We start from the raw sequence: 108424 nt of genomic DNA on the forward strand, positions 1-108424 counted from the left end.
GCAATAGCGCGGTGGTCCCACCTGACCCCATGCCGAACTCAGAAGTGAAACGCCGTAGCGCCGATGGTAGTGTGGGGTCTCCCCATGCGAGAGTAGGACACTGCCAGGCATCAAATAAACGTTATCAGTGTGACGACTGGTAATGCGCAAATCGCAGAGCGCGATTTTGCCGGCATCGAGAGATGCAACGTAAAAGAATCGGTGGAGCGGTAGTTCAGTTGGTTAGAATACCTGCCTGTCACGCAGGGGGTCGCGGGTTCGAGCCCCGTCCGTTCCGCCACTTAATTGATAAGCCCTGAGTCTCTGACTCAGGGCTTTTTCATATGCAAAATTCACGGAATATCGTCGAATTTGCCACCGTTCCTGCCGCTTTTCCTCAATATTGTTGCCCGTTGGTCAAAAGTCTTATGCCGAACCTGGCGTTTTTGATCACTAAAAATATTGCCATACTCTCTCGCATCGCTATTTATCCACTAATGAGAGAGTAAACATTGTGAGCATTCCTGCATTTGGTTTAGGTACTTTCCGCCTTCAGGATCAGGTCGTTATCGACTCGGTGAGCACGGCGCTGGAACTGGGCTATCGGGCTATCGATACCGCACAGATCTATGAAAACGAAGCGGCCGTCGGCCAGGCTATCGCCGCCAGCGGTGTGCCGCGTGACGAGCTGTTCATCACGACCAAAATCTGGATTGCGAATCTGGCCAAGGGGTCATTAATTCCCAGCCTGCGAGACAGCTTGGTCAAACTGCAGACCTCGTATGTCGATCTGACATTGATTCACTGGCCATCGCCAAATGATGAAGTGTCGGTCGCCGAGTTTATGGCTGAATTGCTGGAAGCCAAGCGATTGGGGCTAACCCGTCAGATAGGGGTATCCAATTTCACGGTCGATCTGATGCAGCAGGCGATTGACGCGGTCGGTGCCGATCAGATCGCAACCAACCAGATCGAACTGTCGCCGTTCTTGCAGAATGAGAAAGTGGTGGCGTTCGCACGGCAGCATGGCATTGCCATCACCTCTTATATGACGCTGGCGTATGGCAAAGCGTTGCAGGAGGAGACGATCAAGCGTATCGCGGCGCGGCACAATGCGACGCCGGCACAGGTGGTCCTGGCCTGGGCGCTGAAGCTCGGCTACGCGGTGATCCCTTCCTCGACCAAGCGTGAAAACCTGGAAAGCAACCTGTTAGCGCAGCAGCTACAGCTGAGTGATGAAGATATGGCACAGATTGCCGCGCTGGAAAGCAACGGCCGATTGGTCAGCCCGGAAGGTCTGGCACCCAACTGGGACTAATCTTCAGATATGATGACCTCAGGCGCTCGAGAGAGCGCCTTTTTTATCACTTTAACCGCTCGCTGATAAAATCGATAAAGCTGCGCAGGCGGTTACTGACGGCGCTATCGCTGTAGTACACCGCGTTGATCGGCATTTCGAGTGGCAGCGTGTCCCCCACCAGGAGAGGGACCAGATCCCCGCGTTTGACGTCTTCATCACTCATAAAGTCCGACAGGCAGGCGATGCCGTTGCCGTGCAGGCACAGGTGGCGCTGGGTTTCGCCGCTGTTGGTGGTCAGCCCTGGAACGATCTCCAGTTGGCGACCATCGGCACAGGCCAGCGGCCAGCGGTTTAGGTTAGGCAGGTCGTTAAAGCCGATGCAGCAATGGTGTTCCAGATCGGCCACCGTCTTTGGCGCGCCATACTGCGCCAGGTAGGCGGGGGAGGCCAGGATGCGCCGATAGCTGGCCATTAGCTTGCGCGCTTTCAGCGTAGAGTCCGTCAGCTCGCCGACGCGGATTGCGATATCCACTTTCCGTTCGATCAAATTGATGAAGTTTTCCGAAGAGACCAACGACAGCGACATTTCCGGATAGCGTTCACGAAACTCGGCGACCAGCGGCGTCAACAGATGCAAGACGACCGGCGTTGCGGCATCGACGCGCAGCAGCCCCTGCGGGCGTTGGCGGCTTTCCAGCAACGCATTTTCCGCTGCGGCCATATCGCTCAACACCTTTTGCACCTGCCGAAAGTAGTTTTCGCCTTCCTGTGTCAGGCTGATTTGGCGTGTCGTACGGTTGAGCAGGGTCACGCCCAGCTTGCTCTCCAGTTTTTTTACCGTACGGCTAACCACGGAGTTGGCCTGCTGCAGGCGCTCTGCCGCCCGGCTGAAGCTGCCGCTCTCCACTACGGTGACGAAGGTGATAAGCTCGTCCGAATTCGCTTTCATTTTTGCTCCACGGGCAAACATCGTTTGAAATTTTGAGCGATTTCGTCATTTAATCACGTCGGAGCATCGCCGTCACCCACTTGAGCGCGAACCTGTACATTCCGATATCCCGTGCGCACTTTGCTGGCCTTTTCGCATTTTTCACCTCTGATGCGTCACCTTTACACAGCTATACCCTCAGAATATTGAAATCACCGCAGACGGCCCCTATAACTGAGAAGGTTATGCCTGTAAAAGCCATGCCCTCTGTGCGGGGCAGGCGTATAATCAATTCACCGTTGGCGAAGTCTCCATCGCCAGTTTCATGCTAATGGGTAATAGGCGAATCGCGTGCCGAAACGAACTTATGCAATGAGGTATGTTGCAGGCCAGCCAGTCGAACGAATTTTTCCTGGCGCCGTTAACCAGCCGTTGCCGCCAGGGGCTGCGCTGCCGACGACCGGCGCTTTGCGCGTCATGGTATGGAATATTTTCAAACAGCAACGAGCCGACTGGCTTTCGGTGCTGAAAAATCATGGCAAAGATGCGCAGCTGGTGTTGTTGCAAGAGGCGCAAACCACGCCGGAGCTGGTGAGCTACGCTACCGCCAACTATCTGGCGGCCGATCAGGTGCCGGCCTTTGTGTTGCCGCAACATCCTTCCGGCGTGATGACGCTGGCAGCTGCTCATCCGGTTTACTGCTGCCCGCTGCGTGAACGTGAGCCGCTGCTGCGGCTGTCCAAGTCGGCCTTGATCACCGTTTACCCGCTGTACAATGGCGAGCTGTTGATGGTGGTGAATATCCATGCGGTGAATTTTAGCCTGGGAGTCGACGTCTACAGCAAGCAGCTGGGGCCGATTGGCGAGCAGATCGCCAGCCACCGGGGGCCGGTGATCATGGCGGGGGACTTCAACGCCTGGAGCCGTAAACGTATCAATGCGCTGTATGACTTTGCCGGCGAAATGGCGCTGCGTGAGGTTAGCTTCACCGACGATCACCGTCGCAAGGCCTTTGGCCGTCCGCTGGATTTCGTGTTTTACCGTAACCTGGGGGTCGTGGAGGCGTCGGTGCTGGTGACCAGCGCGTCGGATCACAATCCGTTGTTGGTGGAGTTCCACCCGGAAAAAGATTCCCCCGTCTGGTGAATCACAGGTAATAAAAAAGCACCCCGAGGGGTGCTTTTTTTGTGCCGGAAATTTAGGTATCCGGCGTTAGCTTGTTGCCGACAAACAGGGTCAACTTCAGACCGGGTTGCAGACTGCCTTTGGCGAGCGTTGAATTCCAACGCATCACGTCGTTAATATCGACGCCGTGACGACGTGCAATACTGGCGAGCGAATCACCTTTACGAACCTGATAGGTGATACTGCTGTTACTGCCCGTATTGCTGGCCACTTGCAGGGTTTGCCCAACTTTTAGGGCGCTCTTGGCGCGCAAGTTGTTCCAACTCTGCAAATCGCTGGTTTTAACGTTCAGCCGCTTGGCAATGCCCGATAAAGTGTCGCCGGAGCGTACTTTATACGAACTGCCACCGGACAAACCGCTGTTCTTCGCCAACTGCGTCGTTGGCTGAGTCACGGCGATCTGGCCATCGGCCAGCGAGTCTTTCAGCTGATCGGCGTGCCCTTTGGGAACCATGATGTAATGGGGCCCGTTAGGTGCCGTAACGCCTTTTTTGTAGCCTGGGTTATACGCTTTCATCTTGGTGACCGAAAGCCCTGCCATCTCAGCCGCCTGAGTCAGCTGGATCTGCTGTCCGACATCGATACGCGCCAGCGCACGGGTTTCATCCGTTTTCGGGAGTTTCACGCCGTACTTCTTGCTGTTCTTGATGATGTCGCTCAGCGCCAGCATTTTCGGGACATAGATTGACGTTTCACGCGGAAGCGATAGTGCCCAGAAATTGGTTGGCTTACCCTGGCGTTTGTTTGCCTTCACCGCTTGCATCACGCGGCCTTCACCACTGTTATAGGCGGCTACGGTCAGTAACCAGTCGCCGTTAAACATGCGGTTCAAGCGTTGCATCATGTTAAGCGCAGCGGTTGTCGAGGCGACGACATCGCGTCGACCGTCATACCACTGATTGTTTTTCAAACCATAATTACGACCCGTTTGCGGCACGATTTGCCATAGCCCTGCGGCGTTGGCACTTGACGTGGCGTGTGGGTCAAAAGCGCTCTCCACTATGGGTAGCAGTACCAGTTCCATCGGCATATTACGTTTCTTAATCTGCCCGACTATCCAGTACATGTACGGCTCTGCCCGTAATGTTACATCGTGGAGATAGCTCTTACTTTTTAAGTACTTTCTTTTCTGATCACGGATCCGGGAATTTTCCGGAACCTCCATCTTCAGCTCGTCGCTAATGAAGTTCCACAGGTCCTGTTGCGCGGCGGGACTGTTGTTATCCAACCACCGCGCCGAGCTCGCTCGGCCATTTGCTGTGTACTCTCCTGCTTCACCATCTTGACCAGCCGAAGACAAACTCTGTGCATGCTGTTCTGGCGCCGGTGCGTCCTGCCTGGACGACTGGCAACCCACTAGCAAGACTGAGGCGAGAAATATCGCTTTAGCCTTCATGTGTGTGTCAATGTAGTTGCTTAAAAGACGAGCAATAATACTTTGCTTCGCCAAATAACACAACTAAAAGCTTAGAAGTTATCTTTCCGCAGGCGTAATTCGGAAAAAACTGAATGAAGGCTTTCCGGTGGTGAATTAAAGCCTAATTTCTTTTGTAAATCAGTGTCATGGCAACGTAAAAACAGGTTAATTTTGCGCTCTAATTGCAATGTGGTCGGCACGCTGGCTTGGCCTTTTGCCCTTAACGCTTCAACATGTTGTTGATATGTTTCAATCTCTCGATCTTCCGGCAAAATAGCCCGCGCAAACTTAAGATTTGAAAGAGTATATTCATGCGCGCAGCAAATTAAGGTGTTATCGGGAAGTTGCGCGAGTTGTTGAAATGAGTCGTACATTTGTTTGGCGGTGCCTTCAAACAGCCTGCCGCAGCCGGCAGAGAACATTGTGTCGCCGCAGAACAGATAAGGAGCACTATAGAATGCCACATGGCCTAACGTATGGCCGGGGACGGCGAACGTCCTGTACTGGCGCCCATCGATGTCAAAGGTGTCGCCGTCGCGGACGATGTGATTGGCGCCTTTGTCTGCGGTTTCTTGCGGCCCATAGACGGCCAGGCCGGGATACTGAGCCACGATCTGCGCCACGCCGCCGACGTGATCGTGATGGTGGTGGGTCAGCAGGATCGCCGCCGGCACCAGCTGCAGGCGCTGCAGCGCTTCGAGCACCGGCTGCGCCTCACCTGGATCGACGATAATGCAGCGTCCCTGCCGGTCATCCAATAACCAAATGTAATTGTCCTGGAAGGCGGGAATGCTGATAAGATTCATGGTGTACCTCTCGTTGGCAACGGCTTGAAAGAAGATAATAAATCATGAAACCAGCCCATACTCTACAAAAGCTCACCGGCCCGCAGTCCTGGGCGGAGCTGCCGTGGGGGGAGTACTATCGTGAAGCGCTCGAGCGGCAGTTGCAACCCTGGTGGCCGAAGCTGTTCGGTTTCCATCTGCTGAAGATGGGCATGCTCAGCGCCGAGTTGGCCACGGACAAATGCGCGATTTCCCATCAGGTCAACGTAGGGCTGGAGGGCGAAGGGCTGCAGGTGATCGCCGATGCTTATCAACTACCGTTTGCCGCCAAGTCGGTGGATGCCTGCCTGTTGGCGCATACGCTGTCCTACGCGGACGATCCGCACCGCATGTTGCGCGAGGTGGACAGGGTATTGATCGACGACGGCTGGTTGGTTATCAGCAGCTTCAATCCGTTTAGCCTGTTGGGATTGGGCAAGCTGGTGCCCGGATTGCGTCGCCGTCAGCCCTATGTCAGCCGCATGTTTACCCAGATGCGGCTGCTGGATTGGCTTAGCCTGCTGAATTATGAGGTGCTGCACCAGGCGCGTTTTCACGTGCTGCCGTGGCATCGCCAGGGCGGAAAATTTTTATGCACCCATTTGCCGGCGCTGGGCTGCATGAGCGTGATTGTGGCGCGCAAACGCACCTTGCCGCTGACGCCCACGCCGATGAAACTGGGGGCGAGAAAGCCTTCTCTCAGCCGCGCGGTGGGCGCGACCAAGAGTTACCGCAAACTGCCTTAGGCTTCCGGCTGGTAACCGACGTCTTCCTGCGTCGGTTTGCCGGCCGCTTCGCGCGCCAGCACGTCACAACGTTCGTTCTCCGGGTGGCCGGCGTGGCCCTTGACCCATTCCCATTTTACCTCGTGGCGCTGAATGGCCAGATCCAACCGCTGCCACAGATCGACATTCTTGACCGGCTTTTTGTCGGCGGTTTTCCAGCCGCGCTTCTTCCAGTTATGGATCCAACTGGTGATGCCCTGGCGCACATACTGGCTGTCGGTGCTGAGCGTCACGGCGCAGGGTACGGTCAGCGCTTCCAGCGCCACGATCGCCGCCATCATTTCCATGCGGTTATTGGTCGTCAGACGAAAACCCTCGCTGAAGGTTTTTTCCGTCTGCTTATAGCGTAATATCGCACCGTAACCCCCAGGGCCGGGATTGCCAAGGCAGGAGCCATCGGTGAAAATTTCTACCTGTTTGAGCATCTCTGGTAGACTCTTCCTATCAGTTTTATAAAAGCCAAGTCTGACATAAACGAGCGCTGTGAGCACTGCAATATGATCTCTACAACCACCAGACAGATTGTCCTCGATACCGAAACCACCGGTATGAACAAGCTTGGGGTGCACTACGAAGGGCACCGCATCATCGAAATCGGTGCGGTGGAGGTGATTAACCGCCGCCTGACCGGGCGCAATTTCCACGTTTACATCAAGCCGGATCGGCTGGTGGATCCGGAAGCTTACGGCGTACACGGTATCAGCGACGATTTCCTGGCCGACAAGCCGACCTTCGATCAGGTTGCCGACGAATTCCTCGACTTTATCCGCGGCGGCGAGTTGGTGATCCATAACGCGGCGTTCGACATCGGCTTTATGGATCACGAATTCCGCATGTTGCAGCAGGGCATCCCGAAGACCGAGACCTTCTGCACCATCACCGACAGCCTGCTGATGGCGCGCCGCCTGTTCCCGGGCAAGCGCAACAACCTCGATGCCTTGTGCAGCCGTTATGAGATAGACAACAGCAAGCGTACGCTGCACGGCGCATTGCTCGATGCCGAGATCCTGGCGGAAGTCTATCTGGCGATGACCGGCGGTCAGACCTCGATAGCGTTCCAGATGGAGGGTGATACCCAGCAAAACGACGCTGCGCAAGAAATTCAGCGCATTGTCCGCCCGGCGACCGCGATGAAAGTGGTCTACGCCAGCGACGAAGAAGTGAAGGCGCACGAGGCGCGTCTGGATCTGGTGGCGAAAAAGGGCGGCAGCTGCCTGTGGCGCGGTGCGCCGGCCGAGTAACGGCATTGTTGCACGAAAAAAACGCACCGGATGAACCTTCGTTGAAAAACTGTGCAAACGGTTCATTTGGTGAGAAAAAGGCGTTGACGGAACCGAGAGGCGTCCGTAATATGCGCCTCGTTCCCCCGCAAGAGGGAATGGCGCGGAGCGGTAGTTCAGTTGGTTAGAATACCTGCCTGTCACGCAGGGGGTCGCGGGTTCGAGCCCCGTCCGTTCCGCCACTATTCAGAAGCCCTGAGTTAGCGATAACTCAGGGCTTCGTCGTTTCTGCTCTCTGCAAAACGGTACAGCCCAATAAACGGGGCCGGCAGACCGGCCCCTTATCCTCAGAACAACACCGAATAGTTCAAGCCGAAGGTGCGTCCGCGGCCTTTATAACTATACAGCTCAGGCGAGCCGTAGGTCGGGCTGTACAGGATCGGCGCGCGTTGGCCCCAAACGGTGGTGTACTCCTTGTCCAGCAGGTTTTCCATGCTGAAGCTGATTTTCCCCACCGGCAGGCTATAGCTGCCGAGGAAGTCGAGGGTGTTGTAGCCATCGATCTTGCGGCCCTGGGTGGAATTGGCCTTGGTGTAATCGCCGTCGTCCGACACGTCGAAGGTTTGCTGCGACTGTAAGCGCAGATTCCAGTCGCCCGGCGCCCAGCCGACATAGGCGGTGACTTTCGATGGGCTGGCGGTATCGACTACCAGCTTCTTCCATTCGCCGTTGACCTTGGTTTCGGAACGGATAACGTTGAAGTTGGTACCGGCGCTCCAGTCGCTGTCTTCAAAGAAATAATCTACCGCGCCTTCCACCCCGTAGATGCGGCGCTTATCCGCATTGACGTTGATGGTCATGTCGGTTTTGTTGATGGCGATGCTCTTGTCGGACAGCGAATAGTAGGCGGCGATTTGCGTGCGCAGGTTATCGCCGGTATAGCGCCAACCCAGCTCGTAGGCATTGACCTTGATGCCTTCCAGCTTGGAATCACCGACGTTGACGCTCTTCAGCAATTGGTAATGGCCGCCGTTCAACGCGTAGGTGCCGTTGCCGTAATACTTGCCAGGATCCGGGATCTCGAAGCCCTGAGAGAAGTTGAACCAGGTTTGCTGACGATCGGTCAGGTGCGCCAGCAGGCCGGCGTTGAACAGCGCGTTGTTGTAGTCGGTTTTCCCTCCCGGTATCGCGTCGGCAGAAGTCGCGGCGCCGGTGGCGATCGCCTGCTGCTGGTTATAGCCGACGAAGTCGTCAATCTTGTTTTCGGTGTACTGGTAACGCACGCCACCGCTCAGGGTGAAGATCGGGTTGATGTCGTAGCTGGCCTGCAGGAACGACGCCAGGTTGCTGGTGGTATAGCTCGGGTAGCGGCCGGTATTGTAGGCGTTCTCCAGCGTCATGCCGCCGGACTGTTGCGCCTTCGCCAGGTTGAAGAACTGTTGGTTGGCGTTGAAGCTCTCATGCTCGGCGTCGATGCCGTAAGTCAGCGTCAGCGCATCGACAGGCTTGCTGTTTAACGTCAACTTGCCGCCGTAGAAATCGGTTTTTTGCTGCGAAGCGCCAATGCTGCTGACGTAATAGTTCGGCGCTTTGCCCGCCAGCGTCGGGAACGGGTAGAAGGTCAGGGTTTCGTCGCGGTAGTAGACCTGCGCCACCAAATCCTGGCCGAGGAAATCGGTGTTGGAATACTGCAGGTTGATCAGATGGCGTTCGGTGCCGGGGATACGGTCGGAATTTAAGTTACCGCTGTTGTATGCCTTGGCGTTACCGGTCACCGCCGTAAAGTTCTCTCCCAGGAACAGGCCGTGATCGCCGTCGGATTGGCTTTTATAGTATTGAGTGGTCAGCTGCAGCTGTTGGTGTTCGTCGATGTTGAGGGTACCGGTGCCCATCACGTCAAGGCGATCGGAATACTGCAGGCCGGTTTGGGTATTGTCGATCAGCACCTCGTTGCCTTTGCCGTCATACCAGCCGCCGTAGCGTTGGTAAGAAACGGACAGGCGTCCCGAGGCGTTGTCGTTGCCACCGCTGACCGCCGCCGCCACATTTTCGTCGTGATCGTTATGGCCGCCAAAGCCGGTTTTACCGCCGATCTGTAATTCGACCTGCTGTTCTCGTTGCCCCTTTTTGGTGACGATGTTGATCAGGCCGCCGGTGCTGCCGCCGCCGTACAGCGAGGTCGCGCCGGAAATCACCTCAATATGATCGATATTGAACGGATCGATCGAATCCAATTGGCGGCTGTCGCTGCGCGATGAATTCAGGCGTACGCCGTCGATCATCACCATCATCGAACGGCCGCGCATATTCATGCCATAGTTGGTGCGGCCCTGGCCGCTGACGTCCATGCCGGGGATCATCTGCGCCAACATGTCCTTGATCTCTTTACCGCCCTGAACCTGCTGTTCGATCTCCTGGCTTTCAATGATCCAGGTCGTCTGCGCCATTTCCGCCGCGCTACGGTGCGAACGGCTGGCGGAGACCACCAACTGTTCTTCGTTGCCGGCTTTCTGATCCTCTGCCCAAGCCGCTGGCGCAAGCATTGCCAGCAGACAAGGGTTCAATACCCAAAGGTGTTTGCGTTTCATCGTTATTTCCCAGGTGATATTGTTATTACGTTATTTTTGAGAATGATTCTTTTATCAATAACGTTTCTTGTTATCAATAAAATCATGATATGATTTTTTGCGATACATTAACGTAATTAATTAGTTTTATTAACATTTTACCCGCTGCACGATCGCGCACTCCACGCCGTCAAACGGTAGCCGATCGGCCATACGTATAAGCGACAGCCGTTGCCGGAGAATCGAGAACATGTCCGCCAGCTACAGAATTTTTGATATCACCTTGAAAAGCAAAACGCTGATTTCACCTTCGCTGGTGCGCTGCGTGTTTGAAGGTGCGGATATTCATCGGATGAAGCTGGAAGCGCCGGATCAGCGCATCAAACTGTTGTTCCCGGCGGCGGACGGCAAGATCCCGCAGTTGGTCAACGGCCCGGACTGGTACGGCGATTACATGGCGATCCCCAAAGAACAGCGTCCGGTGATGCGCACCTATACGCTGCGTGCGCTGCGCCGTGAGCAGAATCAGATGGATGTCGAATTCGTGCTGCATGGCGTGAACGGCCCGGCCTCCGCCTGGGCGACCCACGCCGAGCCGGGTGACGCCCTTCAGACGGTCGCCCCCAACGCTGACTTCGACGGCGACAGCGGCGGCTATGAATGGGCGCCGCCGGCGCAGTTGCAGCAGGCGTTGTTGATCGCCGATGAGACGGCGGTGCCGGCGGCGATGGGTATTCTGGAGCAGCTGGCGCAGCAGGCCAATCCGCCGCGGGTGCAGGCATTTTTCGAGGTGCCGGTGGCGGGGGATTGCCTGGATTTGGCCCGTTTCCCGTTCGCCGAGGTTTACTGGCTGCCGCGTGACGTGGGCCGCCAACTGGCGCATGGCACGCTGCTGGTGGAGGCGGTGCGCCAGCGGGTCGATATCCCCGCGTCGGCGTGTGCGCAGGCGCAGTCCCTGGCGGAAAGCAGCCTGAGTGATGAGGTGTTGTGGGAGCGGGCGGCCGGCGGTAACGCTTTTTATGCCTGGGTGGCGGCCGAGTCTTCCACGGTGAAAACGCTGCGGCGTTATCTGATCGGCGAACGCGATCTGGATCGCGCTACCGTCAACTTCATGGCCTACTGGTGCTGAATGCGTAGCCCTTTTCCAACATCGGCGCTGGAGAAGGGCATGCCGTTGCCATTTCCGATCAACGAATAATCGCTAGCGTGCCAGCGTTCGACTGCTATGCCGCCAAAGGCGGCAACGCATTCATCACGTCGCCGAACTGTTGCAGGCGCTGCACGAATTGGAGCTGCGTTAAACGCGGCAGATCATTTCCTTTCCTTCACCCACCTTCCGTTGTTTAAGGCGGATCGGTCATCTCATTGTATTATTTTGGTTTCATTAAATCTTCGTAAGAACCTTTTGTTTCAACAGAGTCCTTATCGAGAGTAGGCTGTTGGGCAGCAAACAAACGTCGTTTCGACGCTGAAGGCATAACTCAATAACTTACTAAGCTGACAGGGAATGAACATGTTGGATATCTCGCAATTCGATCAGATTAACCCGCCGGCGCGTTTGCTGATGGGGCCGGGGCCGATCAATGCCGATCCGCGCGTGCTGCGAGCCATGTCGAGCCAACTGATCGGTCAGTATGATCCGGCGATGACCGGTTACATGAATCAGGTCATGGCGCTGTATCGCGCGCTGTTCCGCACCGAGAATCGCTGGACGATGCTGGTGGACGGCACCTCACGCGCCGGTATCGAGGCGCTGCTGATTTCCGCCATTCGTCCGGGCGATAAGGTGCTGGTGCCGGTATTCGGCCGCTTTGGGCATCTGCTGTGCGAGATCGCCCGCCGCTGCCGCGCCGAAGTGCACACGATCGAGATGCCGTGGGGCGAGGTGTTCAGCGCCGATCTCATCGAGGACGCGATTAAGCGAGCGCGCCCGCGCCTGCTGCTGACGGTACAAGGCGACACCTCCACCACCATGCTGCAGCCGCTGCATGAACTGGGCGATATCTGCCGTCGCCACGGCGTGTTGTTTTACACCGATGCGACCGCCTCCTTCGGCGGTAACCCGTTGGAAACCGATGCCTGGGGGCTGGATGCGGTCTCCGCCGGGCTGCAGAAGTGCTTGGGCGGCCCCCCCGGCAGTTCGCCGGTCACTCTTGGTCCGCAGTTTGAAGAAATCGTGCGCCGCCGTAAATGCGTGGAGCAGGGGATCCGTATCGCCGAGCATGTCGACGGCGACGACGAGATGATCTACTCCAACTATTTCGATATCGGCATGATCATGGATTATTGGGGCCCGGAGCGTCTGAATCACCATACCGAAGCCACCAGCATGCTGTTCGCGGCGCGAGAATGCGCGCGGGTGATCCTAGAAGAAGGGCTGGATCACACCATCGCCCGCCACCGGCTGCACGGCGCGGCGATGCTGGCGGGCATTCGGGGTATGGGGCTGGCGGTGTTCGGCGATCCCGAGCACCGCATGAACAACGTGCTCGGCGTGGTGATCCCGCCGCAGGTGCATGGCGAACAGGTGCGGCAGATGATGCTGAACGACTTCGCCATTGAAATCGGCACTTCGTTTGGCCCGCTACAGGGCAAGATCTGGCGCATCGGCACCATGGGCTACAACGCGCGCAAGGATTGTGTGCTGCAAACCCTGGCGGCGCTGGAGGCCGTGCTGAACCGGCTCGGTTTCGCCGGCAAGCAGGGCGAAGCGTTGCAGGCCGCCTGGAACGTCTATGATGCAGAACAGCATCCCTAAGACGACGCGTTGCGGCGATAGAGGCTCAGGGCGACGGCCAATCCGGCCAGCAGCCCTTTGGGATTGGAAAGTGCGACCAACAGCGAGCGCATAAACGCAGTGCGGCCGTTACGGGCGCCGGGCATGGTGTCCTGCACCGCCTGCGAGGCACGCCACAGTTGGTAGGCGAGATAGAATAAATAAGCGGCGCCGGCCCATTTGACCTGCGTGAAAAGTTGTTCGGAAGCTTGCAATATCGCCCCCAGGCCGCAGCCGACGGCGCCAATCAACAGCAGGTCGGACAGCGCCGCGCCTGCAATACCGCAGGCGGCGCTTTGGTGGCGTCGTGATTGAGCGCCAACAGCATGGTTGGGCCCGGTATGATGGTGACCGCCGCGACGGCCACGGTATAGAGCAAGAGCGTCGTCATATCCATATCACTTCTCCTTGTGTTATCGGCTTGGGGCCGGGAATCAGTCTAAACGCAGAAAGCTGTCGGCATCGCGCCAGGCCGGGAAGGCGCTGCGGTAACTCTGCAGGGTTTCCAGCGACAGCTCGGCGTCCAGCCGCGTGGCCGCGCCGGGCTCCGCATCCGCCAGGATCTCGCCCTGAGGGCTGATGATTAAACTATCCCCGCTGTAGCTCAGGCCGTTGGGATCGTCGCCCACCCGGTTGCAGCCCGCCACGTACACCTGGTTTTCAATCGCCCGCGCCGCCAGCAACGTTTGCCAATGGCTGCTGCGCGGCGCCGGCCAGTTGGCGACGTACAGCGCCAGATCGTAATCCTGCTGATAGCGCGCCCAGACCGGGAAACGCAGGTCGTAGCAGATCTGCGGCAGGATGCGCCAGCCGCGCCACTCGAAGATTTCACGTCGGTTGCCGGCCTGGTAGTGCAGATGTTCGCCGGCCATGCGGAACAGGTGGCGTTTGTCATAGGCGTGCACCTGGCCGCCCGGCTCGACCAGCAGGAAGCGGTTGACCGCACCTTCGTCAGTTTTCAGCGCCACGCTGCCGCCGATTAACGCGTGGCTTTTCACCGCCCAACCGTGCAGCCAGTCGATCACCTGCTGTTCGGGCAGGGCGCTCTCGCCGGCATCCATGGCGAAACCGGTGGTGAACATCTCCGGCAAGACGATGAGATCTCGGCCGACGATCGGCGCCAGCAACGCATCGAAAGCCGCCAGGTTGGCGGGGCCGTCGCGCCAGACCAGCGGTTGCTGCAACAGGGTAATTTTTAAAGTCGACATAACCGCTCCGCAGCTGCATCCAGCGTGGCGTCCTGTTTAGCGAAGCACAGCCGGATCAATTTATGGGGGAAAGGATCGGCACAGAAGACCGACAGCGGAATGGCCGCCACGCCCACGTGCTCGGTTAACCAATGGCAGAATGCCACATCGTCCAGATCGGAGATGGCGCTGTAGTCCGCCAGCAAGAAGTATGTACCCGTGCAGGGTAAAATTTCCAGTCGGCTGCTCGTCAGCGCCTGCACAAAGCGGTCGCGTTTGGCGCGATAGAACGCCGGCAGCTGTCGCCAGTGCTCCGGCTCGGTGCGCAGGCTATCCGCCAGCGCCAGCTGGGCCGGGGTATTGACCGAAAAGGTCAGGTATTGATGCACTTTGCGCACCTCGGCGCTCAGCGCGGCGGGTGCCACGCAATAGCCCACTTTCCAGCCGGTCATGTGGAAGGTTTTGCCGAAAGAGGACACCGCGATCGCGCGTTGGCGCAGCTGCGGGTGTGCCAGCACGCTGGCGTGCCCGCCTTTGGCAAAGCAGATGTGCTCGTAAACCTCGTCGCTGAGCACGTAGATTTCGCGTTCGGCGATAGCATGCCACAACTGCTGCATGTCTTCCGCCTGCCAGGTGGTGGCGGACGGGTTGTGCGGCGTGTTGACGATCACCAGGCGGGTGCGCGGCGACAGCGCGGCGGCGAACTTTGGCCAATCCACGGCAAACGCGGGCGGCTGCAGGGCGATGCGTTTGAGTACGCCGCCGGCCAACGTGACCGCCGGCGCATAGCTGTCGTAGCTGGGATCGAAACAGACCACCTCATCGCCGGGGCGCACCAGCGCGCTGATGGCGGCGAACAGCGCTTCGGTGGCGCCGGCGGTGACGGTTACTTCGGCGGTGGCGTCCGGCTGCCAGCCATACAGCTCGGCGGTTTTGTCGGCGATGGCTTCGCGCAACGGCGCCACGCCGGTCATCGGCGCATATTGGTTGGCGCCCTGGGCGACGTGCCAGGCCAGACGCTCTTTCAGGTAGTCCGGGCCGTCGAAATCGGGGAAACCCTGCGACAGGTTGATCGCCTGGTGCTGCTGCGACAGTGCGCTCATCTGAGTAAAGATGGTAGTGCCCAATGAGGGCAGTTTACTTTCGGGAATCAATGCGGAAGTGCTCATAGCAGGTGAATACTCCAGGCGCTTATATTGCCGTCAATATAACACGATGCTAGTATTTGGCAATCAAGACGCTTAGATGGCTAAATGCGAAAAGGTGCTTAGCCCGCCATGCGGCAGGCTAAGTTTCATCTGCCGCCCGCCTTACCGAATGGGAAACGATAATAATGACGGAGAATCAGCAACTTACCGAATTGCTGGCGGCCTGCCACTGGATTGGCGATAAAGGCTGGTGCCCGGCGACCGGCGGCAACATGTCGCTGCGCCTGGATGAACGTCAGTGCCTGGTTACCGAGTCCGGCAAAGACAAGGGCAGCCTGAGCGCCGCCGATTTTCTGCTGGTAGATATCGCCGACAATCATGTGCCGAGCGGCCGCACGCCGTCGGCGGAGACCGGATTGCACACGCTGCTCTACCGCCTGTCTGCGCATACCGGCGCGGTGCTGCATACCCATTCCGTCAACGCTACCGTCCTGTCGCGGGTGGAGCGCGGCGATGCGCTGGTACTACAGGGGTACGAAATGCAGAAGTCGCTGGCCGGCCAGCGCAGCCACCTGGACAGCGTGGCGATCCCCATTTTTGATAACGATCAGGACATCCCCCGGTTGGCGGCGCGCGTGGCGGCCTATGCCGAGGCCACGCCGCTGCAATACGGCTTTCTGGTACGCGGCCACGGCCTGTATTGCTGGGGGAGCCAGGTGGCGGAAGCCCGCCGCCATCTCGAAGGGCTGGAATTCCTGTTCCAGTGTGAACTGCAACGCCGCTTACTGGAGGCGAAATGATCCGCGCTATCGTGACCGACATTGAGGGCACCACCAGCGATATTCGCTTTGTGCATCAGGTACTGTTTCCTTACGCTCGCGAACGGCTGGCGGATTTTGTGCGCCGCCATGCCGCTGAGAGCGAAGTCGCCGCGCCGCTGGCGGCGCTGCGCGCTGAAATTGACCAGCCGCAGGCAGATCTCGACGCGCTGATCGCCGCCCTGTACCGCTTTATGGATGAAGATCGCAAATCCACCGCGCTCAAGGCGTTGCAGGGCATCATCTGGCGCAGCGGTTACCGCGAAGGGGATTTCCGCGGGCATCTTTACCCGGAAGTCGCGGGGCAGTTGGCCGCCTGGCAGCGGCAGGGAGTGAAGCTCTACGTCTATTCCTCCGGTTCGGTGGAGGCGCAGAAGCTGCTGTTCGGCCACAGCGACGCGGGCGATCTGCAGCCGCTGTTCAGCGGCTATTTCGATACGCACGTCGGCGCCAAGCGTGAAACCGCGTCGTACCGCAACATCGCGCAGGCTATCGGCATCGCGCCCAACGAGCTGCTGTTTTTGTCCGATATCCGTCAGGAGCTGGATGCGGCGCAGGCCGCCGGCTGGCATACCTGCCAGCTGATCCGCGATGACGCGGACAACCAGAGCCGGCATCCGCAGGTTAACCGTTTTGATCGTATCGATTTAGGGGAGTTCGTCTCATGAGTGGATTGACCATTTTCAGCGATAAAGCGCCGCAGCAGCCGCTGTGGCAGAGCCGCGATGCGCAGGAGATCCAGCGCCAGCTGGCGCAAATCGGCGTGCGCTTTGAGCGCTGGCAGGCGGATCGCGAGCTGGGCGACAACCCGCAGCCGGAGGCGGTGATCGCCGCCTACCAGCATGAGATAGACCGGCTGGTGGCGGAAAAGGGTTACCAGAGCTGGGACGTGATCAGCATGCGGCCGGACCATGAGCAGCGCCAGGCGCTGCGTGAAAAATTTCTGTCCGAACATACGCACGGCGAAGATGAAGTACGCTTTTTCGTCGAAGGCGCAGGGCTGTTTTGCCTGCATCTGGACGGCAAGATCTTCCAGATCCTGTGCGAAAAGAACGATCTGATCTCGGTGCCGGCCAACACCCGGCACTGGTTCGATATGGGATCGGCCCCGCATTTCACCGCGATCCGGGTGTTCGACAATCCGGAAGGCTGGGTGGCGCATTTCACCGGTGACAAGATCGCCGATGACTATCCACGTCTGGACTGAGCGTCAATCCGCGGGCGTTACCCCAGCGCCCGCCGGAAAATCCCCGCTTCAACCTGCTGCGGCGTAATCACGCCGCTGTCGAATACCCAGCCGCTGATGAGCTTGGCCGGCGTAACGTCGAACGCCGGATTGTAGACCGGTGCCTCGTTCGGCGCCCACTGGCAGGTGCCAAAACTGCCTGAAACGCCGGTGACTTCGGCCGCCGCGCGCTGCTCGATCGGAATGGCTGCGCCGTCCGGGCAGTGTGGATCATGAGTGGTGTGCGGGGCGGCCACGTAGAACGGGATGCCGTGATAGTGCGCCAGCACCGCCAGGCTGTAGGTGCCGATTTTGTTGGCGACGTCGCCGTTGGCGGCGATGCGATCCGCGCCGACCCACACCGCATCGACCTGGCCCTGTGCCATCAGGCTGGCGGCCATCGAATCGCAGATCAGGCGATAGGGAATGCCCAGCTCGCCCAGCTCCCAGGCGGTCAGGCGGCCGCCCTGCAGCAGCGGCCGGGTTTCATCGACCCACACCTGTTGCACCTTGCCTTGCCGGTGAGCGTGCAGCAGCACGCCGATGGCGGTGCCGACGCCGGCGGTGGCCAACCCGCCGGTATTGCAGTGGGTTAGCAGGCGGCTGCCGGGCTTGACCAGCCCAGCGCCGTGATCGGCAATGCGATCGCACAATTGGCGATCTTCTTCCACCAACCGCAGCGCTTCGTTCACCATCGCCGGCACCCAATCAGGCTCCGCCAGCGCCAGCTTCATGCGATCCAGATTATTCATCAGGTTGACCGCCGTCGGGCGGGCGGCGCGCAGCGTGTGCAGCGCCTGCTCCAGCTCGGCGCGCGGCAGACCGCGTTCCGCGAGCAGCGCCAACAGCAGGCTGGCAGACAGCCCGATCAGCGGCGCGCCGCGCACCCGCAGGCTGTGAATGTGCCCGACCAATTCCTCCACGCTGTCGCAGGCGCGCCACCGCTTTTCCTGCGGCAGGGCTTGCTGATCGAGGATCCAAAGGCGGTTGTCCTGCAGGGTCAAACTGGTGGTGTTAAGCGCTTGCATCGGCGGTTAATTCCTTGTTGCGTGGTTATTGCATCTGAAACGCTATTCTGCCAACATGACTTCCAGATGTATAGACGTCCAAATGCTTTTACGTCTAAATAAACAGAATCGCTGGGATCGGTGAGAGAGAACAGAGGGGTTGGGGAATGTCGCTTTATCGTACGTTTACGGCTACCGACGCCGTTGAATACGCCCGCCAATACGGTCGGGTGTCTGAACCGCAGGCACTGGTCAGCGCCGACGAGATCGGTGACGGCAACCTGAATCTGGTGTTCAAGATCTGCGATCGCGAAGGGGTGAGCCGGGTGATCGTCAAACAGGCGCTGCCTTACGTACGTTGCGTGGGCGAATCCTGGCCGTTGACGCTGGATCGGGCGCGCATCGAAGCGGAAACGCTGCTGGTCCACGGCGGCTTCTGCCCGCGGCATACGGTAAAAGTCTTGCATCACGATCCCGAATTGGCGGTGATGGTGCAGGAAGACCTTTCCGACCATCGCATCTGGCGCAGCGAGCTGGTGCAGGGCAACTATCACCCGCTGGCGGCCGGGCAGCTGGCGGAATACCTGGCGCAGACGCTGTTCCACACCTCCGATTTTTATCAGTCGGCGCAGCAGAAGAAGGCGGAAGTCAGCCGTTTCACCAATCCCGAGCTGTGCCAGATCACCGAAGATCTGTTCTTTACCGATCCTTATATCGACCATGAGCGCAATCGCTTCGAGGCGGCGCTGTTGCCGCAGGTGCAGGCGCTGCGTGAGGATACGCCGCTGAAGTTGGCCGTCGCCGGCCTGAAACATCGCTTTCTCAGCAAGGCGGAGGCGCTGCTGCACGGGGATATTCACAGCGGTTCGATCTTCGTGGCGGAAGGACGGTTGAAAGCGATTGACGCCGAATTCGGTTTCTACGGCCCGATCGGTTTCGATATCGGCACCGCATTGGGCAATCTGCTGCTCAACTATTGCGGGCTGCCGGGGCTGTTCGGGCCGCGCGACGCCGCCGCCGGGCGCGAGCAGCGCTTGCAGGATGTGCGCGAGCTGTGGCTGATCTTTGCCGATCGCTTCCTGGCGCTGTGCCATCAGCAAAGCCGGGATGCGGCGCTGGCAACGCCGGGTTACGCCGAGCAGTTCCTGCAACAGGTCTGGGCCGATGCGGTCGGGTACTGCGGTACCGAATTGATTCGGCGCACCATCGGCCTGGCGCACGTCGCCGATCTGGACAGCATCGCCGACGCCGACATGCGCCTCGACTGCCAGCGTCATGCGCTGGGACTGGGGCGCACGCTGATCGTCAATGCGCCGCAGATCGAGCATATTGACGCGCTGTTGGCGCGCATTCGTCAGCAAGGCTGAATAACTCGGCAATGAGGCAAACCCGGCTGCGGCCGGGTTTTTTATTTTTAAGAACTTATTGGTATCAGCAATAGAATAGATAAATTGTTTTTAACTAAAAATGTATTTTTGTTCGTGTCTTATTTGTAAATTTAATTATATTTTCTGACCGTTGGTTACATGTCTTTAATATTGGTGGTTTGGTGCCTGAGGAGGGTATTTTTCTGGGTTTTATTGAGGTGGTGAAAACAAAGCAGAGTGGGCTGTGCTTTTTTTGATCGTTTTATTGTGGAAACAGAAAGAGAAAAAAAGAAATTTTATCGATAAAAACTATCATGTCACCGTTACTTTTTTATGGCGTGGGATAACTCATGCTCTAACGTGAATAAAGTTGTGGGTTGATCATCTCAATATTACCTCCTAGATTGTTCGAGGGTCAGATAAACGCAAATAAATAACGCAAGGTTATTAACTATTAATCACCTTTGGCCTCGTTTTGTCTGATTATTCCTATCGAGATCGGAGTGCCCCATGCAATTAACGCCAAGAGAAATTGAAAAGTTGATGGTCTATACCCTGGCCGACGTCGCATTAAAGCGAAAGTCCAGAGGGATAAAGCTGAATTACCCCGAGGCGGTGGCGATTATTACCACCGCAGCGCTGGAAGGCGCCCGCGAGGGAAAAACGCTGGAAGAAGTCATGAACGACACGCGGCAGGTATTGAGCCGCGATGACGTGATGGACGGCGTGGCGGATCTGATCCCGCACGTGCAGGTCGAAGCGATATTCAGCGACGGCAGCCGCCTGGTGACGGTGCACGATCCGATTCAGTAAGTGCGGTGTGCGTTCCTGATTGCCACGGATAAACCTTATCAGCACAGGTATTTCGATGAAAAAGCATGACCCAGAAAAGCACGTGCCGCCCGGCGGCTATATCCTGTCCGAAAACCCCATTACCTTTAATGAAGATCGCGAAAGCCTTATTTTAACGGTGCGTAACACCGGCGACAGGCCTATTCAGGTCGGTTCGCATTTTCATTTCTTTGAGGCCAACAAAGCCTTGCAATTCGATCGCGCTGCCGCCTTTGGCAAGCGTTTGAATATCATTGCCACGACGGCGATCCGTTTTGAACCCGGTGACGAGATTGAGGTGGCGCTTATTGCCATCGGCGGCAAACAAACGGTCTACGGTTTTAATAATCTGGTGGACGGTTGGGCGGGGGACAGCCCGGTAGCGGCCGGTGAAAGAGTAAAGAAAACGATAGATGTAAAGCGAGCTATTGAGCTGGGTTATAAAAACCTCGATCAGGCGCCGACGAAAACGAGCGAGGAATAACGCATGCCAACTCTCTCCAGGCAAGAATATGCCGGGCTGTTCGGCCCAACCACCGGCGATAAAATTCGTTTGGGCGATACGCAACTGTTTATTGAAATAGAGAAAGACCTGCGCGGCTACGGCGAGGAATCGGTCTACGGCGGCGGCAAGTCGCTGCGTGACGGCATGGGCGCCGACAACCGATTAACCAGCGATAACGTGCTGGATCTGGTGATTACCAACGTAACGATTTTGGACGCCCGGCAAGGGGTGATCAAGGCGGACGTCGGCATCAAAAACGGCCTGATCGCCGGCATCGGCAAAAGCGGCAACCCGGCGATGATGAACGGCGTCACGCCCGGCATGGTGGTGGGCGTCAGCACCGACGCCATCTCGGGCGAGCACCTGATCCTGACCGCCGCCGGCATCGATACGCATATCCACTTCATTTCGCCGCAGCAGGCGGCGCATGCGCTCTCCAACGGCGTGACGACGTTCTTCGGCGGCGGCGTCGGGCCGACCGACGGCTCCAACGGCACCACCGTGACCGCCGGGCCCTGGCATATCCACCGCATGCTGCGCGCCTTCGAGACGATGCCGGTCAACGTGGGGATGCTCGGCAAGGGGCACGCTTCGCACGCTGCGCCGCTGGTCGAACAAATCGCCGCCGGCGTGGCGGGGCTGAAAGTGCATGAGGACTGGGGCGCCACCAATTCCGCGCTGCGCCACGCGTTGCGCGTGGCCGACGACATGGATATTCAGGTGGCGGTGCACACCGACAGCCTGAATGAAGGCGGTTACGTCGAGGACACCATCGACGCCTTTGAAGGGCGCACCATCCACACCTTCCACACCGAAGGCGCCGGCGGCGGGCACTCGCCGGATATCATCAAGGTTGCCGCGCAGATGAACGTGTTGCCGAGCTCCACCAACCCCACGCTGCCGTTCGGCATCAACAGCCAGGCCGAATTGTTCGACATGATCATGGTGTGCCACAACCTCAATCCCAATGTGCCGGCCGACGTGGCGTTCTCCGAAAGCCGGGTGCGGCCGGAAACCATCGCGGCGGAAAACGTGCTGCACGACATGGGCGTGCTGTCGATGTTTTCCAGCGATTCCCAGGCGATGGGGCGGGTCGGCGAAAACTGGCTGCGGGTAATGCAGACGGCACATGCGATGAAAGTCGCGCGCGGCAAGCTGCCGGAAGACGCGGCGGAGCACGACAACTTCCGCGTGTTGCGCTACGTGGCGAAGATCACCATCAATCCGGCGATTGCGCAGGGCATCAGCCACGTGCTGGGTTCGGTCGAGGTCGGCAAGATGGCCGATCTGGTGCTGTGGGAGCCGCGCTTCTTCGGCGCCAAGCCGAAGCTGGTGATCAAGGGCGGGATGATCAACTGGGCGGTGATGGGCGATCCCAACGCGTCGTTGCCGACGCCGCAGCCCACGTTCTACCGCCCGATGTTCGGCGCCATGGGCAAATCGCTGCAGGAAACCTGCGTCACCTTCGTCTCCGGCGCCGCGTTGCACGACGGCATCAAAGAGAAACTGGGGCTGGAGCGACAGGTGATGGCGGTGCATAACTGCCGGGCGATCTCCAAGCAGGACATGGTGCGCAATGCGGAAACGCCGAACATCGAGGTGGATCCCGAAACCTTCGCGGTCAAGGTCAACGGCGAACACGCCACGGTGAAGCCCATCTCCACCGCCGTGCTTAATCAACGCTATTTCTTCAGCTAGGAACCGCCGCTCATGATCGTGATTGAAAAGATACTCGGCAATATTAAACGGGATGCCGACTGGCGCGAACGCTTGCAACACGCCTCGCTGGACGTGCTGCCGCTTTCGCAGTGGGAGGCGCAGAAAAGTCGCTGCCGCAAGACGACTCGCGACGGCCAGGATCTTGGCATCTCCCTCGATCGTCATCAGGTGCTGGCCGACGGCGACGTGTTGCTTTGGGACGAAGCGAACCGCAGCGCGGTGGTGGTGCAGATGAACCTGCGCGACGTGATGGTCATCCATCTTGAGTCGTTGCTGGCGACCGATATGGCGACGGTGCTGAAGACCGCGTTCGAACTGGGGCATGCGCTGGGCAATCAGCACTGGAAATCGGTCATCAAAGGGAATCGCATCTTTATTCCGCTGACGGTGGCGACCAAGGTGATGGATTCGGTGATGAAAACTCACGGTTTCCACGCGTTGCCTTATTCGTTCGTAAAGGGCGAAACCATTTTGCCGCATTTGACCCAGCCCGAAGCGCGCTTGCTGTTCGGCGGCGCGGAGGATTCCGCCACCCATGTGCATGTCGACAGCCCCTTCCTCGGCCAGCATGTGATCAAACTGAAATGAACGCCGTCCAGTTGATTCGCATTCTGCAGTTTGCCGACTCGGTGCTGCCGGTGGGGGCGTTCGCCTTTTCCAACGGCGTCGAGTCGGCGATCCAGGCCGGCATCGTGCGCGATGCCGACACGCTGCAGTCGTTCACCCGCACCGCCTTGCAACAGGCGGCGGGCGGCGACGGCCGAGCGGTGACGGCGGCCTGCCGGGCGCTGCAGGCGGGCGATCGCGAGGCGGCGATGGGGCACGACTGGGCGCTGTTCAACCGCAAGCTGAACGAAGAGGGCCGCAACATGGTGGTGCGGATGGGAAAAAAGCTGGCGGAAATGGCGGCGGCCATCTGCGACGAACCTCAGGTGGTCTGGTGGCTTGAGCAGATCAAAACCGGCCGCGCCGCCGGCACCTATCCGGTGACGCAGGCGGTGGTGATGACGGCGCTGGGCGCCGGCCCGCGCGAGGTGGCGGTGATGCATCAGTACGGCGTGGCGATGACCATTCTCAGCGCCGCCATGCGCCTGATGCGCGTCACCCATATCGACACCCAACGCATCCTGTTTCAACTCAACCGGGACATCGACGTTTGTTGCGACGAAGCCGAACGCGGCGGCGTTGAACAAATGGCCTCTTACGCGCCGGTGACCGATGTCCTGGCCGCACTGCACGTCGGCGCGTTTACCCGACTGTTCAGCAACTGATAATAAGGAACGATCAGAGTGAAAAAAATTACCCGCATCGGTATCGGCGGCCCGGTAGGCTCGGGCAAGACCGCGATCATTGAAGTTATCACGCCGCGCTTGATCGAGCGGGGCATCAGCCCGCTGATCATCACCAACGACATCGTCACCACCGAAGACGCCAAACAGGTCAAGCGCACGCTCAAGGGGATCCTGGACGAGGAGAAAATTTTGGGCGTGGAAACCGGCGCTTGCCCGCATACCGCCGTGCGGGAGGATCCGAGCATGAATATCGCGGCGGTAGAGGAGATGGAGGCCCGCTTCCCGGAAAGCGACGTGGTGATGATCGAGAGCGGCGGCGATAACCTGACGCTGACCTTCAGCCCGGCACTGGCGGACTTTTACATCTATGTCATCGACGTCGCCGAAGGGGAAAAGATCCCGCGTAAAAACGGGCCGGGCCTGGTGCAGGCCGACATCCTGGTGATCAACAAAATCGATCTGGCCCCCTATGTCGGCGCCAGCCTGGCGGTGATGGAACACGACACCCGCGTGGTGCGCGGCGAGCGGCCTTATATTCTCACCAACTGCAAAACCGGCGAAGGCATCGACGAGCTGGTGGACATGATCATGCGTGATTTCCTGTTCACCCATGCGCCGTCGGCGGCGGTATGACTGCGGTCAGCGAAGCCGCGAGGCGCGTCGCGCAGCTTGGCGCCGACGCGCCGGAGCTGGCCGATTATCAGGATGAGCCGCCGCAAATGGCCAGCGGCGGCGTGGGCAAAACCGGCTATCTGCGGCTGGGGTTTGCGCTAAGCGGGCATCGCAGCGTGCTGCGGCAGATGGAGCGGCGCGTACCGTTTCTGGTGCAGCGGGCGCTGTATTGGGATGAAGCGCTGCCGCAGATGCCGTGCGTGTTCGTCATCTCCACCTCGGGATGCATCTTGCAGGGCGATCGCCTGACGCTCGAGGTGCAGGTCGCCCCCCAGGCCTGCGGGCATGTCACCACCCAGTCGGCGACCAAGATCCACGCCATGGAAAATAATTACGCGGCGCAGATGCAGACGCTGACGCTCGAAGAGGGCAGCTATCTGGAGATGATGCCCGATCCGGTGATCCCCCACTGCGGCTCGCGCTTCATTACCGATACCCGCATTACGCTGCACCCGACGGCGACGCTGCTCTACGGCGAGATCCTGATGTCGGGGCGCAAACACCATCAGGCGGATCGCGGGTTCAGATTCGACGTGTACTCCTCGCGCATCAGCGCCTGCCGCCCCGAGGGCAAGACGCTGTTTGTCGAACGCTATGTGCTGGAGCCGCATAAACACCCGCTGAACGGGGTCGGCGTGATGGGGCCGTTTGACGTGTTCGGCAATGTGATCCTGCTGACGCCGCCCGAGCACCATCAGCGGATCCTCGATCGCATCGCACCCCAGTATGACGAGGTTGAGGGGATCGCCAGCGGCGTCAGCCGGTTGCCCAACGAGTGTGGGCTGATCTTTAAGGCCCTGGGCAAAGAGGCGCGCCAGGTGAAGGCGGCCATTCGCGTTTTCTGGCGCGTCGCCCGGGAAGAGATCCTGGGCGTGACGCTGCCGGAGCCCTTTATCTGGCGCTAATCTGCAGCGGGAAGCGGTCATGACGACAAGGTGGAGTTGGGGCGGGCTGTGTGCCCACAGCCGGATAGCGGCGGCGGCGGATGCGGTGCTGCGCGGCTGTTCGCAGGTGATGTTTCAAAATAACCCGTTGACCGGATTACTGTTTTTTATCGCCATTTTTGTGGGCGCCTATGAGGAAGGGTTGCCGCAGGTGGCCTTCGGCTGTCTGCTGGGCACCGCGTCGGCGACGCTGAGCGCGGCGTGGCTGGTGGACGATCGCACGGCGTTGCGCTCTGGGCTGTATGGCTACAACGGCTGCCTGGTCGGTGCCGCGCTGCCGACCTTTTTACTGCCCTCGGCCTGGCTGTGGATCGGCGTGATGTTCAGCAGCACGATCTCGGTGATCGTCACCGTTGGCCTCAATCGGCTGTTGCGCACCTGGAAGATCGCGGCGCTGACGGCGCCTTTCGTGCTGACCACCTGGACGGTGCTGTTGGCCAGCTACCCGTTCAGCCATCTGCGGCATGTACGGTTGCCGGCGGCGGCCATCCCGGCCGACGGGGCGGTGTTCTACGCGCATCCCGGCGTCGCAGAGATGCTGAGCGGCGCGCTGCACGGCGTTTCTCAGGTCTTTTTGTGCAGCAGCGTGAGCGGTGGCGTACTGCTGTTGCTCGGGCTGGCGGTGTCGTCGCCGCGCGCGATGCTGCTGGGTTTTTTCGGCGCGTTGCTGGCGGTGGCCACATCGCTGGCGATCGGCGCCGATCCGCAGGCGGTTTTCGCCGGGCTGTACGCCTTCAGCGCAGTGCTGACGGCGGTGGCGCTGGGATCCGTCTTCAACCCGCCCGGCCAGCGAGTGCTGATCTATACGCTGCTCGGCGTGATTTTTACGGTGCTGGTGCAGGGCGCGTTCAATACCCTGCTGGCCCCGCTGGGCATGCCGTCGTTGACCATGCCGTTCGTGATCGCGTCCTGGCTGTTTTTGAGCGCCAATCCGGCGGTGATCGCGGCGCGGCGCTAATCCATTGATTTGAACATAACGATAAAACAGGAGTGTGGGTATGGCGGTAGTTTCCGAAGGATTGCATGGCGCGGCCCGGCGACGGGCGGTATCCCTGTTGCTGGGGCTGGTGGCGGTCAACGTCATCGTCTGGCTGCTGGCGCTGGCGGTGTTCAAAGACAATGCCGCGCTGATGGGCACCGCCTTGCTGGCCTACAGTTTTGGTCTGCGCCATGCGGTGGATGCCGATCACATTGCCGCGATCGACAACGTGACCCGCAAGCTGATGCAGCAGGGCAAAACGCCGGTGGCGGTCGGTACCTTCTTCTCGCTCGGCCACTCGACCATCGTGGTGCTGGCCTCGGCCGCGATTGCCGCGACGGCGATGATGTTCAGCCGTCAGATGGGCTGGTTTCACGAAACCGGCGGCCTGATCGGCACGCTGGTGTCCTCGTTGTTCTTGCTGACGGTCGCCTTTATCAATCTGCTGGTGCTGATCTCCGTGTGGCGAGCGTTCCGGCAGGTGAAGGCGGGCGAGCTGCCAGCGCATCAATCGCTGGATCTGCTGATGAGCGGCGGCGGTGTGCTGGCGCGCTGTTTCCGCCCGCTGTTCAGGCTGGTGAACCAGAGCTGGCACATGTACCTGGTGGGTTTCTTGTTTGGCCTGGGCTTCGACACCGCCACCGAGGTCGGGCTGCTGGGGATTTCGGCCGCCGGTGCGGGCCACGGCATGAATCTGTGGAGCATCATGCTGTTTCCGGCGCTGTTCGCCGCCGGGATGGCGCTGATCGACTCCATCGACAACTTCGTGATGATTGGCGCTTACGGTTGGGCGTTCTCCAAACCGATCCGCAAGCTGTACTACAACATGACCATCACGGCGGCGTCGGTGATCATCGCGGTGTTTATCGGCGGCATCGAAGCGCTCGGGCTTATCGCCGACAAGCTGGCGCTGTCCGGCCCGCTGTGGGACGCCGTCGCACGGCTCAACGATCATCTGGGGGAGATGGGCTATTGGGTGATCGCCGTGTTCATCTTCTGCTGGTTGGTGTCGGTGGTGAATTACCGCCTGCGCGGCTACGACAAACTGACGGTCAGCGGTTGAAAAGACGGGTGCTCGTGGATCCTGCCTGACACCATCGGCCAACGGGCGGGGCGAACCCCGCCGTTGGGTTGCCTTACCGTTCGGATTCGTAAGCCAAAGTGGCCGCAACCTCCGAGTCTCCCAGCCTGATGCGCAGTTCGCACAGCGAACCGCGGGTTAGCCAGATGAACGCGATCGGCGTCATACAGACGATCACCAGCTTAAGTACGACCCGTTTTTGCTGCATTTTTGACCTCCCTATCCTTGCCTTGCGGCGGGTAAGAGGCTAAGCTGATGTTGCTAGGCATCAGAGTGGCCTCGGGTTGATAATATCGACTCGGGGCCTTTCTCTTTCTCTCCTTTGCCAAGGCTACGGACAGAAAGATCCAGAGCACCCGCCGCGCAGTCTACTCGAACTTCCTTCCCGTGAAATCCGCCGTTGCGCCAACCTGCGGCGCGGTGCGCAGTTCGTGATGCAAGAAAAGAAAAAGGGGCGATGATGATCGCCCCTTGGATGCGTGAAGTTCGAATTGGCGTTAAGCCGCTTCGGTCTGCTGTTGGCGCTTAGACTGCGCCGCCGGCTTTTCCGGCTTGGCGGCCGCCAGCGCATCCGGCGCAAAGTCGTCCACGTTGATGGAGCGCAGACGGCTCTCTTCGGCTTTCACCAGGATCTTCGCTTCGTCGGCGTTGATCTTGCCTTCTTCCAGCGCGCGTTCCGCCAAACGATCCAGACGGGTGAACGGCAGGTTTTTGCCGGCTGCCTTGCACAGACGTTCGTGAATCGGCTCGGCGGCCATCACGTCGGCCAGCGCCGCTTCCAGCAGGCCGATTGGGTTATGTTCGCTCGGCGTCAGGTACTGGCCGCGCCCCAGACGGCTGCGGGTGGCGGAAGGCACCTGCAGGATCTTGGCCAGCTGGTGATCCAGACGATCGGACGGTGCGGTATGCACACGGCCGAGCGGGAAGACCACGAAGCGCATCGCGCCGGCGATAAAGCGGTTCGGGAAGTTACGCAGCAGGTCATCCAGCGCCTGTTCGGCTTTATGCAGGCTGTCTTGCACGCCCCAATGCACCAGCGGCAGATCTTCTTTCTGACGGCCTTCGTCGTCAAAGCGTTTCAGCACGGCGGAAGCCAAATACATCTGGCTGAGGATGTCCCCCAGGCGAGCGGAGATGCGCTCGCGGCGCTTCAGGCTACCGCCCAGCACGCCCATGGAAACGTCCGACAGCAACGCCAGGTTGGCGCTCAGGCGGTTCAACTGCTGATAGTAACGGCGGGTCGCATCCTTGGTCGGCGTGGCGCTGGTGCGGCCGTTGGTCAGGCCCAGCCAGAAGCTGCGTACCTTGTTGCTGCCGACGTGGCCCAGATGGCCGAACAGCGATTTATCGAAGGCGTTCAGATCGTTGCTCTGCGCCGCCGCCATTTCATCCAGCACATAAGGATGGCAGCGGATCGCGCCTTGACCGAAGATCATCATGGTGCGGGTCAAGATGTTCGCGCCTTCCACCGTGATGGCGATCGGTGCGCCCTGATAGGCGCGTGCCAGGAAGTTGGATTCGCCGAGCATGATGCCTTTACCGCCGGCGATGTCCATGGCGTCAACGATCGACTGCTGGCCGCGGTGCGTACAGTGGTATTTGACGATGGCCGACAGCACGGCCGGCTTCTCGCCCTGCACCAGCGCATAGGTGATCAGCGAAGCGGCGGCGTCCATCACATAGGTGTTGCCGGCGATGCGCGCCAACGGCTCTTCGATCCCTTCCATCTTGCCGATGGAGATTTTGAACTGACGGCGAATGTGCGCGTAGGCACCGGTCGCCAGGGCGATGGATTTCAGGCTGCCGGTAGAGTTGGACGGCAGGGTGATGCCGCGACCGACCGACAGACACTCAACCAGCATACGCCAGCCCTGGCCGGCCATTTTCGGGCCGCCGATGATGTAATCGATCGGGACGAACACGTCGGTGCCGCGGGTCGGGCCGTTTTGGAACGGCACGTTCAGCGGGAAGTGGCGGTTGCCGATTTCCACGCCCGGCGTGCTGGTCGGGATCAGCGCACAGGTGATGCCCGGGGATTCGTTGTCGCTCAGCAGGCGGTTCGGGTCATGCAGTTTGAACGCCAGGCCCAGTACGGTGGCGACCGGCGCCAGCGTGATGTAGCGCTTGTTCCAGGTCAGGCGCATGCCCAGCACCTGCTTGCCCTGCCAGTCGCCCATGCACACGGTGCCGACGTCCGGAATGGCACCGGCATCGGAGCCCGCTTCCGGGCTGGTCAGGGCGAAGCAAGGGATCTCGTCGCCGCGCGCCAGGCCCGGCAGATAGTGGTTTTTCTGTTCTTCGGTACCGTAGTGTTGCAGCAGTTCGCCCGGGCCGAGGGAGTTCGGCACGCCGACGGTGATCGCCAGGATGCCGGAAACGCCGGCCAGTTTTTGCAGCACCATCGCTTGAGCATAAGGAGAGAACTCCAGACCGCCGTACTCTTTCTTGATGATCATCGCGAAGAAACGGTGTTCTTTCAGGTACGCCCAGAGTTCAGGCGGCAGATCGGCCAGTTCATGGGTGATCTGGAAGTCGTTGGCCATGCGGCAGGCTTCTTCCACCGGGCCGTCGATAAACGCCTGCTCTTCTTCCGTAAGGCGCGGTTTCGGGTAGCTGTGCAGCTTGTTCCAGTCCGGCGCGCCGCGGAACAGATCGCCTTCCCACCAGGTGGTGCCGGCGTCGATCGCCTCCTTCTCGGTGGTGGACATCGGCGGCATCACCTTGCGGAAGGCGCGCAACGCCGGTGCGGAGAGCAGGGAACGGCGCAGGGAGGAAAGGTTCAGCGGCAGCAGCACGATTGCCAGCGGCAGCAACAGCCAGAAGCTCCACAGGCCGATCGCGCCCATGGCGGCGGTGTACGCCACCAGGATCAGGCTGCTGAGGGTAAGGTTCACTCGGTGGTAGAACACCACGCCGAGGAGAGCCAGTAAAACGACAATACTAAGAACCATCATAAGAAGCTCCGAAGTAGTAAGAGGTCTGACCTGTTGTGTGTATGTAATAGGTTTTAGTACAAGGCAGAATTTTTATCAATGCGTTTACAGTTTAATTACAACTCAGGTCACAAACTGACAGCACCAATCATCAAAAACCTCTCCGCTTCCTTAACCGGCGCGCTGTTTGGCTGAGAATGCTTCTCGCTGTTTCCGCGATCCGGTACACTGCGGAGCGGAAGATTTGACGATAACAAGAGGTTCCTCATGTACCACGACCTTATTCGCAGTGAACTGAACGAAGCGGCTGATACCCTGGCGAAATTTATCAATGACGACGCCAACATCGACGCCATCCAACGTGCGGCGGTGCTGCTGGCGGATTCTTTCAAAGCCGGCGGTAAAGTGATTTCCTGCGGCAACGGCGGTTCCCATTGCGACGCGATGCACTTCGCCGAAGAGCTGACCGGCCGCTACCGTGAAAATCGCCCGGGCTACCCGGCGATTGCCATCTCGGACGTGAGCCACCTGTCCTGCGTCAGCAACGACTTCGGCTATGAGTACGTCTTCTCTCGCTATGTGGAAGCGGTAGGCCGCGAAGGCGATGTGCTGCTGGGCATTTCCACCTCCGGCAACTCCGGCAACATCATCAAGGCCATCGACGCGGCGCGCGCCAAGGGGATGAAAGTGATCACCCTGACCGGCAAGGACGGCGGCAAGATGGCGGGTTCCGCCGATGTGGAAATTCGCGTGCCGCACTTCGGTTACGCCGACCGCATTCAGGAAATCCACATCAAAGCGATTCACATCTTGATTCAGCTGATCGAAAAAGAGATGGTTAAGGCTTGATAGCCTGCGGGGAGCTGCGGCTCCCCCAAGAATAAGACCGCGGACGCCGCATGGTGCGCCCGCACAGCCTGTGTCAGTGTGGTTAAGGAGTGCTGGCGATGTGTGAACTGCTCGGGATGAGCGCAAACGTACCGACCGATATCTGCTTCAGCTTTACCGGCCTGGTACAGCGCGGCGGCCGCACCGGGCCGCATAAGGATGGCTGGGGCATTACCTTCTATGAAGGGAATGGCTGCCGCACATTCAAGGATCCGCAGCCGAGCTTCAACTCGCCGATCGCCCGCCTGGTGCAGGACTACCCGATCAAGTCCTGTGCGGTGGTGTCCCATATTCGCCAGGCCAACCGCGGCGAAGTGGCGCTGGAAAACACCCACCCGTTCACCCGCGAACTGTGGGGCCGCAACTGGACCTACGCGCACAACGGCCAATTGAAAGGCTACCGTCAGCTGGATACCGGCACGTTTCGCCCGGTCGGCCAGACCGACAGCGAATACGCGTTCTGCTGGTTGCTGCATCAGCTGGCGCTGAAATACCCGCGCACCCCGAGCCAGTGGCCGGCGGTTTTCCGCTACATCGGCCTGTTGGCGAGCCAGCTGCGCAAGAAAGGGGTATTCAACATGCTGTTGTCGGACGGGCGCTTCGTGATGGCCTATTGCTCCACCAACCTGTATTGGATCACGCGCCGCGCGCCGTTCGGCAAGGCGACGTTGCTCGATCAGGATGTGGAAATCGATTTTCAGCAGCAGACCACACCGAACGATGTGGTCACGGTGATCGCCACCCAACCGCTGACCGCCAACGAAACCTGGCACAAGATTGAGCCAGGCGAGTTCGCGTTATTTCACTTCGGTGAGCGGCTTGTTCTGAGCGAAGGGGTTGGTGTTGGGCGTCGGGCTGGCTGACGCGTACTGCGTCATCTGGCCGCTGCTCATCAACGGTTGACCCAGCACATACTGGCCGTTGTCCACGGTCATCATCGGCGGCTGGTGGTTCTTCGCGAAGTAATCGTAGCCCGGCTTCAGCTGGCGCCAGAAGGCGATATAGCTGGATGACGCATGGCGCTTGAGGTTTTGCTCGGTCATGCGGAACGGGTAGATGCTGATGTCGACGCGGCTTTGGCCATAGGCGAAGGCGGCTTCGACATAGCGATAGATCTCATCCATATAGGTGTTGGTCATCGCGTAACAGCCGATCGATTTACATTCACCGTGGATCATCAGATAAGCGCCGGAATAGCCCTGCGATTTATCGTAATCATTAGGGAAACCGATATTGATCGCCCGATAATACTTGCTGTCGGGTTTCAGATGGCGCGCGTCAACGCTATAAAAGCCTTCCGGACTTTTAAAGTCGCCTTCACGACGTTTAGGACCCAGCCCGCCGGAGAAATTACAGATCGGGAACGTGTTGACCAGGCGGAATTCATTGCCCATTCTGGCATACAATTCCAGCTTGCGTTCCTCTTTGAAGATCTGAATATAGACCGGCGAACCCAATAATTGCTGTTTAACTACCGGCGTTTCCGGTACCTGCTCGCTGGCGCTGCAGGCCGTGATCATCGGCATAGAAACAAGCATCGCAAACAACAGCGCGATTTTGCTCATTATTATTCCTGCTTATATTTATCTGCCGGCGCAATGACGTTGGTCGGCATGCCACTGATTATTGTTTTTACTGCTGCAAAACACCGCCAGATTACCAGCGCGTTTATTTTTAGCAATACGTGATATGTATAAAAAAACGACAAAGCTCGATAAAAGTGAAATGACCGGCAGATTTTAACGATAAGTAGTGAAAAACACGCGAAATTTAATTGCGTTTGCTTGACCCAAGTCACGACGGAACGCAGAACAATGTTGCGAACAATGTTAATATTCCCTCTTCAATTTAACGCGCTGTGGCGATTGAAGCGGCAGGGGTTATGGCATATAACCCGGCCGTTTTGATGGTTATTTGGCTACAGGCCGTTAACACATCGACTGTCGAGCAAACAACGGAAAGGGGGAATCAAGGGAATGCGCGTTACCCCAATTTTTCACTGCGAGAAAGTTCATGTTGGGCGTGCCGCCATGCGCACTGTCCGGCAATCCTGGCATCGTCAGCACCCGCCTCTGGGGCCGGGCAGACGTGTAAACCAAACTACATCGTATAAATCCTATGATTAAGATCAGAAAAGGGTTAGATCTGCCGATAGCCGGGGCTCCGGTTCAGGCGATCCAAGACGGCCCGAACATTCAGCATGTCGCCCTGCTTGGGGAAGAGTATGTCGGAATGCGTCCCTCCATGCTGGTGCAGGAAGGCGATACCGTTAAGAAAGGCCAGGCGTTGTTCGAAGATAAGAAAAACCCCGGGGTTTTCTTCACGGCTCCCGCCAGCGGCCGCATCGCCGCGATTAACCGCGGCGAACGGCGCGTATTGCAATCGGTGGTGATTGCGCTGGAAAACGGCGGCGACGATCAGCTCGAGTTTGCGCATTACCCGCTGGGGGAGTTGGCCCAGCTGCCGCGCGAACAGGTCGAGAGTGAACTGATCGCCAGCGGCCTGTGGACCGCGCTGCGCACCCGTCCGTTCAGCAAAACGCCGAGCCCCGGCAGCGAAGCGCGCGCCATTTTCGTCACCGCGATGGATACCCAGCCGTTGGCCGCCGATCCGCAGGTGATCATCGCCGAACAGCAGGCGGCGTTCAACGCCGGGCTGCTGGTGTTGGCGCGGCTGACGACGGGCAAGGTACACGTATGCCACGCCGCCGGTGCCTCCGTTGGCCAGCAGAGCAGCTCGCAGATCGCCTACAGCGAATTTGCCGGCCCGCACCCCGCCGGGCTGGTGGGTACGCATATTCACTTCCTGGAACCGGTCAGCCTGAAGAAAACCGTTTGGCACATCGGCTACCAGGACGTCATCGCCATCGGCACGCTGTTCACCACCGGTAAGCTCGATACCCGCCGGGTCGTGGCGCTGGCCGGGCCGCAGGTGGCGCAGCCGGCGCTGCTGCGCACCCGCCTGGGGGCCAGCCTCGAGGAGCTGACCGCCGGCCGCCTGAAAGACGGCGAGAACCGGGTGATCTCCGGTTCGGTGCTGAACGGCATGCACGCCGCCGGCCCGAACGCCTGGCTCGGCCGTTTCCACTCGCAGGTGTCGGTGCTGGAAGAAGGGCGCGACAAAGAGCTGTTCGGTTGGATCGTGCCTTCGCCGAACAAGTTCTCGATTACCCGCACCACGCTGGGCCACTTCCTGAAGAACAAACTGTTCGCCTTCTCGACCACCACCCACGGCGGTGAGCGCGCCATGGTGCCGATCGGCAACTACGAGCGGGTGATGCCGCTGGATATTTTGCCGACGCTGCTGCTGCGCGATCTGCTGGCGGGCGACAGCGACAGCGCGCAGGCGCTGGGCTGTCTGGAGCTGGACGAGGAAGATCTGGCGCTGTGCACCTTCGTTTGCCCCGGCAAGTATGAGTACGCGCCGGTGCTGCGTGAGGTGCTGACCAAGATTGAGCAGGAAGGATAACCGATGGGCCTGAAGAATTATTTTGAGAAGATAGAGCATCACTTCACGCCGGGCGGCAAACTGGAAAAGTGGTACCCGCTGTATGAAGCGACCACCACGGTGTTTTATACCCCCGGCACGGTGACGCGCGGCGCTTCGCACGTGCGCGACGCCATCGATTTGAAACGCATGATGATACTGGTGTGGCTGGCGGTATTCCCGGCGATGTTCTGGGGCATGTACAACGTCGGCCAGCAGGCAATCCCGGCGCTGCACCATCTGTACAGCGGCGACGAGCTGCAACAGGTGCTGGCGGGCGACTGGCATTATCGCCTGGCGCAGTGGCTCGGCGCCTCGCTGGCGGCCGACGCCGGCTGGGTCAGCAAAATGGTGCTGGGCGCCTGTTACTTCCTGCCGATCTACGCCGTGGTGTTTGTCGTCGGCGGCTTCTGGGAAGTGCTGTTCGCCATTATCCGCAAGCATGAGGTCAACGAAGGCTTCTTCGTCACCTCTATCCTGTTCGCGCTGATCGTGCCGCCGACCCTGCCGCTGTGGCAGGCCGCGCTGGGCATCACCTTCGGCGTGGTGGTGGCCAAAGAGATCTTCGGCGGCACCGGGCGCAACTTCCTCAACCCGGCGTTGGCCGGCCGCGCCTTCCTGTTCTTCGCCTATCCGGCGCAGATCTCCGGCGATCTGGTGTGGACCTCTGCGGACGGTTTCTCCGGCGCGACGCCGCTGGCGCAGTGGAGCGCAGGCGGGGCGCACAGCCTGAGCAACGTGGCCACCGGCCAGTCCATCAGCTGGATGGACGCCTTCCTCGGCAACATTCCCGGCTCCATCGGTGAAGTCTCCACGCTGATGATCCTGATCGGCGGGGCGATTATCCTGTTCGGCCGCGTGGCCTCCTGGCGCATCGTCGCCGGCGTAATGCTCGGCATGGTGGCTTCCGCCCTGTTGTTCAACGCCATCGGTTCCGATACCAACCCGATGTTCGCCATGCCGTGGTACTGGCATCTGGTGCTGGGCGGTTTCGCCTTCGGCATGATCTTTATGGCGACCGACCCGGTTTCCGCCTCCTTCACCAACAAGGGGAAATGGTGGTACGGCATTCTGATCGGCGTGATGTGCGTGCTGATCCGGGTGGTCAACCCCGCCTATCCGGAAGGCATGATGCTGGCGATCCTGTTCGCCAACCTGTTCGCACCGCTGTTCGATTATCTGGTGGTGCAGGCCAACATCAAGCGGAGAAAAGCCCGTGGCGAATGAAGCGAAAAACGACGGCATCGGTAAAACGCTGCTGGTAGTGCTGCTGCTGTGTCTGGTGTGTTCAGTGGTGGTGGCGGGCTCCGCCGTCGGCCTGAAGTCCAAACAGCAGGAGCAAAAGCTGCTCGATAAGCAGCGCAATATTCTCGACGTAGCCGGCCTGTTGCAGCCGAAAATGGAGAGCGAGCAGGTCAAGCGCCTGTACAGCGAGCGCATCGAGCCGCGCCTGGTGGATCTGAACAGCGGCGAGTTTGTCGCCGGCAAGGCGGCGGCGTTCGATCTGGGCGCCGCGCTGCGCGACGACGCCAAAAGCGTGGCGCTGGCGGCGGGCGACGATCCGGCCGGCATCAAGCGCCGCAGCAATCAGGCGGAAATCTACCTGGTGCGCGATGAAAGCGGCCAGGTGAACAAGATTGTGCTGCCGGTATACGGCACCGGCCTGTGGTCGATGATGTACGCCTTCGTGGCGCTGGATAACGACGGCAACACGGTCAAGGGCATCACCTACTACGACCAGGGGGAAACCCCGGGGCTGGGCGGCGAGGTCGAGAACCCGTCCTGGCGCCAGCAGTGGGTCGGCAAACAGCTGTTCGACGACAACGGCCAGCCGGCAATCCGCGTGGTGAAAGGTGGTGCGCGTCAGGGGGATGTGCACGGGGTGGACGGTCTGTCCGGCGCCACGCTGACCTCCAACGGCGTGCAGCATACGTTTGATTTCTGGTTGGGCGAGCACGGCTTCGGCCCGTTCCTGAAAAAAGTTCGTGAAGGAGCGCTGAAAAATGGCTGATTCCAAAGAGATAAAGCGGGTCCTGCTGGGGCCGCTGTTCGACAATAACCCGATCGCCCTGCAGGTGCTGGGCGTCTGTTCTGCGTTGGCGGTGACCACCAAGCTGGAGACGGCGGTGGTGATGACCATTGCGGTGACGCTGGTCACGGCGTTCTCCAGCTTCTTCATCTCGCTGATCCGTCACCATATTCCCAACAGCGTGCGCATCATCGTGCAGATGGCGATCATCGCCTCGCTGGTGATCGTGGTCGATCAGCTGTTGCGCGCCTACGCGTTCGAGATCTCCAAGCAGCTGTCGGTGTTCGTCGGCCTTATCATCACCAACTGTATCGTGATGGGGCGCGCCGAGGCTTACGCCATGAAGTCGCCGCCGATCGAGAGCTTTATGGACGGCATCGGCAACGGGCTGGGCTACGGGGTGATCCTGGTGCTGGTCGGTTTCCTGCGCGAGCTGATTGGCTCCGGCAAGCTGTTCGGCGTCCCGGTGCTGGAAACGGTGCAGAACGGCGGCTGGTACCAGCCGAACGGCCTGTTCCTGCTGGCGCCGAGCGCGTTCTTCATCATCGGCCTGCTGATCTGGGTGCTGCGCACCCTGAAGCCGGCGCAGATCGAAAAGGAGTAAAGGCCGATGGAACACTATATCAGCCTGTTTGTGCGCGCGGTGTTCGTCGAGAACATGGCGCTGGCGTTCTTCCTCGGGATGTGTACCTTCCTGGCGGTGTCGAAGAAGGTCTCGACCGCCTTTGGCCTGGGCATCGCGGTGACCATCGTGCTCGGCATTTCGGTGCCGGTGAACAACCTGGTCTACAACCTGATCCTGCGCGACGGCGCGCTGGTGGAAGGCGTCGATCTGAGCTTCCTCAACTTCATCACCTTCATCGGCGTGATTGCAGCGCTGGTGCAGATTTTGGAGATGATCCTCGATCGCTTCTTCCCGTCGCTGTATAACGCGCTCGGCATCTTCCTGCCGCTCATCACCGTGAACTGCGCCATCTTCGGCGGCGTGTCCTTCATGGTGCAGCGCGACTACAACTTCGCCGAATCGGTGGTGTACGGCATCGGCTCCGGCATCGGCTGGATGCTGGCGATCGTCGCCATGGCGGGGATCCGCGAAAAACTCAAGTATGCCAACGTGCCGGCGGGACTGCGCGGCCTGGGCATTACCTTTATCACCACCGGACTGATGGCGCTGGGCTTCATGTCCTTCTCCGGTGTTCAGTTGTAAAGGCGGGAAGAATTTATGGAAATTATTTTAGGCGTAGCAATGTTCACCACCATCGTGATGGTGCTGGTATTGCTGATCCTGTTCGCCAAATCGAAGCTGGTGAACACCGGCGACATCGCGGTGGAGATCAACGGCGATTTGGATAAGAGCTTCCATGCGCCGGCGGGCGACAAGCTGCTCAACGTGCTCTCCAGCCAGGGAATTTTCGTCTCCTCGGCCTGCGGCGGCGGCGGTTCCTGCGGCCAGTGCCGGGTGGTGATCAAAGAGGGCGGCGGCGATATCCTGCCGACCGAGCTCTCGCACATCAACAAGCGCGAAGCAAAAGAGGGTTGCCGCCTGGCGTGCCAGGTGAACGTGAAGCAGAACCTGAAGATCGAGCTGCCGGAAGAGATCTTCGGCGTGAAGAAATGGGAGTGCGAGGTTATCTCCAACGATAACAAAGCCACCTTTATCAAAGAGCTGAAGCTGAAGATCCCCGATGGCGAAGACGTGCCGTTCCGCGCGGGCGGTTTCATCCAGATCGAAGCCCCGGCGCACGACATCAGCTACGCCGACTTCGACGTGCCGCAGGAGTATCGCGGCGACTGGGACAAGTTCAACCTGTTCCGCTACCGCTCGACGGTGAACGACACCACGGTGCGCGCCTACTCGATGGCCAACTACCCGGAAGAGAAGGGCATCATCATGCTCAACGTGCGTATCGCCACGCCGCCGCCAAACAACCCGGACGTGCCGCCGGGCATCATGTCTTCCTATATCTGGTCGTTGAAGGCGGGTGACAAGGTGACGATCTCCGGGCCGTTCGGCGAGTTCTTCGCCAAGGAAACCGACGCCGAAATGATCTTCATCGGCGGCGGCGCGGGCATGGCGCCGATGCGTTCGCACATCTTCGATCAGCTCAAGCGCCTGAACTCGAAGCGCAAGATCACCTTCTGGTACGGCGCGCGTTCGCTGCGCGAGATGTTCTATGAAGACGACTTCAACCAGCTGCAGGCGGAGAACGACAACTTCACCTGGCACGTGGCGCTGTCGGATCCGCAGCCGGAAGATAACTGGACCGGCTACACCGGCTTTATCCATAATGTTCTGCTGGAGAACTACCTGAGGAATCACCCGGCGCCGGAGGACTGCGAGTTTTACATGTGCGGGCCGCCGATGATGAACGCTGCGGTGATCAAGATGCTGAAAGATCTGGGCGTCGAAGACGAAAACATCATGCTGGATGACTTTGGTGGCTAAATGCGCGCATTGGCGATGAAGAACTGGCTGACGGGTGTGGCGCTGAGCGCCACCCTGCTGCTGACCGGCTGCGGGCCGGAACAGGTGAACCTGACGGGTAAAACCATGGGCACCTCGTATTCGATCCGTTACGTGACCGGCGACGATACGCCGTCGGCGCGCGAGATGCAGGTGGAGATCGATAAACGGCTGGAGCAGGTGAACGACCAGATGTCCACCTACCGGCCGGACTCCGAGCTGAGCCGCTTCAACGCCAGCCGCGACATTGACCGGCCGTTCCCGGTTTCGCCGGCGACCGCCGAGGTGGTGCGCGAAGCGCTGCGCATCAACCGCGTGACCGATGGCGCGCTGGACGTGACCGTCGGGCCGCTGGTCAACCTGTGGGGCTTCGGCCCGGAAGGGCGGCCGGATAAAGTGCCGAGCGAGGCGGAGCTGGCGCACCGCCGCGCCTGGACCGGTGCCGATAAACTGACGGTGCAGGGCAGCGCGCTGGTGAAAAGCATCCCCGAGCTGTATGTCGACCTGTCGTCGATCGCCAAAGGATACGGCGTGGACGTGGTGGCGGAGTATCTGCAATCGCAACACGTGCAAAACTACATGGTGGATATCGGCGGTGAGGTGCGCACGCGCGGGCGCAACGGCGAGCAAAAGCCGTGGCGCATCGCCATCGAGCGCCCGACCGCCGGCGCGCAGCAGCAGGCGCAGTTGGTGATCCAGCCGGGGGAGATGTCGATCGCCACCTCGGGTGACTATCGCAACTACTTCGAGCAGGACGGGGTGCGCTATTCGCACACCATCGATCCGATCACCGGCCGGCCGATCAACCACCGCCTGGTGTCGATCACCGTGCTGAGCCCGACCTGTATGACCGCCGACGGCCTGTCCACCGGCCTGAACGTGATGGGGCCGGAGCGCGGCCTGGCGCTGGCCAATCTGCTCGGTATCCCGGTGTTCATGATCGTGAAAACCGCCGACGGGTTTGAGGAGCGTTATTCGGACGCGTTCAAACCCTACCTGAAAAAGAGTTCGTGAGGTTGCTATGCTGACGGTATTCGCCGCCACCTTCGTGTTGTTCCTGCTGATCGTCGGCGGGATGTCGCTGGGCTACGTGTTCAAACGCAAAAGCCTGCAGGGCAGCTGCGGCGGCATCACCGCATTGGGGATGGAGAAAGTCTGCGACTGCCCGGAACCTTGCGATGCGCGCAAAAAGCGCGAAGCCAAAGCGGCGCAGCGGCGCGAGCAGTTGGACAAGCACCGCATTCTGTAGCTATAGCGAAAACCCGGCCTTGGCCGGGTTTTTTATTTGGGCCTTGTCGAAAGGCGTATGAAAGTCTGGCTAGGCGCGATTAACAATGGCGTGAATTTTCAGGGTGTAACGGATAAAACGATCGCCAGAAAATACGAATATGCGCTTTCTCAGTTTTTTAAGCAGAGGTAACAGGATGAACCGCATTATTTTGGCTGGAACGCTGACTTTGCTGCTCGCCGGCTGTATGCACATGAACGATCCGAGGCCAAAGAACTACGCGGCCAGCGTCACTGTCGTTGATAACCACGTTTGCGTGCGGGTTCAACCGGAAGGGGACGAGCGGTTGGCCGGCGTCATTATCGAAGAAATCGGCAACGCCAACGCTATCTTCGGCAAGAATTTCGCGGATAACGAGATGCCTGCGGTCACCGCGGCTACGTGCATTTCTGACGATAACTATAAATTCGAGGGCGGGAGGTCTTACGGGGTTTCGGTAACGCTGTTGTCGCGGGATAAACGAAGTAAAGGTATTGAGCCTGCTGCCCGGCTATTTGGGGCGGGGTTTAGCGTACGCAATGAAAATGGCATCATCCAGGTGGTTCCTGCTCACTAACGGATGTTGAAAGCCGGGGGGCATAAGGTGGGTTTGTCGAACCGCCTTATGCCCTTGGCCGATGATTTATTTCGCCTTGCGGAAGCTTTTCGCTTCGGCCGGTGAGTTGACCATCACGCCGTCGGCGCCCAGCGCCAGCGCCTGCTGATACTCCTGTGGCGAGTTGACGCCGAACAGGATGATGTGCGCCGGGCCCTGCGAGCGGAAGCAGTCCATCGACTCTTTATCCCAGGTCAGAAACGCCTTCGAACGCCCTTCGCCGAGGGTATATTTCTCCACCACTTCCACCTCGCGCTTCAGCTCCAGCCCGTACCAGCGCGGCTGCCGGTTATCCGGTTTGACGTCGCACTGGTGCGCCATGGTGACGTTGGCCAGCAGCGTGCGGGTCTCGTCGCGGCTTTCGAAGCGCGGGATGGCCGGCGGCAGCGCCTGCAGGTATTTGGCGTCGGTGGAGTAGACGCGGATGCGGTTCAGGCTGTCGGTGCTCTCCAGCGTCGCCAGCAGCGCCTGGCCAAACTGCGCCGGATCGGCGTCCGGGGATTTGATGTCCAGATAGAAGGTGACGTGCGGAAACGCTTTAAGCACGTCGTCCAGCCGCGGAATGCCGATGCCCTGGCCGCGGAACGGGTGCGCATCTCCCCTGGCGAAGGCCCAGCCGGCGTCGGTCTCGGCCAGCTGCGCGGCGGTATAGGCAGAGACCGGGCCCTGCCGGTTGGTCAACGCTTTCAGATCCGAAGGGCGATACAGCACGATGACGCCGTCTTTGGATTCTTGCAGGGTGATCCAGATGGCGTCGGCGCCGTTTTTCAGCGCGGTTTCGATGGCGATGCGGGTGTTTTCCGGCGCATCGGCGGTGCCGCCGCGGTGGGCGACGATCGCCGGCGCGTGACCGGCAGCGCTGGCCGCCAGCGCGCTCAGCGACAGCGCGGAAGCCAGCAGCAAATAAGAAAATCTGATCATGTAGGGTACCTTGTCGTTATCGTTGTGGTGAGCCGCACGGGATGGCGGAAATCATACTATTGAAAAATTAAGCTTTTTTAACAACGCGGAAATATCTGGCGGAAACGGTGCTTTCGTCGAATCCTGCGGCCTTGAGCTTTCGGTATCTGACTGTATACTTATACAGTGTTTCTGGGGGGTGCGATGCGTAAAATCATTCATGTCGATATGGACTGCTTCTTCGCGGCGGTGGAAATGCGCGACGATCCCAGCCTGCGCGATATCCCGCTGGCGATTGGCGGCAGCGCCGATCGCCGCGGGGTGATCAGCACCGCCAACTACCCGGCGCGTCGCTACGGCGTACACAGCGCCATGTCCACGGCGATGGCGCTCAAGCTGTGCCCGCACCTCACCCTGTTGCCGGGGCGCATGGCGGCCTACAAAGAGGCCTCGCTGCACATCCGCGAAATCTTCGCCCGCTATACCCCGCTGATCGAGCCGCTGTCGCTCGATGAAGCCTATCTCGACGTGACCGACAGCCCGCAATGCAATGGCTCGGCGACGCTGATCGCCCAGGAGATCCGCCAGGCGATCGCCGACGAACTGAACCTCACCGCCTCGGCTGGCGTCGCGCCGATCAAGTTTCTCGCCAAAATCGCCTCCGAGATGAACAAGCCGAACGGGCAATACGTGATCACGCCGGCGCAGGTGCCGGCGTTTTTGCAACAGCTGCCGCTCAGCAAGATCCCCGGCGTCGGCAAGGTGACCGCCAAGCGGCTGGAAGAGGTGGGGCTTATCACCTGCGCCGACGTGCAGCAATACGATTTGGCGCAGCTGCTCAAGCGTTTCGGCAAGTTCGGCCGGGTGCTGTGGGAGCGGTGCCAGGGCATCGATCGGCGCGAAATCTCGTCGGAGCGGCTGCGCAAATCGGTGGGGGTGGAACGCACGCTGGCGGAAGACATTCACGACTGGGAAGACTGCGAAACGCTGATTATCGACAAACTCTATCCCGAGCTGGAAATGCGGCTGCGCAAGGTGAAGCCGGATCTGCACATCGCCCGGCAGGGCGTGAAGCTGAAGTTTCAGGATTTTCAGCAAACCACCCAGGAGCACGTGTTCCCGGTGTTGAACCGGCAGGATTTGCTGGAGGTGGCGCGGCAGGCGTGGCGCGAGCGGCGCGAAGGGCGCGGCGTGCGGCTGGTGGGGCTGCATGTGACGCTGCTCGATCCGCAGCTGGAGCGGCAGCTGGCGCTGCCTTGGGAATAAAAAAGCCGGCGGTCGCCGGCTTTTTGCGTTAAGCGCGCAGCTTACGCGCGCTCAGGGATCGCTTTCAACAGCGAAGTCAGCAGCTTCCAGTACAGGCCGACGCTTTCGATATGCACCTGCTCATCCGGCGAGTGTGGGCCGGTGATGGTTGGCCCGATCGATACCATGTCCATGTCTGGATACGGCTTTTTGAACAGACCGCATTCCAGACCGGCGTGGATCACCATGATGTTCGGCGTCTTGTCGAACAGGTCCTGATACAGTTCGCGCACCAGGTGCATCACCGGCGAGTCGGCGTCCGGCTGCCAGCCCGGGTAGCCGCCCTTCGGCGCCACCTTGGCGCCGGCCAGCTGGCCCAGCGCGGTCAGCATCTCGACCACGTAGTCTTTGCCGCTGTCGATCAGGGAGCGGATCAGGCAGATGATTTCCGCTTCGTTTTCGCTGGTGGTGACCACCCCGACGTTCAGCGAGGTTTCCACCACGCCTTTTACCGCGTCGCTCATGCGGATCACGCCGTTCGGCGTGCCGTTCAGCAGCGCCAGGAAACGCTGCTGGCTGTCGGCGCTCAGCGCCTGCGAAGCGCTGGTGGTCGGCTCCAGCAGCACGGTGATGTTCTTCTCTTTGACGGAGAGTTCGTTCTGCAGCACCGCCAGGAACTCCTGGCTCAGGACTTTCAGCGCGTCGGCCTTGTCCGCCGGCACCGCAACCACCGCGGAGGCTTCACGCGGGATGGCGTTGCGCAGGGTGCCGCCGTTCAGATCCAGCACGCGCAGGTTCAGCGCCGCCGCATGGGCGAACAGGAAGCGCGCCAGCAGCTTGTTGGCGTTGCCCAGCCCGACGTGGATCTCGGCGCCGGAGTGGCCGCCTTTCAGGCCCTTGAGCGTCAGCTTCAGGGTTTGGTAACCGGCCGGTACCGCTTCGCGCTGCAGCGGCAGGGTAGTGATGAAGTCGATACCGCCGGCGCAACCCATATAGATTTCGCCTTCCTCTTCGGAATCGGTATTGATCAGGATGTCCGCCTGCAGCCAGTTCGGCTGCAGCCCGAAGGCGCCGTCCATGCCCGCTTCTTCGGTCATGGTCAGCAGCACTTCCAGCGGGCCGTGCTCAACGCTGTCGTCGGCCAGCACCGCCAGGGCGGAGGCCATGCCGATGCCGTTGTCGGCGCCCAGCGTGGTGCCGCGCGCTTTCACCCACTCGCCGGCGATATAAGGCTGGATCGGATCCTTGGCAAAGTCGTGCACGGTATCGTTATTCTTTTGCGGCACCATGTCCAAATGCGCCTGCAGCGCGACCGGCTTGCGGTTTTCCATGCCTTTGGTGGCCGGCTTGCGCAGCAGGATATTGCCGACCCGATCGCGCTCGGCGTGCAGGTTCTTTTCTTTGGCCCAGGTGAGGATGTGCTGCGCCAGCGCTTCTTCATGATAAGAAGGGTGCGGGATAGAACAGATCTTGGCGAAAATATCCCACAGCGGCTGTGGCGAAAGCTGAGACAATTCAGACACTATAAGTCTCCTGTGACGGCAGGCTCCGACAGGACGGGCGTGCCGCGCGGTTAAGGTGAGTGGGCATCTGTGCGTCGTGGCACGATCATCAGAGAATATCACTTTATTTCCGGCGGTGCGCGCCCCGTATTGTGCGGTTTAAGCGCTTGATCACACGGCTTCGCTGCGGGAACGTTCGTTTTTTCAGCATCAATCACCGGAAAGCCGCGCGGCGGAAATCGCGAGGTTTTCCTCGGTACAGCTGGAATTCAATGCGGCCAGTCTCTATAATCTCGCGCAACCTTTTTTCCCCTGAACTATAAAATAAGCCGCTTCACCGCCGGCTGGGACACGATTCTATGAGCGAAAAATACGTTGTTACCTGGGATATGCTGCAAATGCACGCACGCAAGCTGGCGCATCGCCTGCTGCCTGCCGACAAATGGACAGGCATCATTGCCGTAAGCCGCGGCGGTCTGGTACCGGCGGGCCTGCTGGCGCGCGAACTGGGCATCCGCTATGTGGATACCGTCTGCATTTCCAGCTATGACCATGACAACCAACGCGAAATGAAAGTGCTCAAGCGCGCCGAAGGCGACGGTGAAGGCTTCATCGTCGTGGACGATCTGGTGGATACCGGGGGCACCGCGAAAGCGATCCGCGACATGTACCCGAAAGCGCATTTCGTCACCATCTTCGCCAAACCGGCGGGCCGTCCGCTGGTGGACGACTACGAGGTCGACATCCCGCAGGATACCTGGATCGAACAGCCGTGGGACATGGGCGTCAGCTTCGTTCCCCCTATCGGCGGCCGCTAAGCCCAGCCAGTTCTAAGTCAACGCCCGGTTATGCCGGGCGTTTGCGTTATCTTGGTTTATCCCGCCAGAGTTAGGTACACTACCTCCAGTTAAGTAGGCCTTTTGCGGCCTATCGCCAGATTTACGGAGGCTGTTGTTACCATGGCACAGGCCAACCTTTCTGAAATTCTTTTCAAGCCTAAATTCAAACACCCTGAAACCTCGACGCTGGTGCTGCGCGCGCGCAACAAAGTGAGCGCCGCCATGCATTCCGCGTTGGAAGGCGACACCACCGGCAGCTGGTACCGCATGCTGAATCCGCTGCTGTGGGCCTGGCGCGGCGTCAGCCCGATCGAAATCCACGAAGTGCTGGCGCGCATCGCCGCCTCGGACGCCGAGCGCAGCAATCCGCAGCGGCTGGATACCGTGGTGGGCTACCGCAACGGCAACTGGATCTACGAGTGGATCCATCAGGGCATGCAGTGGCAGCAGCGGGCGACGGAGCAGCAGGATCCGCTGCTCGGCGGCGAATACTGGCTGAAGGCCGCGAGCCTGTACAGCATCGCCGGTTACCCGCACCTGAAGGGCGACGAGCTGGCCGAACAGGCGGAGATGCTCGCCAACCGCGCTTACGAAGAGGCAGCGCTGCTGCTGCCGTATCAGTTGAAAGAGCTGGAGTTTCGCATCGAGGGCGGCGGCAGCGTCACCGGTTTCCTGCACATGCCGGAGAAGGGCGAAGCGCCGTTCCCGACGGTGCTGATGTGCGGCAGCCTCGACACGCTGCAGACCGACTACCACCGCCTGTTCCGCGATTACCTGGCGCCGCACGGCATCGCCATGCTGACGCTCGACATGCCGTCGATCGGCTCCTCCTGCAAATGGAAGCTGACGCAGGACTCCAGCTACCTGCACCAACAGGTGCTGATCCAGCTGGCCTCGGTGCCGTGGGTGGACCATCAGCGGGTGAGCGCCTTTGGCTTCCGCTTTGGCGCCAACGTGGCGGTGCGGCTGGCCTACCTGGAGCCGCAGCGGCTGCGCGGCGTGGCCTGCCTGGGGCCAGTGGTGCATCGCCTGCTGTGTGACAGCAGCACCCAGTTGAACGTGCCGGACATGTATATGGACGTGCTGGCCAGTCGCATGGGCATGGCTAACGCCTCGGACAACGTGCTGAAGGTGGAACTGAACAGCTACTCGCTGAAAATGCAGGGGCTGCTGGGGCGCCGCTGCCCGACGCCGATGATCTCCGGCTACTGGGAGCGCGATACGCTCAGCCCGAAAGAAGAGTCGCAGCTGATCGTCACCTCTTCGGTGAGCGGCAAGCTGGTCGCCATCCCGCGCACCCCGGTTTACGACAGCTTCCATCGGGCGCTGCTGCAGATGTCCGGCTGGCTGAAGGACAAAATGCGTTAATTAGTTGCTAAATTTTAACAGTTTGTTAAAAAGAGTGGTCTACATTGAGGAGGTTAGAGAATGACGTTACCGAGTGGTCACCCTAAAAGCCGACTAATGAAACGTTTTGCCAGCTTGGGGCCGTACCTGCGTGAAGGGCAATGTGAAAACGACCGTTTTTTCTTTGATTGTTTGGCCGTCTGCGTCAATGTAAAGCCCGCTCCGGAGAAACGCGAGTTCTGGGGCTGGTGGATGGAGCTGCAGGCGGAAGAGGCGCGCTTCACCTATTCGTACCAATTCGGCCTGTTCGACAAGGAAGGCGACTGGACGGCGCAAAACATTAAGGATGATGAAGTGAGCGCCAAGCTGGAAGACACCCTGCGTGACTTCCATCGCCGCCTGGGCGAGCTGCTGGCGACCATGGAACTGGGGCTGGAACCCGCCGACGATTTCAAAGAAAAACTGATCAAACTCTCCGCCTGACCCCGTTTGACCACGTATTGTGCTGATTTCGCGTTGTGCCTGTTGGCATAACGCGTCTCTCCTGTTACAAAGACCTTTGCACTCTTCTTCTCATCATTACACACGGCAGAAATACTATGAACGGCAGCCAGACATTGGTTGTGAAATTGGGCACCAGCGTGTTGACCGGCGGATCGCTGCGTCTGAACCGCGCCCACATCGTCGAATTGGTGCGCCAGTGCGCGCAGCAACACGCCGCGGGCCACCGCATCGTCATCGTCACCTCCGGCGCCATCGCCGCCGGGCGCGAACACCTGGGCTACCCCGAACTGCCCGCCACTATCGCTTCCAAGCAGCTGCTGGCAGCGGTGGGGCAGAGCCGGCTGATCCAGCTGTGGGAACAGCTGTTCTCCATTTACGGCATCCACGTCGGGCAGATGCTGCTGACTCGCGCCGATCTGGAAGACCGCGAGCGCTTCCTCAACGCGCGCGACACCATGACGGCGCTGCTGGACAACCGCATCGTGCCGGTAATCAATGAGAACGACGCCGTCGCCACCGCCGAAATCAAGGTGGGCGACAACGATAACCTGTCGGCGCTGGCGGCCATTCTGGCCGGGGCCGACAAACTGCTGCTGCTGACCGATCAGCAGGGCCTCTACACCGCCGATCCGCGCAACAACCCGCAGGCCGAACTGATCCGTGAAGTGCACGGCATCGACGACGCGCTGCGCGCCATCGCCGGCGACAGCGTCTCCGGCCTGGGCACGGGCGGCATGGGCACCAAGCTGCAGGCGGCCGACGTGGCCTGCCGCGCCGGCATCGACGTGGTGATCGCCGCGGGCAGCAAGCCGGGCGTGGTGGCGGACGTGATCGAAGGCAAACCGGTGGGCACCCGTTTCCACGCGCTGGAAACCCCGCTGGAAAACCGCAAGCGCTGGATCTTTGGCGCGCCGCCGGCCGGTGAGATCACCGTCGACGACGGCGCGGTGGAAGCGATGATGGCGCGCGGCAGCTCGCTGCTGCCGAAGGGCATTCGCGAAGTGAAGGGCGACTTCTCGCGCGGCGAAGTGATCCGCATCCGCAACCTGGCGGGGCGCGATCTGGCGCATGGCGTCAGCCGCTACAACAGTGACGCAATGCGCATGATCGCCGGGCACCACTCGCAGGAAATCACTGAAATCCTCGGTTATGAATACGGTCCGGTGGCAGTGCACCGCGACGATATGATTGTCAGTTAAGGAGTGAGCATGCTGGAGCAGATGGGGAAGGCCGCCAAGCAGGCTTCCTGGCAGCTGGCGGTGCTGAGCACGGCGAAGAAGAATCAGGTGCTGTCGGTGATGGCCGATAGGCTGGAAGCCAACAGCGAAGCGATCCTGCTGGCGAACGAACAAGACATGGCGCAAGCGCGCGCCACCGGCATGAGCGAAGCGCTGCTCGATCGCCTGCTGTTGACCCCGGCGCGGCTGGCGGCGATCGCTAACGACGTGCGCCAGGTGTGCCGCCTGAACGATCCGGTCGGCCACGTGCTGGACGGCAACCTGCTGGACAGCGGGCTGAAGCTGGAGCGCCGCCGGGTGCCGCTCGGCGTGATCGGCGTGATTTACGAGGCGCGGCCGAACGTCACCATCGACGTCGCCAGCCTGTGCCTGAAAACCGGCAACGCGGTGATCCTGCGCGGCGGTAAAGAGACGCACAATACCAACCAGGCAACGGTGAAAGTGATCCAGCAGGCGCTGGAACAGTGCGGCCTGCCGGCGGCGGCGGTGCAGGCGATCGACAGTCCGGATCGTGCGCTGGTGAACGAACTGCTGCGCCTGGATCGCTATGTCGACATGCTGATCCCGCGCGGCGGCGCCGGCCTGCACAAGCTGTGCCGCGAGCAATCGACCATCCCGGTGATCACCGGCGGCATCGGCGTGTGCCACACCTACGTGGATGCCGACGTCGATTTCGACAAGGCGCTGACGGTGATTGAAAACGCCAAGATCCAGCGCCCGAGCGCCTGTAACTCGCTGGAGACGCTGCTGGTGAACCGCAGCATTGCCACCGAGTTCCTGCCGGCGCTGAGCGCCAAAATGGCGGCAGTGGGCGTGACGCTGCACGCGGCGGAAAACGCGCTGCCGCTGCTGCAGGGCGGCCCGGCGACGGTGGTGCCGGTGAACGCGGAAGATTACGACGACGAATGGCTGTCGCTGGATCTGAACGTGCTGCTGGTGGACGATATCGATCAGGCCATCGACCACATCCGCACCCACGGCACCAACCACTCCGACGCGATCCTCACCCGTTCGCTGAGCAGCGCCGAGCACTTCGTGCGCGCGGTGGACTCCTCGGCGGTGTACGTCAACGCCAGCACCCGCTTCACCGACGGCGGCCAGTTCGGCCTGGGCGCGGAAGTGGCGGTAAGCACCCAGAAACTGCACGCCCGCGGCCCGATGGGCCTGGACGCGCTGACCACCTACAAGTGGATCGGCTACGGCGACGATCTGGTGCGCAGCTAAGGCCGCATTGCGGTAGTAAAGACGTCAGGGCGCAGCAGGCTGCGCCCTGTTTTTTTGGAAGGGCCAACGCGCGGCAGTATAGCTGCTTGCAAAACAACCAAACGCCCCGGCGGCTATTGACTCATTTCGTGCACAGGTCTACCTTGTTCAACGCACTTCCGGCTTGCCCCGCAGGCCCGGCTCGATGCCGATATAGCTCAGTTGGTAGAGCAGCGCATTCGTAATGCGAAGGTCGTAGGTTCGACTCCTATTATCGGCACCACCTCTCCTTCAGATTCCCTTTGCTTACCTTTTCGCCGGTTAAACAACCGTTTAATCATCTGCTGTTATAATTACCCCTGTTGAGTCTTGATGGATGAATGTTTTCTCCTCAAGCATTGCGATGCGGCGCTCTGGGGAGCGGCATCCGTTTTTGGACATGCCGGTGGTTCGGTGAGAAGTAAGGAGAAGTGCACTATGAGCAGAAAAGACAAGCTCGCGGCGGCCCTGCTGGCCATCTTCCTGGGTGGGTTGGGCATTCACAAGTTTTACCTGGGGATGAAGTGGTGGGGGCTGTTCTACCTGCTGTTCTGCTGGACGGGGATCCCGGCGATTGTCGGCTTTATCGAAGGCATTATTTATCTGTTCCAGTCGGAAGAGAAATTCAACCAGAAATACAATCCGGGTCTGATTTAACGCGTTTTCTGGCGGCGCTTCCTGTTAAGGGGAGCGCCGCTTTTCATTCCGCTACTGTTTTTTCATCATCATCTTGCCACGCATCTCTTTGCTCATCATTTTATTCGAGCTGGAGATTACGCAGTTATATTGCTTGCCTTGGTTGATGATCATAAAGGTGCTGACCGGATTTTTAAAATCCTTGTCGATGGTGAAATAAATATAGGCCTGCGGCAACGCGGCCGGTTTAAAGGCGCCGAAGGCATACACATCCGCCAGGCCCAACGCGGAGAGATCGACCGTCAGCTCCATGGGTTTCATGGAATCCGGCGATGGGAACATCGATTTGGCCGACATCATCATGGTGCTGCTGTTGATGGTGTAATCGGTTTTAACCTTCATGCCCATATATTTCGATTCCGGCATGGAAAGTTCTTTTTTGCAGGCGGCGTCGTGCTGTGGCGCCGGGCTGCCGTTTTCCATCACGGCGTGCACGTGTTCCAGCGTCACCGCCGCGCTGCCGGTGGTAGGCTGCGCATCGGCCGCGTAAGCCGCGCCGCTGAAGGCGGCTACAGAGGTAAGGATAATGCCTGTAACGATTTTCATTGTCGCTCTCCGGAATGCTAATAATGATATTAATTGCGGTGTGTAGCCTATTGGCTTGATAAAACGCAAGGTTACCCGTTCCGTGGAAATAAAATTCCCTCGGAATATTGCTATAAAATGGTTTTTCACCCTCGCGGATAACGGGGTTGATTTAACTTCCTAAACGCCTTTCTCTTTTTTATTCGGCGTTTTACCTGCATATAAATAGTATGTCTAAACATAGTCAATGTTTAGAATATACACAAATTATTGCGATTTTTTTCCCCTTTTATCGTTTGGGTTTTAATAGGGTTTCGAATATTGCATTGATATACAGAGGGTTATCTTTTTATGTTGAAATTACTCTGTGAAGCGTTATTTATGTGATCTCTGTAGTCACAGAAATAACGCTGAAATTATTACCTTTCTATTGAATGGCTAATTATCCATGGCATAGGCTTCAACCCCTTGCGTTTCCTGCGCTAGAATCAGGCGGTTTTCTCGTGGAAAAGGATATCGCCATGGCCGCCTGGGCCCTTTTGATCGTCGGTTGGTTGTTGATTTGGCAGGATCACCCGGTTTTCGGCGTGCTGTGCATCGCGCTGTTTGCCGTGCTGCAATGGGCGAAGTACGCCGCTAAAAGCGCGCAAGACCCCGCAGAGGCGGCAGAATGGCGCAAGACCGACTGGCGCTCGCAGCCGATTGAGATGGCGCACGCCGGCGACAGCGATCGGCAGATTGGCGGCGTGGGGGAGCTGGGCATGGGCGGCCCCAATTTTTGGACGCTGCTGCTGCGTGACGGGGCGATTGTGCATAGCGCCTGTGCCGCGCCGCAGGACGTGGACGGCGGCAAGCTGCGCCTGATCCCGACCCGCAGCCGCGAGGGTGAGGGGTTGGCGGTGTACGAACCTGCCGCCCGAGTGATGTACGCGCTGCCTGCATTGACCGATCGGGAGCAGGACGCGTTGGCCGCCGGTTCCGCTGATGCGCTGGCAAGGCTGCGGGCGAGGTGTCGGCAGGCGGAGGCTACGCCGCTGCGTCAGCTGCGCGGTCTGTGGGTGCCTCAGTGGACTGAGGATCCGGCGGATCGTCTGGCGATCGCCTTACCCAGTGGGCGGGCGCTGGCGGCGCGCTCGATGTTGCCGGCGGATCTGCGCCAGGCGGACGATCCGGCCGCGTTGCTGCACGCGCCCCCTTATGAGCTGTTGCTGGATAACCGGCCGACGGATCGTTTTGTGCGCGATCTCGAACGCGTGGCGGAATCCCCGGCGGGTGACGGCTTGAGCGTCGGCGGCTGCCAGTTCCACGGCGAGCATATTGTCGATGGTCTGTACCATCTGTACTTCGCCGGCGAGTGGTTCAGCCTGCTCTCTCACGCGCACAAACCGGCGGGCGGGCGCGGTTCGGACACCACTTTTTTCGTCGAGCGGGTCGAGCCGCAAGACGGCGGCGTGTTCGTGATTGAATGGGATGCCTACGGCGTGGGGCCCGACGGGCGTGCGCCGCGCGTAGCGGCGCCGCCGGTCTTGGTTATCGCGGTGAGCTGGCAGGAAGCGCCGCTGCAGCTGCCCACGGCCAATAACCGCGTGACCGTGCGCTTGCCCAACGCCACGGCGTAAGGCTTAAGGCAGCACCCTGACTTCGCCGTTGTGCAAGGTCAGTACGGCGATCGGGCTGCCGGAGAAGCACTCCCTAAAGGCCCAACTGCTGGGCCGAAACGCTGCCGCAGGCAGCCCGGCCTGCCACTCCTCCCATTGCGGAGCCGGCCGATCCGGCGGCAACAAGAAGGTGACCAGCCAACCGGCTTCGCAGCGCACCCTTTGGCCGCTCGGGCGGGTAAAGGTGCGCGCGCTCGCCAGCTCCATCACCGGCGGTAAAACCTCAAAGGCGATGATCGGCACGCCGGCCACGCTCTGTGGCTGAGGAAAACGCACGGCGGTCACGCCGTCCATCGTGATAGGGCTGTCTTCGGTGCCGGGCAGGCGTGGCTCCTGGCGATTTACCCAGCTTCCCTTCGGCAGCGTGATTTCACCAAACGGTTTTGCCTCGTCGAGCGTCAGGTAGCTGCGTTGATTCCAGCGTTCTTCCGCCCGCTGGCTCTTGATGTCCTGGATGGCCATGCCGATCAGCATCAGCGCGCACGCCACCGGGTAGACCGCCAGCGCCGAGGCCAGCAGATAGCCGCCCCAGGAGAGCGGCGGTCGCGGGCGGCCGCAGCGGGCAGAAGCGTAGCGCCAGCCCCACCAGGTGAGCAGGATACCGGTGAGCAGCAGGGCCAACAACAGCGCCAGCAATCCTGCGGCGCCGGCGCCATAACCTAACAGCATGGCAAGTTCCTTATGTTCACGGCGTGGTGGAACGATAGCGGACGAAGTAGGGCAGTGGCGGGGTCTCCCCGTCATCGCCATAGTGGCTTTCCGGTTCGATCACGGTCTGACGTGCGTCGTCGCGCCCGTTGTAGCGGTACTCCAACGGCTGCCGGTAGCGCACGTCGGATGAGCGCAGATCGAAAATCAGCGAAAGGCGCGCATCGCCGTTATCCGTTTGGGCGACCAGCTTGTCGTTGCCCGCCCACAGCTGATACAGCGATTTATCGCCGTTTTCCAACAGCACCGTCAGTTGCCCGTCGGATTGATAACGCAGGAGCTGATACAGCCCCCTGTCCAGCGTTTGCGCGATCAGGTAGATGCCGCCATCCGGGGCCTGGGCGCTTTCCTTCACGCGCACCGTTAGCCAATGCAGTTCGGCCACCTCGCCGGTTTTGCCGTTAACGGCAATGTGCAAGGCGCCGGAGCCGAGCACCGGGTTCATCCAGAACAGCACGCGTTCGCCATCAACGGCGGTAAAGATCTCGGGCATGGATTTGCGCTTACCGGAGGCGTTAGCCGTCGGTGAGTCCTCCTCGCCGCGCTCAAAGCCCAGCAGCTGCCGCGCTTCCAGCTGTGCCGGCAGATCCAGCGTTTGCCGCCAATGGGCGCCAAAGTCCGGGCTGTAGAATACGCCTTCGGTGCTGATGAAATACAGCGCGCGTTTCCCCGGCAGCGCCACCAGTTTGCCGCCGATAAAGGAAGGCAGGCTATCGTCGCCCTCGGGCCAGGGGATCAGTGGCCCGATGGTTCCCCGTTGCACATCGACCAGCCTGCGCCCCTTGGACAGAAAAAGCACGCACTCCTGCTCGACGCAAACCGCATCGTAGATCAACTCGTCGAGTTGCCCCAGCATCTGCAGCCCCTTAGGGCCGGTGAATAACACCTGGCTGAGGTAGTTGGCCGCCCAGCCGTAAAAGCTATTGTAGGCCCCGCGTTCACTCCTTTTGCTGATGAGCAGCAGAGCGCCGTCCTGCGCCGGGTAGCTGTGGATGAGATCGTAACGGGCTATCGTCGGCAAGGCCTCGTCGCTCTGAGTCCATTGCCACTGTGCATAGCGTTGTTCAGGGGCGAGAAAATAGACGCCCAGCGCGCTGGCCAAAAACAGCGTCAGGATAATAAGGGGTCTTTTATAAAGCGCTAACGTCATCATTTCAGCTCCGTCACCTGCTCTTGCCGCCATAGCCTGCGGCGCAGATTGCGCAGGTATTTGAACGTCTTAAACGTGCGGTGCTGCTCAAAAGCGTAGAGGCGGCAGATCTGGGCGAAGCCCTCGATCAGCAGCGCCAGGCCGCTGATCATCAGCATCATCAGCAGCAGAATCGGCGGCAATTCACTGCCGAGGCGCTTCAGGGTCCAGGCATCCAGGTAAACGCCCGCTGGGGTATCGGCGTTATCCCACACGATCAGGCCGAGCATCAAACACATCATGATCGCGCCGAGGATGAAGACGACGCGCGCGCTCAGGTTTAGGCCGGCTTCGGTGAAGTAGCGGCTGCCGCCGATGAGATAGGTCTGGCGATCGCGATGGTTGATGATCCCACGCACCGTAGGCAACTCGGGGACGGTGTCGTTCTCGCAATACAACACCTGCAGCGGATCGCCTTTGGCGATGAAAAGCGGATGTTGCCGACGAAATACCGGATGCAGTTTGGTATTGGGGACGTTGAGCGCGCGGGTCGTCAACGCGAAGTGCGTCTCCTTCTGGCGCCACGCATAAGTGTCCAAATACTGCACCTGCCGCGGGATCTCATAGTGGCAGAGTTCGTAGCTCAGGGCGTTGACCGTCTCGATGCCGGAGGCCTCGACGCCGTCAGGGAGGGGAAACTCGGTTTGTTGCGATGTGGGCACTGACGTTGCGTCTGCACGGACGGCCCGGTATCTGATGCCGGGGATTTTCAGGCTGAGCGAGCCGGGCGGCGTGACGTCTTGCCCCAGCAGCACGCGATCCAGCGCCCTGAGCAGGCGCCTGCGGCCGCGGTGCGCGATCAACAGGAGCTCCGAACCGACGAACAGCACCAGGCCGATGCCGATAAGGCCGGCGATGATGGCGATAAAGAACAGGACAATAGTCAGCCAGGAATCTTCCCGGTCCATGATGAAAAAGGCCGCCGGGAAACCGCCGGTGAGCGCCGCGCCCAGCAGCAGCAGGGCGAAGTATTTCAGCTTGTATTTCAGCGTTCTGTCTGGCTCCAGCCGGCCTTTAGTGCCGTGCAGCAGCCAGTGCAGCCAATAGCTGCCGTCTTGCAGGCGGTGGGCGCCGATCTTCACCCGATCGCCGGCGGCGAGCCTGGCCAGCAAATTTTCGCTGTCGCTGAAATCGTCACGGTAAAAAAAGAACGTCTGGCCGGAAGCGATGATCCTCACCAGGTTGTCGGGCGCCGTCTGTTGGCTAGCGCATTGCTCGACGGTCACATGAAAAAATTGGGTTTGCATGTCATTCCCTGTCAGCGGGCGTGGCCCGAAAATTCATCCCTGGCGCCGGGTAGTCAGCGCTTTTTCATCAGTGGCAGCATGCGCACCAGCGCATTGTCCTTGACGATATAGTGGTGGAACAGCGCGGCGGCAGCATGCAGGCCGATCAGCCAGTAGCCGAACGACGCCAGCGTTTTGTGCCAGCCGATAATCATCCGCGCCTGCGGCCGATCCGCCACGTCGGCGAACGGCATCGGCAGGCCGAACAGATACCACTCCTTGCCGCCCAGATAGCGCGAGTACACCCCCAGTACCGGCAGCGTTAGCAGCAGCAGGTAAATCAGGGTGTGCGTCAGGTGCGCCAGGCCGGTTTGCCACTTCGGCGGTTTGGGCACGATAGCGGGCGAAGGGTGGCGCCAGCGCAGGAACAGGCGGGCGATCATCAGCGCAAACACCGTTACGCCGCAGCTGAAGTGGGTGACAACCAGCACGTACCAGGGAGCGCTGCCCGGTTCGGCAAAGCCGCGCAGCTCAATGGTGACGCAGGTGATGACCAGCAGGATCGCCACCAGCCAGTGCAGGCGAATTTGCCACGGCATGTAGGTGTTCTGCACCGGGTTACCTTTTGATGTTAAAGGGTCTGTGCGTCGATGGTAACGAAATGTTACAGGTGAGGAAAGCGCCTGTGCGCAGTTTAAGCAAAATGCCAGGGATTAATCCGCTTATTAAGCTATGAATTTAGTGGGTTAAGTGCCTGGCGGCAGGGGGGGTTAGCATCGTAAGTTGTGAAGCTAATGCGCGGTAGGTTCAGAGGCTGGCAGCTTACTAAGCGATGAGGCGGGTAGCGCCGCAGCTCTCGCCGCGGCGCCTGGGATCAGTTTAATTTGGCCTTGGCGAAGTCGCTGCCGTTCACGTCCACCACGTAGCCGCTCAGGTTGCTGCGGGTGGCGTAGAACACTTTGCCGGTGGCCAGCGGTAGCCACGGCGCCTGTTTGGCGAAGATCACCTGTGCCTGTTGATACAGCTTGGCGCGCGTCTGCGGCTGATTCTCCTGAATCGCCTGCTGGATCAGGCTGTCATAATCCTTATCGCACCAGCGCGCCACGTTGGCGCCGCTCTGCACCCCGGCGCAGCCGAGCAGGGTGGCGAAGTTGTCCGGATCGCCGTTGTCCGACACCCAACCGTACAGTGCGCTCTGCTGTTCGCCTTTGCGCAGCCCGGCCAGATACTGGCCCCACTCCCAGGTGACGATCTTGGCTTTCACGCCCACCTTCGCCCAGTCGCTCTGGATCATCTCGGCGATGCGCTTCGAGTTCGGGTTGTAGGGGCGCTGTACCGGCATCGACCAGATGTCGGTCTCAAAGCCCTGCTCCAGCCCGGCCTGCTTCAGCAGCTCGCGCGCCTTCTGCGGATCGTAGGCGTACTCCGGCAGTTTATCGTTGTAGCCCAGCATGCCCGGCGGCAGCAGCGAGTTGGCCGGCGTGCCGCTGTCTTTGAACACTGCGGCGACGATCGCTTTCTTGTCCACCGCATAGCTCAGCGCCTGGCGCACCAGCAGGTTGTCGAACGGTTTTTTCTGGGTGTTGAACGCCAGATAGCCGACGTTCAGCCCGGTGATGTCGTGCAGCTGCAGGTTGCCGTCGGCCTTGATGGCGGCGAACTGTTCCGGTAGCGGCGCGGGGATGATCTGGCATTCGTTGGTCTTTAGCTTGGCCAGCCGGGTTTGCGGATCCGGCGTAATCGAGAAGATCAGATGCTTGCTGGCCACTTCGCCCTGCCAGTAGTGCGGGTTGGCGATGTAGCGGATGAGCGAATCCTGCTTGTACTGCTGCAGCGCGAATGGCCCGGTGCCGAGCGGCCAGTTGTCGACGTATTCCGGCGTGCCCTTTTTCAACATTGCGTCGGCGTATTCGGCGGACAGGATCGAGGCGAAATCCATCGCCCAGTCGGCGACGAAGGCGGCGTTGGGCTGGCTCAGCGTGAAGCGTACGTGATGCTCGTCCACCGCTTCCACCTGGGTGATCAGCTTATCCAGGCCCATGTCGGTGAAGTATTCATAGTTGCCGCCGGAGACCTTGTGATACGGGTTAGCGGGATCCTTCTGCCGCATCACGGTGAACACCACGTCTTCGGCGTTGAAGTCGCGTGTCGGGGTGAAGTATTTGTTGCTGTTGAATTTCACGCCCTGGCGCAGGGTAAAGGTATAGGTCTTGCCGTCCGGGCTGACGTTCCACTCGGTAGCCAGCGACGGGGCGGGCGCTTTATCGCTTTCGCGCAGCGTCACCAAGCGGTTGTACAGCAGCTGCGAGGTGGCGATAAAGGTCGGCCCGGAGCTGGAGAGCTGCGGGTTGAACGATTCCGGCGAGGCGACGGTGCAGTACACCAGCGCATCGGAAGCGGCCAGCGCGCCGCCCGCCGACAGCAGGCCGCAGCCGGCCAGCACCAATCCGGCGATAGGGTGTTTTAAAAACGTCAAGGCAAGATCCTCAGGTGGAGTGGGCCGTTACCGGCGAATTGATTTAACTATAGATAACGGATGGCGAGACGGGGAACAAGCGTCTCAACTGCGCATTCTGTGCGCCCCGCGTTGCTTGCCTTTATGGCGTAGATCTACACTGCGGAACAATCAGTCACTCGCAAGGATTTCCCGATGAGCCACTTTCGCCCTGTCGCCCTCGAACACGCCAGCCGCCTGCTGAACCACGGCCCGACGGTATTGATCACCAGCCGCAGCCGCGACGGCGCCAAACGCAACGTGATGGCCGCCGCCTGGTCGATGCCGGTGGAGTTCAGCCCGCCGCGCATCGCCATCGTGGTGGACAAAGGGGCGCACAGCCGGCAAATGATCGAGGAGAGCGGCGCATTCGGCATTTGCGTGCCGGCGGCCATGTTCATCGACGCCACCTACGCGGTCGGCAGCGTGTCCGGGCTGGATGACGACAAGTTCGCCCGCTTTCACATCGCCGCAGCGCCGAGCGCTACGCTGCAGGTGCCGCTGATCGAACAGGGCTGCGTGGCGTGGCTGGAGTGCCGCTTATTACCGGAAAGCGGCGCGCAGGAAAAATACGACACCTGCTTCGGCGAGGTGCTGAGCGCGGCGGCGGACGAGCGGGTGTTCCAGCAAGGGCGCTGGAACTTCACCGCCGCCAATGCGGATCTGCATACGATTCATCATCTGGGGGCGGGCAACTTCGTGCGCAGCGGCGAGACGCTGCGGGCCAAACCGCTTTAATCGGCCGCGCGCTTGCGGTCGGCATCATAGCGCTCGCGAGCGGCGTCCAGCTCGGGGAAATGGTATTCCGCCCACCTGTCTAGCGCCGTCAGCGTCTCGACCAGCGAGCAGGCGACGGCGCTGAGCCGGTATTCCACATGCGCCTGATTCTTTTCACTTAAATCCAGCCGTTCGAGCAGCCCGTTGCGTTCCAGCTGGCGCAGCGTTTGCGTCAGCACCTTCTGTGAAATGCCGTCGATGCGGCGCAGCAGCTCGCCGTTGCGCATCGGCCGCTGCGCCAGCGCGGGCAGGATCAGCATCACCCACTTGCCGGAAATCAGCGCCAGCGCATCGCGCGCGGAGCATTTACTCGAATAGACGTCGCCGGGATAGGCCATGGGGGTTACCTTCAGGTGCGTAATTGCCAAGGATGCGATAAAGCCACAGCATAGCAGCATCACCTTACCGCGGGAGAAACAGGATGAACGTGCTGATTGTGCTGGCTCACCCCGAGCCGCATTCTTTCAATGCCCATTTGGTCGAACAGGCGCGGCAGGCCTGGCTGGCGCAGGGGCACCAGGTGAAGACGGTCGATCTGTATCAGGAGGGGTTTGATCCGCGCGAAGGCGCCGGCCATTACCCCAGCAGAAAGCAGGCAGACCGGTTCGATGCGATGCAGGAGCAGCGCCATCACTGGACGATCCAGGCGCTGCCGGCGGAGATCCGGCGGCATATCGAGCTGCTGCGCTGGGCGGATACGCTGGTGCTGCAGTTCCCTTTCTGGTGGTTCGGCGCGCCGGCCATCCTCAAAGGCTGGATGGATCGGGTGTTCGTTTACGGCGGGGTGTACGACAGCCGCCACCGCCATGAGAACGGCGTGATGCGCGGCAAACGGGCGCTGCTGACCGTTACCGCCGGCGCTTCCGCTCAGGCCTGCGCGCCGGACGGGCGCGACGGCGATATGCGGCTGATGCTGTGGCCGATCATGCATGCGCTGCACTATATCGGCTTTAGCGTGCTGGAGCCGTTCCTGGTCCATGGCGTGCGCGGCGGGTTGGCGGGCGAGGAGCGGCGGGCGCAGAACGCCGCTTTGGCGCAGGTGACGCAGGCGTATCGGGAAGGCTTAAGCGATCTTGCCGCCTGGCCGGCGGTACCGTTCAACCGCAATGACGATTTTGACGCCGATCTGGCGCTGAAGCCCGGCGCGCCGGTCTACAGCCCGTTCGTACGGCACCGCGATCCGGTTTAGAAACCGGCCTTCAGCAGTTCCTCGCGCAAGTCGTCGATAATCGCCGGTTCGATGTCGGGGAACTGTTGCTGGATATCGGCGATGGCGTCGGCCACGCTCGGGCCGGCGAAGGTGCCGGAGAAGGGCACCAGCGGTAGGTTGGCGTCGCTGTCCGGCAGTTCACCGCGGATGGTGCCGGTGATCATGCCCGCTTTTTTTTCCGCCGTGAGGTCGTACTCCCCCACGTTTTTGTCGATCGGTTTCATTGGCCGCCTCGCTGTCGGTGAGTGTTTACCCTGTTCTGTTAAAGCATAGTGTTTCAGGCAATGAATACCAATCAATGTATATAATATTAATATAAAACAATGTGATGCGATTTTTGTCGTTTGACGTTCACCGGGGGCCGGCGCTATGCTCTTGGCGCTAAAGGACCTTCCTCACTGACAGGGACAGACGACATGAAAAGACTGAAAAGCGCGGCGCTGTTGTTGCCGCTGTTGGCGCTCAGCGCCTGCGCCCACCACCTCAGCAGCGCGGAGCTGCATGCCAAGCATTACGTTTATCAAACGCGCGATGACTTCGATCCGCAATTCCGCACCGATGTGAATGGCAGCATTAAAAACGCCGTGCCGATGTTTGAACAGTTCTACCAGCAGGGGAAAAAGGATCGCGCGGCGGGCGTGGCGCGCAGCGAGGCGCAGAAAAAGGCCGACTATCTGGGCAGCCCGGAATTCCAGCAGAACATGGAACACAAAACCATTTTCATCAATCGCGCCTACAGCGGCTCCGACAATCCTAAACGTCGCCAGGTGCTGTCGCAGGAAGCGGTAGGTGCCTATTGGGACGGCTACGAAGGGCGCTGACTGAATCCCACATAAACAGAAGGTAATAAAAACTGGCCTTCTGCCGGTTATTTGATTATAAAAACCGCCGCTAAGGACGATGTTCATAATCGAAACCAGGAGTGTTTATGTTGGCAAAAGTTAAGCGTTCGTTCGCCGCCGCCGTCGTATTGATGTTGGCGTTGCCCGCGGTTCAGGCCGCGGATTACCGTGCGGGCGAGCAATACACCCGGCTGGATAAGCCGGTGGCCGCCACGCCGGCGGTGGTGGAATTTTTCTCCTTCTACTGCGGCCCTTGCTATCAGTTTGCCGAAACCTACCGCGTAGGCAGTACCGTTGCTCAGGCGCTGCCCGCCGGTGAGAAAGTCACCAAGTATCACGTCAGCCTGATGGGCAAATTGGGCAATGAGCTGACCGAAGCCTGGGCGGTGGCGACGGTGCTGGGCGTGGAGGACAAGATTGAAGGGGCGATGTTCGACGCGGTGCAGAAACAGCGCGCCGTCAACGGCGCCGAAGATATTCAGCGGGTGTTCACGGCGGCCGGCATCGATGCCGCTACCTATGAAAACGCGCGCCACAGCCTGCTGGTCAAAGGATTGATCGCCAAGCAGAACGAAGCGGTGAAAGCGTTCGAGGTGCGCGGCACCCCGTCGTTCTACGTGGCAGGCAAATACAAGATAGACAATGCCGGCATGGCTAGCACCAGCGTTGAAGGTTACGCCAAAGAGTACGCGGCGGTGGTGCGTTACCTGTTGGACAAACAGCCCTAAACCGGGCCGTCAGGGCCCGGTGTTAGCCGCCGGGTCTATTTTTCCGCAGGCAAATCCAGCGCCTGGCGCAGCTCGTCGCGCGCTTGCCGGTACTGCTGCTGGAAATCCTGCTGCTGTGAAAGCTGCTGGCTGATCACGCTGCCGGCGATGCGGCCCATCTCGATATCGGAAGGGTAGTGGATCCCTGCCACCACTCGGTTGTCACCGTATTGCCAGGCGCGCGTCATAATGGCGGCGCGCTTTTCCGGCACCATATTGGCTAAGGTGATGCCCATCAGCGTGCCCAGCGTGGTGTGGCCGGAAGGCCAGGAGCCGGAGCTGGAGCGCTTGACGATCGGCTCGATGCGGCTGTCGAGCATATGCGGGCGCGGGCGCTTCCAGAAATCTTTCGCCGGATCGACCACCGCCGCTTCGGTGGCGACGATGCGATCGAAGAAGGCGCTCACGGCCGGCAACGCTTTGGCGTTGAACTTCGGCCCCATCACGTTGCTGTACACCCAGACGTTCTCTTCCGCATCCGCCTTGGCCTGGCTGGCCATTTCCGGCGTGCGTTTCTGCTGCATGTCGAGCACTTCCCGCAGTTCGCGCTGGGTCTGCGCCGAGTCGTTGGCCGGCGGTGGCGGCAGGATGTGGGTCAGATCCACCTGCTGCGCGGTGGTGAACGGTTGGGCTTCCTCTGCCGCCTGCGCGTGGAACGCGGTCAGGGCGCTGGTGGTAAACAAACACAGCGCTAAAACGGATTTCTGCAACGATTTCATCGGATCATGTCCAGGGTGTCAAAGTGAAAGGGGAGCAGTCTGTATCTTTGGCGAGGCCTGTGACGATGAGATGACGGTTTCGTGGCGGATTGATGACGGGCGCCGGGTGAACTGTGATCGCGGCGCCAAATCCCCCGCTCGCCATTGATTGTGTGTTAACGGATTGTTATGGTGTTTTTCTGTTCAACGGCGCAGCACCGCTGCTGTTTGAAGGGAGAGATCATGACGGCATTGGCAACGCTCCGGGACGTCGGCTTCGAAGAGTGGCTGGGGAAAATCAACACCGCCTGCGGCCGATTCTGCGCGAAAACGCTGGGGCCGGGCTTCAGCGGGGCGATGCAGGAATTCCGCGCCCATGCGCTGCGCCTGAGCGTGGTCGACGTGTCTCAGGCCCGGCTGTACCGCACGCCGCGCGAGATCGCCCGCAGCGACGGCGCGCACTTTTTTACCGTCTTCCAGCTGCGCGGCAGCGCGTTGATGGAGCAGGGCGAGAGCCAGACGGTGCTCTCTCCCGGCGACATCACGCTGATCGACGCCTCACGGCCCAGCAGCTTCACCTTCCAGAGCGATTCACGCCAAATCTCACTGCTGTTGCCGCGCGGCTGCCTGCCGGTGCCGCCGCCTTGTGCCCAGCGTCTCGGAGCAGAGCTCAGCGCGGTGCGCCTCAGCCGCCAGCTGGTGCTGAGCAGCATGCAGGATCCTCAGCTCGCCGCGGCGGAAAGCGAAGCGGTGCTGAATGCGCTGGCGGCGCTGCTGCGCCCGGCGCTGGCGCTCGAACAGGCGCGCCCGGAGGGGCAACAGCCGGTTTTCGACAAGGCGCTGGCGTTGATCGACAGGCATATTCAGTCGGCGCAGCTGCGCCCGGAATGGGTGGCGGCCGAGTTGGGGGTGTCGCTGCGCAGCCTGTATCGGCTGTTCGCCCGCCAGGGGCTGGTGGTGGCGCAGTACATCAGAAATCGCCGGCTGGATCTGTGCGCGCAGGCGCTGCGCAGTGCCGCCGGGCAGGAAAAGCTGGCCGGAGTCGGCCTCGACTGGGGGTTTGCCGATCACAGCCATTTCTCGACCGCTTTCAAGCAGCGTTTCGGCATGTCGCCGAGCGAGTACCGCCGGCAATATCAATAAGTCAGGGCGCGGGCCAGGCCCGCGCCGCCTCACTCAATAGCGGATGCAGACCGATTTGGTTTCGGTGTAGGCATCCAGCCAATCCGGGCCGAAGTCACGGCCGCTGCCCGACTGTTTGAACCCGCCGAACGGCATGTTCGGGTCGATCAGCGTATGGGTGTTGACCCACACGGTGCCGGCCTGGATGCGCGGCGTCAGCGCCATCGCTTTCTGCAGGCTGGTGGTCCACAGGCTGGCGGTCAGCCCGAAGTCGGTGTCGTTGGCCTTGCTCAATGCCTCTTCGGCGCTCGCTACCCGAATCAGGTTAACCACCGGGCCGAACACTTCCTCGCGCGTCAGGTTCAGCCTGTCGTCCGGGTTGATCACCAGCGTTGGCGGGATGTAGAAGCCGTTGGCATCCGGCCCGGCCGTGCCGCCGATAAGCTCGGCGTTTTTCGCCCGGGCATCGTCCAGGTAGGCCGCCACCTTGTTGCGGTGCGCGAGCGACACCAGCGGGTTGATTTGCGCGCCGGTGTCCATGCCAGGCCCGACCGACAGCGATTTCACCGCCTGTTCGAAACCGGCCACCAGTTGGTCATAGATCGGCGCTTCGATATAAATCCGCGAACTGGCGGCGCACACCTGCCCCTGGTTGAGGAAGCTGCCGAGCATCAGGCCTTCGACCACTTGCTGCGGATCGGCGTCTTTCAGCACGATGGCCGGGTTTTTGCCGCCCAGCTCCAGCGTCACCCGGGTCAGGCGATCCGCCGCCGCGCGCGCGATGCTTTTGCCCACCGGCGTGGAGCCGGTAAAGCTGACTTTGGCGATCAGCGGATGTTCGGTCAGCGCCTTGCCGCACACGGTGCCGCGGCCAGTGACCACGTTGAACACGCCCGGCGGCACGCCGGCTTCGCTCGCCAGTTCGGCCATGCGCAGCAGGGTGAGCGGGGTGGTTTCCGACGGCTTGATGACGATGGAGCAGCCTGCCGCCAGCGCCGGCATCACTTTCCACATGCCGATCATCAGCGGGAAGTTCCAGGGCACGATGCCGGCGACCACGCCAATCGGCTCTTTACGGGTATAAACCTGATATTTGGCGCCCGGCGGCATCGGAATGGAGACGTCCAGCGTCTGGCCGGTGATTTTGGTCGCCAGACCGGCGGTGTAGCGCATCCAGTTCAGGGTGCTGCCGACTTCGAAGGCGCGGGCGATGTTGATGGACTTGCCCTGCTCCAGGGTTTCCAGCTGCGCCAGCTCCTCGGCGTGTTGCTCCACCAAATCGGCGTAGCGCAGCAGGATGCGTTCGCGCTCTACCGGCAGGCGCTGCGCCCAGACGCCTTCGCTGAAGGCTTTGTGGGCGGACTGCACCGCCAGCGCGACGTCGTGTTCGTTGGCGTCGGCGGTGGTGGCGATCTGCTGCCCATTGGCGGGGTTATACACCGCCAGGCGGCCTTCCGCGGCGGACGCGCGCCACTGGCCGTCGATGTACAGCCCATGCTGACGATCGAGAAAACGCGACACGCTATCCAGCACGGCTACGGTATTGTCAGACATACATCCTCCGATCAGGCTCATCAGGTTATCGTTAACCCTGCAAGTCTAGATCAGCGGGAAAGCGGCGGCTTTGGTCTGCCTGACATTCGGTTTGCCCTGCGTGTCATTTTGCCGTGACGAACGAGTAAACCGCGGCCGGCGGGTGCCGGCCGGGAGGGATCACGAACTCAGGGTTGCCAGACGGGTGGCGAAGCCGAGGAACAGCAGGCCGATCAGGCCGTTGCCGAGCTTCGCCAAGCCTTTCTTGTGATTGAAGAAATGCGCCAGCATCGCGCCGGAGAAGATCAGCGTGCTCATGTAGATAAAGCTGACGGCTTCGAGGATCAGCGCCAGAATGGTGAACGACAGCCCGGTGTGCGCGTAGTTGAAGTCGATGAACTGCACGAAGAACGACACGTAAAACAGGATAGCTTTCGGGTTGGTCAGGCTCAGCGTCAGCGACTTGCGCAGAATGCTGTGGCCGCCCTCAATCTGCTGTTGTTGCGCCTGTGCCTTCTGCACGAAGGTGGCGTAGAGGATTTTTGCGCCGAGGAACAGCAGGTAAATCGCACCGAGAAAACGCACCAGGGTAAACAGGAACGGCGTGGTGCGGATCAGCGAAGCCACGCCGATATAGGCGCAGAAGATCAGGATCGCATCACCGATGAATACGCCGAGCGCTGCGGTGTAGCCGGCGCGCACGCCGCGCGATACGCCGGTTTTCAGCACGTACAGCGTATTCGGCCCCGGCAGAATGATAATGAAGACCACCCCGGCCAAATAGGTCCATAAATTCAGGACGCCAAAACTCTCTAACACAATAACCTCTCCATGCGCGCAACTAACAGGCAAAAACACTGGCCACGCCCGTGGCCGGCCGCGATCCTAACGCTGTGCAACCGGGTTGGCAACGTAATAAACTTCATGTTGTTGGTTAAAAATTGTCGAAACATTGTCGAAAACGTCGGCGCCGAATTAAAAAGCAAGAGTCGGCGTGTTTCGCCAACGGCCCGTCACTATGCTGGTTAACATCGAAACCGCAGTGAGGAACGGATGATGAAAAACGTAATCGACAGCGCCGATCCGCGCTGGCTGGCGATCGTCAGCCGCGACAAGCACGCCGACGGCCGCTTTATCTACGCGGTGAAAACCACCGGCGTGTATTGCTCACCTTCTTGCCCGTCACGCCAGCCGAACCGGCAAAACGTGGAGCTGTTCGACGACGCCGAGCAGGCGGAGGCAGCGGGTTATCGGCCCTGCAAACGCTGCCGCCAGGGGCTGACGCCGTTGACGGAGCAGCATGCGCGGCAGATAGCTGAGGCCTGCCGCTATATCGAACGGGCGGAGAAAGCGCCGTCGCTGCAGACGCTGGCGCGCCACGTCGGGTTGAGCCAATACCATTTCCACCGGTTGTTCAAAGCGATCACCGGCCTGACGCCGAAAGGCTATGCCGACGCGCAGCGCAGCCAACGGCTGCGCACCGGTCTTACGCAGCAGGAGACGGTGACCGACGCGATCTTCGACGCCGGCTATGGCGCCAACGGCCGCTTCTACCAGCAAGCCAACGCCGCGCTGGGCATGACGCCGAAGGCTTACCGGGCGGGCGGCAAAGGCATGCGCATCCATTTCGCCGTCGGGCGCTGTTCGCTGGGCGAGATCCTGGCGGCACAGAGTGAGGTGGGCATCTGCGCCATTTTGCTGGGGGACGATGCGCAGCGGTTGGTGCAGGATCTGCAGGATAAGTTCCCTAATGCCGAGCTGATCGGCGGCGATGCGCAGTATGAAGCGCTGATGGCGCAGGTGGTGGGGTTGATTGAAGCGCCGGAAAACGGGCTGGCGCTGCCGCTGGATATTCGCGGCACCGCGTTTCAACAGCGGGTTTGGCAGGCGCTGCGGGCGATACCGGTCGGCGAGACCGTCAGCTATGCCGATATCGCCCGGCGCATCGGCGCGCCCAAAGCGGTGCGCGCGGTGGCCGGCGCCTGCGCCGCCAACGTGCTGGCGGTGGCGATCCCCTGTCACCGGGTGGTGCGTAACGACGGCGCCTTGTCCGGCTATCGCTGGGGCGTCGAGCGCAAGCAAGCCTTGTTGGAAAAAGAGGCGCAGCGATGAGCGGCCTGCTGGCGGCGCGGCTGGCCGAATTGGACTGGGCGGCAATCGAACGCGAACTCGATGCGCAGGGCTGCGCGCGGCTGCCTGGCGTGCTCAGCCAAGACCTGTGCAGCGAGCTGGCGGCGCTCTACCCGCACGATGCGCACTTCCGCAGCCGCGTCGTGATGGCGCGGCACGGTTTTGGCCGCGGCGAGTACCGGTATTTCGCCTATCCGCTGCCGCTTCCGGTGGCCGAGGTGCGCAGCCTGATGTATGCACGGCTGGCGCCGGTGGCCAACCGCTGGAATACCTTATTGGGTTTGACGGCGCGCTATCCCGCCGAACACGAGGCCTACCTGGCCGAATGCCACCGGGCCGGCCAACGGCGGCCGACGCCGCTGCTGTTGCGTTACGAAGCGGGGGATTACAACTGCCTGCATCAGGATCTGTACGGCGAGCGGGTGTTTCCGCTGCAGGTGGCGTTTTTACTTTCCGCCCCTGAACGGGACTTCACCGGCGGCGAATTCGTGCTGACCGAACAGCGGCCGCGGATGCAGAGTCGGCCTGAGGTGGTGCCGCTGCAGCAGGGCGACGCGGTAGTGTTCGCCGTGCATCACCGGCCGGTGGCGGGAGTGAAAGGCTACTATCGGGTCAATCTGCGCCACGGCGTCAGCCGGATACACGCCGGCCAACGCCACACGCTGGGGGTTATCTTTCACGACGCGCTATAGCTTGCGCGCCAGCAGGGTGGCGAAGCGCAGCGAGATGCGGTTGCCGGCGGCGTCGGTCTTGTGCAGTTGGCCGACGTCTTCGTTGTATTTGAGGATCTCCCAGCCGCGATAATAATGCTTCAGCTCACCCGGGCTGAAGGTGAACGGGAACGGCAGCGGGCAGGGATAATCCTCGGTATCCATCGCCGCCACGATCAGGTTATGGCCGCCGCGCACGGTGCTGTCCTGCATGTTTTGCACGATAGACGGAATTTGCTGGCGTTCGAGGAACATCATCACCACGGTGGACAGGATGAAGTCGTATTCGCCGCTGAAGCGGTGGGTATTGAGATCCTGCAGGCTGGCGCTCAGGCGGGTCAGTTGCTCGGCGTCGATGATCTGATTGAGGCGGTCTATCGACGGCGCGTGCTTGTCCCAGGCGGTGACGTCGAAACCTTTCAGATTGAGATAGAGCGAATTGCGGCCGCCGCCGCAGCCCAGATCCAGCGCCTTGCCCGGCGCGATGCGCGCCGCCGCCTCGATCACTTCAGAGTGGGTGCGCGTCAGTTCGTATTTCTTGTGGTAGTAATCTTCCGGCGTGCAGTAAAACGCCAGCCGGCAGGTCATGTCGTCCGAGAAGGAAACGATGCGATGCCACTGCTGCGGTGCGATAAACGGCGGCTGGCTTTCGGGGCTGAACTGCCAGGTCTCGGTGGTGGCGCCGTCTTCGGTCATCATGGCGAACGTCAGGCTGCCGCTCAGGACGGTGAGCTTCGCCCAGGTGCCGCTCTGGGTGTTGTGGCGCTGGCGGAAGGCTTCCGGCAGCGTGTCGCTGTTCCATTCCGGCAGGGTTTTATAGCAAAGCAGCTGCTGCTCCATAAGGGGCTCCTCTGGCTGGGCAAGCAAAGTGATTTATATGATGTATATAAAATACATCTTTATGGGGCGTTTGAACATAGCGGCCTGACGGGAAGGCGCGGCGATATCTTTATACTGGATTGTGCGCGGCGGCTGGGCTAATTTCAGTGCTGTTCATGTCATCACGTTCAGGGAAAAGATGCCGATACCTCGTTTATTTCACCCGACGCCCTTCCGTTGGCTGAGCCTGGCCGCGCTGCTGGCGCTGGCGGGCTGTACCAGTAAAACCCCCACCACGGCGCCGGCGGCGCGCCCCGCCGACGTCAAAGCCCGACTGATGACGCTGATCCCGGCCAACGCCGGCGATCGTCAGGGCTGGGCTACCGATATTACCGCCGCCTTCGCCGCGCAGGGCATCGAGCCGAGCGATGAGAACCTGTGTTCGGTGCTGGCGGTGACCGAACAGGAGTCGACGTTCCAGGCCAACCCGCAGGTGCCGGGGCTGCCGAAGATCGCCTGGAAGGAGATCGATCGCCGTGCCGATCAGATGCACATCCCGAACTTTTTGGTGCACACCGCGTTGAAGATCTCGTCGTCGAACGGGAAGAGCTACAGCGAGCGGTTGGATAAGGTGCGTACCGAGAAGGAGCTGAGCGATATCTTCGATGACATGATCGACCGCGTGCCGATGGGGCAGAAGCTGTTCGGGCATTTAAACCCGGTACATACCGGCGGCCCGATGCAGGTGAGCGTCGCCTTCGCCGAGGCGCACGCCAAAGGGTACCCTTATCCGATCGACGGCTCGATTCGCCGCGAAGTCTTCAGCCGGCGCGGCGGCATGTACTTCGGCATTATGCATTTGCTGGGGTATCCGGTCGATTACAGCCGGCCGATTTATCGCTTTGCCGACTTCAACGCCGGCTGGTACGCCAGCCGCAACGCGGCGTTCCAAAACGCGGTCAGCCGGGCGAGCGCGATTCCGCTGGCGCTGGACGGCGACCTGATCGATTTCGGCAGCGACAAGCCCGGCTCGACCGAGCTGGCGGTGCGCACGCTCGGCAAGCGCCTGAACATGAGCGACAGCGCCATTCGCCGGGCGCTCGAGAAAGGCGACACGGCCGGCTTTGCCGACACCGACCTGTATAAGAAGGTCTACGCGCTGGCGGGCGGCAAGCTGCCGCGTGAGATGCTGCCGGGTATCCAGCTGGAGAGCCCGAAAATCACCCGCAAGCTGACCACCGCCTGGTTCGCCAAGCGGGTGGACGAACGCCGCCAGCGTTGCATGGCGCGCGCCGGCGGGTAACGACATAAAAAAATGCCGCCGGTGGCCTGAACCACCGGCGGTGCGATCGCCCCTCAGGCGCTGCGGCGTGGGTTGGTCAGGCCGAAGTTAAAGCTGTTGCAGCGGTTGCAGAACTCTTTCATCACCGGCGGCGTGTCCATCATCGGCACTTTCACCTCGATAAACGCCAGCCGATCCTGCCGCGAGGCGCGTTCCAGGGCCATTTCCAGCTGCTGCGTGGTCTCCACCGCCACGCTGAACGGCTGCGCCTGAGTATTCAGCACCGCTGGCAGTTTGGCGTAGTCCCACGGGCCGATGTCGTTGTAGGACGAGTTTTCGCCGAGGATATACCGTTCGATGGTGTAGCCATCGTTGTTGATCAGGAAGATGATCGGCTTTTGCTCGCAGCGCAGCAGGGTAGACACTTCTTGCGCGGTGAGCTGGAAGGAGCCGTCACCGATAAACAGCAGGTGCCGGCGCTCTGGCGCCGCCATCAGGGTGCCGAGCAGCGCCGGCAGGGTATAGCCGATCGAACCCCAGATCGGTTGGTTGACCACCTTGACACCGCCGGGCATGCGCATGCCGCCAATGGCGGCGCCCGAGGTGCCGTTTTCCACCACCACCACGTCATCTGCCCGGATAAATCGCTGGATCCGTTGCCACAGATAGGCCTGGTCGATGGGGGTATCGCTCGGCGTCGCCAGCTTCTCACGCGGATCGGCCAGCGGCGTCAGGGGCTGTACCGGTGTGTCTTCACTCAGATCCAGCAGCGCCTGCAGCAGATCCGCCGTCGCCACCGCCGGGTAGGAGGTGTTGTCCAGCTTCAGCGAGAACGGCTGGATATCCACCTGAGCGGCGGCGGGAATTTGCTGCGAGAAATAGCCGGTGGTGGAGTCCACCAGACGCACGCCGAAGCTCAGCACGCAGTCCGAGTGGGCCATGCGTTCATACAGTTCGGGGCGCGACAGGTTGCCGCTGTAGCCGCCCATCCAACCGGCGGTATCTTCCGGAATAATGCATTTGGCGGTCGGCATATTGGTCAGCGGAATAGCAAAGCGGTGAGCGACGTCGATAACCTGCTGCTGCAGCTGATAACGATCCACCATTTGGTCGACCAACATGATCGGGCGCTGTGCGCGTTTTATTTTGGTTAACAGCGCCATCGCCGCTAATTGCACATTGTATTTATCGCTGGCCGGCAACTGCGGTGCGGCTGCGGCTGCGGCAACTTCAATTTCGACGTCGCAAATATCGGAAGGCAGCTGTAAATAGACCGGTTTCTTCTCTATCCAGGCACGGGAAATAACGCGCGGAATTTCCTGCGCGGCATTTTCCGGCGTAATCAAGGCTTGAGCAACGGTGAATTGTTTAAAACAGTTCATGACGTTGTCGAAATTTCCGTCGCCCAAAGTATGGTGCAATAGCTGATGATTCTTCATCGCGTGCAGCGGCGGCGTGCCGGCAATGCAGACCACCGGCGAGGATTCGGCATAGGCGCCGGCGATGCCGGACAGCGCGGCCAGATCGCCGACGCCGTAGGTGACGATCAGCGCGCCGGCGCCTTTCATTCGGGCGTAGCCGTCGGCGGCGTAGGAGGCGTTCAATTCATTGCAGTTGCCGATAAACGCCAATCGGTCGTCGCTTTCCAGCAGCTCCAGCAGGCTGAGGTTATAGTCGCCGGGCACGCCGTAAATACGATCGACGTTCAGGGCGTGAAGCTGTTGCAGAATGAATGACCCGATAGTTATTTTCATTGATTGCTCCGGATTATTTATCTTTATTTTGTCAGGCGAAAATCAGCAAAAATAAATTGCTGGCGATGTTGTGTCGTTAGCTTTAACAGTTATTTAAAGCGTCGGCTTGTTCAAGATAGGGTTGGCAGCCGGTAAATGGGCGGTTTGTATTCGGCGCTTTACGCGATTGGGTGATACATAAAAAGTAGGGTTATTGCGTGTTGGCGTGAGGCGGTATTTTTCATTGATGCTATATCGACAGAAAAATGGCGCCGCGTTGGCATTTATCATGATGCAGGGGGAGTTTACCGGTACTTTTTATGCCGCGTTAAATCCTGCCTGGCGGCACCCGGCTGTTAGCCTCGAAAAGAAAAGCCCAAGCTGACGTAAAGGGGGATTTTAGTGATCCGCCGCACGCTTATTTCAAGAAACTATCCTGCAACCAATTAAAAACAAAAAATTAACAACGATCGTTTTTTATTCGTCGGTTTCCGTCAGCTTTACTTTACGGGGGCGGCGGTGCGCGCCACGTCGGGCCGGCGTTAAAATACGCCGCCACGGGCGCTAATATAACGTGGTGGCCATCACATTCCGTGGGAAGTGATACGTAAACTTTTCTCTACGTGCGTGCAGATGGCGTATACCTACCAAAGAGGACGGTGCCCCAGTGGCACTGACCGATGGGGGGAAAGAGCGATGAAAAGCTATCGACACATTCTGGTACTGATTCACGATGAGCGCGATGGGCTGCCGTTGCTGCGTCAAACGGTAGCGATGGTGGGCGGGCTGCCGATCGCCATCACCGTCGGCCACCTTAACGCCGACTATGCGGAGCTGGAGTACGGCAGCGATGCGCTGGTCAAAGATCGCCAGGCGCAGGAGGTGATCGCCGCCAAGGCGATGCTGAGCCGGCTGGTGAGCGCCGTCGAGGCGCCGGTTGCGGTCAAGGAAATCGTCACCATCCGGCGCTTTAAGGACGTCAGCGATTTCATTCATCAGGCCGGTATCGATCTGGTGGTGGTTGGGCACCAAAATCGCCTGTTCGGTCTCTATTCCTCTTATTCCCTGGAGTTTGTGAACCGTCTCGATGTCGATGTGTTGGTCAAGCACCTTGCCCGCGAGTCGTGTGCGACAAAGCGGACTTTTCCCACGGCTTTGCCGCCTGAAAGGCGATAGCATATGCAGGCCAGTGCAACCTGTTAAAAGTTATCGGTAATTTTCCGGTGCTAAACTTAACCAAAGCACAACGGGCGTTGGATAAATTAGATACAGCTTGATCTTGCCTGGGCTATCGGTAAGAATCTTCGGCCGTATTTTTACAGGAGCTTTACGATGTTTCTCAAACGGACTCTTTTGGCATGTTCTCTGGCGTTGATATTTCCTGCACTGCCTTCTTACGCTGAGGTTGGTACAGAAAGTGGCAATGCCGCGCAGGCTGAAAAACCGGGTCTATGGCAGCGCTTTACCCATAACGTGGCGGAGACCTGGAACAACTCACCTAACCACGATCTCTATATCCCGGCCATCACCTGGCACAACCGCTGGACTTACGATGATGAACATATCGATAAGTACAACGAGCGGCCGTGGGGGGCAGGTTACGGCATCTCCCGCTACGACAGCGATGGTGACTGGCACGGCATCTACATCATGGCGTTCAAGGATTCCTTCAACAAGTGGGAGCCGATCGGCGGCTACGCCTACGAGAAGATCTGGCGCCCGCTGGATGACAAGGATTTCCGCCTGGGGCTGGGCTTCACCGCCAGCGTCACCGCGCGCGACAACTGGAAATACATTCCTATCCCGGCCCCGCTGCCATTGGCCTCTATCGGCTATCAGCGGCTGACGTTCCAGGCGACCTACATTCCCGGCACCTATAACAACGGCAACGTGTTCTTCGCCTGGCTGCGCTGGCAGTTCTAAATTTCCTGAATTCCGAAAAACGGCGCGGTGGCGAGATAAAAGGAACTTGTCGCCGCCGGCGGCGTCGGAAGGGTATCCCGGCGCGCTGCGCCGATCGCATGCCGTTATTACAGGAGTTTTACCACTATGATCACCAAACATCGTTTACTGCTGGCCTTGGCGCTGTCCGCTACCCTGGCCAGCGGCGCCACTCAGGCTGCCGGGCTGATGGATTCCCTCAGCAGCGCGGCGGGCGAACTGAGCAAGTCGGGCGGCGACAGCAGCGGCGGCATGTCGCTCTCCTCGCTGACCGGCCTGCTGAACGGTGGCGACAAGGCGTTGAGCTCCAGCAGCATGACCAATGCCGCCGGTATCCTGCAGTACTGCGTGAAAAACAACGTGCTGTCGGCTAACGGTGCCGAAGGGGTGAAAGATCAGCTGCTCAGCAAGCTGGGCATCACCAGTACCGAAAACGCCAAGAGCCAGGATTATCAGCAGGGCCTGGGCGGCTTGCTGCAGACCGGCGAAGGCAAAAGTCTGGATCTGAACAGCCTGGGTACCTCGCAGATCACCGAGAAGGTGAAGCAAAAAGCCTGCGATCTGGTGCTGAAACAGGGCAAATCCTTTATTTCATGATGAACGAACGGCGGAGCGCTCCGCCGTTCTTTTTGCATAAGCTGGAAAAATGAAAAAAACGTTGATGCTTTCCCTGTTGGCAGGGATGACGATGTTGCAGGGGTGTTCCGTGAAATCCAACGATGCGCCGCCACCGCCGCAGGTGAAACCGATCGGCATGGCGAACCCGGCCGACGTGTATTGCACCCAAATCGGCGGCAAGCTGAATGCCAAAGAGAACGCGGCAGGCCAGTATTCCACCTGTACCTTGCCGAGTGGGCAGGAAATTGAAAGCTGGGAACTGTTCCGCCGCGATCACCCGGTGAAAAAGTAACCCTCGCGGCGCCGGCGCTTCCGCCCGGCGCCCGATCAGAATTGGCGATCCCCTATCGACTGCAGCTGCAGGCTGCCGTCTTTTTGTAGCGTCAGCGGCATGCGCCAATCGCTCTGTTTATCCAGGTTGAACGGCCGGGAGCGGAACATGCAGCCGGTCTTGATGTTCTTGATTTTCATGACGTGTTCCGCGTCCGCATTGATTTTTACCTCGAAGCTGCCGGCGGGCGGAATAAAGACTTCCGCCAGCTGCTGCGGCGCCGTCGGCGTTTCCAGCTTGACCAGCACCGCGAAATCGTTGCCCTGATTATCCAGCGTCAGCCGATGCAGACCGGTCGCGGGCAGCCGCGTCGGCTGATGCAGATAACCGGCTGAGGCGGGCCACGGCTGCCCGGCATTGTCATGCAGCGGCCCCCCGCACTGTTCACGCGCCTCGCGCAGCGGCATTTCGCGCTTTATCGCGCGGTTGTAATCGGTGGGGGCGGCGAGGCTAAACTCATCGTCATATTGGTGGGCGCGCAGATAGCGCTTGGCGCCGAGCACCGCGATGGCGACGAGCATAAAGAACAAAAATATCCTCAGGCGATTTTTAAAAATCAGCCCGAACAGCTTCCCGGGGAGTTGAAACAGCCACCTTGCGATCGTCAATAACATCGTTTTCCCTTTACGCCCAAGCCGTTACGTCTGCGGTAACTTCGCCTGCCTCAGTATAGCCAAAGCGTTGCCTCCGGGCGGCATGCGCCATGAAATTCCTGTTTTTTTAACCCAAACCTTCCTCTAACAGCAACAACAGCAGGAAGCCGGCAAAGAACATCGCGGTGGCGAACGGTGTCTCTTTTCCGCCTTCATGCGCTTCGACCAGCAGCTCCTCGGTGACCAGGTAGAGCAGGGCGATCAGGCCAAAGGCCAAAAAGGCGGTCAGCCAAAATGCGCCCAGCATGGCCACTGGCGCCCCCAGCAGGCCACCGACGGGCAGCAGCAGCGCCAGGCCGACTATCGCCGCCATGGCCCGCAGCCGCCTGCCGAGAAAGTCTTTCAAATCGCCAACGATCGACAACCCTAGGAACAGTACTTCCAGCGTCAACGCCAGCGTTAACAGCAGACCGGCTTTGGCGCCGGCCGCGAAGGCAATACCCAGCACCAGCCCATCGATAAAGATATCGACGCCGACCGCGGCGATAAAACCGACCGGCCCCTGCGCTTTTTCACCCAGTTGCCTAACCAACAGCATTAACAGCACCCCCGCAGCGCCGCCCAGCAACACGGCCAAAGGCGACTGCTGCTTGAGATCGGGCAGGATTTCGGTGGCGGCGGCGGCAAAAACGATGCCGGCGGTAAAGTGATGGATGACGCGCATCGTGGCGGCACCGGGGCGGCGATAGAGTGCCACCGCAGCGCCGATGACGGTGGCTGCGGCGGGAAACAGCGTATAAAGCACGGCGGAGGTCATCGCGTCATAATCCCTTATCGGTGATGTCACTCTCAGTCTAGACGAGCGCCGCCGCTTCAGCGTGGCGAAAAAATGATTGTTCGATTGTGTACGTTTATGTACATTCGTGATCACTTTAGCGTCACCGGATTTACGCGATGTCCAAACTGTTACCGAATGAACGCCACCAGGCCATTCTCGACGCGCTTCGCCAACAGGGGCGGGTGTTGGCCCTGGAGATGGCGCAGCGGTTGAATACCACCGAAGCCACCATCCGCCGCGATCTGCGCCAGCTGGCGGCGCAGAACCTGTGTAAACGTATCTATGGCGGCGCGCTGGCGCCGACGCCGGCCGAAGGCCCCGTTGCGGCGCGCATGGCGCTCAGCGGCGATGAGAAGCTGACGCTGGCGCAGACCGCGCTGGGGTTGATCGGTGAAGAGCAGCTGATCTTCCTCGATGCCGGCAGCACCCACCTGTATCTGGCGGATATGTTGCCGCGCGATCGGCGTTTGACGGTGGTGACCAATGCATTGAGCATCGCCGGCAAAATGCTGGAACGGCCGGGGATCCGCACCATCCTGATCGGCGGTGAGCTGGATGCGCAGGTTGGCGGCTGCGTGGACGCCAAGGCGGCGGAAGAGATAGATGGTTTCCATTTCGATCTGGTGTTCACCGGCATCTGCGCCTACGACCCGGACGGCGGCTTCTCCGCGCTGAGCTACCAGGACGCCACCTTCAAAAAGCGGCTGCTGACGCGCGCCGGCAGCGTGGCGGTGCTGTGTACCCGCGACAAGCTCAATACCTACGCCCCTTACCCCTTCCTGCCCGCCGGGCGGGTGGATCATCTGGTGACGGCGCGCGGCGCGCACCCGCAGCTCGAGCTGCAGGTGGCGCAGGGCGGCGGCCAGGTTTGGCACAGCGATTTACCGACCGGAGAATGATGATGAAAATAGCCCATGTTGCCCTGTGGACCCGTGATATCGACGCGCAGCTGGCGTTTTGGCAGCGCTATTTCAACGGTGAGGCGGGTGAGGAGTACGTCAGCCGCAACCGGCCGGGGTTTGTTTCCCGTTTCGTCAGCCTGGCGGCCGGGCCGACGCTGGAGATCATGCGCGTGCCGACGCTGTTGCCGGCGCAGGCCCTGGAAGAACGGGTGGGCTGGGCGCACATCGCGCTGTCGCTGGGGGATGAACGGCAGGTCGACCGGTTGGCGCAGCGCGCGCAGCAGGAGGGTATCCTGCAGTCCGCGCCGCGCTGGACCGGCGACGGCTTCTATGAGGCCGTCATCCGCGATCCGGACGGCAACGCGATCGAAATTACTGCCTGATCACTCCTCTTCGATGCTGGCGAACTGCTCGCCCAGATAATCGAGCAGCAGCCGCACCGCCGGCAATAAACCGCGGCGCGACGGGTAGACCGCATGCACCACGCCGCCCTGCGGCTGCCAGCCGGGCAGCAGCTGGACCAGTTCGCCGCGCAGCATGTCGTCACGCATCATCATCGCCGGCAGCTGAACGATGCCGGCGCCGGCGATGGCGGCGGTGCGCAGCATCAGCATGTCGTCGGTGACCAGCCGCGGCGTGTGTTCCCACTCGACCCGTTCACCCTGCGGGCCGGTCAGCCGCCATTGGTGCTGAGCGCGCGCCGGGCCGAGATCGAGCGTCGGGTATTTACGCAGGTCTTCCGGCGTGTGCGCCGGCCCGAGGGTGCGCACCAGCGCCGGGCTGGCGGCGACACACCAGGTGCGTTGCGCCAGGATCTTCAGCACCAGATCGCTGTCTTCCAGCGGCGGCGGCCGCACGCGGATCGCCAGATCCAACCCTTCCCCCACCACGTCCACCCGGCGGTTGGTGGCCTCCAGATGCACCGTCACCTTCGGATAGTCGGCCATAAAGGCCGCCACCATGCTGCCGACGCGGGTGTGCAGGATCGCCACCGGGCACGACATGCGCACCGTGCCGCAGGGCTCGGCGCGCGTCTGTTCGATCGCCTGCTGCGCCGCTTCCGCTTCCACCAGCATCGCCTTGCAGTGCGCGTAATAGTTTTGGCCGACCTCGGTCACCGAGAAACGCCGCGTCGAACGCTGGATCAGGCGCACGCCCAGTCGCTCTTCCAGCAGCGCCACGCGGCGGCTGAGCTTGGATTTGGGAATGCCCAGCGCCCGGCCGGCGGGAGCAAATCCCTGGTGATCGACCACGCTGGCGAAGAAAAACAGATCGTTCAGATCGGTCAGCATCATATCCCTTATCGTTCTACCGGTAGAACGCTGAGTGTACATCTTGCCTACTACTGCAGCAAACCCCGGCAGATTAAACTTCTGCCATCAACTTAAGGCCGTGAGGTCTGAAACGGGAGTTCAAGATGAAAAAAATCCTCGGTATTCACAACAGCCCGGAAGCACATTGGGTCGGTAACGGTTTCCTGGTGAATTCGCTGTTCTCTTATAACGATTTGGGGGCGGAAATGAGCCCGTTCCTGCTGCTGGATCATGCGGCGCCAACCAAATTCCGCTCTGCCTCCGGCACCCGCGGCGTGGGTCAGCATCCGCATCGCGGGTTTGAAACGGTGACCATCGTCTATCAGGGCGAAGTGGAACACCGCGACTCGACCGGCAGCGGCGGGGTGATTGGCCCCGGCGACGTCCAGTGGATGACCGCCGCCTCCGGCATTCTGCACGAAGAGTTCCATTCGCGGGACTTCTCGCGCAAGGGCGGCACCATGGAAATGGTGCAGCTGTGGGTCAACCTGCCGGCCAAAGACAAAATGGCCGAGCCCGGTTACCAGACGCTGCTGAACGCTGATATTCCGGTGGTTCCGCTGGCGGACGGCGCAGGGCAGGTGCGGGTGATCGCCGGTGACTTTGGCGGCCACGCCGGCCCGGCACGCACTTTCAGCCCGCTCAACGTGTGGGATATGAAGCTGAATGCCGGCCACACCACCACGCTGACGGTGAAAGAAGGCCATACGCTGGCGCTGGTGATGCTGCACGGCGCGATCCTGGTCAACGGCGAAGAGGTGGTGCGCGAAACCCAAATGGTGCGTTTCGACCGGGCGGGGGATTCGATCACTATCGAAGCCAACAACGACGTCGCGCTGTTGGTGCTGAGCGGCGAACCGATCGATGAGCCTATCGTCGGCTACGGCCCGTTCGTCATGAACAGCGACGCGGAAATCCAGCAGGCGTTCCGCGACTTCAACAGCGGCAAGTTCGGCAGCATGAACGCCGAAGCAAGCGCCGGCTGACCTTGGTGCCTGGGGCGGGACGTGTTCCCCGGCCCAGGCGCTACACTTAACCTCGACGCCCCGTCCCAGCGGCGGGGCGTTTCATCCGCAACATCAACCCCCACAGGAGTAAAACCATGACTGCAAATTACAAGCGCCTCGACAAGGACCAGGCCGCCGTATTGCTGGTGGATCATCAGGCAGGGCTGCTTTCGCTGGTGCGCGATATCGATCCCGATCGGTTTAAAAACAACGTGCTGGCGCTGGGTGATTTAGCGAAGTACTTCAATCTGCCGACCATTCTGACCACCAGTTTCGAAAACGGCCCCAACGGCCCGCTGGTGCCGGAGCTGAAGACCCAATTCCCCGATGCCCCTTTCATTCCTCGTCCCGGCCAAATCAACGCCTGGGACAACGACGACTTCGTCAAGGCGGTAAAAGCCACCGGCCGTAAGCAGCTGATCATCGCCGGTGTGGTGACCGAAGTGTGCGTGGCATTCCCGGCGCTGTCGGCGCTCAATGAAGGCTTTGAGGTCTTTGTGGTGACCGACGCCTCCGGCACCTTCAATGAGCTGACGCGTCAGTCGGCCTGGAGCCGCATGGAAGCCGCCGGCGCGCAGCTGATGACCTGGTTCGGCGTCGCCTGCGAGCTGCACCGCGACTGGCGCAACGACATCGAAGGCCTGGGCACGCTGTTCTCCAACCATATCCCGGACTACCGCAATCTGATGACCAGCTATAACACGCTGGCCGGCGGTAAGTAACACGGCGGCCCTTTACCCCACCTTTCGCCTTTCATCACGTTAGACGCGGGATGTAAGCAAAACGTAGCGGGGCGAAAAGGTAGCGAAAAGCGGCTTTCTCATTGGCCGGGGGCGGGGTAGCGTAATCCCGAACCCGGCAAATGAGGCTAATTCAATGAAACAAGCAATCAAGATCCTGGCGCTGCCCTGCATGGGCATGGCGCTGTTGTTCAGCGCGAGCGCGATGTCGGCCCCCGAGGCGCATGCGGCCAAAGCGTTGCCGCCTGTGGCGGATGAACCGATGCGCATGCCGCCTTTCCCGGGCGGGCACCCGCCCAAACCGGGGTTCTGCCACGGCGGCGAACTGTTCTGCGCCACCTCGGCCAGCGACAATCCGGTGGAAACCATCAACAAACTGACGGCGGTGATCCCGGCGGGCAGCGCCAAGCATTACGAGGTGCGCGTCGCGGTGGTGGCCGTGCCTGACGCCCCGCCTGCGCCTTAACGGGCCCTATCATCCCGCTCTGGTTCGCACGCTCAAGGCGCGTTAGGCTAAGGCGAGCGTTTATCGGGAGGCGGGATGACCCTTTTAGCACAACTGCCCTGTCTCCAGCCCGGCGAGTGCGCGCTGTTGTTCGACGGCGAATGCAATCTGTGTCACGGGCTGGTGAGGTATCTTATTCGCGCCGATCGGCAGCGGCGCATTCTGTTGGCGACGGTGCAATCCGTCGAAGGGCAGGCGATCCTGCAGGCGCTGGGATTGCCGACCGATCGTTTCGATTCCGTGGTCTATGTTGAGCAGGGGCGTTATTGGCTGCGTTCGGCGGCGCTGTTCCAGGCGTTGCGCCAATTGGGGTGGCCGTACCGCGCGCTGGCGCTGGCGCGTTACCTGCCGCCGCGGCTGGCGGACAAGGTCTACGATGCGGTCGCCGGCAATCGCTACCGGCTGTTTGGCCGCAACGACGGCACCGGTTTGCCGGGCGCCGACCAGCCCGGGCGCTATCTGCCCCGGCGGCGGGAACCGCCGGCCTGAGCTTTACGCTTCTTTACCATCCAACCGCTTGAAATATCAGCACTCCAGCTCCATATAATGGAACGTTCAGCCAACAAGGAGCGCGTATGGGAATCAGTGAAGAAGAGCACATCCGCCGTTTGACCCAGGAGAAGAACGACATGGGCAATACGGCGAAATGGGTGGCGATCGTTTCCGCCGTGTACTTTGCCTTGATGGTGTTTTACGGCCACCCGACCGGCGTGTTGGCGATGTCGGGCGCGGTGTTCATCGTTTCTACCGCCACCTGGCTGAAAAAGCGTCAGAAGGTTAAATCTTACCGCATGGCGTTGGCCAAAATCAGCGACGATCAGCCCTGATAGTCGCCGCGCTTTAGCGTATACACCAGGCTCGGCGCTTCGCCGGGCACGTCATCCAGCGTATCCACCCGCTGCATGCCAATCTTTTCCAGCACCCGCCACGAAGCCTGATTCTCCACGCGCACAATGGCAGAAATCTCACCCACCTCCAGACCGACAAACCCGTATTGCAGTGAAGCCCGCGCCATCTCGGTGGCCAGCCCCATGCCCCACACCCGGGTGTCGAAGCGATAGCCGAGGTTAACGGTGCGCTGCGCGCCGAGCGGTTTCCAGGACAAGCCGCCAAAACCGATAACCCAATCCGGCCGTTCGCGCAGGGCGAGCGCCCAGGAGCCGTAACCGTGTTGCCGCCAGACGGCGAGCCGCTCCTGCAGCGCCGAAGCGGCCTGCGCTTCGCTGGTGAGCGGGCCGGCGGGGTTGAAGCGTTGGGTTTGCGGATCGCCAAAGATGGCGTAGAAACGTTCGAGGTCTGCCATCACCGGCGGCCGCATCTGCAGGCGCTCGCTGAAGTACGGGGCTGAAGGATTAAAGCTCGGCATCGTTTCTCCCGGCCGGATCAATGAACAGCGTTCACTGTAGTCCAGATCGGCGAAACGGGAAATCCCCCTCTGCGGGTGAGAGGGGGAGAGGAGTATTACAGGAAGGAATCGTCGTCGTCGCTGTAATCGTCGTCGGCGTAGTCCGTGTCATCCTGATAGTTGGCGTTCTGGAAGCCGTTGTCCTGATTCAGGAAGCTGCCGCCGTCGCCGTTGTTGAAGGTATCAAGGTTGTTGGAGGCGTCGAAATTGCGCATCGCGCTGTCGTCCAGCGGTGCCGGGTTTTCTTCGATAATATTCACGATTTCCTGCGGCTGCGAATGGCGGAACATGCCGGTCAGCATGTCGGCCAATACCACGCCGCCGGCGACGCCCGCCGCGGTTTGCAAAGCCCCACCCAGGAAGCCGCCGGCGCGCGAAGGCGCCGCCTGCTGCGGTTGGGCATAGGCTGGCTGCTGCGGCTGTGAGTAGCCCCCTTGCTGCGCGTTGTTCCAGGCCGCCGTATTTTGCTGCTGCGCCTGATACTGTTCACGCGGGCTTGGCGTACTGCGGCTGCCGCCGCCGAACAGGCCGGCCAGGAAGCCGCCGCTGCTCTGTTGGCCGTTGGCGGTTTGCTGCAGCTGCGCGACCTGGGCTTCCAGCTCTTTGACCCGCTGGTCCATCTGTTTGAGCGCCGCTTCTTGAATGATCATTGCCTGCGCCATGTAATAAGGGGCGGAAGGCTGCTCGCGAATATGCTGATTAATTTGCTGTTCTGCCTGGAGATCCCGTGGGCCCGTCTTGGTCTCGGCTTCTTTCAGGCGGCCAAACAGACCATCGATAAGGCGTTGTTCTTCGGATTGCATAGGCGTACCTCGGGAGATAAATAACGGTGCTGGATGATCGTTGTCATCGGTAACAATCACCCTAGCGCGTTTGCATGAACCAATAAATAAATGGCGGGTAAACCTGTCTATGAATTTGTTACCAATTACGGCAGCGGGATCAGCATTACTAGCTTCAGACCGCCGTGCTCCGCCGGATGGAAGGTGAGCTGGCGATAGCGCAGCGCACCTTGCTGAGGGTGCTCGAACGCGCGCTCGCCGCCTTCGCGCGCCATCACGTCATGCTGTTTCCACCAGTGATTAAAGTCCGCGCTGTTGTGCGTCATGTTGCGCACGAAGGCGCGCATCTCTTCGGTGTTTTGGTGATGGCTGGTCTCGGCGCGAAACTCGGCCACCACGCGGCGGGCACGTTCTTCCCAATCGCTGACCAGCGTTTTCGCCAGCGGGTGGAAGAACATGAAGTGCAGCAGATTAGGGCTGTTGGCCACATCCAGCCAGCCGCTGAACAGCGCCGCCGCCTGCGGGTTCCAGGCGACGACGTTCCAGGTCACGTCCAGCAGGTAGCAGGGCACCGTCATCTGGTGCACGCTTTGCAGCACCGCGTCGTTGGCGGTTTCGCGGTGCGTTTCCTGCTCGGGATCGGCGACGCGCGCCAGGGTAAACAGGTAGTGGCGTTCGGCGGGGCCGAGCCGCAGCGCCTTGGCGATGCGTGCCAGCGTATAGGGGGAAATGGACACCTCGCGCCCCTGTTCGATCCAGGTATACCAGGTGGCGCTGATGCCGCTGATTTGCGCCAGCTCTTCGCGCCGTAGGCCGCTGGTGCGGCGGCGCGAGGAGCTGGGCAGGCCGAGCATTTCCGGCGTGATGCGCTCGCGGTGCGCGCGCAGGAATGCGCCGAGGGCCTTTGGCCCGGATAAGGCTTCTGATGACATAGCGTGGTACCTATTTATACCAGGATAACTGCTCATATTGTACCCGTATAGTAGCCTGATTATAGTAGCCGAAAGCCTTCAGGCACAGGCGCAAGCCGGATAATAACGGGAGCAAACATGAGCATCAGCAACAGCCATAAAAACGCGGTAGACCGGCAGTTCGGCGAGCAGGCCAACGCCTACTTAACCAGCGCGGTGCACGCGCAGGGCAAGGATTTGCAACGCCTTGCACAGTTACTGGAACCGCACGCCGGCGCGCGTTTGCTCGATCTGGGCTGCGGCGCCGGGCACGCCAGCTTCACGGCGGCGGCCAGGGTGGCGCAGGTGGTGGCCTACGATCTGTCGGCGCAAATGTTGGCGGTGGTGGAGCAGGCGGCGGCGGAAAAAGGCCTGAGTAACATTCAGCTGCAGCAGGGCGTGGCGGAGTCTTTACCGTTTGAGGACGCCGGCTTCGATCTGGTCATCAGCCGCTATTCGGCACACCACTGGCACGACGTTGGCCAGGCGCTGCGTGAGGTCAAGCGGGTACTCAAGCCGGGTGGCAGAGCGATCTTTATGGACGTGGTCTCGCCGGGGCATCCGCTGCTGGATATCTATCTGCAAACCGTGGAAGTGCTGCGCGACACCTCACACGTGCGCAACTATGCGCCGGGCGAGTGGCTGGCGTTATTGACCGAGGCCGGGTTGGTGGTGCGCGAGGTAACGTCGGATCGGTTGATGCTGGAGTTCGGCAGCTGGGTGGCGCGCATGCGCACGCCGGCGCATTTCGTTACCGCGATCCGCGCGCTGCAGCAAAGCGTGTCGCAGGAGGTCGCGGCGCACTTCGCCATTCAGCCGGACGGCTCCTTTACCAGCGATATCATGATGTTTGACGTGACGAAGGGCTGAAAGCAACGGGGCAGCCGATGAAGGCTGCCCCGTGAAACGCTATCGGCTGCGATGCGCTTATTTTTTATCTTCCAGCAGGCAGCGGTAGATCAGGCCGCCGATAATGCCGCCGACCAGCGGCACCAGCCAGAAGACCCACAGCTGCTGCAGCGCCCAGGTGCCCTGGAAGATCGCTACACCGGTGCTGCGCGCCGGGTTGACGGAGGTGTTGGTCACCGGGATGCTGATCAGGTGGATCAGGGTCAGCGTCAGGCCGATCGCCAGCGGGGCGAAGCCTGCCGGCGCGCGTTTGTCGGTCACGCCATGAATAACGATCAGGAAGAAGGCGGTCAGCACCAGCTCAATCACGATCGCGGCCTGCAGAGAATAACCGCCCGGTGAGTGTTCGCCGTAACCGTTGGAGGCGAAACCGCTCGCGGTGGCGTCGAAACCGGCTTTGCCGCTGGCGATCAAATACAGCACCGCCGCTGCGGCGATACCGCCGATCACCTGTGCGATAACGTAAGGGATCACGTCTTTCGCCGCGAAACGGCCGCCGGCGAATAAGCCAACGGTAACCGCCGGGTTAAAGTGCCCGCCGGAAATATGGCCGACGGCATAGGCCATCGTCACCACGGTCAGACCGAAAGCGAGCGCGACGCCGAGGAAACCAATACCCAGCTGTGGGAATGCCGCGGCTAATACTGCGCTACCACAACCACCAAACACCAACCAAAATGTGCCAAAAAATTCAGCAAAAAGTCGCTTTGACATAGATTCCATCCTGCGGAATAGACTAACGGGCGTTAGCACTAAAAACTATAGAACAGCTTTTTCAGTTCATGCAGATATTCTATAGAATTTTCTTAATGCACCTTGAATAACGGCGGTATTAAATCCCCGGCATTTTATTTTGTCTATGAGAAAAACGCCGTTTTTCGCCGTGCCGGCGCGCGTTTGCCGATTTTTTTATCTTTGATATAAGAATTTACCCTAAGCGAAATGACGGGTTATTTTCAGGCGCTTTTTTCCAGTGGTTTTCTCCATTCAATATCCTCAGGTTAATTGCTCATTTCTATTTGCCAGCCAACCTTATTGCCTATTGCACATTTGACGAAGCGCCTGTTGTCATCTCAGTGTCATGCTAAATTAATATCTTCTTCTGCCTGATAACGCTTCGTTCAACCTCGGGTAAAAACCATGAAAATAAAATCGCTCTCCCTGCTGTTGGCTTCACTGTTTCCTGTATTCACCTACGCTGCAGATATTGAGGTGGCGCGTTATGTGGTCGGCTTCCCCGGCGGGGAACGCGTCGCCTATCAGGGGGCGTTCGCCAAGAATTTCCCGCAGGGGCTGCCGGTGGGGATCGGCTCCGGGCTGACGTTCAATCGCAAGCAGGGCGACGATCTGGTGCTGACGACGCTGACCGATCGCGGCCCGAATGCCGATGCCCCTGCGGTGGGCAAGCAAGAAGCCAAAATTTTCGCCAACCCGCAATTCGTGCCTCTGTTGATGGACATTCGTATCGGCGGCGGCAAGGCCGTGGCCGAGAATGCACGGCCCTTGCATGACGAAAAAGGGCCGATTAGTGGGCTGCCGCTGCCGAGCGAGCTGATCGGTTCCACGAACGAAGTGGCGTTGAACGACGCGTTGCAGCCGCTGTCCGGCGATCGCCGTGGGTTGGATACCGAAGGCATTATCGGTGACGGCAACGGTGGCTATTGGCTGTGCGATGAGTACGGTCCGTTTCTGATCCATATCGACGGCAACGGTAAAATTCTCGCCAAATACGGCCCAACGCCGCAGGCCGGCGAGCAGGCGGTGGCGGGCGGTTTGCCGAACATCCTGAAGTGGCGCCAGCCCAACCGCGGTTTTGAGGGGCTGACCCGGATGCCGGATGGGCGCATTCTGGCGGCGGTGCAGAGCACGCTGGATGTCGATGGCAAAAGCAAAAACAAGGCGCAGTTTACCCGGCTGGTGAGCTTCGATCCGCGCAGTGGCAAAACCGCCATGTACGGCTATCCCATCGATATCGACAGCTATAAAAAAGCCAAAGACGCCAAGATTGGCGATGTGGTGGCGTTGGACAACCAGCGTATCCTGTTGATTGAACAAGGAACCGGTAAAGATAAGACGATGATCAACAAGATCTATCTGGTGGATCTCGCGCAGGCCAGCGATCTGAGCGCGTTTGACGGCCAGGGGAAAGCGCTGGAGTTCGACGATGCGAAAGATCTCGCCAAACGCGGCGTGAAGCTGGCGCAGAAACAGGAAGTGGCGGACCTGCGCCAGTTGGGCTGGCGCCAGGAGAAAGCGGAAGGGTTGGCGCTGATCGACGATCGCACGCTGGCGGTGATTAATGACAACGATTTCGGCCTGCAGGCCAAGCTGGTGGACGCATCGCCAAAGAGCAAGAAAATCGGCGATTATCAGCTGGAGAAAGAAGGGCGGCTGAGCCTCGACGGCGACAAGACCGACGCCCGTATCGAATTGCGCCCGCTGGAGCAGCCGGAGTCGCTGAGCGAGCTCTGGGTGCTCACCTTGCCGCATCCCTTGAAGTGAGACAGCGGGGGCGATAGCGCCCCCGTCAGACCGTTGACAAAGGAGGAAAAAACGTGGTTTTTCCTCCTTTGTGGCCATCAGCCGAAAATCAATAAATTGATTTTCCTTGTTTTTTTATCCGTGGCTCTCTGCAAACCCGGCAATGGCATGAGGTTTGTCATCAATCTCACAGCGGGGGCGGTGACGCCCCCGTTTGCTTCAGGCTTCCGCGTGTCGCTGCGGCGCTCTGCCGCGCGAGATGCTCTCCCACACCGCCACCACCACCATGATCAGCGTCGTCAGGCCATTGACCATCAGCAGATCGGTTAAATAGGCGACGGGGGCCAATACCGCCAGCGCCAGCAGCCCCACCAGGTGCGACAGCGGGAAGCGATGATACACCAGCCGTTTATACAGCGCGTTGGCGAACAGGTAGAGTGCCGGGCCGAGCAGCAACACCGCCGCCGTGGCGTTTTGGATGCGGCCGTCGGGATGGGCGATCACCAGCTCGTTGGCCACGGCGCAGACGATGATCGCCCCCACCAGCGCGACGTGCACGTAATGGAAGTAAGCGCCCAGCTGGCCGGGGTTTTCCGCCTGGCTGATGGCGTGGCTGCCGGCTTTGCTGCTGGTGTCGAAGTAGACCCACCACATCGCCAGGCTGCCGAGAAAGGCCACCAGCGAGGCGATGAGCACCGGCAGGCTCCAGCTTTCCATCTCGCTCAGGGTGGCGCCGGTGATCAGAATGGTTTCCCCCAGCGCCACGATCACGAACAGCTGGCAGCGTTCCGCCAGATGGTGACCCTCGATGGTCCACTCGCTGCTGCTGTCCGAGCGCCCCAGCACCGGCAGCCGGAAGCCGAACATCGGCGAGACGTATTCGCACAAGACGGCGACCGCCCATAGCGCCAGGCGGGCGTTGCCTTCCGCCAGCCCACCGGCGATCCAGAAGACGGCGGAGATGCACAGCCAGCCGAGAATGCGGTGAAAGTTTCGTTTTAACGGATGACCGGGCGCCAGCAGGCGCAGTACCGTGACGGAGCGTCCGACCTGAATAGCGACATAGAACAGCGCGAAGATCAGGCCACGCTCGCCAAACGCCTGCGGCAGTGCGGCGGCGGCGAACAGCCCCAGCAGCATGATAGCGAACAGCAGCAGGCGGATCTGACGGGTATCCGGATTAAACCAGTTGGTGACCCAGGCGGTGTATTGCCAGGCCAGCCAGACGGCGAACCACAGCAACAGGGTTTCCAGCGCGCCGGTCAGCGTCAGGTGATGCAACAAATAGTGGGAAAGTTGGGTCACGGCGAAAACGTAGATCAGATCGAACAGCAGCTCGGAAAACGAGACCGAAGCGCCCTGACCGTCACGCACGCGCAGCAGGTTTTGCGACATAAGCGTTCTTCCTTAAAAGGGTAAGCCACAAAATCAGCGTAGCTCAGCGCGCCCCGGCGGGTAAAAAATCTTAAATAGCGGCGGCGCGCGTTCTTTCTTTCTCCCCGTCTTTAATTGTTCATCAAATAGGGGTAAGGTGAATCCTATAAAGTCATTTCCGCCTTAAAATACACACTCGCTCTCACTTCCTCCTTATTCTCCTCACAATGATTGATGTTCTTTACGTTGCATGACGTCCGTTTTCATTGGCTAGCGGATAATTAACATCACTGACAACGAGCTAATAAACAAGAACACCTGGAGTCAATCATGAAACTTATCCCAAGCATCGCAGCAGTATTGATCGCCGCCGCTTCCTTCTCCACTTTCGCCGCGCCGCTGTCGTCGGTGAAACAGGTCAACAGCGAACAGGCCGCCAATCTGCAAAGCCTCGGCGTGGTGTCGGTTTCCGGCATTAGCGGCTCACCGCATGACGCCATTCACGCCCTGAAAGAAAAAGCCGCGGCGGACGGCGCCGGGCATTACCGCATTATCGGCTTGGACACCCCCGGGGATTCCAGCAACTGGCGTGGCAATGCGGAAATTTATCGCTAAGCGTTGGCTTTTTACCCTCTGGCCACGGCAACGTGGCCAATAAAATAAACGGTCGTAATAATTATCTGATAGGGCGCGCGTGGGCGGCTTATTTTCAGGTCATTATTACGACCGTTTTTCATTTTTCCACTGCGGCTGAGGTTGCATTTTATTACAACTGTGTCCGCCGCTTTCGGAATCATGTTAATGAATACTTAAGAAATTCGGCTCACATTGAGGGCTTAACCCAAGGAGGCCTCAATGTTAAATGCGACCCGGCTGCAACTGATGAATCACTTCGCTTACCTGCAGCAATTTATGGCTTCACCGCGCACCGTCGGTACGCTGGCGCCTTCTTCCCCGTGGCTGTGCCAGGCGATGCTGAACCAGGTTGAATGGACCCGGGCGCTGTCGATCGCGGAGCTGGGCGCGGCGGACGGCGTATTGACCAAACGCATTCTGGGGCGGATGCGCGCCGATGCGGCGCTGGAGGCTTTCGAGATCCAACCGCATTTCGTGCATCGGCTGCGGGGGATAGACGATCGGCGGCTGCAGGTGATGGCCCATTCGGCGACCCAAATGGCCTCGGATTACGACGTGGTGTTTTCCTGCCTGCCGCTGCTGTCGATCCCGGTCAGGATCAGCGTGCGCATTCTTCAGCAGGCCCGGCAGCGGCTGCTGGCGCGCAACGGCACGCTGGTGCTGTTCCAATACAGCCACCTGTCGGAAAAATTGCTGTCCCGCTATTTTCACTGGAAGCGCCTGCGGGTGGTGCGCAATTTCCCGCCGGCGCTGGTGTATGTCTGTACGCCGCGTTAACTACAGCGTTTTCACCATCACCACCACGTCTTCGTCATACTGCCGCCGGCGTTCCAGAGGCTGCCAACCCCAGCCGGCGTACAGCGCTTCCGATTTGTCGGTGATGAGATGCAAAATCGAATGATGGCGCTGCCGCGCCGCTTCGACGATCGCCATCTCCAGGCGGTGGGCAATGCCCTTGCGGCGGTGATCGGGATGCACGAAGACGCCGGCCAGCCACGGGGTGAGATCCTGGCGCTGATGATCGTCGCTGGGCCACAGGCTGGCCATGCCCACCGGGCGATCGCCGTCGATCATCATCAACGTCAGATGATCGTCGCTCGGCCGGCTGCATTGGGCGAAGCGCTGCTGGGTGCGCTCCAGCGATCCGCCGTGCTGTGAGCCCCACTGGCCGAAGGCCCAGGCGGCGCACACATCGGCAAATTGCGGGCACTCCGACAGCGGAATAATGCGTTGACCCATGGATGTCTCCCTATTTTGGTGGTTTCCGCTCTATTTAACCGATTTCCCCGCCATTTTTTTAACTTTTTAAAGCCGCTCTTTTAGCGGTTTCGCCATGTTTCGCCGTGCGCTCGGCGCCATTTCCCGGATTTCTTTTGGCAATCGCCGTGCAGGATTGCAAGTGCTAATGAGAGTGATTATCATGCGCACACTATTCCCCCGTGTCGGCTTAATCATGCGCAATTCCCTCATTTTACTGCTGCTTTCCCTGTGCTTCGGCGTGTTCTCCGCTCAGGCGAAGACGGTGACCGATATCACCGGCCGCCAGGTCGTGGTGCCGGACAACCCGCAGCGCATCGTGGTGGGGGAAAGCCGCATGCTGTATACGCTGGCGCTGCTGGAGCCGGGCAACCCGGCGCAGCGCATCGTCGGCTGGCCGGCGGATCTGGCGCGGTTCGATGCGCAAAGCTGGCAGCTCTATACACAGAAGTTCCCGCAGATCGCCGCGATCCCCATTATCAGCGGTAATAACTTCCGCCAGGTCAATATTGAAAGCCTGCTGCAGCTGAAGCCGGATCTGGTGATCCTGGCGCGCTACGCGCGTGAAGACGGCGACAACGATCTGCTGGTTTCCGCGCTGAACAAGGCCGGCGTGGCGGTGATCTACGTCGATCTGCGCATCGATCTGCTGAACAACACCGTGCCGAGCGTGCGGCTGCTGGGCGAAGTGCTCAATCGCCAGCAGCGCGCTGAGCAGTTCATCGAATTTTATCAGCAGCATATGGCGGTGATCCGGCAACGGCTGGCGGGCTATCAGGGGCCGAAGCCCAAAGTGATGCTGCACCTGCATCTGGGGCGGCGCGACACCTGCTGCACCACCGCCGCGCACGGCAACCTCGGCGATCTGCTGACCTTCGCCGGCGGCGACAACATCGCCAACGCCAGCGTCAAAGGGGTGTACGGCGAGCTGAACCCGGAAACCATCCTGAGCGCCAATCCTGACGTTTACCTCGCCACTGGCATGGCCGGGCCGCAGGGCAAGCGGCTGTCCGATCTGCGCCTCGGGCCGCAGGTCAGCCAACAGGACGCCGCCGACAGCTTCCGCCGGCTGATCGCCACACAGCCGATGCTGGCCAGCCTGCAGGCGGTGAAGCATCACCGCGCCTGGAGCGTCTGGCACAACTTTTACCTCAGCCCGTACCACGTGGTGCTGGTCGAGATGTTCGCCAAAGCGTTTTACCCGGATCTGTTCGCCGACATTAACCCGCAGCAGACCTTCCAACAGCTGTATCAGCAGTTTTTGCCGTTACCTTTTTCAGGGACCTATTGGAGTCAGTTAGATAATGAATAACAACAAGCGCGGCTGGTGGTGCGCATTGCCTTTGGCGGCCTGCGCGACATCGCCGACGTGGGCAGCGGAGAAAGCCGCGCCGCAGGAAGAGAGCCTGGTCGTGGTCGGCCGCAAAGATGCCGACGGCGTGCAGAGCTATCAGCCGTTGACCAGCGTCACCGGCACCCGCAGCGAAACCAACCTGCTGAACGTGCCGCAGGCGATCGACGTGGTGCCGCAGCAGGTGATTACCGATCAGGCGGTCAGCAGCCTGGACGAAGCGCTGTACAACGTCAGCGGCATTACCCAGGCCAACACGCTGGGCGGCACCCAGGACGCGGTCATGAAACGCGGCTTCGGCGACAACCGCGACGGCTCCATTCTGCGCGACGGCGTGCGCTCGGTGCAGGCGCGCAACTTTACGCCGACCACCGAGCGGGTGGAGGTGCTCAAGGGGCCGGCCTCGATGCTGTACGGCATGGGCGAGCCGGGCGGGATGATCAACATGATCACCAAAAAGCCCCAGCTGCAGCAGCATACCCACGTGGAAGGCTGGGGCAGCAGCTTCAACGGCGGCGGCGGCCAGCTCGACGTTATCGGGCCGCTCGGCACGTCGGGGTTTGCCTATCGAATGATCGTCGATCACGATGAAACCGATTACTGGCGCAACTTTGGCCGCAACCGCCAGACGGTGATCGCGCCCTCGTTGATGTGGTACGGCGAGAACACCACCGTGCGCTTGGCCTATGAACATATGGAATATCTGGTGCCGTTCGATCGCGGCACCATTATCGATTCGCGCACCGGCAAACCGGTGAATACGCCGCGCGATCGCCGTTTCGACGAAGCCTATAATGCCACCCGCGGCGATCAGGACAGCATTACCCTGCAGATCGATCAGACGCTCAACGAGCGCTGGAAAAGCTCGCTGACCTATGCCTACAGCCGCAATAGCTACAGCGACAACCAGGCGCGCGCCACGGCGTTGAACCCGGTGACCGGCGTGTTGAGCCGCCAGGCCGACTCGACCGCCAACGCTGTCAGCCACGCCAACGCGGTGCAGCTGACGCTCAATGGTGACGTGGACTGGGGCAGCATCAACCACCAGATGCTGTTCGGCTTCGATTTTGAAGATAACCGCACCTACCGCGGCGACATGATCCGCGGCAAAAAGAACAGCGATTTCAATATCTATCATCCGGTATACGGCCTGATGCCGCCGTCGACGGCGGTCAGCGCCAAAGACAGCGACCAGCGGGAAAACCTCACCAGCTACGGTTGGTTTATGCAGGACTCCATCCAGCTAACCGATAAATGGTTGGTGATGGGCGGGCTGCGTTACGACGCTTTCGACGTCTATGCCGGCAAGGGGCGGCCGTTCCAGGCCAATACCGACAGCTCGGACAGCAAGCTGGTGCCGCGCGCCGGGGTGGTGTACAAGCTGACGCCTTATGTGTCGCTGTACAGCAGCTATACCGAGTCGTTCAAGCCGAACTCTTCCATCGCCACCCAAATTGGTTCGCTGCCGCCGGAGCAGGGCAAGTCGTGGGAAGTCGGCGGCAAGCTGGCGTTGCCGAACGGCGTCACCGGCACGCTGGCGCTGTTTGACATCACCAAGCGCAACGTGATGGTCAATGAGCTGGTGGAGGGCGAAACCGTGACGCGCACCGCCGGACGCGTGCGTTCGCAGGGCGTGGAGCTGGACGTAGCCGGTAACCTCACCGATTCGCTGAGCCTGATCGGCTCCTATGCGTATACCGACGCGCGGGTGGTGGACGATCCGGACAACAAGGGGAAAGAGATGACCAACGTGGCGCGCCACACCGCCTCGCTGTTCCTGACCCAAAACCTGGGCAGCCCGGGCTTCTACAGCGGCGATGAGGTGCGCATTGGCGCCGGTGCGCGCTACGTGGGCCGTCGCCCGGGTGACGCTGCCAACAGTTTCTCCCTGGATAATTACACCGTTGCCGATGCGTTCGCCGCTTACACCATGCCGATCAACGGCTATCGGGTGAAATGGCAGCTGAACGTGAAGAACCTGTTTGATAAAACTTACTACCCGTCCAGCGGCGGTAATTTGCGCGTGGCGGTGGGGGAACCGCGTGAGGTGGTGCTGCGCGGCAGTATCGATTTCTAAGCCACGGGCGGTGAAATTTGCTTAAATAACCGCCCCAACGTCAAGGAGAACCCATGAGCCTGCAGATTCGTTTGGCGCAGCAGCAAGATATCGTGCATCTGATGGCGGTTGAACGTTCGGCGGCGCAGCTGTTTCGCCAGCAGCCGGAATGGCGCTTTATCGCCGAAGGCGAGGTGATGGCCCCGCAGCAGCATGCCGCGTTTATCGCAGAACGCCGTGAATGGCTGGCGGAAAGCGACAACGGCGAGTGCGCCGGTTTTATCGCCGTGCAGGTTCAGGGGGGCGATTGGCACATCGCCGAATTGTCGGTCGCCGGCACCTGGCAGCGTCAGGGCGTCGGCCGTCGCCTGATCGGCGCGGTGGCGGAAGAGGCCAAACGGCAGGGGGCCGGCCGCCTGACGCTCACTACCTTCATCGAGGTGCCGTGGAATGCGCCTTACTACCGGCGGCTGGGATTCCGGCTGCTCGACGACGCGCGGCTCACGGCTGCCCTGCGGCGGCATCTGGATGAGGATCTGGCGCACGGCTTTGCCGCAGGCAGTCGCTGTGCCATGGAATTTACACTATCGTAAATATTGAAATACAGAGCGGGCAGGGTATGATGCTGCCACCACGCCATCGCACCCGCTCGGTATTTTGGTATGCAATGCACTCAAGTCACCGCATAAGGGACAACCCGTAATGACACAAACCCTGTTCATGATAGGCGCTCGCGGAGCCGGCAAGACCACGGTAGGCAGCGCATTGGCGTTGGCGTTGGGCTATCAGTTCGTCGATACCGACCTGTTTATGCAGCAGGCGGCGCAGATGAGCGTGGCGGAAATGGTCGAGCGCGAGGGCTGGCTGGGGTTCCGCCGCCGCGAGACCATCGCGTTGCAAACCGTGACCAAACCGTCAACTATAGTTGCCACCGGCGGCGGGGCGATCCTGGCGGAGGAGAACCGTCAGTTTATGCGTCAGCATGGCACCGTTATCTACCTGCGCGCGCCGGCCAGCGTGTTGGCGCAGCGGTTGGAAGAGTACCCGGAAGATGCGCAGCGCCCGACGCTCACCGGCAGGCCGATCGCCGAGGAGATGCTCGAGGTGCTGGCGGCGCGCGAAGCGCTGTATCAGGACGCCGCACATTACGTGATAGACGGCGCCGCCGATCCGCAGCGGGTGGTGGAACAAATCCTCGCGGTGCTGCCGCGTGAGACGGTGAAGTAACCCTTTCTTCTCTTCGGGCGCTGGGCGCCCGTTTTCTTATTTCGTTTGCCGAGCCGGCGCAAAGTACGCCCCGGGCGTGACGCCGAAGCGGCGGCGAAAGGCGGCGATATAGGCGCTGACGTTGTCATAGCCACAGGCGTCGGCCACCTCGCTGACCGCTTCGCCGCGTGATAATCCCTCCAGTGAACGCAATACCCGTGCCTGCTGGCGCCACAGCGCGAAGCTGATGCCGGTTTCCTGCAGAAAACGGCGGCTCAGGGTGCGCGGGCTGAGCCCGGCCCAGGCGGCCCAGTCGCACTGGCTGCGCGGGCTGGCGGGATCGTTCAGCAGCGCCCGGGCGATGTTCAGCAACCGGGCGTCCTGCGGCAGCGGCAATTGCAAAGGGGCGCGGCTTGCCGCGTGCATTTCGTCCAGCAGCACCTGCAACAGCCGCCGCTGCGGCGCACTCAGCGGGCCGGCGGGGAACTGCGCGATGCGCTCCACCAGGGCCTGCAACAGCTCAGAGGCTGTGAACAGCTGCGGCTGCGGCGGCATCTCCGGCACGCTTTCCACCGGCAGATACAGACTCCAGCCCGCCACGTCGCCGCAGGCCAGCGCCTGATGGGCGCATCCCGGCGGCAGCCAGCCCAGCGTACCGCCGGCGATCGCCCATTGCCGGCCCGGGAGTTCCATTGCCAGCATGCCGCGCGTCAAGAGATAGATCTGGCCGCCTTTGTGCCGGTGCCAGGGCGTCAGGTGCTTTTTTTCATGCTGAAGGCGTTGGCTGCGGATCTGCGTCATGTTGGCCGTTTAACGTTATTAAAAGTCTTGATGTGGTTATTATGCCATCGCCTGGCCGGGATAGGATCGTCGTTCACCCTATTTCGGAGAAACATGATGACTCAACTTACCCCACTGGATCTGGTACTCGATACGCTGCAGCAGGTCGTCGCCAGCCCGGAGCATCGGCCGACGCAGCTCGCCGCCCGTTTCAGCGCAGACTACCGCCAGCAGGTGGATGGCAAGGTGTTGAACTTCGAGCAGTTTGAGCAACACATGGCGCTGCTGAAGCGGCAAACCCGCCGCATGACGCTGAGCGTGATCGCGGCGGCGGAGCAGGGCGAGGCGGTGCTGACCCACCATCTGGTCGAGCTGGAAAAGCGCGACGGTTCCTGCTGCCGCGTGCGGGTGCTGGCGCACTTCACCGTGCGTGAAGGCCGCATTTGCACCTGCGACGAACTGACCGAACTGTTGGCGGGCGCCCCTGGCGATCGCGATCTTGGCTCGCGCGTGTCGGAATGAGGGCGGCTGCTATACTTGCTACTGTGTGAAACACACGGGAGAACGGCATGCGCGAAAATGATCAACCTGCTTATCCACGGAGCGCCCGCGTCGTAGAGGTGTTTCGGGGCGACCCGAACCTGCATCTGCGCCGTTTTGAAGTGCGCACCGACGACATTGAGCCGAATACGCTGCTCAGTGAACATGAAACCGAGCAGGAAGCGCTCGACGCCAAGCACCGCTATGAGGACGAGGCGTTAGAGCTCTGACCTGCAGCCCAGCGGAAACCGGCACCAGGCCGGTTTCCTGTTTATTCCTGCCTTAGCACATATTTCCCAGAACAATATTGATAATGATAATCATTTATGTGATTTTTATCGCCCCTATTGGGTGTTTCACTTCTGGGAAAAGAGATGTCCAATTCCGAGTTGCAGGCGCTGTTTCTGCGCCACATGCGGCCGCTGCAAGCCTATTTGAACGCCAAACTGCGCGACCCTCAGCTGGCCGCGGATTTGGCGCAGGAAAGTTTTACCCGCCTTACCGAGCAATATCCGCAGGGTAACATTCTCGATATCGAAGCCTACCTGTACAAAACCGCCAAAAACCTGATGCTCGACCATCTGCGCCAGCAGCAGCGGCGGCAGACCGAAGCGGTCGAAGACGACATTCTGGCGCAGTATCCCTCCGGTGAACCGGCGCTTGAACAACTGGCGATCGATAGCCAATTGCTGCAGCTGTTGCAGCAGGCGCTGGCGGACATGCCGCCGCGCACGCAGCAGATTTTCCGCCTTAACCGGCTCGATGGCCTGACCCAGGCGCAGGTGGCGGCGCAGCTGGGCGTGTCGCTCAGCACGGTGGAAAAACACCTGGCCAGCGCGCTCGAGCGGCTGATGGCGCGGATGGAAGAACAATAATGGCAATTTTTTTACGGGTTTATCCGCCCTCAGACGTCTTAACTTATAACCAGAAAAAACAGAGGTCTATGCCATTATGAAACCGCTAACCGCGCAGGCGCGACAGCAGGCGGCCGCCTGGGCCGTGAGCTTGGCCGAAGGGGCGCTGCCGGCCGATCGGCGGCGAGCGTTGGACGCCTGGCTGGCCGCCGATCCGCAGCATCCGGCGGCGCTGCGTCAGGCTCGCCTGCTGTGGACGGTGCTTGGGCAGCTGCCGCCTGAGCAGCGGCAGGCCTTACAGCCGCAGGTGGCGGCGCTGAAAACGCCATCTCGCCATCGATGGCCCCGCTGGGCGGTGGCAGCGGCGGTGGCGCTCGCCGTATCATTCGGCGTTTATCGCGGGCCGGATCTGTGGATCGGCATGCAGGCCGATTATCAAACCGTTCGCGGCGAGGTGCGAGAAGTCGCGCTGCCGGACGGCAGCCGGGTGGCGCTGGACAGCGGCAGCGCGATCGCGCTGGCGTATTCCGCAGGCGAGCGCAAGGTGCGGCTGCTGAGCGGCGCCGCCTATTTTATCGTCGCGCCGTTGGGCGGGGCGGAAAGCCGCCCGTTCAGGGTGGTGGCGAAAAACGGCGTTACGCAGGCGCTGGGCACCGAGTTCAGCGTGGCGCGCACCGAGCAGGGCGTGGACGTCAGCGTGCATCAGCACAGCGTGCGGGTGACGCTTGAGCGCGGCGAGCGCTCGCTGGTGGTCGCGCAACGCCAGGCGGCGCATTACCGCAACGGGCAGCTGCAGCTGACGCGGCAAACGGCCGGCGATGACGCCTGGCGACGCGGCTGGCTGGTGATCGACCGCCAACCGCTGACGCAGGCGCTCGCGCAGCTTAACCGCTATCGCGAGACCCGCATCGTGGCGGTCAATCCTGCGCTAAGAGCGCGCACGGTGAGCGGCGTGTTCGCGCTCAATAAACTCGACGACGGCGTCGGCGCCATTCGTCAGGAACTCTCCGCCCGCCAGCTGAATCTCCCCGGCATCACGCTGCTTTACTGAGCGGCAAAGGCGGGCCGGGATGCCCGTTTCGCCGCTATTTTCACTTTCTGTAAAAAATCTTTACGGGTTTTTGCCTCCCGGAACGTCCTTATGTTTAAACGATATTGATTTCCATTATCACTTGGTTTGGCATTCTTTCGGGTGGAACACACACGCATGTTTATTCACAAGGGAACCACGCCGGCCGGCCGATTGGCCACGGCGGTACGCGCCGCGCTGGCGGCGATGATGCTGACTCAGCCGGCGGTGGCGCTCGCCGCCCAGGCTGACGCGAGCAGCGCGCAGGCCGCACAGCAAAAGCATTTCAACATTGCGGCGCAGCCGCTGCAGAGCGCCATGTTGCGCTTCGCCGAGCAGGCCGATATGCAGGTATTTTTCGACGAGGTGAAGCTCGACGGCATGCAGGCGGCGGCGCTGAACGGCAGCATGAGCGTTGAACAGGGCCTGCGGCGCTTGATTGGCGACAATCCGGTGGCTTTCCGCCTGCAGCCGCAGGGGCAGATCGTATTGAGCCGGCTGCCGACGGCAAACGGCGACGGCGGTGCGCTGGCGCTGGATAGCCTGACGGTGCTGGGCGCCGGCGGCATCAACGCCAACGATTGGGTTTACGACGAACCGCGCTCGGTCAGCGTCATCAGCCGCGAACAGATGGATAACCGCCCGGCGCGACACGCGGCCGATATTCTGGAGCAGACGACGGGGGCCTATTCCAGCGTCAGCCAGCAAGATCCGGCGCTGTCGGTCAACATCCGCGGCATACAAGACTATGGCCGGGTGAACATGAACATCGACGGCATGCGGCAGAATTTTCAAAAGAGCGGCCATGGCCAGCGTAACGGCACCATGTACATCGATTCCGAGCTGCTGTCCGGCGTGACCATCGACAAGGGCACCTCCGGCGGCATGGGCAGCGCCGGTACGCTCGGCGGTATCGCCACCTTCAATACCGTCAGCGCGAGCGATTTCCTGGCGCCGGGCAAAGAGCTGGGCGGCAAGCTGCACGCCAGCACCGGCGATAACGGCACCCACTTCATCGGCAGCGGCATACTGGCATTGGGCAACGAAACCGGCGATATCCTGCTGGCCGCCAGTGAACGCCACCTCGGCGACTATTGGCCCGGCAACAAGGGCGATATCGGCAACATTCGCATCAATAACGACACCGGCAATTACGATCGCTACGCCGAGAGCATCAAGAACAACAAAATCCCCGACACAAATTACCGCATGCACTCGCGGCTGGCCAAGGTGGGCTGGAACCTGCCCGCCAATCAGCGCCTGCAGCTGAGCTATCTGCAGACCCAGACCGCGTCGCCGATCGCCGGCACTCTGACCAACCTGGGCACTCGCCCACCCTATGAACTGGGCTGGAAGCGCACCGGTTACAGCGACGTGATGGCGCGCAACGCGGCGTTTGATTACAGCCTGGCACCGGAAGGCGTCGACTGGCTCGATTTTCAGGCCAAGCTGTATTACGTCGATACTCAGGACGACAGCGACACCTACAGCACCAGCTCGCTGCTGAACAACGGCTACGCGACGCGTACCCGGCTGCGTACCTATGGCGCGCAGGCGCAAAACACCTCGCGCTTCAGCCTGGCGCCGGGGCATGACTTCCGCGCCAACTACGGGCTGGAGTTCTATTACGACAAGGCGACCAGCGACTCTTCCCGTCAGGGCATGGAAGGGGTGACGCCGGCCGGCAACCGTTCGGTAGCCAGCCTGTTCGCCAACCTGACCTACGACTACGACGGCTGGCTGACGTTGGAGGGCGGGCTGCGTTACGACCGCTATCGCCTGCGCGGCCAGACCGGCCTGAGCTATCCGGATTTGGCCAAGGATGGGCAACGCTACACGATTGACAATCCTTGCAAAGCGCCGCGTCTGACCGGCTGTTCAACCACGACCCGCGAGGATTGGGCGGTTGACCGCGATCAGGGCAAACTGTCGCCGACGCTGGCGGTGGCGGTGCGCCCCGGCGTGGAGTGGCTGGAGCTGTATTCCACCTACGGCAAATCCTGGCGGCCGCCGGCGATCACCGAAACGCTGACCAACGGCAGCGCGCACAGTTCTTCCACGCAATACCCTAACCCGTTCCTGCAGCCCGAGCGCTCGCGCGCCTGGGAAGTCGGGTTCAACGTGCAGCAGCCGGATCTGTGGTTTGAGGGCGATCGGTTGGTGGCGAAGGTGGCCTACTTCGATACCAAAGTGGATAACTACATCAACCTGGCGATAGACCGCAATAAACCGGGGCTGGTGCAGCCGAGCATCGGCAATGCCGCTTACGTTAACAACCTGTCGAAAACCCGCTTCCGCGGGCTGGAGTACCAGCTCAACTATGACGCCGGGGTGTTCTACGCCGACCTGACCTACACCCACATGATCGGCAAAAACGAGTTCTGCTCGAACAAAGCCTGGCTGGGAGGGCGTCTGCGCTATGGCGACGGTTCGCGCCGCGGCAACTTCTATGTTGAACCGGATGCCGCGTCCAATGATGCCGTCACGTGCGACGGGGGCTCGCAGTTCGGCACGGCCGCCTATCTGCCGGGCGATCGCGGCTCGGTCACGCTGGGCGGCCGCGCTTTCGATCGCAAGCTGGACGCCGGGGTGACCGTGCGCTTCGCGCCGGGCTATCAGGACAGTTCGGTGCCGTCCAACTACCCGTATCTGGCCGACTGGCCGAAGTACACCCTGTTCGATCTGTACGCCAGCTACAAGCTGACCGACAGCCTGACGCTGCGCGGCTCGGTGGAGAATCTGACCAACCGCGCCTACGTCGTCAGCTACGGCGAGACGCTGGCCAACACGCTGGGGCGCGGCCGCACCGTGCAGGGCGGGGTGGAATACCGTTTTTAAGCAGTAAAAGGGCGTTGCTCATTCTTGAGCACAAGGGCGGCCTCGCAAGGGGCGCCATTCATCAATGGAGATAGAGAAATGGCATTTTCAGTCAACTATGACAGCAGCTTCGGCAGCTACAGCATCCATAACTATCTGAACGAGTGGGCGTCGTCATTTGGCGATATCAACCACACCAACGGTAACGTCACCGACTCCAACAGCGGCGGCTTCTATGGCGGCAGCCTGTCCGGCAGCCAATACGCCGTGACCAGCACCGCCAACAACGTTACCTCGTTCGTGGCGGGCGGCAACCTGACCTACACCTTGTTCAATGCCCCGGCGCACACCCTGTACGGCCAGCTGGATTCGCTGTCGTTTGGCGATGGCCTGAACGGCGGCGGCTCCACGCCGTACAACATCCAGGTGCCTGACGTCAGCTTCGGCGGCCTGAACCTCAGCAGCCTGCAGGCGCAGGGCCACGATGGCGTGGTGCACCAGGTGGTGTACGGCCTGATGTCCGGCGATACCGGCGCGCTGGAAACCGCGCTGAACGGCATCCTCGACGACTACGGCCTGAGCGTCAATTCCACCTTCGATCAGGTGGCGGCGGCGACGGCGGTGGGCGTGCAGCATGCCGACAGCCCGGAACTGCTGGCGGCCTGATCGCGGCCGTTTGCCCGCCGGCGCCGCGCGCCCCGGCGGGCATTTTCTCGTTTTTAGCCGATGGAAAACGCCATGAAAAACGCCGTCAGGCGCGGAGAAGTGATGAGCGTGCTGGCCGCATACCGGCGCGGATTTTGGGGCATCGCGCTGTTTACCGCGGTGATCAACCTGCTGATGCTGGCCCCGGCGCTGTACATGTTGCAGGTCTACGATCGCGTGTTGCCGTCGGGCAACCGCATGACGCTGGCGATGCTGACCCTGATGGTGGTCGGCCTTTACCTGTTTATGGGGTTGCTGGAGTGGGTGCGCAGTCAGGTGGTGATCCGCCTCGGCGCCCAGATGGATATGCGCCTGAATCAGCGGGTCTACGACGCCGCCTTCGAAACCAATCTGAAAACCGGCAACCCGCTGGCGGGGCAGGCGCTGAACGATCTGACCAACCTGCGCCAGTTCGCCACCGGCAATGCGCTGTTCGCCTTTTTCGATGCTCCCTGGTTCCCGGTTTATCTGCTGGTGGTTTTTCTGCTCCACCCCTGGCTTGGCGCGTTGGCCAGCGCCGGGGTGATCGTGCTGGTGCTGCTGGCCTGGCTCAACCAGCGGGTGTCGCAGGCGCCGCTCGCGGAGGCCGGCCGGGTCGCGCTGAGCGCCACGCAGCAGGCCAACGGCAACCTGCGCAATGCGGAGGCCATCGCCGCCATGGGGATGCTGACCGATTTGCGCCTGCGCTGGCTGCGGCAGCATCAGCAGTTCCTGCTGTTGCAGAACCGCGCCAGCGAGAAAATCGCCGCCGTCACCGCCTGGTCGAAAACCGTGCGGCTGGCGCTGCAGTCGCTGATGTTGGGCTGTGGCGCGCTGCTGGCGGTCAACGGCGACATTACGCCGGGCATGATGATCGCCGGATCGATCCTGATTGGCAGGGTGTTGGGGCCGATCGATCAGCTGATCGGCGCCTGGAAGCAGTGGTCGTCGGCGCGCCAGTCCCTGCAGCGGCTGGAGGTTATGCTGGCCGCCAACCCGCCGCAGGCGGCGAGCCTGCCGCTGCCGGCGCCCAGCGGCACATTGGCCGTGAATCAGCTGACCGCCGCTGCGCCCGGGGGGAGCGCACCGGTGTTGCACGGCGTCAGTTTTCGTCTGGAGGCCGGCGAGGTGCTGGGCGTCATTGGCGCATCCGGCTCCGGCAAAACGCTGCTGATGCGCCAACTGGTCGGCGCGCTGACGCCGCTCAGCGGCGACGTGCGGCTGGACGGCGCGGATCTCCGGCAGTGGGACAAACAGCAGCTGGGGCCGCATATCGGCTATCTGCCGCAGGATATCCAGCTGTTCGCCGGTACGCTGACGGAAAACATCGCCCGCTTTGGCCAGGTTGACGCCGAGAAGGTGGTGGCCGCTGCCGCGCTGGCCGGCGTGCACCAATTGATCCTGCATTTGCCCAAAGGGTATGAAACCGAGCTGGGCGAGGGCGGCAGCGGCCTGTCCGGCGGCCAGCGTCAGCGGGTGGCGTTGGCGCGCGCGCTGTATGGCTCTCCGGCGTTGGTGGTGCTGGATGAACCGAATGCCAACCTCGATCGTGAAGGGGAAGAGGCGCTGCAACGGGCGATCGAAGCGCTGAAGGCGCGCGGCACCACCATCGTGTTGGTGACTCATAAACCGGCGATCCTGGCGACGACCGACAAATTGCTGGTGCTGGCTGCCGGTCAGGTGCAGCACTTCGGCCCCAGCGACGCCATCCTGAAGAAACTGCCTGGTTTTGCGCCCGCTGCCGTACCGGCCAATGCCGGCCGCAGCAGCGGCGGCTTCAACGTCAACTACGCCAACTTTGCCAAAACGGCCAGCGGTGAACGAAAAGTATGAGCAATCAGAGTGTGATCCCCGGCGATATCGACGCCCTTTCCCGACAGTTCGACGAAGGGCGCCATCTGCGGCTCGGCGGCTGGCTGGTGCTGCTGGGATTTGGCGGCTTCCTGCTGTGGGGGCTGTTGGCGCCGTTGGATAAGGGCGTGCCGGTTTCCGGCAGCGTGGTGGTGGCCGGTAACCGCAAGGCGGTACAGCACCCGAGCGGCGGCGTGGTGTCGCAAATTCAGGTGCATGAGGGTGACCGGGTCCGCGCCGGGCAGGTGCTGTTGCTGATGGATACCGTCGACAGCCGCACCCAGCGCGATGCGCTGCGCAGCCAGCAGTTGAGCAACGCCGCGCAGCAGGCGCGGCTGCAGGCCGAGCGCGACGGCCTGCAGGCGATCGTTTTCCCCGCGTTGTTGCAAGAGCGGCGGGAGGAGCCGGAGGTGATGTCGTTGATGCTGTTGCAACAGCAGCTATTCACCAGCCGCCGTGCGGCGTTGCAGAGCGAGCTGGCGGCGATCGCGGAGAGCATCGCCGGATCGCAGGCGATGCTGGAGGGGATCCGGCAGTCTTACGCCAGCAAACAGCGGCAAAAGGCCATGTTGCAGGAGCAGCTGGGCGGCATGCGCAAGCTGGCGGCGCAGGGGTATGTGGCGCGCAACCGGCTGCTGGATCTGGAAGGGCAGTATGCGCAGATCGACGGCCAAGCGTCCGAAGACACGGGCAATATCGGCCGTCTGGGCCGCCAGATCCTGGAGCTGAAGCTGCGGGCGATCCAGCGGCGGGAAGAGTATCAGAAAGAGGTCAGCAGCCAGCTGGCCGAGGTGCGGATGAAGCTGGACGAACTGGATAACCGCCTGGCCAAGGCGGAGGCCGATCTGGGCCATACGCAGGTGAAAGCGCCGGTGGCGGGCACCGTGGTGGGGCTGAGCGTGTTCACCGAGGGCGGCGTGATCGGCGCCGGTCAGCAGCTGATGGAGATCGTGCCCAGCGATCGGGGGCTGCAGGTGGAGGCACGTATCCCGGTCGAGCTGATCGACAAGGTGCAGGTGGGGTTGCCGGTCGAGCTGTTGTTCTCGGCGTTTAACCAAAGCACCACGCCGCGCGTTGAGGGCGAAGTGACGCTGGTCGGGGCCGATCGCTTGACCGACGAGAAAAGCGGTGCGCCCTATTACAGCGTGCGCGCCAAGGTCAGCGAAGCGGGTCTGCAGCGGTTGAACGGGTTGGAGATCCGCCCGGGGATGCCGGTCGAAGGGTTCATCCGCACCGGCGAGCGTTCGATGATGAACTACCTGTTCAAACCGCTGACCGATCGCCTTCACCTGGCGCTGACGGAAGAGTGAGCATGTCAGTTTCTCCGCTGCCTTTCGCCGCGCCCGGCGCCGCCATGCCCTGGCGCCGTTGCCTGGTGCTGGTGCTGGCGTTGCACCTGCTGGCCGCGGCGCTGCTCTGGCCCTGGCGAGACAAGGCCGCGCCGCCGTGGGTGCCGCCGCCGGCGGTCATGGTGGTGATGGCCGCCGCACCACAGGCCCCGGCCGAGGTAAAACAACCGCCGGGAGAAAGGACGCCGCCGCCTCAGGTTGAACCGCCGGCGCCGCCGGAACCCTTGCCGACGGTGAAGGTGCCTGAAGCCGTACGGCCGAACATCGCCGTACCGCCGAAGCAGAAAAAACCGCCCAAGCCGGTGAAGAAAACGCTCCCGCCGCGCACGCCGCCGCAGGAGAAAACGATCGCGCCGCCGAAGGTTCAGGAGCAAAGCGTCGGCGCACCGCCGCCGGGCCGAGCGGATAAAACGGCCGCGCCGCAAACCCGCCTGACGCCCTATGCGCAGGCGGGGGAGGATAGCTGGCGCAGCCGCATCAACAGCCGCCTTAATCGCTTTAAGCGTTACCCCAAAGACGCATTGCGGCTGAAGCGCCAGGGCGTCGGGCAGGTGCGTTTCACGTTGGACAGGCAGGGCCATGTGCTGGCGGTGACGCTGGTCAGCAGCGCCGGGCTGCCGTCGCTGGATCGCGAAATCCAGGCGCTGGTCAAACGCGCTTCGCCGTTGCCTACGCCGCCGGCGGATGCTTACGTCAACGGCACGGTGGAATTGACGTTGCCGATCGATTTCAGTTTGCGCGGCGCGGGTTTTTGACGCGGTTGTTTCATGTCGACGGCCTGGGCGTTGCGCACGGTAACCTTTTCCTCTGCGCCGCGATCGCATTTCGCGCGAAAAACCAGTGACAGATCAACCGCAATCCCCCAATATGGATTTTCCATCAAGATGATTACGCGGGTGCCAGTCTATGCTGAAAGTGAATGAGTATTTTGCCGGAAAAGTGAAGTCTATCGGTTTTGACAGTAGCAGCATCGGTCTTACCAGCGTGGGCGTGATGGAAGAGGGGGAATACACCTTCTCCACCGCGCAACCGGAAGAAATGACGGTGATCACCGGGGCGCTGAAAGTGCTGCTGCCGGGGGCGCCGGACTGGCAGGTGTTTACGCCGGGCGAGAAGTTCTTCGTGCCGGGGCACAGCGAATTCAACCTGCAGGTGGCCGACGCGACCGCCTATCTGTGCCGCTATCTGAGCAAATAAATTTTGTTCGTTAGGGGAACGCAGGGCTCAGCGGATGCTGGGCCCTGGTCGTTTCTGCGGCGGGATTAACGCTGGGCTTCGCCGCCGAGCGCTTCGATGGTGTTTTTGATCAACGCCGCCAGCTCGCTGGTCATCAGGATAAAGTCGGCGTCAAAGCGCTGGGCGAAGTCGTCGCGATCGATATCGTCGTTCTGCTCGCGCAGCGTGTCGGCGAACTTCAGGCGCTTGAGCGAGCCGTCGTCCGACAGCATCAGCTGAATGCGCTCCTGCCAGTCCACCGCCAGTTTGGTCACCAGCTTGCCGGCTTCGATATGCACCGCGATTTCGTCGCTGATCAGATTCTGTTTCTTGCAGCGGATCACGCCGCCTTCTTCCAGAATCGCTTTCAGTTCCGCTTCATCCTGAATGGCGAAGCCGGCCGGCATCTCGCCGGAACGCACCCATTCGGTCAGCGTCAGTTCGATCGGGCTTTCCATGGTCAGCGGCACCACCGGCAGCGAGCCGAGGCTTTTGCGCAGCAGCGCCAGCGTATCTTCGGCGCGTTTGGCGCTGGCGGCATCGACCATGATCAGATCGTTGACGGTGTCTATCCACATGAAGGTCTGGTTGAAGCGGCTGAACGCGCGCGGCAGCAGGCTGTGCAGCACTTCGTCCTTCAGCGCGTCTTTCTCGGTTTTCTTCAGTTTGCGGTGTTGTTCCGCCTCCAGGCGCTCAATCTTGGCCTGCAGCTCTTGCTTGATGACCGGCGACGGCAGGATTTTCTCTTCCTTGCGCGCGCAGATGACGATCTGGCCGTTGACCGCGTGCGTCAGCGCATCGCTGTGCGAGCCCATCGGGGAGACCCAGCCGGTCTTCGCCATGTCCTGGCTGCCGCACGGCGTGAAGGCGAACGCGCTGAGTTGTTTTTCCATTTCATCCGCGTTTAACGCCACTTCGCGGCTCAAACGGTAAACCATCAAATTCTTAAACCACAGCATAATGTTATCCCTGGCTGGGCGTGCGTTCGGCACGCTGATTCGTCAAAAGCAGGGCGGCATGATAACGAATTGACGCTGAAAAATCGCCCCATTCTCTCCGAATTGCGTCGCCGTACGCAGCGGAAAAGGCCTGGCCGGGGAGAGGGAAACAGGTGATTCATCCGCGCGCTTACATTAGGCTGTGGCAACGCTGCGCTGCATCGAGGAGAAAAAAACGTGCGCATTGGCATCGATTTGGGCGGGACAAAAATTGAAGTGATTGCGTTGGCGGACGACGGGCGGGAGCTGTTTCGCCATCGTATCGCCACGCCGCGCCATGACTACGGGCAAACCCTGGCGGCGATCGCCGGGCTGGTGAAACTGGCGGAAGATCATACCGGCGAACAGGGATCGGTCGGGATCGGCATTCCCGGCACGCTGTCGCCATTTACCGGGCGGGTGAAAAACGCCAACTCGGTATGGCTCAACGGCCAACCGTTGGACAAGGATCTGTCGGCGCTGTTGGCGCGCGAGGTGCGTATCGCCAACGACGCCAACTGCCTGGCGGTGTCGGAAGCTACCGACGGCGCAGGCGCCGGCGCGCAAACCGTGTTTGCGGTCATTATCGGCACCGGCTGCGGCGCCGGCGTGGCGCTGAACGGCCAGGCGCATTCCGGCGGCAACGGCATCGCCGGCGAATGGGGCCACAATCCGCTGCCGTGGCAGGATGACGATGAGCTGCGTTACGCCCGCGAAG

Annotated in this window: 115 protein-coding genes, 3 tRNA genes and 1 rRNA gene (1 of these 119 cut by a window edge); 80 read left to right on the forward strand and 39 right to left on the reverse strand. The window is 60.7% G+C overall.

Annotation, left to right across the window (positions count from 1 at the left end):
* From rrf to dkgB, 3 genes are all read left to right on the forward strand, one after another.
* Positions 1-109 (forward strand): 5S ribosomal RNA (rrf, locus tag ACJ8HT_RS08185); the annotation flags it as partial.
* A 94-nt stretch (positions 110-203) separates the two neighbouring features.
* Positions 204-280, forward strand: a tRNA-Asp gene (locus tag ACJ8HT_RS08190).
* A gap of 213 nt (positions 281-493) precedes the next feature.
* Positions 494-1297 carry a 2,5-didehydrogluconate reductase DkgB gene (gene dkgB / locus ACJ8HT_RS08195; protein ID WP_197652339.1) on the forward strand — a complete coding sequence of 268 codons (804 nt, stop codon included), beginning with the start codon at positions 494-496 and terminating at the stop codon, positions 1295-1297.
* 46 nt (positions 1298-1343) lie between these two features.
* On the opposite strand, the gene yafC is transcribed toward dkgB, so the two are convergent.
* Complete coding sequence (gene yafC, locus ACJ8HT_RS08200; RefSeq protein WP_060425254.1) at positions 1344-2228, reverse strand: DNA-binding transcriptional regulator YafC; 885 nt, start codon at positions 2226-2228, stop codon at positions 1344-1346.
* A gap of 330 nt (positions 2229-2558) precedes the next feature.
* Between yafC and ACJ8HT_RS08205 the strand changes: the two genes are divergently transcribed.
* On the forward strand, positions 2559-3353 hold the full coding sequence (locus ACJ8HT_RS08205) for an endonuclease/exonuclease/phosphatase family protein (protein ID WP_025160092.1): 795 nt from the start codon (positions 2559-2561) through the stop codon (positions 3351-3353).
* Positions 3354-3405: 52 nt separating this feature from the next.
* Here the strand turns inward: ACJ8HT_RS08205 and mltD are convergent, their stop codons facing one another.
* Together mltD and gloB are read right to left on the reverse strand one after the other, a co-directional pair.
* Positions 3406-4788 (reverse strand): murein transglycosylase D, encoded by a 1383-nt coding sequence (mltD, locus tag ACJ8HT_RS08210; RefSeq protein ID WP_049288128.1) that lies wholly within the window; start codon positions 4786-4788, stop codon positions 3406-3408.
* A gap of 71 nt (positions 4789-4859) precedes the next feature.
* Entirely contained in the window at positions 4860-5615 is a 756-nt protein-coding gene (gene gloB / locus ACJ8HT_RS08215; protein ID WP_194571768.1) for a hydroxyacylglutathione hydrolase, read from the reverse strand.
* Positions 5616-5659: 44 nt separating this feature from the next.
* On the opposite strand from gloB, the gene ACJ8HT_RS08220 reads away from it, so the two are divergent.
* Positions 5660-6379, forward strand: a complete 720-nt coding sequence (locus ACJ8HT_RS08220; RefSeq protein WP_038871387.1) for a class I SAM-dependent methyltransferase — start codon at positions 5660-5662, stop codon at positions 6377-6379.
* On the opposite strand, the gene rnhA is transcribed toward ACJ8HT_RS08220, so the two are convergent.
* A complete protein-coding gene (gene rnhA / locus ACJ8HT_RS08225) occupies positions 6376-6843 on the reverse strand; it encodes a ribonuclease HI (protein ID WP_033649910.1) in 468 nt (155 codons plus the stop codon). The two genes, ACJ8HT_RS08220 and rnhA, sit on opposite strands and share 4 nt — an antisense overlap.
* Positions 6844-6915: 72 nt before the next feature.
* Between rnhA and dnaQ the strand changes: the two genes are divergently transcribed.
* The gene (gene dnaQ / locus ACJ8HT_RS08230; protein WP_038871384.1) at positions 6916-7659 is read left to right on the forward strand and encodes a DNA polymerase III subunit epsilon; all 744 of its coding nucleotides are present in this window, start codon (positions 6916-6918) and stop codon (positions 7657-7659) included.
* A 144-nt stretch (positions 7660-7803) separates the two neighbouring features.
* Positions 7804-7880: transfer RNA gene (locus ACJ8HT_RS08235), tRNA-Asp, on the forward strand.
* A 105-nt stretch (positions 7881-7985) separates the two neighbouring features.
* On the opposite strand, the gene ACJ8HT_RS08240 is transcribed toward ACJ8HT_RS08235, so the two are convergent.
* The gene (locus ACJ8HT_RS08240) at positions 7986-10226 is read right to left on the reverse strand and encodes a TonB-dependent siderophore receptor (protein WP_197652338.1); all 2241 of its coding nucleotides are present in this window, start codon (positions 10224-10226) and stop codon (positions 7986-7988) included.
* A 229-nt stretch (positions 10227-10455) separates the two neighbouring features.
* Between ACJ8HT_RS08240 and ACJ8HT_RS08245 the strand changes: the two genes are divergently transcribed.
* Positions 10456-11334, forward strand: coding sequence for a siderophore-interacting protein (locus tag ACJ8HT_RS08245; RefSeq protein WP_197652337.1), 879 nt, complete (start codon positions 10456-10458; stop codon positions 11332-11334).
* A 384-nt stretch (positions 11335-11718) separates the two neighbouring features.
* Complete coding sequence (locus ACJ8HT_RS08250) at positions 11719-12963, forward strand: pyridoxal-phosphate-dependent aminotransferase family protein (protein ID WP_197652336.1); 1245 nt, start codon at positions 11719-11721, stop codon at positions 12961-12963.
* Here the strand turns inward: ACJ8HT_RS08250 and ACJ8HT_RS08255 are convergent.
* From ACJ8HT_RS08255 to ACJ8HT_RS08270, 4 genes are read right to left on the reverse strand one after another with little or no spacing between them, the layout of a single operon-like run.
* The gene (locus tag ACJ8HT_RS08255) at positions 12960-13262 is read right to left on the reverse strand and encodes a LysE family translocator (protein WP_197652357.1); all 303 of its coding nucleotides are present in this window, start codon (positions 13260-13262) and stop codon (positions 12960-12962) included. The genes ACJ8HT_RS08250 and ACJ8HT_RS08255 overlap by 4 nt on opposite strands.
* On the reverse strand, positions 13229-13378 hold the full coding sequence (locus ACJ8HT_RS08260; RefSeq protein ID WP_197652335.1) for a hypothetical protein: 150 nt from the start codon (positions 13376-13378) through the stop codon (positions 13229-13231). Before ACJ8HT_RS08260 ends, ACJ8HT_RS08255 begins: the two co-directional genes overlap by 34 nt.
* Before the next feature lie 37 nt (positions 13379-13415).
* The gene (locus ACJ8HT_RS08265; RefSeq protein WP_194571658.1) at positions 13416-14189 is read right to left on the reverse strand and encodes an amidohydrolase; all 774 of its coding nucleotides are present in this window, start codon (positions 14187-14189) and stop codon (positions 13416-13418) included.
* Positions 14177-15337 carry a pyridoxal phosphate-dependent aminotransferase gene (locus tag ACJ8HT_RS08270; RefSeq protein WP_197652334.1) on the reverse strand — a complete coding sequence of 387 codons (1161 nt, stop codon included), beginning with the start codon at positions 15335-15337 and terminating at the stop codon, positions 14177-14179. Before ACJ8HT_RS08270 ends, ACJ8HT_RS08265 begins: the two co-directional genes overlap by 13 nt.
* Before the next feature lie 164 nt (positions 15338-15501).
* Here ACJ8HT_RS08270 and ACJ8HT_RS08275 point away from each other — a divergent pair, with 164 nt between their 5' ends.
* Genes ACJ8HT_RS08275 through ACJ8HT_RS08285 form a run of 3 tightly spaced genes read left to right on the forward strand, consistent with a single transcriptional unit; the run spans position 15502 to position 17341 of the window.
* Complete coding sequence (locus ACJ8HT_RS08275) at positions 15502-16116, forward strand: methylthioribulose 1-phosphate dehydratase (RefSeq protein ID WP_197652333.1); 615 nt, start codon at positions 15502-15504, stop codon at positions 16114-16116.
* Positions 16113-16802 (forward strand): acireductone synthase, encoded by a 690-nt coding sequence (gene mtnC / locus ACJ8HT_RS08280; protein ID WP_197652332.1) that lies wholly within the window; start codon positions 16113-16115, stop codon positions 16800-16802. Before ACJ8HT_RS08275 ends, mtnC begins: the two co-directional genes overlap by 4 nt.
* Complete coding sequence (locus tag ACJ8HT_RS08285; RefSeq protein WP_087763213.1) at positions 16799-17341, forward strand: 1,2-dihydroxy-3-keto-5-methylthiopentene dioxygenase; 543 nt, start codon at positions 16799-16801, stop codon at positions 17339-17341. The genes mtnC and ACJ8HT_RS08285 overlap by 4 nt, the downstream gene beginning before the upstream one ends.
* 17 nt (positions 17342-17358) lie before the next feature.
* Here the strand turns inward: ACJ8HT_RS08285 and mtnA are convergent, their stop codons facing one another.
* Positions 17359-18387 (reverse strand): S-methyl-5-thioribose-1-phosphate isomerase, encoded by a 1029-nt coding sequence (gene mtnA / locus ACJ8HT_RS08290; protein WP_194571663.1) that lies wholly within the window; start codon positions 18385-18387, stop codon positions 17359-17361.
* A gap of 146 nt (positions 18388-18533) precedes the next feature.
* On the opposite strand from mtnA, the gene mtnK reads away from it, so the two are divergent.
* The 10 genes from mtnK to ACJ8HT_RS08340 all read left to right on the forward strand — a co-directional run bounded on the left by mtnK (position 18534) and on the right by ACJ8HT_RS08340 (position 27738).
* Entirely contained in the window at positions 18534-19733 is a 1200-nt protein-coding gene (gene mtnK / locus ACJ8HT_RS08295; RefSeq protein ID WP_197652331.1) for an S-methyl-5-thioribose kinase, read from the forward strand.
* A 510-nt stretch (positions 19734-20243) separates the two neighbouring features.
* On the forward strand, positions 20244-20546 hold the full coding sequence (locus ACJ8HT_RS08300) for an urease subunit gamma (RefSeq protein ID WP_025160087.1): 303 nt from the start codon (positions 20244-20246) through the stop codon (positions 20544-20546).
* A 55-nt stretch (positions 20547-20601) separates the two neighbouring features.
* Entirely contained in the window at positions 20602-21048 is a 447-nt protein-coding gene (locus ACJ8HT_RS08305) for an urease subunit beta (protein WP_197652330.1), read from the forward strand.
* Between the two features lie 3 nt (positions 21049-21051).
* Entirely contained in the window at positions 21052-22767 is a 1716-nt protein-coding gene (locus tag ACJ8HT_RS08310; RefSeq protein ID WP_060440636.1) for an urease subunit alpha, read from the forward strand.
* Positions 22768-22779: 12 nt separating this feature from the next.
* Positions 22780-23376 (forward strand): urease accessory protein UreE, encoded by a 597-nt coding sequence (ureE, locus tag ACJ8HT_RS08315; protein WP_197652329.1) that lies wholly within the window; start codon positions 22780-22782, stop codon positions 23374-23376.
* Positions 23373-24059 (forward strand): urease accessory protein UreF, encoded by a 687-nt coding sequence (locus ACJ8HT_RS08320; RefSeq protein ID WP_195873680.1) that lies wholly within the window; start codon positions 23373-23375, stop codon positions 24057-24059. Before ureE ends, ACJ8HT_RS08320 begins: the two co-directional genes overlap by 4 nt.
* Before the next feature lie 18 nt (positions 24060-24077).
* Positions 24078-24713: an urease accessory protein UreG gene (gene ureG / locus ACJ8HT_RS08325; RefSeq protein WP_019454316.1), complete on the forward strand. Its 636-nt coding sequence runs from the start codon at positions 24078-24080 to the stop codon at positions 24711-24713.
* Positions 24710-25657: an urease accessory protein UreD gene (locus ACJ8HT_RS08330; RefSeq protein ID WP_060440634.1), complete on the forward strand. Its 948-nt coding sequence runs from the start codon at positions 24710-24712 to the stop codon at positions 25655-25657. Before ureG ends, ACJ8HT_RS08330 begins: the two co-directional genes overlap by 4 nt.
* Before the next feature lie 19 nt (positions 25658-25676).
* Entirely contained in the window at positions 25677-26654 is a 978-nt protein-coding gene (gene yut / locus ACJ8HT_RS08335; protein ID WP_197652328.1) for an urea transporter, read from the forward strand.
* A gap of 40 nt (positions 26655-26694) precedes the next feature.
* A complete protein-coding gene (locus ACJ8HT_RS08340) occupies positions 26695-27738 on the forward strand; it encodes a HoxN/HupN/NixA family nickel/cobalt transporter (protein WP_049271941.1) in 1044 nt (347 codons plus the stop codon).
* Positions 27739-27811: 73 nt separating this feature from the next.
* Here ACJ8HT_RS08340 and ACJ8HT_RS08345 read toward each other — a convergent pair whose 3' ends face one another.
* Together ACJ8HT_RS08345 and fadE are read right to left on the reverse strand one after the other, a co-directional pair.
* The gene (locus ACJ8HT_RS08345; RefSeq protein WP_019454312.1) at positions 27812-27964 is read right to left on the reverse strand and encodes a Hok/Gef family protein; all 153 of its coding nucleotides are present in this window, start codon (positions 27962-27964) and stop codon (positions 27812-27814) included.
* A 289-nt stretch (positions 27965-28253) separates the two neighbouring features.
* Positions 28254-30710: an acyl-CoA dehydrogenase FadE gene (gene fadE, locus ACJ8HT_RS08350; protein WP_197652327.1), complete on the reverse strand. Its 2457-nt coding sequence runs from the start codon at positions 30708-30710 to the stop codon at positions 28254-28256.
* Positions 30711-30956: 246 nt separating this feature from the next.
* Between fadE and lpcA the strand changes: the two genes are divergently transcribed.
* Both lpcA and ACJ8HT_RS08360 read left to right on the forward strand, forming a co-directional pair.
* On the forward strand, positions 30957-31538 hold the full coding sequence (lpcA, locus tag ACJ8HT_RS08355) for a D-sedoheptulose 7-phosphate isomerase (RefSeq protein ID WP_004930220.1): 582 nt from the start codon (positions 30957-30959) through the stop codon (positions 31536-31538).
* A 98-nt stretch (positions 31539-31636) separates the two neighbouring features.
* Positions 31637-32440: a class II glutamine amidotransferase gene (locus tag ACJ8HT_RS08360; protein ID WP_004930222.1), complete on the forward strand. Its 804-nt coding sequence runs from the start codon at positions 31637-31639 to the stop codon at positions 32438-32440.
* On the opposite strand, the gene dpaA is transcribed toward ACJ8HT_RS08360, so the two are convergent.
* Positions 32375-33142 (reverse strand): peptidoglycan meso-diaminopimelic acid protein amidase, encoded by a 768-nt coding sequence (gene dpaA, locus ACJ8HT_RS08365; protein WP_049202289.1) that lies wholly within the window; start codon positions 33140-33142, stop codon positions 32375-32377. The genes ACJ8HT_RS08360 and dpaA overlap by 66 nt on opposite strands.
* 553 nt (positions 33143-33695) lie before the next feature.
* Between dpaA and ACJ8HT_RS08370 the strand changes: the two genes are divergently transcribed.
* From ACJ8HT_RS08370 to ACJ8HT_RS08410, 9 genes are all read left to right on the forward strand, one after another.
* Positions 33696-35045, forward strand: coding sequence for a Na(+)-translocating NADH-quinone reductase subunit A (locus ACJ8HT_RS08370; protein ID WP_197652326.1), 1350 nt, complete (start codon positions 33696-33698; stop codon positions 35043-35045).
* Between the two features lie 3 nt (positions 35046-35048).
* On the forward strand, positions 35049-36290 hold the full coding sequence (locus tag ACJ8HT_RS08375) for an NADH:ubiquinone reductase (Na(+)-transporting) subunit B (protein ID WP_033649926.1): 1242 nt from the start codon (positions 35049-35051) through the stop codon (positions 36288-36290).
* A complete protein-coding gene (locus tag ACJ8HT_RS08380; protein WP_015376731.1) occupies positions 36280-37074 on the forward strand; it encodes a Na(+)-translocating NADH-quinone reductase subunit C in 795 nt (264 codons plus the stop codon). The genes ACJ8HT_RS08375 and ACJ8HT_RS08380 overlap by 11 nt, the downstream gene beginning before the upstream one ends.
* The gene (locus ACJ8HT_RS08385) at positions 37067-37696 is read left to right on the forward strand and encodes an NADH:ubiquinone reductase (Na(+)-transporting) subunit D (RefSeq protein WP_004930232.1); all 630 of its coding nucleotides are present in this window, start codon (positions 37067-37069) and stop codon (positions 37694-37696) included. Before ACJ8HT_RS08380 ends, ACJ8HT_RS08385 begins: the two co-directional genes overlap by 8 nt.
* Before the next feature lie 6 nt (positions 37697-37702).
* Complete coding sequence (nqrE, locus tag ACJ8HT_RS08390; RefSeq protein WP_197652325.1) at positions 37703-38299, forward strand: NADH:ubiquinone reductase (Na(+)-transporting) subunit E; 597 nt, start codon at positions 37703-37705, stop codon at positions 38297-38299.
* A gap of 15 nt (positions 38300-38314) precedes the next feature.
* Entirely contained in the window at positions 38315-39538 is a 1224-nt protein-coding gene (nqrF, locus tag ACJ8HT_RS08395) for an NADH:ubiquinone reductase (Na(+)-transporting) subunit F (protein WP_033637209.1), read from the forward strand.
* Positions 39539-40570: an FAD:protein FMN transferase gene (locus tag ACJ8HT_RS08400; protein ID WP_194572291.1), complete on the forward strand. Its 1032-nt coding sequence runs from the start codon at positions 39539-39541 to the stop codon at positions 40568-40570.
* Positions 40571-40577: 7 nt separating this feature from the next.
* Entirely contained in the window at positions 40578-40805 is a 228-nt protein-coding gene (gene nqrM / locus ACJ8HT_RS08405; RefSeq protein WP_004930244.1) for a (Na+)-NQR maturation NqrM, read from the forward strand.
* 175 nt (positions 40806-40980) lie between these two features.
* Positions 40981-41400 (forward strand): putative T6SS immunity periplasmic lipoprotein, encoded by a 420-nt coding sequence (locus ACJ8HT_RS08410; protein WP_102984210.1) that lies wholly within the window; start codon positions 40981-40983, stop codon positions 41398-41400.
* A 66-nt stretch (positions 41401-41466) separates the two neighbouring features.
* Here ACJ8HT_RS08410 and ACJ8HT_RS08415 read toward each other — a convergent pair whose 3' ends face one another.
* Positions 41467-42360, reverse strand: a complete 894-nt coding sequence (locus tag ACJ8HT_RS08415) for a glycerophosphodiester phosphodiesterase family protein (RefSeq protein ID WP_060440626.1) — start codon at positions 42358-42360, stop codon at positions 41467-41469.
* 183 nt (positions 42361-42543) lie between these two features.
* Here ACJ8HT_RS08415 and dinB point away from each other — a divergent pair, with 183 nt between their 5' ends.
* Complete coding sequence (gene dinB, locus ACJ8HT_RS08420) at positions 42544-43605, forward strand: DNA polymerase IV (RefSeq protein WP_033637213.1); 1062 nt, start codon at positions 42544-42546, stop codon at positions 43603-43605.
* Between the two features lie 41 nt (positions 43606-43646).
* Here the strand turns inward: dinB and pepD are convergent, their stop codons facing one another.
* Positions 43647-45107 (reverse strand): beta-Ala-His dipeptidase, encoded by a 1461-nt coding sequence (pepD, locus tag ACJ8HT_RS08425; protein ID WP_197652324.1) that lies wholly within the window; start codon positions 45105-45107, stop codon positions 43647-43649.
* Between the two features lie 338 nt (positions 45108-45445).
* On the opposite strand from pepD, the gene gpt reads away from it, so the two are divergent.
* The 7 genes from gpt to ACJ8HT_RS08460 all read left to right on the forward strand — a co-directional run bounded on the left by gpt (position 45446) and on the right by ACJ8HT_RS08460 (position 50913).
* The gene (gpt, locus tag ACJ8HT_RS08430) at positions 45446-45904 is read left to right on the forward strand and encodes a xanthine phosphoribosyltransferase (RefSeq protein WP_025301674.1); all 459 of its coding nucleotides are present in this window, start codon (positions 45446-45448) and stop codon (positions 45902-45904) included.
* 141 nt (positions 45905-46045) lie between these two features.
* Positions 46046-47293, forward strand: a complete 1248-nt coding sequence (gene frsA, locus ACJ8HT_RS08435) for an esterase FrsA (protein WP_033637216.1) — start codon at positions 46046-46048, stop codon at positions 47291-47293.
* Between the two features lie 60 nt (positions 47294-47353).
* The gene (crl, locus tag ACJ8HT_RS08440; RefSeq protein ID WP_033641981.1) at positions 47354-47755 is read left to right on the forward strand and encodes a sigma factor-binding protein Crl; all 402 of its coding nucleotides are present in this window, start codon (positions 47354-47356) and stop codon (positions 47753-47755) included.
* A 116-nt stretch (positions 47756-47871) separates the two neighbouring features.
* Positions 47872-48975, forward strand: a complete 1104-nt coding sequence (gene proB / locus ACJ8HT_RS08445; RefSeq protein ID WP_033634090.1) for a glutamate 5-kinase — start codon at positions 47872-47874, stop codon at positions 48973-48975.
* A 9-nt stretch (positions 48976-48984) separates the two neighbouring features.
* Positions 48985-50238 (forward strand): glutamate-5-semialdehyde dehydrogenase, encoded by a 1254-nt coding sequence (gene proA, locus ACJ8HT_RS08450; RefSeq protein ID WP_185741847.1) that lies wholly within the window; start codon positions 48985-48987, stop codon positions 50236-50238.
* A gap of 186 nt (positions 50239-50424) precedes the next feature.
* Positions 50425-50500 (forward strand) — tRNA-Thr (locus ACJ8HT_RS08455).
* Positions 50501-50694: 194 nt separating this feature from the next.
* Positions 50695-50913 (forward strand): TM2 domain-containing protein, encoded by a 219-nt coding sequence (locus ACJ8HT_RS08460; RefSeq protein WP_015376761.1) that lies wholly within the window; start codon positions 50695-50697, stop codon positions 50911-50913.
* A gap of 51 nt (positions 50914-50964) precedes the next feature.
* On the opposite strand, the gene ACJ8HT_RS08465 is transcribed toward ACJ8HT_RS08460, so the two are convergent.
* Positions 50965-51498 (reverse strand): hypothetical protein, encoded by a 534-nt coding sequence (locus ACJ8HT_RS08465; RefSeq protein ID WP_060423146.1) that lies wholly within the window; start codon positions 51496-51498, stop codon positions 50965-50967.
* A gap of 500 nt (positions 51499-51998) precedes the next feature.
* Here ACJ8HT_RS08465 and ACJ8HT_RS08470 point away from each other — a divergent pair, with 500 nt between their 5' ends.
* The gene (locus ACJ8HT_RS08470; protein WP_197652356.1) at positions 51999-53096 is read left to right on the forward strand and encodes a hypothetical protein; all 1098 of its coding nucleotides are present in this window, start codon (positions 51999-52001) and stop codon (positions 53094-53096) included.
* Between the two features lie 3 nt (positions 53097-53099).
* Here the strand turns inward: ACJ8HT_RS08470 and ACJ8HT_RS08475 are convergent, their stop codons facing one another.
* The 5 genes from ACJ8HT_RS08475 to ACJ8HT_RS08495 form a co-directional block, all read right to left on the reverse strand.
* Positions 53100-53804, reverse strand: coding sequence for a hypothetical protein (locus ACJ8HT_RS08475; protein ID WP_130042510.1), 705 nt, complete (start codon positions 53802-53804; stop codon positions 53100-53102).
* 16 nt (positions 53805-53820) lie between these two features.
* A complete protein-coding gene (locus ACJ8HT_RS08480) occupies positions 53821-54996 on the reverse strand; it encodes a hypothetical protein (protein WP_197652323.1) in 1176 nt (391 codons plus the stop codon).
* Positions 54993-56279 (reverse strand): hypothetical protein, encoded by a 1287-nt coding sequence (locus ACJ8HT_RS08485; RefSeq protein ID WP_197652322.1) that lies wholly within the window; start codon positions 56277-56279, stop codon positions 54993-54995. Before ACJ8HT_RS08485 ends, ACJ8HT_RS08480 begins: the two co-directional genes overlap by 4 nt.
* A 53-nt stretch (positions 56280-56332) precedes the next feature.
* Positions 56333-56857, reverse strand: a complete 525-nt coding sequence (cybB, locus tag ACJ8HT_RS08490; RefSeq protein ID WP_072265465.1) for a cytochrome b561 — start codon at positions 56855-56857, stop codon at positions 56333-56335.
* 275 nt (positions 56858-57132) lie between these two features.
* The gene (locus tag ACJ8HT_RS08495; RefSeq protein ID WP_197652321.1) at positions 57133-58734 is read right to left on the reverse strand and encodes an ABC transporter substrate-binding protein; all 1602 of its coding nucleotides are present in this window, start codon (positions 58732-58734) and stop codon (positions 57133-57135) included.
* 174 nt (positions 58735-58908) lie between these two features.
* Between ACJ8HT_RS08495 and ACJ8HT_RS08500 the strand changes: the two genes are divergently transcribed.
* Positions 58909-59490: a flavin reductase family protein gene (locus ACJ8HT_RS08500; RefSeq protein WP_033641194.1), complete on the forward strand. Its 582-nt coding sequence runs from the start codon at positions 58909-58911 to the stop codon at positions 59488-59490.
* On the opposite strand, the gene ACJ8HT_RS08505 is transcribed toward ACJ8HT_RS08500, so the two are convergent.
* Positions 59487-59867, reverse strand: coding sequence for a winged helix-turn-helix transcriptional regulator (locus tag ACJ8HT_RS08505; protein WP_038873124.1), 381 nt, complete (start codon positions 59865-59867; stop codon positions 59487-59489). The two genes, ACJ8HT_RS08500 and ACJ8HT_RS08505, sit on opposite strands and share 4 nt — an antisense overlap.
* Before the next feature lie 83 nt (positions 59868-59950).
* Between ACJ8HT_RS08505 and ACJ8HT_RS08510 the strand changes: the two genes are divergently transcribed.
* On the forward strand, positions 59951-60718 hold the full coding sequence (locus ACJ8HT_RS08510; RefSeq protein WP_195879874.1) for an NAD(P)H-dependent oxidoreductase: 768 nt from the start codon (positions 59951-59953) through the stop codon (positions 60716-60718).
* Here the strand turns inward: ACJ8HT_RS08510 and ACJ8HT_RS08515 are convergent.
* The gene (locus tag ACJ8HT_RS08515) at positions 60715-60963 is read right to left on the reverse strand and encodes a hypothetical protein (protein WP_038873128.1); all 249 of its coding nucleotides are present in this window, start codon (positions 60961-60963) and stop codon (positions 60715-60717) included. The genes ACJ8HT_RS08510 and ACJ8HT_RS08515 overlap by 4 nt on opposite strands.
* A gap of 192 nt (positions 60964-61155) precedes the next feature.
* Between ACJ8HT_RS08515 and ACJ8HT_RS08520 the strand changes: the two genes are divergently transcribed.
* Positions 61156-61560, forward strand: coding sequence for an Exc2 family lipoprotein (locus ACJ8HT_RS08520; RefSeq protein WP_197652320.1), 405 nt, complete (start codon positions 61156-61158; stop codon positions 61558-61560).
* Between the two features lie 107 nt (positions 61561-61667).
* A complete protein-coding gene (locus ACJ8HT_RS08525; RefSeq protein ID WP_197652319.1) occupies positions 61668-62309 on the forward strand; it encodes a DsbA family protein in 642 nt (213 codons plus the stop codon).
* A 35-nt stretch (positions 62310-62344) separates the two neighbouring features.
* On the opposite strand, the gene ACJ8HT_RS08530 is transcribed toward ACJ8HT_RS08525, so the two are convergent.
* Positions 62345-63067 carry an acid phosphatase gene (locus ACJ8HT_RS08530; protein WP_110157350.1) on the reverse strand — a complete coding sequence of 241 codons (723 nt, stop codon included), beginning with the start codon at positions 63065-63067 and terminating at the stop codon, positions 62345-62347.
* A gap of 222 nt (positions 63068-63289) precedes the next feature.
* Between ACJ8HT_RS08530 and feaR the strand changes: the two genes are divergently transcribed.
* The gene (gene feaR, locus ACJ8HT_RS08535) at positions 63290-64189 is read left to right on the forward strand and encodes a transcriptional regulator FeaR (RefSeq protein ID WP_197652318.1); all 900 of its coding nucleotides are present in this window, start codon (positions 63290-63292) and stop codon (positions 64187-64189) included.
* 33 nt (positions 64190-64222) lie between these two features.
* Here feaR and ACJ8HT_RS08540 read toward each other — a convergent pair whose 3' ends face one another.
* Both ACJ8HT_RS08540 and leuE read right to left on the reverse strand, forming a co-directional pair.
* Positions 64223-65722, reverse strand: a complete 1500-nt coding sequence (locus ACJ8HT_RS08540; protein WP_197652317.1) for an aldehyde dehydrogenase family protein — start codon at positions 65720-65722, stop codon at positions 64223-64225.
* 159 nt (positions 65723-65881) lie between these two features.
* Entirely contained in the window at positions 65882-66520 is a 639-nt protein-coding gene (gene leuE, locus ACJ8HT_RS08545) for a leucine efflux protein LeuE (RefSeq protein ID WP_016928933.1), read from the reverse strand.
* Between the two features lie 237 nt (positions 66521-66757).
* Here leuE and ada point away from each other — a divergent pair, with 237 nt between their 5' ends.
* Together ada and ACJ8HT_RS08555 are read left to right on the forward strand one after the other, a co-directional pair.
* The gene (ada, locus tag ACJ8HT_RS08550; RefSeq protein ID WP_060440615.1) at positions 66758-67813 is read left to right on the forward strand and encodes a bifunctional DNA-binding transcriptional regulator/O6-methylguanine-DNA methyltransferase Ada; all 1056 of its coding nucleotides are present in this window, start codon (positions 66758-66760) and stop codon (positions 67811-67813) included.
* Entirely contained in the window at positions 67810-68523 is a 714-nt protein-coding gene (locus tag ACJ8HT_RS08555; RefSeq protein ID WP_187322057.1) for a 2OG-Fe(II) oxygenase, read from the forward strand. The genes ada and ACJ8HT_RS08555 overlap by 4 nt, the downstream gene beginning before the upstream one ends.
* On the opposite strand, the gene tehB is transcribed toward ACJ8HT_RS08555, so the two are convergent.
* Entirely contained in the window at positions 68518-69381 is an 864-nt protein-coding gene (gene tehB / locus ACJ8HT_RS08560) for an SAM-dependent methyltransferase TehB (RefSeq protein ID WP_197652316.1), read from the reverse strand. The genes ACJ8HT_RS08555 and tehB overlap by 6 nt on opposite strands.
* A gap of 178 nt (positions 69382-69559) precedes the next feature.
* Here tehB and ACJ8HT_RS08565 point away from each other — a divergent pair, with 178 nt between their 5' ends.
* Positions 69560-70663 carry a DUF1615 domain-containing protein gene (locus ACJ8HT_RS08565; protein ID WP_197652315.1) on the forward strand — a complete coding sequence of 368 codons (1104 nt, stop codon included), beginning with the start codon at positions 69560-69562 and terminating at the stop codon, positions 70661-70663.
* 53 nt (positions 70664-70716) lie between these two features.
* On the opposite strand, the gene ACJ8HT_RS08570 is transcribed toward ACJ8HT_RS08565, so the two are convergent.
* Positions 70717-72396: an alpha-keto acid decarboxylase family protein gene (locus tag ACJ8HT_RS08570; protein WP_197652314.1), complete on the reverse strand. Its 1680-nt coding sequence runs from the start codon at positions 72394-72396 to the stop codon at positions 70717-70719.
* A gap of 675 nt (positions 72397-73071) precedes the next feature.
* Here ACJ8HT_RS08570 and ACJ8HT_RS08575 point away from each other — a divergent pair.
* From ACJ8HT_RS08575 to ACJ8HT_RS08590, 4 genes are all read left to right on the forward strand, one after another.
* Positions 73072-73551 (forward strand): universal stress protein, encoded by a 480-nt coding sequence (locus ACJ8HT_RS08575; protein WP_197652313.1) that lies wholly within the window; start codon positions 73072-73074, stop codon positions 73549-73551.
* Between the two features lie 156 nt (positions 73552-73707).
* Positions 73708-74298 carry a lipid IV(A) palmitoyltransferase PagP gene (pagP, locus tag ACJ8HT_RS08580; protein ID WP_194572680.1) on the forward strand — a complete coding sequence of 197 codons (591 nt, stop codon included), beginning with the start codon at positions 73708-73710 and terminating at the stop codon, positions 74296-74298.
* 126 nt (positions 74299-74424) lie between these two features.
* Positions 74425-74913 carry a DUF2501 domain-containing protein gene (locus ACJ8HT_RS08585; RefSeq protein ID WP_015376789.1) on the forward strand — a complete coding sequence of 163 codons (489 nt, stop codon included), beginning with the start codon at positions 74425-74427 and terminating at the stop codon, positions 74911-74913.
* A 49-nt stretch (positions 74914-74962) separates the two neighbouring features.
* Positions 74963-75226, forward strand: a complete 264-nt coding sequence (locus tag ACJ8HT_RS08590; protein ID WP_004940597.1) for a putative hemolysin — start codon at positions 74963-74965, stop codon at positions 75224-75226.
* Positions 75227-75261: 35 nt separating this feature from the next.
* Here ACJ8HT_RS08590 and ACJ8HT_RS08595 read toward each other — a convergent pair whose 3' ends face one another.
* Together ACJ8HT_RS08595 and ACJ8HT_RS08600 are read right to left on the reverse strand one after the other, a co-directional pair.
* The gene (locus ACJ8HT_RS08595) at positions 75262-75879 is read right to left on the reverse strand and encodes a hypothetical protein (protein WP_047728779.1); all 618 of its coding nucleotides are present in this window, start codon (positions 75877-75879) and stop codon (positions 75262-75264) included.
* A gap of 106 nt (positions 75880-75985) precedes the next feature.
* Entirely contained in the window at positions 75986-76675 is a 690-nt protein-coding gene (locus ACJ8HT_RS08600) for a ZIP family metal transporter (RefSeq protein WP_197652312.1), read from the reverse strand.
* Between the two features lie 137 nt (positions 76676-76812).
* On the opposite strand from ACJ8HT_RS08600, the gene ACJ8HT_RS08605 reads away from it, so the two are divergent.
* Positions 76813-77595 carry a DeoR/GlpR family DNA-binding transcription regulator gene (locus ACJ8HT_RS08605; protein ID WP_060423217.1) on the forward strand — a complete coding sequence of 261 codons (783 nt, stop codon included), beginning with the start codon at positions 76813-76815 and terminating at the stop codon, positions 77593-77595.
* A gap of 2 nt (positions 77596-77597) precedes the next feature.
* Complete coding sequence (locus ACJ8HT_RS08610; protein WP_060423221.1) at positions 77598-77981, forward strand: VOC family protein; 384 nt, start codon at positions 77598-77600, stop codon at positions 77979-77981.
* Here ACJ8HT_RS08610 and ACJ8HT_RS08615 read toward each other — a convergent pair whose 3' ends face one another.
* The gene (locus tag ACJ8HT_RS08615) at positions 77982-78890 is read right to left on the reverse strand and encodes a LysR family transcriptional regulator (RefSeq protein WP_049273915.1); all 909 of its coding nucleotides are present in this window, start codon (positions 78888-78890) and stop codon (positions 77982-77984) included.
* A gap of 125 nt (positions 78891-79015) precedes the next feature.
* Here ACJ8HT_RS08615 and ACJ8HT_RS08620 point away from each other — a divergent pair, with 125 nt between their 5' ends.
* From ACJ8HT_RS08620 to ACJ8HT_RS08640, 5 genes are all read left to right on the forward strand, one after another.
* A complete protein-coding gene (locus ACJ8HT_RS08620; RefSeq protein ID WP_038873171.1) occupies positions 79016-79897 on the forward strand; it encodes a pirin family protein in 882 nt (293 codons plus the stop codon).
* Positions 79898-80013: 116 nt separating this feature from the next.
* The gene (gene ycaC, locus ACJ8HT_RS08625; RefSeq protein WP_197652311.1) at positions 80014-80640 is read left to right on the forward strand and encodes an isochorismate family cysteine hydrolase YcaC; all 627 of its coding nucleotides are present in this window, start codon (positions 80014-80016) and stop codon (positions 80638-80640) included.
* A gap of 154 nt (positions 80641-80794) precedes the next feature.
* Entirely contained in the window at positions 80795-81124 is a 330-nt protein-coding gene (locus tag ACJ8HT_RS08630) for a hypothetical protein (RefSeq protein WP_164268435.1), read from the forward strand.
* Positions 81125-81199: 75 nt separating this feature from the next.
* Entirely contained in the window at positions 81200-81652 is a 453-nt protein-coding gene (locus ACJ8HT_RS08635; protein WP_087763259.1) for a thiol-disulfide oxidoreductase DCC family protein, read from the forward strand.
* 86 nt (positions 81653-81738) lie between these two features.
* Positions 81739-81990 (forward strand): hypothetical protein, encoded by a 252-nt coding sequence (locus ACJ8HT_RS08640; protein ID WP_033642017.1) that lies wholly within the window; start codon positions 81739-81741, stop codon positions 81988-81990.
* Here ACJ8HT_RS08640 and ACJ8HT_RS08645 read toward each other — a convergent pair.
* The 3 genes from ACJ8HT_RS08645 to ACJ8HT_RS08655 form a co-directional block, all read right to left on the reverse strand.
* Positions 81981-82529, reverse strand: a complete 549-nt coding sequence (locus ACJ8HT_RS08645; protein WP_197652310.1) for a GNAT family N-acetyltransferase — start codon at positions 82527-82529, stop codon at positions 81981-81983. The two genes, ACJ8HT_RS08640 and ACJ8HT_RS08645, sit on opposite strands and share 10 nt — an antisense overlap.
* Before the next feature lie 95 nt (positions 82530-82624).
* Positions 82625-83371, reverse strand: coding sequence for a DUF2076 domain-containing protein (locus ACJ8HT_RS08650; protein ID WP_142109350.1), 747 nt, complete (start codon positions 83369-83371; stop codon positions 82625-82627).
* Positions 83372-83496: 125 nt separating this feature from the next.
* A complete protein-coding gene (locus ACJ8HT_RS08655) occupies positions 83497-84282 on the reverse strand; it encodes a helix-turn-helix transcriptional regulator (protein ID WP_038873182.1) in 786 nt (261 codons plus the stop codon).
* A 117-nt stretch (positions 84283-84399) separates the two neighbouring features.
* On the opposite strand from ACJ8HT_RS08655, the gene ACJ8HT_RS08660 reads away from it, so the two are divergent.
* Entirely contained in the window at positions 84400-85170 is a 771-nt protein-coding gene (locus ACJ8HT_RS08660; protein WP_194572689.1) for a class I SAM-dependent methyltransferase, read from the forward strand.
* A 57-nt stretch (positions 85171-85227) separates the two neighbouring features.
* Here ACJ8HT_RS08660 and aqpZ read toward each other — a convergent pair whose 3' ends face one another.
* Complete coding sequence (gene aqpZ, locus ACJ8HT_RS08665; protein ID WP_197652309.1) at positions 85228-85923, reverse strand: aquaporin Z; 696 nt, start codon at positions 85921-85923, stop codon at positions 85228-85230.
* Between the two features lie 426 nt (positions 85924-86349).
* Between aqpZ and ACJ8HT_RS08670 the strand changes: the two genes are divergently transcribed.
* Positions 86350-87711, forward strand: a complete 1362-nt coding sequence (locus ACJ8HT_RS08670) for an esterase-like activity of phytase family protein (protein ID WP_197652308.1) — start codon at positions 86350-86352, stop codon at positions 87709-87711.
* Between the two features lie 198 nt (positions 87712-87909).
* On the opposite strand, the gene ACJ8HT_RS08675 is transcribed toward ACJ8HT_RS08670, so the two are convergent.
* Complete coding sequence (locus tag ACJ8HT_RS08675; protein WP_193158705.1) at positions 87910-89085, reverse strand: low temperature requirement protein A; 1176 nt, start codon at positions 89083-89085, stop codon at positions 87910-87912.
* A 309-nt stretch (positions 89086-89394) separates the two neighbouring features.
* Between ACJ8HT_RS08675 and ACJ8HT_RS08680 the strand changes: the two genes are divergently transcribed.
* Positions 89395-89679, forward strand: a complete 285-nt coding sequence (locus tag ACJ8HT_RS08680) for a YdgH/BhsA/McbA-like domain containing protein (protein WP_038873191.1) — start codon at positions 89395-89397, stop codon at positions 89677-89679.
* A 240-nt stretch (positions 89680-89919) separates the two neighbouring features.
* Entirely contained in the window at positions 89920-90477 is a 558-nt protein-coding gene (locus ACJ8HT_RS08685) for a class I SAM-dependent methyltransferase (protein ID WP_049270805.1), read from the forward strand.
* Here the strand turns inward: ACJ8HT_RS08685 and ACJ8HT_RS08690 are convergent, their stop codons facing one another.
* A complete protein-coding gene (locus ACJ8HT_RS08690) occupies positions 90478-90939 on the reverse strand; it encodes a GNAT family N-acetyltransferase (protein WP_047728763.1) in 462 nt (153 codons plus the stop codon).
* 214 nt (positions 90940-91153) lie between these two features.
* On the opposite strand from ACJ8HT_RS08690, the gene ACJ8HT_RS08695 reads away from it, so the two are divergent.
* The 4 genes from ACJ8HT_RS08695 to aroL all read left to right on the forward strand — a co-directional run bounded on the left by ACJ8HT_RS08695 (position 91154) and on the right by aroL (position 95591).
* Positions 91154-92269: an ABC transporter substrate-binding protein gene (locus ACJ8HT_RS08695; RefSeq protein WP_055317008.1), complete on the forward strand. Its 1116-nt coding sequence runs from the start codon at positions 91154-91156 to the stop codon at positions 92267-92269.
* Positions 92262-94385, forward strand: coding sequence for a TonB-dependent siderophore receptor (locus ACJ8HT_RS08700; protein ID WP_197652307.1), 2124 nt, complete (start codon positions 92262-92264; stop codon positions 94383-94385). Before ACJ8HT_RS08695 ends, ACJ8HT_RS08700 begins: the two co-directional genes overlap by 8 nt.
* A 53-nt stretch (positions 94386-94438) precedes the next feature.
* Positions 94439-94957, forward strand: a complete 519-nt coding sequence (locus ACJ8HT_RS08705; protein ID WP_194572693.1) for a GNAT family N-acetyltransferase — start codon at positions 94439-94441, stop codon at positions 94955-94957.
* Positions 94958-95066: 109 nt separating this feature from the next.
* Positions 95067-95591 carry a shikimate kinase AroL gene (gene aroL, locus ACJ8HT_RS08710; protein ID WP_033637260.1) on the forward strand — a complete coding sequence of 175 codons (525 nt, stop codon included), beginning with the start codon at positions 95067-95069 and terminating at the stop codon, positions 95589-95591.
* A gap of 36 nt (positions 95592-95627) precedes the next feature.
* Here aroL and ACJ8HT_RS08715 read toward each other — a convergent pair whose 3' ends face one another.
* Positions 95628-96371, reverse strand: a complete 744-nt coding sequence (locus ACJ8HT_RS08715; RefSeq protein WP_197652306.1) for a helix-turn-helix domain-containing protein — start codon at positions 96369-96371, stop codon at positions 95628-95630.
* A gap of 96 nt (positions 96372-96467) precedes the next feature.
* On the opposite strand from ACJ8HT_RS08715, the gene ACJ8HT_RS08720 reads away from it, so the two are divergent.
* The 10 genes from ACJ8HT_RS08720 (at position 96468) to ppnP (ending at position 106711) form a co-directional block, all read left to right on the forward strand.
* Entirely contained in the window at positions 96468-96872 is a 405-nt protein-coding gene (locus tag ACJ8HT_RS08720; protein WP_197652355.1) for a nuclear transport factor 2 family protein, read from the forward strand.
* A gap of 47 nt (positions 96873-96919) precedes the next feature.
* A complete protein-coding gene (locus tag ACJ8HT_RS08725; RefSeq protein WP_004940491.1) occupies positions 96920-97120 on the forward strand; it encodes a YaiA family protein in 201 nt (66 codons plus the stop codon).
* A gap of 144 nt (positions 97121-97264) precedes the next feature.
* The gene (locus ACJ8HT_RS08730) at positions 97265-97765 is read left to right on the forward strand and encodes an RNA polymerase sigma factor (RefSeq protein WP_021504701.1); all 501 of its coding nucleotides are present in this window, start codon (positions 97265-97267) and stop codon (positions 97763-97765) included.
* Positions 97766-97841: 76 nt separating this feature from the next.
* On the forward strand, positions 97842-98795 hold the full coding sequence (locus tag ACJ8HT_RS08735) for a FecR family protein (RefSeq protein ID WP_197652305.1): 954 nt from the start codon (positions 97842-97844) through the stop codon (positions 98793-98795).
* Positions 98796-98951: 156 nt separating this feature from the next.
* Entirely contained in the window at positions 98952-101651 is a 2700-nt protein-coding gene (locus ACJ8HT_RS08740) for a TonB-dependent receptor (protein ID WP_197652304.1), read from the forward strand.
* A gap of 78 nt (positions 101652-101729) precedes the next feature.
* A complete protein-coding gene (locus ACJ8HT_RS08745) occupies positions 101730-102296 on the forward strand; it encodes a heme acquisition protein HasA (protein ID WP_033642038.1) in 567 nt (188 codons plus the stop codon).
* Positions 102297-102368: 72 nt separating this feature from the next.
* Positions 102369-104147 carry a type I secretion system permease/ATPase gene (locus tag ACJ8HT_RS08750; RefSeq protein WP_194571353.1) on the forward strand — a complete coding sequence of 593 codons (1779 nt, stop codon included), beginning with the start codon at positions 102369-102371 and terminating at the stop codon, positions 104145-104147.
* Positions 104144-105475: an HlyD family type I secretion periplasmic adaptor subunit gene (locus ACJ8HT_RS08755; RefSeq protein WP_197652303.1), complete on the forward strand. Its 1332-nt coding sequence runs from the start codon at positions 104144-104146 to the stop codon at positions 105473-105475. Before ACJ8HT_RS08750 ends, ACJ8HT_RS08755 begins: the two co-directional genes overlap by 4 nt.
* A 2-nt stretch (positions 105476-105477) precedes the next feature.
* A complete protein-coding gene (locus ACJ8HT_RS08760; RefSeq protein ID WP_195873686.1) occupies positions 105478-106269 on the forward strand; it encodes an energy transducer TonB in 792 nt (263 codons plus the stop codon).
* Between the two features lie 151 nt (positions 106270-106420).
* Complete coding sequence (gene ppnP, locus ACJ8HT_RS08765; protein ID WP_004940463.1) at positions 106421-106711, forward strand: pyrimidine/purine nucleoside phosphorylase; 291 nt, start codon at positions 106421-106423, stop codon at positions 106709-106711.
* 65 nt (positions 106712-106776) lie between these two features.
* Here the strand turns inward: ppnP and rdgC are convergent, their stop codons facing one another.
* A complete protein-coding gene (gene rdgC / locus ACJ8HT_RS08770) occupies positions 106777-107688 on the reverse strand; it encodes a recombination-associated protein RdgC (RefSeq protein WP_004940461.1) in 912 nt (303 codons plus the stop codon).
* Positions 107689-107904: 216 nt separating this feature from the next.
* Here rdgC and mak point away from each other — a divergent pair, with 216 nt between their 5' ends.
* A protein-coding gene (mak, locus tag ACJ8HT_RS08775) for a fructokinase (RefSeq protein WP_049199829.1) crosses the window boundary here: on the forward strand, positions 107905-108424 show its 5' portion. 395 nt of this gene lie beyond the right edge of the window; 520 of the gene's 915 nt are visible here — the first part of the coding sequence; the start codon lies at positions 107905-107907; the stop codon falls past the right edge of the window.

The sequence above is a fragment of the Serratia sp. CY44782 genome (genome assembly GCF_052168715.1).
GTDB classification, from domain to species: Bacteria; Pseudomonadota; Gammaproteobacteria; order Enterobacterales; family Enterobacteriaceae; genus Serratia; species Serratia nevei.

Excerpts from the sequence above, each read along its gene's own strand:
- ACJ8HT_RS08755 (WP_197652303.1), top strand. The coding sequence starts at position 104,144 with ATGAGCAATCAGAGTGTGATCCCCGGCGATATCGACGCCCTTTCCCGA.
- ACJ8HT_RS08305 (WP_197652330.1), top strand. The coding sequence starts at position 20,602 with ATGAAAAAGCATGACCCAGAAAAGCACGTGCCGCCCGGCGGCTATATC.
- ACJ8HT_RS08285 (WP_087763213.1), top strand. The coding sequence starts at position 16,799 with ATGAGTGGATTGACCATTTTCAGCGATAAAGCGCCGCAGCAGCCGCTG.
- ACJ8HT_RS08505 (WP_038873124.1), bottom strand. The coding sequence starts at position 59,867 with ATGGCCTATCCCGGCGACGTCTATTCGAGTAAATGCTCCGCGCGCGAT.
- ACJ8HT_RS08680 (WP_038873191.1), top strand. The coding sequence starts at position 89,395 with ATGAAACTTATCCCAAGCATCGCAGCAGTATTGATCGCCGCCGCTTCC.
- mltD (WP_049288128.1), bottom strand. The coding sequence starts at position 4,788 with ATGAAGGCTAAAGCGATATTTCTCGCCTCAGTCTTGCTAGTGGGTTGC.
- ACJ8HT_RS08410 (WP_102984210.1), top strand. The coding sequence starts at position 40,981 with ATGAACCGCATTATTTTGGCTGGAACGCTGACTTTGCTGCTCGCCGGC.
- ACJ8HT_RS08745 (WP_033642038.1), top strand. The coding sequence starts at position 101,730 with ATGGCATTTTCAGTCAACTATGACAGCAGCTTCGGCAGCTACAGCATC.
- ACJ8HT_RS08615 (WP_049273915.1), bottom strand. The coding sequence starts at position 78,890 with ATGCTGACCGATCTGAACGATCTGTTTTTCTTCGCCAGCGTGGTCGAT.
- ACJ8HT_RS08760 (WP_195873686.1), top strand. The coding sequence starts at position 105,478 with ATGTCAGTTTCTCCGCTGCCTTTCGCCGCGCCCGGCGCCGCCATGCCC.
- ACJ8HT_RS08730 (WP_021504701.1), top strand. The coding sequence starts at position 97,265 with ATGTCCAATTCCGAGTTGCAGGCGCTGTTTCTGCGCCACATGCGGCCG.
- ACJ8HT_RS08385 (WP_004930232.1), top strand. The coding sequence starts at position 37,067 with ATGGCTGATTCCAAAGAGATAAAGCGGGTCCTGCTGGGGCCGCTGTTC.
- mtnK (WP_197652331.1), top strand. The coding sequence starts at position 18,534 with ATGTCGCTTTATCGTACGTTTACGGCTACCGACGCCGTTGAATACGCC.
- ACJ8HT_RS08605 (WP_060423217.1), top strand. The coding sequence starts at position 76,813 with ATGTCCAAACTGTTACCGAATGAACGCCACCAGGCCATTCTCGACGCG.
- ACJ8HT_RS08670 (WP_197652308.1), top strand. The coding sequence starts at position 86,350 with ATGAAAATAAAATCGCTCTCCCTGCTGTTGGCTTCACTGTTTCCTGTA.
- ureE (WP_197652329.1), top strand. The coding sequence starts at position 22,780 with ATGATCGTGATTGAAAAGATACTCGGCAATATTAAACGGGATGCCGAC.
- feaR (WP_197652318.1), top strand. The coding sequence starts at position 63,290 with ATGACGGCATTGGCAACGCTCCGGGACGTCGGCTTCGAAGAGTGGCTG.
- ACJ8HT_RS08300 (WP_025160087.1), top strand. The coding sequence starts at position 20,244 with ATGCAATTAACGCCAAGAGAAATTGAAAAGTTGATGGTCTATACCCTG.
- ACJ8HT_RS08520 (WP_197652320.1), top strand. The coding sequence starts at position 61,156 with ATGAAAAGACTGAAAAGCGCGGCGCTGTTGTTGCCGCTGTTGGCGCTC.
- gpt (WP_025301674.1), top strand. The coding sequence starts at position 45,446 with ATGAGCGAAAAATACGTTGTTACCTGGGATATGCTGCAAATGCACGCA.
- ACJ8HT_RS08590 (WP_004940597.1), top strand. The coding sequence starts at position 74,963 with ATGAAAAAAACGTTGATGCTTTCCCTGTTGGCAGGGATGACGATGTTG.
- ACJ8HT_RS08610 (WP_060423221.1), top strand. The coding sequence starts at position 77,598 with ATGAAAATAGCCCATGTTGCCCTGTGGACCCGTGATATCGACGCGCAG.
- gloB (WP_194571768.1), bottom strand. The coding sequence starts at position 5,615 with ATGAATCTTATCAGCATTCCCGCCTTCCAGGACAATTACATTTGGTTA.
- ACJ8HT_RS08720 (WP_197652355.1), top strand. The coding sequence starts at position 96,468 with ATGACTCAACTTACCCCACTGGATCTGGTACTCGATACGCTGCAGCAG.
- dpaA (WP_049202289.1), bottom strand. The coding sequence starts at position 33,142 with ATGAGCAAAATCGCGCTGTTGTTTGCGATGCTTGTTTCTATGCCGATG.
- ACJ8HT_RS08650 (WP_142109350.1), bottom strand. The coding sequence starts at position 83,371 with ATGCAATCCGAAGAACAACGCCTTATCGATGGTCTGTTTGGCCGCCTG.
- ACJ8HT_RS08640 (WP_033642017.1), top strand. The coding sequence starts at position 81,739 with ATGGGAATCAGTGAAGAAGAGCACATCCGCCGTTTGACCCAGGAGAAG.
- mtnC (WP_197652332.1), top strand. The coding sequence starts at position 16,113 with ATGATCCGCGCTATCGTGACCGACATTGAGGGCACCACCAGCGATATT.
- ACJ8HT_RS08695 (WP_055317008.1), top strand. The coding sequence starts at position 91,154 with ATGCGCAATTCCCTCATTTTACTGCTGCTTTCCCTGTGCTTCGGCGTG.
- pagP (WP_194572680.1), top strand. The coding sequence starts at position 73,708 with ATGTTTCTCAAACGGACTCTTTTGGCATGTTCTCTGGCGTTGATATTT.
- nqrM (WP_004930244.1), top strand. The coding sequence starts at position 40,578 with ATGCTGACGGTATTCGCCGCCACCTTCGTGTTGTTCCTGCTGATCGTC.
- ACJ8HT_RS08585 (WP_015376789.1), top strand. The coding sequence starts at position 74,425 with ATGATCACCAAACATCGTTTACTGCTGGCCTTGGCGCTGTCCGCTACC.
- ACJ8HT_RS08525 (WP_197652319.1), top strand. The coding sequence starts at position 61,668 with ATGTTGGCAAAAGTTAAGCGTTCGTTCGCCGCCGCCGTCGTATTGATG.
- nqrF (WP_033637209.1), top strand. The coding sequence starts at position 38,315 with ATGGAAATTATTTTAGGCGTAGCAATGTTCACCACCATCGTGATGGTG.
- crl (WP_033641981.1), top strand. The coding sequence starts at position 47,354 with ATGACGTTACCGAGTGGTCACCCTAAAAGCCGACTAATGAAACGTTTT.
- ACJ8HT_RS08245 (WP_197652337.1), top strand. The coding sequence starts at position 10,456 with ATGTCCGCCAGCTACAGAATTTTTGATATCACCTTGAAAAGCAAAACG.
- dnaQ (WP_038871384.1), top strand. The coding sequence starts at position 6,916 with ATGATCTCTACAACCACCAGACAGATTGTCCTCGATACCGAAACCACC.
- ACJ8HT_RS08750 (WP_194571353.1), top strand. The coding sequence starts at position 102,369 with ATGAAAAACGCCGTCAGGCGCGGAGAAGTGATGAGCGTGCTGGCCGCA.
- ACJ8HT_RS08515 (WP_038873128.1), bottom strand. The coding sequence starts at position 60,963 with ATGAAACCGATCGACAAAAACGTGGGGGAGTACGACCTCACGGCGGAA.
- ACJ8HT_RS08735 (WP_197652305.1), top strand. The coding sequence starts at position 97,842 with ATGAAACCGCTAACCGCGCAGGCGCGACAGCAGGCGGCCGCCTGGGCC.
- ACJ8HT_RS08270 (WP_197652334.1), bottom strand. The coding sequence starts at position 15,337 with ATGAGCACTTCCGCATTGATTCCCGAAAGTAAACTGCCCTCATTGGGC.
- ACJ8HT_RS08530 (WP_110157350.1), bottom strand. The coding sequence starts at position 63,067 with ATGAAATCGTTGCAGAAATCCGTTTTAGCGCTGTGTTTGTTTACCACC.
- mtnA (WP_194571663.1), bottom strand. The coding sequence starts at position 18,387 with ATGCAAGCGCTTAACACCACCAGTTTGACCCTGCAGGACAACCGCCTT.
- ycaC (WP_197652311.1), top strand. The coding sequence starts at position 80,014 with ATGACTGCAAATTACAAGCGCCTCGACAAGGACCAGGCCGCCGTATTG.
- ACJ8HT_RS08370 (WP_197652326.1), top strand. The coding sequence starts at position 33,696 with ATGATTAAGATCAGAAAAGGGTTAGATCTGCCGATAGCCGGGGCTCCG.
- ACJ8HT_RS08620 (WP_038873171.1), top strand. The coding sequence starts at position 79,016 with ATGAAAAAAATCCTCGGTATTCACAACAGCCCGGAAGCACATTGGGTC.
- ACJ8HT_RS08345 (WP_019454312.1), bottom strand. The coding sequence starts at position 27,964 with ATGCAGCAAAAACGGGTCGTACTTAAGCTGGTGATCGTCTGTATGACG.
- ACJ8HT_RS08265 (WP_194571658.1), bottom strand. The coding sequence starts at position 14,189 with ATGTCGACTTTAAAAATTACCCTGTTGCAGCAACCGCTGGTCTGGCGC.
- ACJ8HT_RS08470 (WP_197652356.1), top strand. The coding sequence starts at position 51,999 with ATGGCCGCCTGGGCCCTTTTGATCGTCGGTTGGTTGTTGATTTGGCAG.
- ACJ8HT_RS08240 (WP_197652338.1), bottom strand. The coding sequence starts at position 10,226 with ATGAAACGCAAACACCTTTGGGTATTGAACCCTTGTCTGCTGGCAATG.
- ACJ8HT_RS08460 (WP_015376761.1), top strand. The coding sequence starts at position 50,695 with ATGAGCAGAAAAGACAAGCTCGCGGCGGCCCTGCTGGCCATCTTCCTG.
- ACJ8HT_RS08340 (WP_049271941.1), top strand. The coding sequence starts at position 26,695 with ATGGCGGTAGTTTCCGAAGGATTGCATGGCGCGGCCCGGCGACGGGCG.
- rnhA (WP_033649910.1), bottom strand. The coding sequence starts at position 6,843 with ATGCTCAAACAGGTAGAAATTTTCACCGATGGCTCCTGCCTTGGCAAT.
- ACJ8HT_RS08260 (WP_197652335.1), bottom strand. The coding sequence starts at position 13,378 with ATGGATATGACGACGCTCTTGCTCTATACCGTGGCCGTCGCGGCGGTC.
- ACJ8HT_RS08330 (WP_060440634.1), top strand. The coding sequence starts at position 24,710 with ATGACTGCGGTCAGCGAAGCCGCGAGGCGCGTCGCGCAGCTTGGCGCC.
- ACJ8HT_RS08565 (WP_197652315.1), top strand. The coding sequence starts at position 69,560 with ATGCCGATACCTCGTTTATTTCACCCGACGCCCTTCCGTTGGCTGAGC.
- ppnP (WP_004940463.1), top strand. The coding sequence starts at position 106,421 with ATGCTGAAAGTGAATGAGTATTTTGCCGGAAAAGTGAAGTCTATCGGT.
- ACJ8HT_RS08310 (WP_060440636.1), top strand. The coding sequence starts at position 21,052 with ATGCCAACTCTCTCCAGGCAAGAATATGCCGGGCTGTTCGGCCCAACC.
- rdgC (WP_004940461.1), bottom strand. The coding sequence starts at position 107,688 with ATGCTGTGGTTTAAGAATTTGATGGTTTACCGTTTGAGCCGCGAAGTG.
- nqrE (WP_197652325.1), top strand. The coding sequence starts at position 37,703 with ATGGAACACTATATCAGCCTGTTTGTGCGCGCGGTGTTCGTCGAGAAC.
- ACJ8HT_RS08360 (WP_004930222.1), top strand. The coding sequence starts at position 31,637 with ATGTGTGAACTGCTCGGGATGAGCGCAAACGTACCGACCGATATCTGC.
- ACJ8HT_RS08575 (WP_197652313.1), top strand. The coding sequence starts at position 73,072 with ATGAAAAGCTATCGACACATTCTGGTACTGATTCACGATGAGCGCGAT.
- ACJ8HT_RS08700 (WP_197652307.1), top strand. The coding sequence starts at position 92,262 with ATGAATAACAACAAGCGCGGCTGGTGGTGCGCATTGCCTTTGGCGGCC.
- ACJ8HT_RS08725 (WP_004940491.1), top strand. The coding sequence starts at position 96,920 with ATGCGCGAAAATGATCAACCTGCTTATCCACGGAGCGCCCGCGTCGTA.
- ada (WP_060440615.1), top strand. The coding sequence starts at position 66,758 with ATGAAAAACGTAATCGACAGCGCCGATCCGCGCTGGCTGGCGATCGTC.
- ACJ8HT_RS08740 (WP_197652304.1), top strand. The coding sequence starts at position 98,952 with ATGTTTATTCACAAGGGAACCACGCCGGCCGGCCGATTGGCCACGGCG.
- ACJ8HT_RS08685 (WP_049270805.1), top strand. The coding sequence starts at position 89,920 with ATGTTAAATGCGACCCGGCTGCAACTGATGAATCACTTCGCTTACCTG.
- yafC (WP_060425254.1), bottom strand. The coding sequence starts at position 2,228 with ATGAAAGCGAATTCGGACGAGCTTATCACCTTCGTCACCGTAGTGGAG.
- ACJ8HT_RS08465 (WP_060423146.1), bottom strand. The coding sequence starts at position 51,498 with ATGAAAATCGTTACAGGCATTATCCTTACCTCTGTAGCCGCCTTCAGC.
- ACJ8HT_RS08275 (WP_197652333.1), top strand. The coding sequence starts at position 15,502 with ATGACGGAGAATCAGCAACTTACCGAATTGCTGGCGGCCTGCCACTGG.
- tehB (WP_197652316.1), bottom strand. The coding sequence starts at position 69,381 with ATGGAGCAGCAGCTGCTTTGCTATAAAACCCTGCCGGAATGGAACAGC.
- ACJ8HT_RS08705 (WP_194572693.1), top strand. The coding sequence starts at position 94,439 with ATGAGCCTGCAGATTCGTTTGGCGCAGCAGCAAGATATCGTGCATCTG.
- lpcA (WP_004930220.1), top strand. The coding sequence starts at position 30,957 with ATGTACCACGACCTTATTCGCAGTGAACTGAACGAAGCGGCTGATACC.
- yut (WP_197652328.1), top strand. The coding sequence starts at position 25,677 with ATGACGACAAGGTGGAGTTGGGGCGGGCTGTGTGCCCACAGCCGGATA.
- ACJ8HT_RS08645 (WP_197652310.1), bottom strand. The coding sequence starts at position 82,529 with ATGCCGAGCTTTAATCCTTCAGCCCCGTACTTCAGCGAGCGCCTGCAG.
- ACJ8HT_RS08375 (WP_033649926.1), top strand. The coding sequence starts at position 35,049 with ATGGGCCTGAAGAATTATTTTGAGAAGATAGAGCATCACTTCACGCCG.
- proA (WP_185741847.1), top strand. The coding sequence starts at position 48,985 with ATGCTGGAGCAGATGGGGAAGGCCGCCAAGCAGGCTTCCTGGCAGCTG.
- ACJ8HT_RS08475 (WP_130042510.1), bottom strand. The coding sequence starts at position 53,804 with ATGCTGTTAGGTTATGGCGCCGGCGCCGCAGGATTGCTGGCGCTGTTG.
- ACJ8HT_RS08500 (WP_033641194.1), top strand. The coding sequence starts at position 58,909 with ATGAGCCACTTTCGCCCTGTCGCCCTCGAACACGCCAGCCGCCTGCTG.
- ACJ8HT_RS08655 (WP_038873182.1), bottom strand. The coding sequence starts at position 84,282 with ATGTCATCAGAAGCCTTATCCGGGCCAAAGGCCCTCGGCGCATTCCTG.
- cybB (WP_072265465.1), bottom strand. The coding sequence starts at position 56,857 with ATGCCGTGGCAAATTCGCCTGCACTGGCTGGTGGCGATCCTGCTGGTC.
- ACJ8HT_RS08250 (WP_197652336.1), top strand. The coding sequence starts at position 11,719 with ATGTTGGATATCTCGCAATTCGATCAGATTAACCCGCCGGCGCGTTTG.
- proB (WP_033634090.1), top strand. The coding sequence starts at position 47,872 with ATGAACGGCAGCCAGACATTGGTTGTGAAATTGGGCACCAGCGTGTTG.
- ACJ8HT_RS08635 (WP_087763259.1), top strand. The coding sequence starts at position 81,200 with ATGACCCTTTTAGCACAACTGCCCTGTCTCCAGCCCGGCGAGTGCGCG.
- aqpZ (WP_197652309.1), bottom strand. The coding sequence starts at position 85,923 with ATGTCAAAGCGACTTTTTGCTGAATTTTTTGGCACATTTTGGTTGGTG.
- aroL (WP_033637260.1), top strand. The coding sequence starts at position 95,067 with ATGACACAAACCCTGTTCATGATAGGCGCTCGCGGAGCCGGCAAGACC.
- ACJ8HT_RS08320 (WP_195873680.1), top strand. The coding sequence starts at position 23,373 with ATGAACGCCGTCCAGTTGATTCGCATTCTGCAGTTTGCCGACTCGGTG.
- ACJ8HT_RS08415 (WP_060440626.1), bottom strand. The coding sequence starts at position 42,360 with ATGATCAGATTTTCTTATTTGCTGCTGGCTTCCGCGCTGTCGCTGAGC.
- dinB (WP_033637213.1), top strand. The coding sequence starts at position 42,544 with ATGCGTAAAATCATTCATGTCGATATGGACTGCTTCTTCGCGGCGGTG.
- ACJ8HT_RS08510 (WP_195879874.1), top strand. The coding sequence starts at position 59,951 with ATGAACGTGCTGATTGTGCTGGCTCACCCCGAGCCGCATTCTTTCAAT.
- ACJ8HT_RS08595 (WP_047728779.1), bottom strand. The coding sequence starts at position 75,879 with ATGTTATTGACGATCGCAAGGTGGCTGTTTCAACTCCCCGGGAAGCTG.
- ACJ8HT_RS08690 (WP_047728763.1), bottom strand. The coding sequence starts at position 90,939 with ATGGGTCAACGCATTATTCCGCTGTCGGAGTGCCCGCAATTTGCCGAT.
- ACJ8HT_RS08220 (WP_038871387.1), top strand. The coding sequence starts at position 5,660 with ATGAAACCAGCCCATACTCTACAAAAGCTCACCGGCCCGCAGTCCTGG.
- fadE (WP_197652327.1), bottom strand. The coding sequence starts at position 30,710 with ATGATGGTTCTTAGTATTGTCGTTTTACTGGCTCTCCTCGGCGTGGTG.
- ACJ8HT_RS08540 (WP_197652317.1), bottom strand. The coding sequence starts at position 65,722 with ATGTCTGACAATACCGTAGCCGTGCTGGATAGCGTGTCGCGTTTTCTC.
- ACJ8HT_RS08660 (WP_194572689.1), top strand. The coding sequence starts at position 84,400 with ATGAGCATCAGCAACAGCCATAAAAACGCGGTAGACCGGCAGTTCGGC.
- ACJ8HT_RS08400 (WP_194572291.1), top strand. The coding sequence starts at position 39,539 with ATGCGCGCATTGGCGATGAAGAACTGGCTGACGGGTGTGGCGCTGAGC.
- ACJ8HT_RS08630 (WP_164268435.1), top strand. The coding sequence starts at position 80,795 with ATGAAACAAGCAATCAAGATCCTGGCGCTGCCCTGCATGGGCATGGCG.
- ACJ8HT_RS08600 (WP_197652312.1), bottom strand. The coding sequence starts at position 76,675 with ATGACCTCCGCCGTGCTTTATACGCTGTTTCCCGCCGCAGCCACCGTC.
- ACJ8HT_RS08675 (WP_193158705.1), bottom strand. The coding sequence starts at position 89,085 with ATGTCGCAAAACCTGCTGCGCGTGCGTGACGGTCAGGGCGCTTCGGTC.
- ACJ8HT_RS08715 (WP_197652306.1), bottom strand. The coding sequence starts at position 96,371 with ATGACGCAGATCCGCAGCCAACGCCTTCAGCATGAAAAAAAGCACCTG.
- ACJ8HT_RS08555 (WP_187322057.1), top strand. The coding sequence starts at position 67,810 with ATGAGCGGCCTGCTGGCGGCGCGGCTGGCCGAATTGGACTGGGCGGCA.
- ACJ8HT_RS08480 (WP_197652323.1), bottom strand. The coding sequence starts at position 54,996 with ATGATGACGTTAGCGCTTTATAAAAGACCCCTTATTATCCTGACGCTG.
- ACJ8HT_RS08570 (WP_197652314.1), bottom strand. The coding sequence starts at position 72,396 with ATGAAAATAACTATCGGGTCATTCATTCTGCAACAGCTTCACGCCCTG.
- frsA (WP_033637216.1), top strand. The coding sequence starts at position 46,046 with ATGGCACAGGCCAACCTTTCTGAAATTCTTTTCAAGCCTAAATTCAAA.
- ACJ8HT_RS08485 (WP_197652322.1), bottom strand. The coding sequence starts at position 56,279 with ATGCAAACCCAATTTTTTCATGTGACCGTCGAGCAATGCGCTAGCCAA.